This window comes from Streptomyces sp. NPDC005811, from assembly GCF_040630405.1.
In the GTDB taxonomy this organism is placed as follows: Bacteria; Actinomycetota; Actinomycetes; order Streptomycetales; family Streptomycetaceae; genus Streptomyces.
This window is the reverse complement of sequence record NZ_JBEXXK010000042.1, coordinates 1-111,455: the sequence shown is the minus strand read 5'-3', so window position 1 is coordinate 111,455 and position 111,455 is coordinate 1. Positions and strand designations below refer to the sequence as shown.

At 73.3% G+C, this 111,455-nt stretch carries 85 protein-coding genes and 3 pseudogenes; 51 read left to right on the top strand and 37 right to left on the bottom strand.

Translation table 11 applies throughout. The annotated features are described in order from the left end of the window. Nucleotides 1-210: 210 nt before the first annotated feature. Nucleotides 211-3,132, bottom strand: coding sequence for an AAA family ATPase (locus ABZ490_RS35995; RefSeq protein WP_359000020.1), 2,922 nt, complete (start codon nucleotides 3,130-3,132; stop codon nucleotides 211-213). Nucleotides 3,133-3,240: 108 nt separating this feature from the next. Between ABZ490_RS35995 and ABZ490_RS35990 the strand changes: the two genes are divergently transcribed. Next, on the top strand, nucleotides 3,241-4,149 hold the full coding sequence (locus ABZ490_RS35990; protein ID WP_359000017.1) for an endonuclease/exonuclease/phosphatase family protein: 909 nt from the start codon (nucleotides 3,241-3,243) through the stop codon (nucleotides 4,147-4,149). A gap of 164 nt (nucleotides 4,150-4,313) precedes the next feature. Then, a complete protein-coding gene (locus ABZ490_RS35985) occupies nucleotides 4,314-5,333 on the top strand; it encodes a histidinol-phosphate transaminase (RefSeq protein ID WP_359000014.1) in 1,020 nt (339 codons plus the stop codon). Between the two features lie 97 nt (nucleotides 5,334-5,430). Here the strand turns inward: ABZ490_RS35985 and ABZ490_RS35980 are convergent, their stop codons facing one another. From ABZ490_RS35980 to ABZ490_RS35970, 3 genes are all read right to left on the bottom strand, one after another. Continuing rightward, nucleotides 5,431-5,931 (bottom strand): Lrp/AsnC family transcriptional regulator, encoded by a 501-nt coding sequence (locus ABZ490_RS35980; RefSeq protein WP_359000012.1) that lies wholly within the window; start codon nucleotides 5,929-5,931, stop codon nucleotides 5,431-5,433. A gap of 128 nt (nucleotides 5,932-6,059) precedes the next feature. Continuing rightward, on the bottom strand, nucleotides 6,060-6,938 hold the full coding sequence (locus tag ABZ490_RS35975) for a hypothetical protein (protein ID WP_359000009.1): 879 nt from the start codon (nucleotides 6,936-6,938) through the stop codon (nucleotides 6,060-6,062). 21 nt (nucleotides 6,939-6,959) lie between these two features. Next, nucleotides 6,960-9,560, bottom strand: a complete 2,601-nt coding sequence (locus ABZ490_RS35970; protein WP_359000006.1) for a protein kinase — start codon at nucleotides 9,558-9,560, stop codon at nucleotides 6,960-6,962. Nucleotides 9,561-9,890: 330 nt separating this feature from the next. Between ABZ490_RS35970 and ABZ490_RS35965 the strand changes: the two genes are divergently transcribed. The 5 genes from ABZ490_RS35965 to ABZ490_RS35945 all read left to right on the top strand — a co-directional run bounded on the left by ABZ490_RS35965 (nucleotide 9,891) and on the right by ABZ490_RS35945 (nucleotide 14,994). Then, nucleotides 9,891-10,517 carry a TetR family transcriptional regulator gene (locus tag ABZ490_RS35965; RefSeq protein ID WP_359000003.1) on the top strand — a complete coding sequence of 209 codons (627 nt, stop codon included), beginning with the start codon at nucleotides 9,891-9,893 and terminating at the stop codon, nucleotides 10,515-10,517. Nucleotides 10,518-10,695: 178 nt separating this feature from the next. Beyond that, nucleotides 10,696-12,222, top strand: a complete 1,527-nt coding sequence (locus ABZ490_RS35960; RefSeq protein ID WP_359000000.1) for an APC family permease — start codon at nucleotides 10,696-10,698, stop codon at nucleotides 12,220-12,222. After that, the gene (locus ABZ490_RS35955) at nucleotides 12,222-13,712 is read left to right on the top strand and encodes an aldehyde dehydrogenase (protein WP_358999997.1); all 1,491 of its coding nucleotides are present in this window, start codon (nucleotides 12,222-12,224) and stop codon (nucleotides 13,710-13,712) included. The genes ABZ490_RS35960 and ABZ490_RS35955 overlap by 1 nt, the downstream gene beginning before the upstream one ends. After that, nucleotides 13,709-14,425, top strand: a complete 717-nt coding sequence (locus ABZ490_RS35950; protein ID WP_358999994.1) for a gamma-glutamyl-gamma-aminobutyrate hydrolase family protein — start codon at nucleotides 13,709-13,711, stop codon at nucleotides 14,423-14,425. Before ABZ490_RS35955 ends, ABZ490_RS35950 begins: the two co-directional genes overlap by 4 nt. Nucleotides 14,426-14,550: 125 nt before the next feature. After that, the gene (locus ABZ490_RS35945) at nucleotides 14,551-14,994 is read left to right on the top strand and encodes an RlpA-like double-psi beta-barrel domain-containing protein (RefSeq protein ID WP_358999991.1); all 444 of its coding nucleotides are present in this window, start codon (nucleotides 14,551-14,553) and stop codon (nucleotides 14,992-14,994) included. A 58-nt stretch (nucleotides 14,995-15,052) separates the two neighbouring features. On the opposite strand, the gene ABZ490_RS35940 is transcribed toward ABZ490_RS35945, so the two are convergent. Continuing rightward, a complete protein-coding gene (locus ABZ490_RS35940) occupies nucleotides 15,053-15,931 on the bottom strand; it encodes an AraC family transcriptional regulator (protein WP_358999988.1) in 879 nt (292 codons plus the stop codon). A gap of 210 nt (nucleotides 15,932-16,141) precedes the next feature. On the opposite strand from ABZ490_RS35940, the gene ABZ490_RS35935 reads away from it, so the two are divergent. Next, a complete protein-coding gene (locus ABZ490_RS35935; RefSeq protein ID WP_358999984.1) occupies nucleotides 16,142-16,981 on the top strand; it encodes a helix-turn-helix domain-containing protein in 840 nt (279 codons plus the stop codon). A gap of 9 nt (nucleotides 16,982-16,990) precedes the next feature. Here the strand turns inward: ABZ490_RS35935 and ABZ490_RS35930 are convergent, their stop codons facing one another. Beyond that, entirely contained in the window at nucleotides 16,991-18,157 is a 1,167-nt protein-coding gene (locus ABZ490_RS35930; RefSeq protein WP_358999981.1) for an acyl-CoA dehydrogenase family protein, read from the bottom strand. Further along, on the bottom strand, nucleotides 18,154-19,338 hold the full coding sequence (locus ABZ490_RS35925) for a CaiB/BaiF CoA-transferase family protein (RefSeq protein ID WP_358999978.1): 1,185 nt from the start codon (nucleotides 19,336-19,338) through the stop codon (nucleotides 18,154-18,156). Before ABZ490_RS35925 ends, ABZ490_RS35930 begins: the two co-directional genes overlap by 4 nt. A gap of 126 nt (nucleotides 19,339-19,464) precedes the next feature. Between ABZ490_RS35925 and ABZ490_RS35920 the strand changes: the two genes are divergently transcribed. From ABZ490_RS35920 to ABZ490_RS35905, 4 genes are all read left to right on the top strand, one after another. Further along, a complete protein-coding gene (locus tag ABZ490_RS35920; RefSeq protein WP_358999975.1) occupies nucleotides 19,465-20,400 on the top strand; it encodes a LysR family transcriptional regulator in 936 nt (311 codons plus the stop codon). Nucleotides 20,401-20,462: 62 nt separating this feature from the next. Then, nucleotides 20,463-21,005: a phosphonopyruvate decarboxylase gene (locus ABZ490_RS35915; RefSeq protein WP_358999973.1), complete on the top strand. Its 543-nt coding sequence runs from the start codon at nucleotides 20,463-20,465 to the stop codon at nucleotides 21,003-21,005. Then, nucleotides 21,002-21,595, top strand: a complete 594-nt coding sequence (locus ABZ490_RS35910; protein ID WP_358999970.1) for a thiamine pyrophosphate-dependent enzyme — start codon at nucleotides 21,002-21,004, stop codon at nucleotides 21,593-21,595. Before ABZ490_RS35915 ends, ABZ490_RS35910 begins: the two co-directional genes overlap by 4 nt. A 35-nt stretch (nucleotides 21,596-21,630) precedes the next feature. Next, entirely contained in the window at nucleotides 21,631-22,524 is an 894-nt protein-coding gene (locus ABZ490_RS35905) for a MaoC family dehydratase N-terminal domain-containing protein (protein WP_358999967.1), read from the top strand. Nucleotides 22,525-23,001: 477 nt separating this feature from the next. On the opposite strand, the gene ABZ490_RS35900 is transcribed toward ABZ490_RS35905, so the two are convergent. From ABZ490_RS35900 to ABZ490_RS35885, 4 genes are all read right to left on the bottom strand, one after another. Next, a complete protein-coding gene (locus ABZ490_RS35900; RefSeq protein ID WP_358999965.1) occupies nucleotides 23,002-23,913 on the bottom strand; it encodes a YceI family protein in 912 nt (303 codons plus the stop codon). 63 nt (nucleotides 23,914-23,976) lie between these two features. Next, on the bottom strand, nucleotides 23,977-25,047 hold the full coding sequence (locus tag ABZ490_RS35895; protein WP_358999962.1) for a maleylacetate reductase: 1,071 nt from the start codon (nucleotides 25,045-25,047) through the stop codon (nucleotides 23,977-23,979). Between the two features lie 11 nt (nucleotides 25,048-25,058). Then, nucleotides 25,059-25,976, bottom strand: coding sequence for an intradiol ring-cleavage dioxygenase (locus ABZ490_RS35890; RefSeq protein WP_358999959.1), 918 nt, complete (start codon nucleotides 25,974-25,976; stop codon nucleotides 25,059-25,061). Between the two features lie 18 nt (nucleotides 25,977-25,994). Continuing rightward, complete coding sequence (locus tag ABZ490_RS35885) at nucleotides 25,995-27,752, bottom strand: FAD-dependent monooxygenase (protein WP_358999956.1); 1,758 nt, start codon at nucleotides 27,750-27,752, stop codon at nucleotides 25,995-25,997. Nucleotides 27,753-27,900: 148 nt separating this feature from the next. Here ABZ490_RS35885 and ABZ490_RS35880 point away from each other — a divergent pair, with 148 nt between their 5' ends. After that, nucleotides 27,901-29,583, top strand: coding sequence for a helix-turn-helix domain-containing protein (locus ABZ490_RS35880; protein WP_358999953.1), 1,683 nt, complete (start codon nucleotides 27,901-27,903; stop codon nucleotides 29,581-29,583). A gap of 75 nt (nucleotides 29,584-29,658) precedes the next feature. On the opposite strand, the gene ABZ490_RS35875 is transcribed toward ABZ490_RS35880, so the two are convergent. The 5 genes from ABZ490_RS35875 to ABZ490_RS35855 all read right to left on the bottom strand — a co-directional run bounded on the left by ABZ490_RS35875 (nucleotide 29,659) and on the right by ABZ490_RS35855 (nucleotide 34,422). Beyond that, the gene (locus ABZ490_RS35875; protein WP_358999950.1) at nucleotides 29,659-31,062 is read right to left on the bottom strand and encodes an alpha/beta fold hydrolase; all 1,404 of its coding nucleotides are present in this window, start codon (nucleotides 31,060-31,062) and stop codon (nucleotides 29,659-29,661) included. Next, the gene (locus ABZ490_RS35870) at nucleotides 31,059-31,838 is read right to left on the bottom strand and encodes a hypothetical protein (RefSeq protein ID WP_358999947.1); all 780 of its coding nucleotides are present in this window, start codon (nucleotides 31,836-31,838) and stop codon (nucleotides 31,059-31,061) included. Before ABZ490_RS35870 ends, ABZ490_RS35875 begins: the two co-directional genes overlap by 4 nt. Nucleotides 31,839-31,892: 54 nt before the next feature. Next, nucleotides 31,893-33,041, bottom strand: coding sequence for a PP2C family protein-serine/threonine phosphatase (locus tag ABZ490_RS35865; RefSeq protein ID WP_358999944.1), 1,149 nt, complete (start codon nucleotides 33,039-33,041; stop codon nucleotides 31,893-31,895). A gap of 119 nt (nucleotides 33,042-33,160) precedes the next feature. Beyond that, entirely contained in the window at nucleotides 33,161-33,919 is a 759-nt protein-coding gene (locus tag ABZ490_RS35860) for an IclR family transcriptional regulator (protein ID WP_358999941.1), read from the bottom strand. After that, the gene (locus ABZ490_RS35855; protein WP_358999938.1) at nucleotides 33,850-34,422 is read right to left on the bottom strand and encodes a hypothetical protein; all 573 of its coding nucleotides are present in this window, start codon (nucleotides 34,420-34,422) and stop codon (nucleotides 33,850-33,852) included. The genes ABZ490_RS35860 and ABZ490_RS35855 overlap by 70 nt, the downstream gene beginning before the upstream one ends. Nucleotides 34,423-34,559: 137 nt before the next feature. On the opposite strand from ABZ490_RS35855, the gene ABZ490_RS35850 reads away from it, so the two are divergent. Then, entirely contained in the window at nucleotides 34,560-35,252 is a 693-nt protein-coding gene (locus tag ABZ490_RS35850; RefSeq protein ID WP_358999935.1) for a hemerythrin domain-containing protein, read from the top strand. A gap of 4 nt (nucleotides 35,253-35,256) precedes the next feature. Beyond that, nucleotides 35,257-36,168, top strand: coding sequence for a pyridoxamine 5'-phosphate oxidase family protein (locus ABZ490_RS35845; protein ID WP_358999932.1), 912 nt, complete (start codon nucleotides 35,257-35,259; stop codon nucleotides 36,166-36,168). Here the strand turns inward: ABZ490_RS35845 and ABZ490_RS35840 are convergent. Then, entirely contained in the window at nucleotides 36,155-36,757 is a 603-nt protein-coding gene (locus tag ABZ490_RS35840; RefSeq protein WP_358999929.1) for a TetR/AcrR family transcriptional regulator, read from the bottom strand. The two genes, ABZ490_RS35845 and ABZ490_RS35840, sit on opposite strands and share 14 nt — an antisense overlap. Before the next feature lie 22 nt (nucleotides 36,758-36,779). After that, nucleotides 36,780-38,834, bottom strand: a complete 2,055-nt coding sequence (locus tag ABZ490_RS35835) for a discoidin domain-containing protein (protein ID WP_358999926.1) — start codon at nucleotides 38,832-38,834, stop codon at nucleotides 36,780-36,782. Between the two features lie 265 nt (nucleotides 38,835-39,099). Here ABZ490_RS35835 and ABZ490_RS35830 point away from each other — a divergent pair, with 265 nt between their 5' ends. The 3 genes from ABZ490_RS35830 (at nucleotide 39,100) to ABZ490_RS35820 (ending at nucleotide 41,826) form a co-directional block, all read left to right on the top strand. Further along, nucleotides 39,100-39,477 (top strand): peptidase inhibitor family I36 protein, encoded by a 378-nt coding sequence (locus tag ABZ490_RS35830; RefSeq protein ID WP_358999923.1) that lies wholly within the window; start codon nucleotides 39,100-39,102, stop codon nucleotides 39,475-39,477. 66 nt (nucleotides 39,478-39,543) lie between these two features. Beyond that, a complete protein-coding gene (locus tag ABZ490_RS35825) occupies nucleotides 39,544-40,497 on the top strand; it encodes a DUF1731 domain-containing protein (protein ID WP_358999921.1) in 954 nt (317 codons plus the stop codon). A 96-nt stretch (nucleotides 40,498-40,593) separates the two neighbouring features. After that, on the top strand, nucleotides 40,594-41,826 hold the full coding sequence (locus tag ABZ490_RS35820) for a cytochrome P450 (protein ID WP_358999918.1): 1,233 nt from the start codon (nucleotides 40,594-40,596) through the stop codon (nucleotides 41,824-41,826). 74 nt (nucleotides 41,827-41,900) lie between these two features. On the opposite strand, the gene ABZ490_RS35815 is transcribed toward ABZ490_RS35820, so the two are convergent. The 5 genes from ABZ490_RS35815 to ABZ490_RS35795 form a co-directional block, all read right to left on the bottom strand. Then, nucleotides 41,901-42,617, bottom strand: coding sequence for an alpha/beta hydrolase (locus ABZ490_RS35815; protein WP_358999915.1), 717 nt, complete (start codon nucleotides 42,615-42,617; stop codon nucleotides 41,901-41,903). A gap of 23 nt (nucleotides 42,618-42,640) precedes the next feature. Beyond that, complete coding sequence (locus ABZ490_RS35810) at nucleotides 42,641-43,609, bottom strand: alpha/beta hydrolase (protein ID WP_358999913.1); 969 nt, start codon at nucleotides 43,607-43,609, stop codon at nucleotides 42,641-42,643. A 98-nt stretch (nucleotides 43,610-43,707) separates the two neighbouring features. Further along, nucleotides 43,708-44,589 (bottom strand): helix-turn-helix domain-containing protein, encoded by an 882-nt coding sequence (locus ABZ490_RS35805; RefSeq protein ID WP_358999910.1) that lies wholly within the window; start codon nucleotides 44,587-44,589, stop codon nucleotides 43,708-43,710. Between the two features lie 70 nt (nucleotides 44,590-44,659). Beyond that, nucleotides 44,660-46,462, bottom strand: coding sequence for a BTAD domain-containing putative transcriptional regulator (locus ABZ490_RS35800; protein WP_358999907.1), 1,803 nt, complete (start codon nucleotides 46,460-46,462; stop codon nucleotides 44,660-44,662). Continuing rightward, nucleotides 46,452-49,277, bottom strand: a complete 2,826-nt coding sequence (locus ABZ490_RS35795; RefSeq protein WP_358999904.1) for a BTAD domain-containing putative transcriptional regulator — start codon at nucleotides 49,275-49,277, stop codon at nucleotides 46,452-46,454. Before ABZ490_RS35795 ends, ABZ490_RS35800 begins: the two co-directional genes overlap by 11 nt. Nucleotides 49,278-49,520: 243 nt before the next feature. Here ABZ490_RS35795 and ABZ490_RS35790 point away from each other — a divergent pair, with 243 nt between their 5' ends. Beyond that, entirely contained in the window at nucleotides 49,521-51,677 is a 2,157-nt protein-coding gene (locus ABZ490_RS35790; RefSeq protein ID WP_358999901.1) for a GH92 family glycosyl hydrolase, read from the top strand. 8 nt (nucleotides 51,678-51,685) lie between these two features. On the opposite strand, the gene ABZ490_RS35785 is transcribed toward ABZ490_RS35790, so the two are convergent. Further along, complete coding sequence (locus ABZ490_RS35785) at nucleotides 51,686-52,651, bottom strand: alpha/beta hydrolase (protein WP_358999898.1); 966 nt, start codon at nucleotides 52,649-52,651, stop codon at nucleotides 51,686-51,688. Between the two features lie 170 nt (nucleotides 52,652-52,821). Here ABZ490_RS35785 and ABZ490_RS35780 point away from each other — a divergent pair, with 170 nt between their 5' ends. The 5 genes and pseudogenes from ABZ490_RS35780 to ABZ490_RS35760 all read left to right on the top strand — a co-directional run bounded on the left by ABZ490_RS35780 (nucleotide 52,822) and on the right by ABZ490_RS35760 (nucleotide 59,187). Then, complete coding sequence (locus ABZ490_RS35780; RefSeq protein WP_358999895.1) at nucleotides 52,822-53,304, top strand: MarR family transcriptional regulator; 483 nt, start codon at nucleotides 52,822-52,824, stop codon at nucleotides 53,302-53,304. Nucleotides 53,305-53,416: 112 nt separating this feature from the next. Further along, nucleotides 53,417-54,973 (top strand): hypothetical protein, encoded by a 1,557-nt coding sequence (locus tag ABZ490_RS35775; RefSeq protein WP_358999892.1) that lies wholly within the window; start codon nucleotides 53,417-53,419, stop codon nucleotides 54,971-54,973. A 105-nt stretch (nucleotides 54,974-55,078) separates the two neighbouring features. Continuing rightward, complete coding sequence (locus ABZ490_RS35770; RefSeq protein ID WP_358999889.1) at nucleotides 55,079-55,651, top strand: hypothetical protein; 573 nt, start codon at nucleotides 55,079-55,081, stop codon at nucleotides 55,649-55,651. Nucleotides 55,652-55,704: 53 nt separating this feature from the next. Beyond that, nucleotides 55,705-56,754 (top strand): annotated as a pseudogene (locus ABZ490_RS35765) (LacI family DNA-binding transcriptional regulator); the annotation flags it as partial. A gap of 21 nt (nucleotides 56,755-56,775) precedes the next feature. Then, a complete protein-coding gene (locus ABZ490_RS35760; protein ID WP_359000030.1) occupies nucleotides 56,776-59,187 on the top strand; it encodes a CBM35 domain-containing protein in 2,412 nt (803 codons plus the stop codon). A 6-nt stretch (nucleotides 59,188-59,193) separates the two neighbouring features. On the opposite strand, the gene ABZ490_RS35755 is transcribed toward ABZ490_RS35760, so the two are convergent. After that, nucleotides 59,194-60,237 (bottom strand): low specificity L-threonine aldolase, encoded by a 1,044-nt coding sequence (locus tag ABZ490_RS35755; protein WP_358999886.1) that lies wholly within the window; start codon nucleotides 60,235-60,237, stop codon nucleotides 59,194-59,196. A gap of 8 nt (nucleotides 60,238-60,245) precedes the next feature. Then, a complete protein-coding gene (locus ABZ490_RS35750; RefSeq protein WP_358999884.1) occupies nucleotides 60,246-60,905 on the bottom strand; it encodes a TetR/AcrR family transcriptional regulator C-terminal domain-containing protein in 660 nt (219 codons plus the stop codon). 190 nt (nucleotides 60,906-61,095) lie between these two features. On the opposite strand from ABZ490_RS35750, the gene dacB reads away from it, so the two are divergent. The 3 genes from dacB (at nucleotide 61,096) to ABZ490_RS35735 (ending at nucleotide 65,834) form a co-directional block, all read left to right on the top strand. Next, nucleotides 61,096-62,457, top strand: coding sequence for a D-alanyl-D-alanine carboxypeptidase/D-alanyl-D-alanine-endopeptidase (gene dacB / locus ABZ490_RS35745; protein WP_358999881.1), 1,362 nt, complete (start codon nucleotides 61,096-61,098; stop codon nucleotides 62,455-62,457). 158 nt (nucleotides 62,458-62,615) lie between these two features. Further along, nucleotides 62,616-64,325, top strand: coding sequence for a sulfate permease (gene sulP, locus ABZ490_RS35740; protein WP_358999878.1), 1,710 nt, complete (start codon nucleotides 62,616-62,618; stop codon nucleotides 64,323-64,325). 204 nt (nucleotides 64,326-64,529) lie between these two features. After that, entirely contained in the window at nucleotides 64,530-65,834 is a 1,305-nt protein-coding gene (locus tag ABZ490_RS35735) for a PP2C family protein-serine/threonine phosphatase (protein ID WP_358999875.1), read from the top strand. A 29-nt stretch (nucleotides 65,835-65,863) separates the two neighbouring features. On the opposite strand, the gene ABZ490_RS35730 is transcribed toward ABZ490_RS35735, so the two are convergent. From ABZ490_RS35730 to ABZ490_RS35710, 5 genes are all read right to left on the bottom strand, one after another. Beyond that, the gene (locus ABZ490_RS35730) at nucleotides 65,864-68,008 is read right to left on the bottom strand and encodes a beta-L-arabinofuranosidase domain-containing protein (protein ID WP_358999872.1); all 2,145 of its coding nucleotides are present in this window, start codon (nucleotides 68,006-68,008) and stop codon (nucleotides 65,864-65,866) included. Between the two features lie 20 nt (nucleotides 68,009-68,028). Continuing rightward, nucleotides 68,029-69,894 carry a beta-L-arabinofuranosidase domain-containing protein gene (locus tag ABZ490_RS35725; protein WP_359000026.1) on the bottom strand — a complete coding sequence of 622 codons (1,866 nt, stop codon included), beginning with the start codon at nucleotides 69,892-69,894 and terminating at the stop codon, nucleotides 68,029-68,031. A 70-nt stretch (nucleotides 69,895-69,964) separates the two neighbouring features. Continuing rightward, the gene (locus tag ABZ490_RS35720; RefSeq protein WP_358999869.1) at nucleotides 69,965-70,786 is read right to left on the bottom strand and encodes a carbohydrate ABC transporter permease; all 822 of its coding nucleotides are present in this window, start codon (nucleotides 70,784-70,786) and stop codon (nucleotides 69,965-69,967) included. Between the two features lie 28 nt (nucleotides 70,787-70,814). Next, nucleotides 70,815-71,690: a sugar ABC transporter permease gene (locus tag ABZ490_RS35715; protein ID WP_358999866.1), complete on the bottom strand. Its 876-nt coding sequence runs from the start codon at nucleotides 71,688-71,690 to the stop codon at nucleotides 70,815-70,817. 12 nt (nucleotides 71,691-71,702) lie between these two features. Beyond that, nucleotides 71,703-73,013 carry a sugar ABC transporter substrate-binding protein gene (locus ABZ490_RS35710; RefSeq protein WP_358999863.1) on the bottom strand — a complete coding sequence of 437 codons (1,311 nt, stop codon included), beginning with the start codon at nucleotides 73,011-73,013 and terminating at the stop codon, nucleotides 71,703-71,705. 160 nt (nucleotides 73,014-73,173) lie between these two features. Between ABZ490_RS35710 and ABZ490_RS35705 the strand changes: the two genes are divergently transcribed. The 3 genes from ABZ490_RS35705 to ABZ490_RS35695 all read left to right on the top strand — a co-directional run bounded on the left by ABZ490_RS35705 (nucleotide 73,174) and on the right by ABZ490_RS35695 (nucleotide 79,082). Beyond that, nucleotides 73,174-74,202 (top strand): LacI family DNA-binding transcriptional regulator, encoded by a 1,029-nt coding sequence (locus ABZ490_RS35705; RefSeq protein ID WP_358999860.1) that lies wholly within the window; start codon nucleotides 73,174-73,176, stop codon nucleotides 74,200-74,202. Nucleotides 74,203-74,331: 129 nt separating this feature from the next. Further along, nucleotides 74,332-77,589, top strand: coding sequence for a discoidin domain-containing protein (locus ABZ490_RS35700; RefSeq protein ID WP_358999857.1), 3,258 nt, complete (start codon nucleotides 74,332-74,334; stop codon nucleotides 77,587-77,589). Beyond that, on the top strand, nucleotides 77,586-79,082 hold the full coding sequence (locus tag ABZ490_RS35695) for a family 43 glycosylhydrolase (RefSeq protein WP_358999853.1): 1,497 nt from the start codon (nucleotides 77,586-77,588) through the stop codon (nucleotides 79,080-79,082). Before ABZ490_RS35700 ends, ABZ490_RS35695 begins: the two co-directional genes overlap by 4 nt. A 6-nt stretch (nucleotides 79,083-79,088) precedes the next feature. On the opposite strand, the gene ABZ490_RS35690 is transcribed toward ABZ490_RS35695, so the two are convergent. After that, entirely contained in the window at nucleotides 79,089-80,060 is a 972-nt protein-coding gene (locus ABZ490_RS35690; protein WP_358999850.1) for a peptidoglycan-binding domain-containing protein, read from the bottom strand. Between the two features lie 214 nt (nucleotides 80,061-80,274). On the opposite strand from ABZ490_RS35690, the gene ABZ490_RS35685 reads away from it, so the two are divergent. Beyond that, nucleotides 80,275-81,120, top strand: coding sequence for an MIP/aquaporin family protein (locus tag ABZ490_RS35685; protein WP_358999847.1), 846 nt, complete (start codon nucleotides 80,275-80,277; stop codon nucleotides 81,118-81,120). A gap of 27 nt (nucleotides 81,121-81,147) precedes the next feature. Further along, complete coding sequence (gene glpK / locus ABZ490_RS35680; protein WP_358999843.1) at nucleotides 81,148-82,665, top strand: glycerol kinase GlpK; 1,518 nt, start codon at nucleotides 81,148-81,150, stop codon at nucleotides 82,663-82,665. 76 nt (nucleotides 82,666-82,741) lie between these two features. On the opposite strand, the gene ABZ490_RS35675 is transcribed toward glpK, so the two are convergent. Continuing rightward, on the bottom strand, nucleotides 82,742-84,259 hold the full coding sequence (locus ABZ490_RS35675) for a multicopper oxidase family protein (RefSeq protein WP_358999841.1): 1,518 nt from the start codon (nucleotides 84,257-84,259) through the stop codon (nucleotides 82,742-82,744). A 395-nt stretch (nucleotides 84,260-84,654) separates the two neighbouring features. On the opposite strand from ABZ490_RS35675, the gene ABZ490_RS35670 reads away from it, so the two are divergent. Continuing rightward, nucleotides 84,655-85,425: a polysaccharide deacetylase family protein gene (locus ABZ490_RS35670; RefSeq protein WP_358999838.1), complete on the top strand. Its 771-nt coding sequence runs from the start codon at nucleotides 84,655-84,657 to the stop codon at nucleotides 85,423-85,425. On the opposite strand, the gene ABZ490_RS35665 is transcribed toward ABZ490_RS35670, so the two are convergent. Continuing rightward, nucleotides 85,398-86,909, bottom strand: a complete 1,512-nt coding sequence (locus ABZ490_RS35665) for a hypothetical protein (protein ID WP_358999835.1) — start codon at nucleotides 86,907-86,909, stop codon at nucleotides 85,398-85,400. The genes ABZ490_RS35670 and ABZ490_RS35665 overlap by 28 nt on opposite strands. A gap of 224 nt (nucleotides 86,910-87,133) precedes the next feature. On the opposite strand from ABZ490_RS35665, the gene ABZ490_RS35660 reads away from it, so the two are divergent. From ABZ490_RS35660 to ABZ490_RS35620, 9 genes and pseudogenes are all read left to right on the top strand, one after another. After that, nucleotides 87,134-88,945 carry a methylmalonyl-CoA mutase subunit beta gene (locus ABZ490_RS35660; protein ID WP_358999832.1) on the top strand — a complete coding sequence of 604 codons (1,812 nt, stop codon included), beginning with the start codon at nucleotides 87,134-87,136 and terminating at the stop codon, nucleotides 88,943-88,945. Continuing rightward, complete coding sequence (scpA, locus tag ABZ490_RS35655; protein WP_358999829.1) at nucleotides 88,942-91,134, top strand: methylmalonyl-CoA mutase; 2,193 nt, start codon at nucleotides 88,942-88,944, stop codon at nucleotides 91,132-91,134. The genes ABZ490_RS35660 and scpA overlap by 4 nt, the downstream gene beginning before the upstream one ends. Further along, entirely contained in the window at nucleotides 91,131-92,129 is a 999-nt protein-coding gene (gene meaB, locus ABZ490_RS35650; protein WP_358999826.1) for a methylmalonyl Co-A mutase-associated GTPase MeaB, read from the top strand. Before scpA ends, meaB begins: the two co-directional genes overlap by 4 nt. 508 nt (nucleotides 92,130-92,637) lie before the next feature. Beyond that, nucleotides 92,638-94,110 carry a rifampin monooxygenase gene (gene rox / locus ABZ490_RS35645; RefSeq protein WP_358999823.1) on the top strand — a complete coding sequence of 491 codons (1,473 nt, stop codon included), beginning with the start codon at nucleotides 92,638-92,640 and terminating at the stop codon, nucleotides 94,108-94,110. Nucleotides 94,111-94,191: 81 nt separating this feature from the next. After that, entirely contained in the window at nucleotides 94,192-95,205 is a 1,014-nt protein-coding gene (locus ABZ490_RS35640; RefSeq protein WP_358999820.1) for an aminoglycoside phosphotransferase family protein, read from the top strand. Between the two features lie 424 nt (nucleotides 95,206-95,629). Further along, nucleotides 95,630-96,508, top strand: a pseudogene (locus tag ABZ490_RS35635) (arabinofuranosidase catalytic domain-containing protein); the annotation flags it as partial. A 762-nt stretch (nucleotides 96,509-97,270) separates the two neighbouring features. Continuing rightward, a complete protein-coding gene (locus ABZ490_RS35630; RefSeq protein WP_358999817.1) occupies nucleotides 97,271-97,504 on the top strand; it encodes a hypothetical protein in 234 nt (77 codons plus the stop codon). 54 nt (nucleotides 97,505-97,558) lie between these two features. Beyond that, nucleotides 97,559-98,623, top strand: a pseudogene (locus ABZ490_RS35625) (arabinofuranosidase catalytic domain-containing protein); the annotation flags it as partial. Between the two features lie 218 nt (nucleotides 98,624-98,841). Beyond that, entirely contained in the window at nucleotides 98,842-98,970 is a 129-nt protein-coding gene (locus ABZ490_RS35620) for a hypothetical protein (protein ID WP_358999814.1), read from the top strand. Here the strand turns inward: ABZ490_RS35620 and ABZ490_RS35615 are convergent. Continuing rightward, nucleotides 98,957-99,913: a DMT family transporter gene (locus tag ABZ490_RS35615; protein ID WP_358999811.1), complete on the bottom strand. Its 957-nt coding sequence runs from the start codon at nucleotides 99,911-99,913 to the stop codon at nucleotides 98,957-98,959. The genes ABZ490_RS35620 and ABZ490_RS35615 overlap by 14 nt on opposite strands. 81 nt (nucleotides 99,914-99,994) lie before the next feature. Between ABZ490_RS35615 and ABZ490_RS35610 the strand changes: the two genes are divergently transcribed. Together ABZ490_RS35610 and ABZ490_RS35605 are read left to right on the top strand one after the other, a co-directional pair. Next, complete coding sequence (locus tag ABZ490_RS35610; RefSeq protein WP_358999808.1) at nucleotides 99,995-100,918, top strand: LysR family transcriptional regulator; 924 nt, start codon at nucleotides 99,995-99,997, stop codon at nucleotides 100,916-100,918. A gap of 197 nt (nucleotides 100,919-101,115) precedes the next feature. Next, a complete protein-coding gene (locus ABZ490_RS35605) occupies nucleotides 101,116-102,009 on the top strand; it encodes a substrate-binding domain-containing protein (RefSeq protein ID WP_358999805.1) in 894 nt (297 codons plus the stop codon). Nucleotides 102,010-102,055: 46 nt separating this feature from the next. On the opposite strand, the gene ABZ490_RS35600 is transcribed toward ABZ490_RS35605, so the two are convergent. Then, complete coding sequence (locus ABZ490_RS35600) at nucleotides 102,056-103,069, bottom strand: LacI family DNA-binding transcriptional regulator (protein ID WP_359000023.1); 1,014 nt, start codon at nucleotides 103,067-103,069, stop codon at nucleotides 102,056-102,058. Between the two features lie 100 nt (nucleotides 103,070-103,169). Then, nucleotides 103,170-104,198: a DUF3152 domain-containing protein gene (locus ABZ490_RS35595; RefSeq protein ID WP_358999802.1), complete on the bottom strand. Its 1,029-nt coding sequence runs from the start codon at nucleotides 104,196-104,198 to the stop codon at nucleotides 103,170-103,172. A 137-nt stretch (nucleotides 104,199-104,335) separates the two neighbouring features. Between ABZ490_RS35595 and ABZ490_RS35590 the strand changes: the two genes are divergently transcribed. From ABZ490_RS35590 to ABZ490_RS35560, 7 genes are all read left to right on the top strand, one after another. Then, entirely contained in the window at nucleotides 104,336-105,031 is a 696-nt protein-coding gene (locus tag ABZ490_RS35590; protein WP_358999799.1) for a response regulator transcription factor, read from the top strand. Between the two features lie 119 nt (nucleotides 105,032-105,150). Further along, on the top strand, nucleotides 105,151-106,641 hold the full coding sequence (locus ABZ490_RS35585) for a HAMP domain-containing sensor histidine kinase (RefSeq protein WP_358999797.1): 1,491 nt from the start codon (nucleotides 105,151-105,153) through the stop codon (nucleotides 106,639-106,641). Continuing rightward, nucleotides 106,626-107,267: a hypothetical protein gene (locus ABZ490_RS35580; RefSeq protein WP_358999794.1), complete on the top strand. Its 642-nt coding sequence runs from the start codon at nucleotides 106,626-106,628 to the stop codon at nucleotides 107,265-107,267. The genes ABZ490_RS35585 and ABZ490_RS35580 overlap by 16 nt, the downstream gene beginning before the upstream one ends. Before the next feature lie 157 nt (nucleotides 107,268-107,424). Continuing rightward, a complete protein-coding gene (locus tag ABZ490_RS35575; RefSeq protein WP_358999791.1) occupies nucleotides 107,425-108,363 on the top strand; it encodes an ABC transporter ATP-binding protein in 939 nt (312 codons plus the stop codon). Beyond that, nucleotides 108,363-109,199 (top strand): ABC transporter permease, encoded by an 837-nt coding sequence (locus tag ABZ490_RS35570; protein ID WP_358999789.1) that lies wholly within the window; start codon nucleotides 108,363-108,365, stop codon nucleotides 109,197-109,199. Before ABZ490_RS35575 ends, ABZ490_RS35570 begins: the two co-directional genes overlap by 1 nt. A gap of 23 nt (nucleotides 109,200-109,222) precedes the next feature. Continuing rightward, nucleotides 109,223-110,698, top strand: a complete 1,476-nt coding sequence (locus ABZ490_RS35565) for a histidine kinase (protein ID WP_358999786.1) — start codon at nucleotides 109,223-109,225, stop codon at nucleotides 110,696-110,698. Further along, on the top strand, nucleotides 110,695-111,363 hold the full coding sequence (locus tag ABZ490_RS35560; protein ID WP_358999783.1) for a response regulator transcription factor: 669 nt from the start codon (nucleotides 110,695-110,697) through the stop codon (nucleotides 111,361-111,363). The genes ABZ490_RS35565 and ABZ490_RS35560 overlap by 4 nt, the downstream gene beginning before the upstream one ends. Nucleotides 111,364-111,455: the final 92 nt, after the last annotated feature.

Here is a 111,455-nt window from a genome sequence, read left to right as displayed (position 1 = left end):
GCCCCACGGGCGCTCCGCGCCCGAAATCCCGGACACTGCGACGCTCCGCGTCGCCACCACACGATCCGATTCCTCCCAGGCGCAAACGCCTGGGGCTCCTCGCAAGAATGTCGCTGAAACCGCAGTACGTCCCGGGCCGCGCTCTCCTCCGCCGGTACGACACCCGGCCCCGGGGTCGGCGACCGACGGCCGCCGGCTACGGCCGCCGTCCTACGGATGCCGGTCGAGGGCGGTGCGGGTCATCAGGCCGGCCAGGGCCGAGCGGGACGGTACCGAGGTCTTGCGGTAGATGGCCGACAGGTGGGTCTCGACGGTGCGGCGGCTGAGGAACAGCTTGGTGGCGATGGCCTGGTTGCTCAGCCCCTCGGCGACGAGTTCGGCGATCTGCCGTTCGCGTGCGGTGAGTTGGTCGAGTTCGGTGGGGGCGGGCGGGGGTTCCTCGGCGCGAGGGCGGACCAGTGCGGCCAGGTCGGTCAGGAGGCGGGCGCCGCCGGTGTCGGCGAGGCGGTGGGCCCGTTCCCACAGCGCGCTGGCGTGCGGGTGGTCGCCGGTCGCCTGTGCCTGGACGGAGGCGAGCAGCAGGGAGTACGCCTCCCAGAGGGTGGCGCCGGAGGGGGCGTAGGCCTGGGCGGCGTCCTCCAGGAGGCGGGCGGCGGTGGCGGGGTCGCCGTGGTGCTGGGCGAGGGCCGCCCGCGCCCGCAGGGCCGCCCCGCGCTGGCCGTTCAGGCCGATGCGGTCGGCCTCCGCGGCGGCCCGGTCGGCCCAGCGGGCGGCCTGTTCGGGGTCGCCGGTGGCGAGGGCGGTGGCGACGAGGGTGTCGAGCTGGCCGGGACGGGTGGAGGGTTGCAGGCCGTGCAGGTCGGGGCCGCCGGCGCGCAGGATGGCGTCCCGGGCGCGGTGCGGGTCGCCGCCGACCAGGGTGATGTGGCCGAGGACGCAGCCGGCCAGGGAGGCCCACCAGTGGCGGCTGGTGCCGGCGGCGGCCACGGCCTCCTCGGCCGTCGCGAGGGCCTGGGGGTCGCCCAGCGGGCGGCGCAGCAGCAGGATCAGCGCCTTGAAGCTCAGGGTGAAGGCGAGCAGGTCACCGCTGGCGACGGCGCGGGCGACGGATTCCGCCTCCTCGGCCGCGGCGAGGGCGCTGGGCAGCCGGCAGGTGGTCAGGTGGAGGAAGGCCCGGGCGGTGAGCAGATGGGGCAGGACGTGGACCTGGCCGGTGCGGCGGGCGAGGTCCAGTCCCCGGTCGGTGTGGCGTTCGGCGTCGGCGTGCCGTTCGAGCAGGGCTTCGGCCCAGGCCAGCCAGACCAGCGCCTCGGAGAGTTCGGTGAGGTCGGGGTCGGTCAGCGCGTCGGCGAGGGCGGCGGCGGCTCGGGCCGACCGGTTCGCCGCCGCCGTGTCGCCCTCGTACGCCTCGCCGAGCGCGGCCAGCGCCAGCGCGCCCAGTTCTCCCGTCGGGTCGTCGTGGGAGCGGGCCACCGCGAGCGTGCGGGCGAGGTCGTCGCGGACGGCCGGGTAGCTGACGGTGTTCAGCGCGGCCATGCCGAGGGCGAGGCCGAGGGAGACCGCCTGGCGGGGGCCGGGGCCGGGAACGCGGGTCAGCTCCCGCTGGAGCAGGGCGGTCGCCTCCGGGGAGTGGCCCAGGTGCCGTTCCATCATGGCGCACAGCGCCGTCGCGTCGCCGCGCAGGACGGCGTCGTCGGGCCCGCAGCGGCTGATCAGCGTGTGGAGCAGGTCCCGGCTCTCGCGCAGGGCGCCGCCGACGGCGAGCGCCCTGGCACGGGCCAGCGTCAGTTCGCCCCGCCGGGCCCGGTGGGCGGGGGTGTCCGGCATCAGCCGCAGGACGACGTCCAGCAGATGGGCGGCCGTCGCGGGTGCGGTGTGGGCGTATCCGGCGGCCGCCTCGGTGAGGACGGCCGCCGACACCGGGTTCCAGCCCGTCAGCGACCGCTCGACATGGTGGGCGCGCTCGGCGGCGCAGGCACCGGTGCGGGCCAGCTCCTCCGCGACGGCGCGGTGGAGGTCTGCGCGGCGCGGCGCGGGAATGTTCTCGTGGACCAGGGCCCGCAGCAGCGGGTGGCGCAGCGCCCAGCGGCCGTCGGGCCCGGTGCGCAGCAGATCGCGCCGTACCGCCGCACCGGTCCGGGTCTCCAGCTCCTGCGCCGTGGGGTTCCCGGTCAGCAGCCGCAGCAGGGCGGGCGTGGCCTGCTCGCCCAGGACCGCCACCGCCTCGACGGTCCGGCGCTCCTCCTCGCTCAGGGCGGTCAGTTCGTCCAGGAGCAGCGCCGCCAGTCCGTCCGGCACCCCGGCGGCGGTGATCCCGCGGGCCGCGGGCAGGGGTCCGCCCTGCCGGTGGGCGTGGAGCAGGCATCGCAGGTAGAGGGGGTTGCCCTCACCGGCCGCGTGGATCCGCCGTGCCTCCTCGGGCGGCAGATCGGGGGCGTGCGCCTCGGTCCACTCCCGCTCGGGCAGCGGCCCCAGCGGCATCCGGAGCACCGCGCCCCGGTCCACGCCGCGGGCCAGGGCGGCGGCGAGCGGGTGCGGGGTCTGCCGTTCGCGCCGGGCGACGACCAGCGCCACCCGTCCCCGCACCGGATGCCGGACGAGCTGGTCGAGGAGTTCCAGGGAGGCCGGGTCCGCCCAGTGCAGATCGTCCAGCGCCAGCACCACTCCGCCCTGTTCGGCGAGGCCGCCCAGCACCTCGGCCACGGCACGGTAGAGACCGAAACGGTCCCGTCCCCCGCCCCGTGCCGGAGTCTCCCGCACCCCGTACAGCACCGGGGCCGCCGCCTCCGGTACGGCGCCCGAGGCGAGGAAGGCGGGATCGGCGTCGGCGAAGGCGTCGGTGAACGGCTGGAACGGGATGTGCCGTTCGAACTCGGTGGCCGTCCCCCGCAGCACGGTCAGCCCGTGTCGCCGGGCCCGTGTGGCGAGTTCGCCCAGCAGCCGGCTCTTGCCCAGGCCGGCGTCCGCGGAGAGGTCGACCACCGTGGGAACACCGTCCCGGCCGAGCCCGCCGATCACCTCGTCGAGGCGCGCGAGTTCCTCGGTCCTGCCGACCAGCCGTATCGCCGTCCCGTCCCGCTCCGGCACCGATTCATCTCCGTCCGTCCGTGTCGTACCGCTTGCGGTCATCATGCCCGGAAGGGCATGCGGCCAGGTCCGGCAACCGTCCGGGCCGCCGTCGTCGTCCCTGCCCCCGAGCCCCGGTGATCGCCGCCGGGGCCCGGGAGTGGAGGACGCTGGATGTTCGCCCTGCTCATGGTGCGACTGACGGGACTGGACGCGGGAAGCGCGCTGGCGGTTCCCGTGGTGCTGTTCCCGTACGGCGCGGCGCTGAGCGTCCTGCTGCTGGTGGCCGTTCTCGCCGTGCCCGCCCTGCGCTCCCGCCGGACGGTGGCGGTGGTCGCGCTGCTGGCGGTCGCCCAGGTCGCCGTGCTGGTGCCGCGCTTCCTGCCGGACGAGCGGCATGTCCCGGCCGGGGCCACCGAGTTGCGGGTGGCCACGCTCAACGCGCATGTCGGCGGGGTCGATCCGCGGGCGGTGCTGCGGCTGGTGCGGGCCGAGCGGATCGACGTACTGGCCGTGCAGGAGCTGACCCGGGACGGGGTCGCGGCGTTCGCCGAGGCGGGTCTGGGCCGAGTGCTGCCCCACCAGGAACTCCACCCGGAGAACGACTCCTCGCTCTACTCACGGCTGCCGCTGACCCACGCCGGCCCGCTGGACGCCGGCACCACCTGGCCGCAGACCGCCGCGGAGGTGACCGTGGGCGGCCGGACCGTCCGACTGGTGGCCGTCCACACGTACTATCCGCTCGGTGACCCGGGCCGCTGGACACGGGACTTCACCGCGCTCACCTCCGTCGCCCGGGACAGCGGCCCGGACACCGTCCTCCTGGGCGATTTCAACGCCTCCCTCGACCATGCGCCGATGCGCGCCCTGCTCGCGGCGGGCCTCACGGACACGCATGCCGAGCTGGGCCGCGGCTGGGCCCGCACCTGGCCCGCCGACAGGGCGCTGATCCCACCCCTGGTCCAGCTCGACCACGTGCTGCACGGCCGGGGCCTGACGGGGATCTCGGTCGGCGAACGGACGCTCCCGGGCACGGACCACCGCGCGGTGGTGGCGGTGCTGGCGGTCCGGCCCGCCGGATGAGACGCCCGCCGGGGCGGGCGCTCGCCGTCCGTCTCGCACCGAAGGTCCGGGCGGGCTCACCGGGAGACGGTCTGCCGGTCTCCCGCCCCCTTTCCGGCGATACGTAGCCGAATTCGCCAAAGGGTTGAGCGGTCGTCGTCCGCTCTTCACGCTTTCCCTGTCACATGCCCGGCGGCCAGGCCCCGGGCCGCAAGCTGCCCGGTGCCGTGGTGCTGGCCAGCAACGAATCCCCGCACGGGCTGCTGCCGGGGGTGGCGGCGACCCTCGTGGAGGCGGCCGGCGGGGTGTCCCGGTACCCGGATCTGTTCGCCTCCTCGCTGATCGGGGCGCTGGCCGCGCACCACGGGGTGGAGCCGGAGCGGATCGCGGTGGGCGCGGGGTCCTCCGAGGTGTGCGGGCAGTTGCTGCACACGGTCGTCGGGCCGGGTGACGAGGTGGTCTTCGGCTGGCGGTCCTTCGAGGCCTACCCGATCCTCACCGCCGTCGCGGGCGGTACGGCGGTGCGGGTGCCGTTGCGGGACGAGGCCCTCGACCTCGACGCGATGGCCGCGGCGGTCACCGCCCGGACCCGGCTGGTGTTCGTGTGCAACCCGAACAACCCGACCTCCACGGCGGTCGGCGCGCGGGCGCTGACCGAATTCGCGGACCGGGTGCCGCGGGACGTGCTGATCGTGGTCGACGAGGCCTACCGGGAGTACGCCGATCCGGCGCGGGTCCCCGACGGGCTCGCCCTGCTCGGCGACCGGCCGAACGTGGCCGTGCTGCGGACCTTCTCGAAGGCGTACGGCCTGGCGGGCCTGCGGGTCGGCTACTGCGTCGCGCCGCCCGGGATCGCCGCGCACGTCCGGCGCACGCAGGTGCCGTTCAGTGTGGGCGATCTCGCCCAGCGGGCGGCCGTGGTGGCGCTCGGCGAGCGGGCGGAGGTCGCCCGGCGGGCGGCCCTCACGGTCGCCGAACGCGAGCGGGTCGCCGCGCGGCTGCGGGACCTCGGCCACGACGTGCCGGACTCCCAGGCCAACTTCGTCTGGCTGCCGCTCGGTCCGGACAGCGGCGCCTTCGCCCGGCACTGCGCGGACGGGAGGGTCCTGGTCCGCCCGTTCCCCGGCGAGGGCGTGCGGGTGACGATCGGGCTGCCGGAGGAGAACGACGCCCTGCTCGCACTCGCGGCGACCTGGAGAGGCTGACGGCCGTGCGCCCGGTCCCCGCCAACGCCACCGCGAGCTGCCGCACGGAGTCCTCGCCGTACAGCGTCGGTCCGGCCGTCCCCTGACCGTGGTGGGGTCAGCCGGTCAGCGTTGCGCCGCGCCCGCGCACCTCGTCGAAGACCAGCCAGGTGCGGGTGGAACGCACCCCGGGCACCGCGTGGATGCTCTCCAGGACCACCTTGCGCAGCGTCAGGTTGTCGGGGGCACGCACCAGCACCAGGGCGTCGAAGTCGCCCGTGACGAGGGCGACATGTTCGACGAAGGGGATCGCGCGCAGTGCGCGGGAGATGTTCCGCCAGGCGTTCTGCTCGATGCTCATCGTGACGTAGGCGCTGGTGCCGAGGCCGGCCCGCTGGGGGTTGAGCTGTGCGGTGAATCCGGTGATGACGTCCTCGGCGACGAGCCGGCCGATCCGGGTGTAGGCGTTGGCCCGGGAGATGTGCACCTGTTCGGCGAGCGCGCGGACCGAGATACGGCCGTCCTCGAGGAGGCGCCTCAGGATCTGCCGGTCGATGTCGTCGAGCGGGACGGCAGTTCGTCCCGCCGCCGACACCGGCGGCGAGGTTTCCTCGGACATGGTGTCCTCCCAGGCGCTTCGATCCGGCAGTTCATCGCCGTTCCGGCCGAGCTGTTGAACACATATTTCGCGACATCCACCATTCTTCTGTCAAGCGTCCAGAGCGAAGATTGTCCCGAGCAAGAGTGTCAGAGGCCGAGGTGGTGGAGGGTGCGGGCGGTGTGGCCGCGCAGGGAGCGGGACCAGCCGGGGACGCTGCCGGGGACCTCGGCGGCGTCGGCGTCGACGAGGATCGTCAGGGCCTCGTCCGGCGGCGGCGTCGGGTGGCGGCGGGCCGTCGCGATGGCCGCGGTGAGACGGACCGCCGTGTCCGGGGCGTCCCGGCAGGCGGTCAGGGTGTCGCGTTCGGCGGGGGTGAGGGGGCCGGGAAGGTGGGCCAGGGCGAGGTTGGCGGACGCCCGGGCGGGGGTGCGGTCGTGGGGGACGGCGGTGAGCGCCTCCGGCAGGCCGGGCAGGCGTGGGAACCAGACCGCCAGGGCCGCCGCGTGGGCCGCCACGGCGGCGTCGGGGTCGGCGAGCAGGCCGAGGAGGGACCCCGCACGGCGTTCGGCCGCCCGGTAGGCGTCGGCGGCCCAGCGCAGGGCCACGGCGTCGGCCACGTCGGCGACGGAGTCGGGGTCCGGGTCGTCCTCCTCGAACAGGAAGCGGATCACCGACCGTTCGTCCTCGGGGCCGATCCGGTCGGCGGCGGCGAAGGCCCGTGCGGGGTCGAAGGGGAGCCGGTCGTCGGGCAGATCGCCGACGGCGACCGCGTGCAGGAGGTGGAGGGCGGTGACCCGGTCCGGTGTTCCGGGGCTGTCGAGGAGGGTGACCAGGGGCGCGACGACATGGGCGCTCGCGGGCCAGCGGGTGCCCTGGTGGTACACGCTGCCGCCGAGCGCCGACACGGCCGCGTGCCGGACCGCGGGATCGGGGTCCGCCAGCGCGGCCAGCCACCCGGGGACGTCCGTCGCCCGGCCGTAGGCGTGGTGGAGGCGGCTCCAGTCGGGCGGGGTCGGGCTGCTCACGGGCCGGAGCCTACGCGCCGCTCAGGTGACGGGCAGTCCGTAGGCCCGGTCGAAGTGCTGGGCCACGAGGTGTCCGGCTCCGTCGCAGGAGAGCTGCCAGTCGTTGACGCCGGTCTCGCGGCCGTCGGTGAAGTTCCACAGCAGCCGGCCGGAGGCGGTGTCGATGGCGTAGAAGCCGTCCTTGTTCTCGTACGCCGGGACGTAGACGGCGTGCGCGCCGACCGCGATCGGGCTGTCGACGTTGAGGCGGGGCGTCTCGCAGAACCAGCGCCGGGTGCCGTTCGCCGCGTTGAAGGCGTGGACGCCGTACGGGTCGGTGCCGGTGGCGTAGACCGTGTTGCCGCCCGCCCCGAGGGAGGCGAACATGCCGTGCTCCGCCTTGGCCTGCCAGCGGATCCTCCCGCTGTCCAGGTCCAGGGCGATGAACTCGGAGCCGATGGCGAACACGGTCCGGCCGAGCACCGCGAGGCCGGGCCGCAGGTCGTAGCCGACCTGGTGCCGCCAGCGCAGGGTGCCGCCGTCCCGGGTGTCACGGACGGCGACGTTGCGCAGTCCGTCGGCGTAGACGAAGGAGTTCGAGGTGATGACGGGTTGCAGGGGGACGCCGACGTCCTCGGGGTCGATGGGGATGACGAGGGCCCGGCGGGCCCGCAGGTCGACGCCGAAGACCGTGCTGGTGGAGGTCGCCACGCCCTGCTCCCCCGACCGGCGCTGCAGACTGGCGCCGAGGACCGAGACGGCGTAGCCGTCGTAGCTGCCCAGCAGCTGGTCGAACTGGTAGTCCTCGCCGAAGTCGAGGGTGAACTTCTCGGTGCCGCTGGCCGGGTCGACGCCGATCAGGGTCGCCCCCGTCCCGCCGAGCGCGACCGCGGCGTCGTACGTCAGCAGGACGGGCGTGGGCGAGAGGCTGATGCCCTGGTAGACCCACTTGGGCCGGGCGCCGTTCGTCACGTCGAGGCAGATCATCGTGCCGGGGCGGGTCTTGAGCAGGGCCGTGCCGTTCTGGAAGACGGCCGGGGCCTGGAGCAGCGGGCCGCCCCGGAAGACCCAGGCCGGTTCGGGGGGCGGGCCGGCCGGGCGCACCCCTGCGGCACCCGGCCTTCTTCGCGCGGCCACGGCGGCGGCGCCCCCGATGAGCGCCGTACCGGCCGCCGCCGCGGTGAGGAGGGTGCGCCGGGAGACCCGGGAGCGGGTGCGGGCGCGGTGCGGGGTGGGGGTGGCGGAACGTTCCGGCGCGGGATCGTCCACCCCTCCCCGGGAGCCCGCCCGCACCGGGTCCGGCACCGTCGTCCGGCCCGGCCGCTCCTGCGGTCGCCGTCCGGGGGCCTGGAGTTCCGCGTCCCGGGGCGCGGTGGCGAGGGCTCCGGCACCGTCCTCGCGACCGGCATCGTAGGGGCGACCGGCGTCGTACGGGCGATCGGCGTCGTACGGGCGACCGGCATCGTGTGCGCGACCGGCATCGTGTGCGCGACCGCCCCCGTCCCCCAGTTCCCCCGCCCCGCCGACGCCCGCCGTACCGCGCCCGCCGGGGCAGCCGTCGGCGGCCGCGCCGCCCTGCTCACCGGCGACGGCGGTGTCGTACGCCGGCCATCCCACCGTCGCGTAGGCCGATCCGCGCCGGCCGGGCGCGGAGGACTCCGGGTCGGGCGCGTCGGCGGAGGCGGACGGTTCCGCGGTCCGCACGCCGTCGGACGTGCCCGCGCCCCGGGCGAGGTCCGTCGCGATCGCCCGGCGCTCGGCGAGCGCCGCGGCCGCCCGGCGCGCGGCGATCATGTCGGCCACCGAACCGGGCAACCACCCCTCGGTGAGCACCTGTTCGGCGCCGCCGGGCGCACAGGCGGCGGAGAGCCGGTCGGGGTCGATCCGCAGGGCCGGGTCCTTGGCATGGCAGAGGCTGATGATCTTGTCGAGCGGTTCGGGCACCTGGGTCAGATCGGCCGAGCCGTGCACCACCTGGTAGAGCAGCGCGGCTCCGGCGGCCCCGCCGAAGGGCGCGTGGCCGGACGCGGCGAACGCGAGCACCGACCCGAGGCAGAAGACGTCCCCCTCCGGCCCCATCTGCTCCCCGGTGGCCTGCTCGGGGCACATGTAGTCGAGCGACCCGAACAGGGAGCCGTCACCGGTGAGTTCATAGCCGTCCCGGGCGCGGACGATGCCGAAGTCGATGACGCGCGGGCCGTCGGCGGCCAGCAGCACGTTGGACGGTTTGAGGTCGCGGTGCACCAGCCCCTCGGCGTGCACCGCGATCAGCGCCTCGGCGATGCCGGCGCCCAGCGCGAGGACCGTCTCCACCGGCAGCGGCCCGTGTTCGGCGACCGCCTCGGCGACGGTGGGGCCGGGCACGTAGGCGGTGGCGAGCCAGGGCGTCTCGGCGTCCGGCGCGGCGTCGAGCACCGGTGCCGTGTAGACACCGCCGACCGCCGCCGCGGCGGCCACCTCCCGGCGGAAGCGGATGCGGAAGTTCCGGTCCTCGGCCATCTCGGGGCGGATGACCTTGACCGCGACGGTACGGCCGTCCGCGGCGCGCGCCAGATAGACCCGGCCCATACCGCCGGCCCCCAGCCGCGCCAGGAGGCGGTAGGGCCCTAGCTGCTCGGGGTCTTCTGGGCGCAGTGATTTCATGCCCTCGGCCGCCTGTTCTCGTGGGGGCGGGCGGGAGTCCCGCCCACGCTGCGGGGGAAGGCCCTGTGGGGGGTCTGGCACCAGACTAGAGGCAGGAACGGCGGACGGGAGCGCCTCGTTCCGCCGGACGCCGCCTCCCCGAAGTCCGGGGCGAGCCCCGTCCTCCGCTTCCCGAAAGCAATATGACGCAACGTCAGAGATCGGGTGACACGTGCTCGCCCTGCGGGAACAGTGCGTGATGAGCAACAAGTGCAGAATGAAGCCACTTGCTGCGGCACAGACGTCGGATGTGTTGAAGGTCACCCCGCCGCCCCGCGATAGGGTCGCCGCATGACCGATTCCACCGCGGGCCCCGGGGGCCGGCCGTCGCGCAAACGGCTCCAGTACGGCGAGGGCCGCGAGGCCCTGCTGAACGCGGCCGTACGCGTGGTGGCGAGGGGCGGACTGCGCAGACTCACCTACCGGGCCGTCGCGGAGGAGGCCGGTGTCACCCACGGGCTCGTCGTCCACCACTTCGGCTCGCGCGACACGCTGATCGAGGAGGCCCTGGCCCACACGATCCGCACCTCGCTGAGCACCAGCTCCCTGGAGCCGGGCACCGGCAAGGTCGCGGACTTCTCGACCGGCCTGTCGGAGATGGTCACGGCGGACCCGGACACCCAGGCCTTCCAGTACGAGCTGCTGCTGGAGTCGCGCCGCAGGCCGGAGCTGCTGCCCCAGCTGCGCGCGCTCTACGACCAGTACTTCGACGCCACCCGGCGCGAGCTGAGCCGTATGCTGCCGGGCGGCGCGGACCGGGCACTGACCCGGCTGGTCTTCGCCGCGCTCGACGGGCTCGTCCTGCACCAGCTGATCCTCGGGGAGCCGGAGGTCACGGACGCCGCCGTGGAGGAGCTGCGCTCCCTGCTCCGGCTGCTCGACGCGAACGGCGACAGCCCGGGCGACGCCCACCCGTAACCCTCCGACCTGCACTTCTCCCGGCCCCGGACGTCCGACGTCCGGGGCTTTCGCGTGCCGCGGGGCCAGAAAACCCGCCGCAACCCCTTGCCAAACGGATAGCTCCCGCACACGATAAGGCAACTCGTTTGACCCAAAACGAAATCCCATCCCTCCCCGTCCCCGACAGGTGAACCGAGTGGACAGTCAGACGGCGGTCTCCCCGCACTCCGCGCACGATTCCTCCACCGCAGGCAGGCTCAAGCCCGACTCGCTCGGCGTCCTGGGCATCCTGTTCTTCGTCCTCTCCGCGCAGGCACCGCTGACCGGTATCGCCGGCGCGGTCCCCATCGCCATCGCCATCGGCAACGGGGCCGGCGCCCCCGCCGCGTACCTCGCGGCCGGTGTCGTGGTCCTGCTCTTCTCCATCGGCTTCGTCGCCATGGGCCGCCACGTCGTCGACGCCGGCGCCTTCTACACCTACATCGGCAAGGGCCTCGGCCGCTCGACCGGCTCCGGCAGCGCCGGTGTGGCCCTCTTCGCCTACTGCGCCGTCCAGGCCGCCATGTACGGGCTCTACGGCGCCACGGTGAGCGCCCTGGTCGACCACTACGCCGGCGTCCACGTCGACTGGTGGGTGTGGACGCTGGTCACCATGGTGATCGTCCAGTTCCTCGGCGCCTCCGGGATCGAGATGGGCGCCAAGGTGCTCACCGTGTTCGTCCTCGCCGAGTTCAGCATCCTGATCGTCTTCGCGCTGGTCACCCTGTTCAAGGGCGGCGGCCCCGAGGGGCTCGGCATCGGCGACAGCTTCTCCGCGCACGCCGCGCTCCAGGGCGCTCCCGGCGTGGCGCTGATGTTCGCCGTGGCGTCGATGTTCGGTTTCGAGGCCACCGCCATCTACGGCGAGGAGGCGCGGGAGCCGAAGAAGACCGTCCCGCGCGCCACCTATCTCTCGGTCGCCGTCGTCACGGGTTTCTTCGCCTTCACCTCGTGGATGCTGGTCTCCGCGCACGGCGCGTCCAAGGTCGCCGACGAGGCGGGCAAGGCGCTGGCCTCCGGTGACGCCACCTCCTTCGTCTTCGCCCCGATCACCGCCCAGTTCGGGTCCTGGGTCGGCGATGTGCTGCCCGTCCTGCTGGCGACCTCGCTGTTCGCGGGCATCCTCGCCTTCCACAACTCCGCCAACCGCTATCTGTTCTCGCTGGGCCGCGAGGGTCTGCTGCCGCACGGGCTGACCGCGCTCAACCGCCGGCACTCCCCCTGGGTGGCCGGCATCGTCCAGACGGTGATCGCGGTGGCGCTGGTGATGCCGTTCGCGGTCCTCGGCAAGGACCCGGTGCTGACCCTCTTCTCCTGGTTCAGCGGGGTCGCGGTGCTGGCCGCGATGCTGCTGTACTTCCTGACCTCCGTCGCCGTGATCGTCTTCTTCCGCCGCACGGGTGCCGACACCCGGCTCTGGAACACGGTGATCGCCCCCGTGCTGGGCGCGCTCGGCATCGCCGGGACGATCTGGCTGATCGTCCAGAACTTCACCACGCTCATCGGCGGCGACTCGGCCACCGCCCTCTGGCTCCAGCTGACCGTCCCGGCCGTGCTCGTCCTGGGCGTGATCGTGGCCCGGCTGACCCGGCGGCCGCCCGTCGCGGTGGGCGCGCCCGTGACCGGTTCCGACGCCGTCGATTCCGGCGCCCTCGGTTCCGGCGACCAGGAGGAGAACCGCTGATGCCGGCCCTCGCCCACGACGAGCTGCTGCGCCGTGCCAAGGACCTGACCCCGCCCACCCGGCACCACGTCGACGGGCGGGAGGAGCCGGGCGGCGGGTCCACGTTCGCCGTCGTCTCGCCCCGTGACGGCCAGGTCCTGGCCGAGGTCGCGGACGCCGGGCAGGCCGAGGTGGACCTGGCCGTGGCCGCCGCCCGCCGCGCCTTCGACTCCGGCCCCTGGCCCCGCCTCGCGCCCGCCGACCGCGGCCGGATCCTGCTGCGCCTCGCCGACCTGCTCGAGGCACACCGCACCGACCTGGCCCTGACCATCAGCCTGGAGATGGGCAAACCGATCACGGACGCCTACGCGATCGAACTGCGCGCCGCGATCACCACGTTCCGCTGGTACGGGCAGCTCGCCGACAAACTCACCGACGAGTCGCCCCACACCGCGCCGGACGCCCTGGCCCTGGTCACCCGGGAACCGGCCGGGGTCGTCGGGGCCGTCGTCCCGTGGAACTTCCCCCTGACCCTGGCGAGTTGGAAGGTCGCCCCGGCATTGGCCGCCGGCTGCACGGTCGTACTGAAGCCCTCCGAGAACTCACCGCTGTCGGCGCTGCTGCTCGGCCGCCTCGCCACCGAGGCCGGGCTGCCGCCGGGCGTGCTGAACGTGGTGACCGGGGACGGGCCGGTGGCCGGCCGGGCCCTCGGGCTCCACCCGGACGTGGACGTGCTGGCCTTCACCGGCTCCACCGCCGTCGGCCGGCACTTCCTGCGCTACGCCGCCGACTCCAACCTCAAGCGGGTCTGGCTGGAGCTGGGCGGCAAGTCGCCGAACATCGTCCTGCCCGACGCACCCGACCTGGAGAAGGCCGCCGCCACCGCCGCCTGGGGCATCTTCTTCAACCAGGGCGAGATGTGCACCGCCCCCTCCCGGCTCCTGGTCCACTCCTCCGTCGCCGAGCAGGTCACCGAGGCGGTCGTGGCGCGCGCCCGCGAGCTGCGGATCGGCGACCCGCTCGACCCGGCGACCGAGATGGGCGCCCTGGTCGGCGAGGCCCATCTGGAGCGCGTCCTCGGCCACATCGGCACCGGCCTCGACGAGGGCGCCCGGCTGCGCGCGGGCGGCGGACGGACGCTGGCCGACAGCGGCGGCAGCTTCCTGCGGCCCACCGTCTTCGACCGGGTCGACCCCGGGATGCGGCTGGCCCGGGAGGAGATCTTCGGGCCCGTCCTGTCCGTCCTCGCCTTCGACGACCCGGACGAGGCGGTCCGGCTCGCCAACGCCACCGAGTACGGCCTCGCCGCCGGCCTGTGGACCTCCGACCTGTCCACCGCCCACAGGATCTCCCGCGCCCTCAGAGCCGGCACGGTCTGGGTCAACTGCTACGAGGAAGGCGATCTGACCGTCCCCTTCGGCGGCATGAAGCAGTCCGGCAACGGCCGCGACAAGTCCGCCCACGCGCTCGAGAAGTACACCGAACTCAAGACCACCTGGATCCAGCTGTGAGCCGTACGAGCGGTCCCGCCCGACCGCTGATCGCGATCCCCGCCCGCTTCTCCGCGACGACCTCCGCCCTGCGGTACGCCGCGGAGGTCAACGCCCGCGCCCTGATCGAGGCCGTCTGGCGGGCGGGCGGCGAACCGGTGAGCCTCCACCCCGCCCCCGGGGAGCTGCCCGGCCGTCTCCAGCGCTTCGACGGCGTGCTGCTCCCCGGCGGCGGCGACCTCGCCCCGCACCGCTACGGCGCCACCGGCACCCACTCCAGCGTCTACGACGTCGACGACACCCAGGACGCCTTCGACCTCGCGCTCGCCCGGCACGCCCTCGACGAGGGTCTGCCGCTGCTGGCGGTCTGCCGGGGCCTCCAGGTCGTGAACGTCGCCCTGGGAGGCACCCTGGAGCAGGACATGGGCGGTCCCGGGCGTGAGCACCGGCATCTCGTGCACCCGGTGCCGGTCCGGCGCGGCTCCCTGCTGGAACGGGCGCTCGGCACGGAGAAGGCCGAGGCGTCCTGCTACCACCACCAGCGCGTGGACCGCACCGGTACGGGACTCACGGTCACGGCCCGGGCCGCCGACGGGACCGTGGAGGGCCTCGAACTCCCGGGATCCCGGGGCTGGTTCACCGCCGTCCAGTGGCACCCCGAGGACACCGCCCATGACGACCCCGCACAACAAGGGCTGTTCGACGCCCTGGTGCGGGCCTCAACATCGCGTTAGTCGACCGCACGTTCACGACACAGCTCCTGCGGGTCGAGTGCGTATCGTCCTTTCCGGCCACAGCAAGTGCACGGTTCCGGAACCGGAGTTCGCCCTCTCGTCCTCTCTTCCGCAGGAGCTGAAACGTGTTCAGCATCGTGAAGTCCGTCAAAGCCATGAAGGGCGCCACCCGGCGCACTCTGACGGTCGGCGCAGTCGCCGCCGGCATCGCGGCCACGTCCGCGTTGGGCGCCTCCCCGGCCTCCGCCGAGACCTGGCACTACGGGAGCATCACCTGGTACAACCCGAGCGTCGGCGTCGGGGCGTGCGGTGAGTGGCACGGCGACAACGAGCTGGTGGCGGCCGTCTCCCCGCAGATGTACGGCAGCTACCCCAACCCGAACAACTCCCCCGTGTGCGGCAAGTACGTGATCGTCTACGCCGCGGGCGGGAAGGCCGTGTGGGCGAAGATCGTCGACCGGTGTGCGAACTGCGCGGCGTACGACGTGGACCTCAGCCCCGCCGCGTTCGGTGTGCTCGCCGACCTCGGCGTCGGCAGGTTCAGCACCTACTGGGCCGATTACATCTGATCCGTCTCCCTCCACAGGCCCGGCCGGGTGCCCCCTCGGCCGGGCCTGTCCCGTCCGGTCACGCGGGTGCGCGCCGGAGCCGCCGGTACTCCGTGGGCGTGTGGCCGACCTCCCGGCGGAACACCGTGGTGAAGTGGCTGGCCGTGCTGAACCCGCACGACCGGCCGATCCTGCCCACCGGTTCGTCACCCGTCTCCAGCAGCCGGCGCGCGGTCTCGATCCGCAGACCGGTGAGGAACTGATGGGGTGTCCGCCCGGTCGTCGCGGAGAACAGCCGGAGGAAATGGAACCGGCTCAGGGCGACCTGACGGGCCAGGTCGTCCAGTCCGACGCGGTCGGCGAGATGGGCCCGCATGTACGCGACGACGGTGTCCAGCTGCCGCCGACCGAGGGCGCCGGGGGCGGTGGCCACGCCGTGCAGGGGCGCGAGGAGATGGGCCGCGAGGTACTCCGCCGCGGAGTCCGCGTAGAGCTGCCCCGCCCCGGCCTCGCGGGCCCGGACCAGCGCCACGGCCATCGTGACGACCAGCGGATCCGGTTCCGGCAGCCGCTCCAGCGCCCGGAGATCGACGGGCCGGCCGCCCGGCTCCTCGGCCGTGTGGCGCCCGAAGACCTCCGTCGGCAGCAGGATGTGCACCAGCTCCAGGGGGTCGGGCCCGACCAGCCGGCGGCGGACCCGGACGCGGTGCCCCGGCGGGATCCGGCAGACGTCGCCGGGCGCGCACGACGCCGTACGCCACCGGCCGTCACCGGTGTCCGCGTCGAACAGGGCGGCGCCCCGCAGATGCGCGACGATCCGGAAACCCTCCGAGGGCGGCTGCTCCCACTCGGTCGCCTCGCGCGGCACCGTCTCCCGGGCCACGCTCAACGCCCGCCAGGGCACCCCGGGTTCCGGCAGGGGCGGCGGCGCCGAGGGGTCCGGGCGGGCAGTGGTCATCGCGCGCATCTCCTGGGACCGGGAACTCCCGCACGGCGCACGGGCTGCGGAGTTCGATCGACGGGCGGCACGACGGTAAGGGCCGCGGCGCGGACCGAGTTGCCCGTCCGCGCCACAGAACATGCCCCGTGACGACGCCTCCTCGGTCACAACCCGTGCTCTGCCCCGCCCGTCTAGCAGCGGCAGGATCACCGCAGGGGAGGAAGCGTCTTGAGAGTCACCACCCACCGGCTCGGCCCCCTGCACGTCATCACGACCGAGGCCGGCCCCCGGCGGGTCCCCGGAACCGCCCGCGCCGTCGCCCGCTTCACGGCCGACGGCCAGGTCACGGTGCTGCTCCAGGACAGCGGCTGTGCGATCGTCGGCCAGAGCGGCCGGCGGACCCCGCTCCCGTCCGGGAGCCTCGCCTTCACCGACCCGACCCGGCCCTACACCCTCACCTGCCCGGACCGCTCCCGCACCCATGCCTTCCGGCTACCGCCGCAGTCGCTGGGACTGCGCGAGGCCGACCTGCGCCGGATCGGCGAGGAACCCGTCCGACCGGACTCCGGGACCACCGCCCTGGTCGTGCCGTTCCTCTGCCGGCTCGCCGACCAGGCCGGCACGTACGCCCCGCATCTGCGCCCCCTGCTCGCCCGCAACGCCGCCGATCTGCTGGCCACCGTGGCCGCCGAGCGCCTGGCCCACGACCCGCCCCGGCCCGACGGCGACGCCGCCGGCACCCTGCTGCGGTCGCGCATCAAGGGGTTCATCGAGGACCATCTCACCGATCCGGACCTCACCCCCCGGTCGATCGCCGCCGCCCACCATCTCTCCGTCCGCCATGTGCACCGCCTCTTCCAGCAGGAGGGCACCACCGTCGGCGGCTGGATCCGGCACCGCCGGCTGGAGGCCTGCCGGCGGGCGCTCGGCCGCCCGGCCCGCGACGCCCCGGCGCTGACGGCCGTCGCCCACCGCTTCGGCTTCACCAGCTACTCCCACTTCAGCCGGGCCTTCCGCGCCGCCTACGGCATGTCGCCCCGCGAGTGGCGCGGCGGGCCCGGCGTGTGAGACGACCGGTCAGGTGTCGAGGCCCCCGCGCCGCACCAGCTGGCTCGCGATGACGTTGCGCTGGATCTCGTTGGTGCCCTCGCCGACGATCATCAACGGGGCGTCGCGGAAGTAGCGTTCGACGTCGAACTCGGTCGAGTAGCCGTAACCCCCGTGGATGCGGACGGCGTTGAGGGCGATCTGCAGAGCCGTCTCGGAGGCGAACAGCTTGGCCATGCCCGCCTCCATGTCGACCCGCCGGCCGGCCTCGGCCTCCCGGGCCGCGTACAGGGTGAGCTGACGGGCGGCGGTGAGGGAAGTCGCCATGTCCGCCAGGTAGTTCCCGATCGACTGGTGCCGCCAGATCGGCTTGCCGAACGACTCGCGTTCCTGGGCGTAGGCGAGCGCGTCCTCCAGCGCCGCCCGGCCCACGCCCAGGGCGCGGGCGGCGACCTGGAGGCGGCCGGTCTCCAGGCCCTTCATCATCTGCGCGAACCCCCGGCCCTCGACCCCGCCGAGCAGGGCGTCGGCCGGGGCCCGGTAGGCCTCGAAGGACAGCTCGCAGCTCTCCACGCCCTTGTAGCCGAGCTTGGGCAGATCGCGGGAGACCGTGAGGCCCGGGCCGTGCTCGGCGAGCAGGACGGAGATGCCCCGGTGCGCGGGCACGGCGTCGGGGTCGGTCTTGCACAGCAGGGCGATCAGGCCCGAGCGCCGGGAGTTGGTGATCCAGGTCTTCGCCCCGTCGACCACGTACCCGTCCCCCTCCCGGCGGGCGACGGTGGTCATCGCCTGGAGGTCCGAGCCGCCCCCGGGCTCGGTCAGCGCCATCGTCGCGCGCAGCTCGCCGGTGGCCATCCTCGGCAGATACCGCCGCTTCTGCTCCTCGGTGCCGAAGTGCAGCAGCAGCTTGGCGACCACGGTGTGACCGCCCATCGCCCCGGCCAGGCTCATCCAGCCGCGCGCCAGCTCCTCGGTGACCAGCACGTAGCAGGGGACGGAGACGGGGGTGCCGCCGTACTCCTCGGGGACCGCGAGACCGAAGACGCCGAGGTGTTTCATCCGCTCGATCAGGGCCTCGGGGTAGGTGTTCGCGTGCTCCAGTTCGCGGACGACCGGTCTCACGTCCTTGTCCACGAAGTCGCGCACGGTGCGGACGACGAACCGCTCGTCCTCGGAGAGGATGTCCAGGGTGCTCATACGGTGCCGCTCCTTGCCGGTGGGAGGCCGAGTTCGGCCAGGATGGCGTCGGTGTGCTCGCCCGCGGCCGGGACCGGGTCCATCCGGGGGACCACCCCGGTCAGGTCCACGGGCGGGACGAGGGAGGGGACCTCGGCTCCGCCGGGGAGCGTCACCGGCCGCCAGCGGTCCCGGTCGGCGAGCACGGGGTGGGCGAGGAAGGCGTGCACGTCGTTGACGTCGGCGTTGGCGATGCCCGCCGCGTCCAGCAGGTCCCGCACCTCCCGGCTGTCCGACGCGGCGAACCGCGCGGCGACGAGGGCGTTCAGCGCGTCGCGGTGGGCGACCCGGGCCGGACCGGTGGCGAAGCGGGGGTCGTCGGTGAGGGCGGGGTCCCCGAGGAACCGCTCGCACAGGGCGGCCCATTCGCGTTCGTTCTGGATGGAGAACAGGACGTCCTTGCCGTCGGCGGCCGTGTAGGCGCCGTAGGGGGCGATGGTGGCGTGCTGGGTGCCGACGCGCGGGGGCTGGGTGCCGCCGAAACGGGTGTAGTGAGCGGGCTGGCCCATCCACTCGGCGAGCGCCTCGAACAGCGAGACCTCGACGGCCCGGGCGACCCCCGTGGTGGCCCGGGTGAACAGGGCGGTGAGGATGCCCGAGTAGGCGTACATGCCGGCGGCGATGTCGGCGATGGAGATGCCGACCCGGGCGGGCTCCGCGGGGCCCCCGGTGAGCGAGACCAGGCCGGTCTGGCACTGGACCAGCAGGTCGTACGCCTTGCGGTCGGCCCAGGGGCCGTCGGAGCCGTAGCCCGTGATGGAGCACGGGATCAGGGAGGGGAAGCGGGTGCGCAGCTCCTCCGCCCCGAGGCCCATCCGGGCGGCGGCCCCCGGGGCCAGGTTCTGGACGAACACGTCGGCCCGGCCCAGGAGTCGCTCCAGCGCCTCCCGGCCGTCGTCCGTCTTGAGGTCGAGGGTCAGGGATTCCTTGGAGCGGTTCAGCCAGACGAAATAGCTGGACTCCCCGTGCACGGTCGTGTCGTAGCGGCGGGCGAAGTCACCGCCTCCGGGGCGCTCCACCTTGATCACACGGGCACCGAGGTCGGCCAGCTGACGGGTGGCGTAGGGGGCGGCGACGGCCTGTTCGACACTGACGACGGTGATTCCGGCGAGCGGCAGCGGGGCTTCGGACGGCTCGGTCATGCGCTGACCTCCGGGCTTCTTCGATGCTTCCGACATCATGAGCGGTCATGGCACGTGCGGTGAAATAGTAGTTCCTGATGGCACCATGCCGGGTGGGGATGACCGGGCGGGGATGACGGGAGAACGATGGACCTCAAACAGCTCAAGGCGCTCGTCACGGTCGCCGAGGTGGGCAGCGTCACCCGCGCCGCCGAGCTGCTGCATCTGGTGCAGCCGGCCGTGACCCGGCAGATCCGCACCCTGGAGGAGGAGCTCGGCGTCCCGCTGTTCGAGCGGACCCGGCAGGGCATGCGGCCCACCGAGGCCGGGACGGTGATGGTGGAGCGCGCCCGGCGGGCGCTGCACGAGCTGGAGCGGGCCCGCGCCGAGGTGCAGCCCGCGCCGGGCGCGGTGACCGGGATCGTCACCGCCGGTCTGCTGGAGAGCACGGCGGACCTGCTCGCCGAGCCCCTGGTCTCGGCGCTGGCGCAGGAGCATCCGGGTGTCGAACTGCGGCTGATGACGGGCTACTCCGGGCATCTCCAGCGCTGGCTGGACGACGGCGACCTGGATCTGACGCTGCTCTACAACCTGGACAGCACGCCCTCGCTCAACGCCCGTCCGCTGGTGCGGGAGCGCCTGTGGGTGGTCGCTCCCCCGGCGGCCGGGCTGCGGGCCGACCGTCCGGTGCCGTTCGCCGAGGTGGCGGCCCGTCCGCTGGTCATGCCCGCGTCCGGTCATGCGCTGCGGGCGCTGATCGACGGCGCGGCGGGGCGGGCGCGGGCCGCCATGGACGTGGCCGTCCAGACCAACTCCCTGCGCGTGCAGAAGCAGTTGGTCCTCGCGGGGCACGGCTGGACCGTGCTGCCGGGGGTCGGCATCGCCGAGGACGTGGCGCGCGGCACCCTGAGCGCCGCGCCGCTGTGCGAGCCCGAGGTGTGGCGCTCGATCGTGCTCGCCACGCCCCGGGCGGGCCGGACCCCGCCCGCGGTCCGGGTCGTCGCCGGGGAGCTGGTCCGGCAGATCGAGGCGGCGGTCGGGCGCGGCAGCTGGCCGTCCGCCCGGCCGGCCCATGCGGGCTGAGCATGGAGTAATCACGTTTTTCTATTGTTCAAGCCGTCCCATCACTGCCCATGATGAGTGGCATGAGCCAGACCCGAGCCCCCGCACCGCCCTCCTGGCAGGAGGACGTCTTCACCGCGCTGAAGAAGTACGACGTCCGGCAGATCGCCCACGTCCCCGACGCCGGCCACGCCCACACCCTCCGCGAGGCCCGGCGCGACCCGGCGATCCACGACGTGGTGCTGACCACCGAGGAGGAGGGGGTCGCGGTGACCGCCGGGGCCTGGCTGGGCGGGCAGCGGGCCGTGCTGCTGATGCAGAGCAGCGGTGTCGGCAACTGCGTCAACATGCTCTCCCTGCCGGCGATGTGCCGGTTCCCCTTCCTGACGCTGGTGACCATGCGCGGCGAGTACGCCGAGTTCAACCCGTGGCAGGGCCCCATGGGCCGCACCACCCGGCAGGCGCTGGAGCTGATGGGCGTCACCGTGCTGCGGGCCGACCGCCCCGAGGAGGTCGCGGAGACCGTCGAGGCGGCGCTGGAGGCGGTGTTCGGGGCGGGCGAGCGGATCGCCGTGCTGCTCGGACAGAAGCTGATCGGCCGCAAGAAGTGGGAGAACGACCGATGACCACCGCCCCGCCGCGGCTCGACCGCCGCCGTTTCGTCGCCGACCTGGTCGGCCGGCTGCCCGAGGACACCCTCGTCGTCACCGGTCTCGGTTCCCCGAGCTACGACGTGTTCGCCGCCGGGGACCGGCCCGGAACCTTCTATCTCTGGGGTGCGATGGGCGCCGCCGCCCCGCTCGCCCTCGGACTCGCCCTCGCCCGGCCCGACCGCCCGGTCGTGGCGGTCACCGGGGACGGCGAACATCTGATGGGCATCGGCAGCCTCGCCACCATCGGCGCGCTGCTCCCGCCGAACCTCACGCTCGTGGTGCTGGACAACGCCCACTTCGGCGAGACCGGGATGCAGCCCAGCCACACCGGTCTGGGCACCGACCTGGTCGCCGTGGCGCGCGGCTTCGGCATCCGGGACGCCGTACGGATCACCGACCCCGCACAGGCCGAGGACCTCGCCGGCCGGATCGCGGCGCGCTCCGGGACGACGTACGCCCAGGTCCTCATCACCACCGAGGCACCGCCGCGCGCCCTGCCGCCCCGCGACGGGGTGGCCAACAAGAACTCCTTCCGCGCCGCACTCGGCCTGCCCGCCGTCTGAAGAGGGCCGGCCCTCCGACAGGAAAGGCACACCGCATGTCCCTCGCCTCCCATGTGGAGTCCTGGCGTCCCGGGCCGGTCACGGACAAGGACCCCCTGCCGCCCGGTCCGGCGGCGGCGCTGTCGGCGCTGCTGGACCTGCCCGGCCCCGCCGCGGCCGTCGGCGAGCCGCTGCCGCCGCTGTGGCAGTGGCTGTACTTCCTGCACTGGCCGCCGCAGCGGGCGCTCGGCCCGGACGGGCATCTGCGGGACGCCCGCTTCCTGCCGCCGATCCCCGGGCGGCGGCGGATGTTCGCGGGGGGCCGCTGCGAGATCCACGAGCCGCTGCGGCTCGGTGAACCGGCCGCACGCGTCAGCAGCCTGGCCGCGGTGACACCCAAGCAGGGCCGCAGCGGCGAGCTGCTGTTCGTCACCGAACGCCAGGAGTTCCGCCAGCGTGGACGGCTCCGCCTGGTCGAGGAACAGGACATCGTCTACCGGTCGGGGGACGGCCCGCCGCCGAGCCGTCCGGCCGGCGTCGACGGCACGGCCGTACCGGAGCCGGAGGGCCCGTGGCGGGCGCGGCTGCGCCCGGAGGAGACCCTGCTGTTCCGGTTCAGCGCGCTGACCGCCAACGCCCATCGCATCCATTACGACACCCCGTACTGCCGTGACGTCGAGGGCTACCCCGGTCCGGTCGTGCACGGGCCGCTGCTGGCGCTGCTCCTGCTGGAACTGGTGCGGGTCCACGCCCCGGAGCGGCCGGTGCGGTCGCTGGCGTACCGGCTGCACCGGCCGGCGTTCGCGGGCGAGCACCTCCTCGCCGACGGCACGCCGGTTGACGGCGACGGCGACGGCGCCCGGCTGCGCCTCGCGACCCACCGCGAGGCCCGCCATGCCACGGCCGAGGTGACCTTCACCCGGGGGAACCCGTCCTCGCCGCCCTCGTGATCCAATCAAGGGGAAGGCGGGCGGCGAGGTGGGCGTCATGACGAGCGGGTGACTGTTGCGGCTGCGCACGGCCCGCCGGTCGGCGGGGGCGTGCTGTGTCGCGATCCTGCGGGCCGTGTGGACCTCCCACGTCCACACGTACCAACGGCTGCTCGCCGCGCTGCGGGTCCAGGTGGAGCCCGAGGGGTGGGCCGACGAGAGCGAGCGGGTGACCCGGCTCTCCTTCGCCTGTGCACTGGGCGGGCAGCCGGACGGCGGCCCGCCGGCAGCTCGTGGACGACCTGCTCACCGGCCTCCGGGCCGCGACCGGGTCCACGACATCGTCACCTGCAGCGTGGGCCCAGGGGGCGGTCCTGGCGGCCGGCGGCACCTACGACGGACTGTCCTACCGGCCCACGGTCCTCGGAGTACGGGCTGTCGGTGTCCGTGCTCGGTGGCGCCGTTCGGCGGCGCCAACCTCGACGCACGGCGGCACGCTCACTCCGGCGGGGTGGGCGTGTCGTGCGTGCGGTACATCGCCTGGACGTCCAGCTCCAGTCGGACGGTCGGACCGACCACCGCGATACCCCGGGCCAGCATCGAGCGCCAGTTGAGGGTGTAGTCCTCGCGGTGCAGCTCCGCCTTGGCCAGGGCGGCGCAGCGCAGCTCCTCGCCGTAGCCTCCGTTGACCATGCCCAGGTAGGTGGTGTCCAGGGCCACGGACCGGCTCACGCCGTGCATGGTGAGGGTGCCCTGGAGCGTCCATTTGCTGCCGCCCTTGTAGGCGAAGCGGGTGCTGCGGAAGTCGATGTACGGGAAGTGCTCGACGTCGAGGAAGTCGGCCGAGCGCAGATGGGTGTCGCGGGTGTGGTTGCCGGTGGTGATGCTGGAGGCGTCGATCCGGACGTGGACGCGGGAGTCGGAGACGTCCTGGGCGACCTGGATGCCGCCCTCGAAGCGTTCGAAGCGGCCGTGCACATGGGCCATGCCGACGTGCTGGGCGATGAAGCGGACCGCGGTGTGCGGCGGGTCGAAGAGCCAGGTGCCGGGGACCGGGAGTTCGGCCTGCCGGCCCGGCTGGAGCCATACCCGCCGGGTGGCCAGTCCGGCCTCGGCGACGACCTCGACGCTCTCCCGGTGCGGTTCGAGCCCCTCGGCGACGATCAGCACGCTGTAGCCGCCCGGCGGCAGGACGGCCGTGAACAGGCCGTACGGGTCGGTGGTGCCACGGGCGACGACCTGGTGGCCGCGGAGTTCGGTGACGGTCACCTCGGCGGCGCCCAGGGGCTGGTTCACCGGGTCCAGGACCTCGCGGACGACGGCGCCCGCTCCGCCCGGGAGCGGGAACAGGCGGGACGGAGCGTCCCCGGCGGCGTTCCTGCGGCGCCGCCGGAGCAGTCCGAGGGGCATGGGTTCACCTTTCGGTCTCGTGGTTCGGGATCATGGTTCGGGATCGTGGTTCGGGATCGTGCGTCAGCGTGCGGTGTCCGGCGCGTCGCCGGCGTGGGCCGCGCGCAGGACGGCGAGGACGCCCGCCTCGGTGACGGGCCTCGGATTGGGGTACGTCGCCGAGACGGCCGCGGCCGCCGCGCGGGGAAGGTCGTCCTCGCTGAGGCCGAGTGCGGCCAGGGAGCGGGGTGCGCCGAGGCGGCGGGTGAGGTCCCGCAGGGCGTTCGGGACGTCGTCGGTGTCCAGGGCGCGGCCGAGCGCGGTCATGGCCCCGGGTGCGGCGGGCGCGTTGTGGGCGAGGACGTACGGGAGGAGCACGGTGTGGGTCTCGGCGTGCGGCAGGCCGAAGGTGCCGCCGAGGACATGGCACAGCTTGTGGTGCAGGCCCATGGTGGTGGCGCCGAGGGCGGTGCCGCAGAGCCAGGCCCCGTAGAGGGCGCGGCCCCGGGCGTCGAGGTCCCGGGGGTCCGCCGCGAGGCCGGGCAGGGCGCCGGTCATGGCCCGGGCGCCCTCCTCGGCGGTGAGCGCCACCAGCGGTGAGGCGTCCGGCGCGTACAGGGCCTCGGCGGCGTGGGCGACGGCGTTGACACCGCTGGTCACGGTGAGGGGCACGGGGAGGGACAGGGTGAGTTCGGGGTCGTAGACGACGGCGCGCGGCAGGACGGACGGGTCGCGGCCGGTGCGTTTGACGCCGTGCTCGGTCAGGCCCCAGACGGGGGTCATCTCGGAACCGGAGTAGGTGGAGGGCACGGCGATCAGGGGCAGCCGGGTGCGCAGGGCGATCACCTTGCCGAGGCCGATGGCGGAGCCGCCGCCGACGGTGACGCAGCCGTCGGCGCCGGCCCCGCGGGCCGTCTCGACGGCCCGGTCGGCGACCTCGGCCGGTACGTGCATCCGGGCCTCGGTGTGCAGTCCGGCGCAGGCGGCGCCCAGGGCGTCGGCGACCGCGCGGGCGGTCTGCGCCCCGCGGGGTCCGCTCACCACGAGCAGTCTGCGCAGGCCGAGCCGTTCGGCCTCGCCGGGGGTCGCGGTGACGGCGGCCCCGGGGCGCAGCACGACCCGCATGGGCTGGGCCTCGTGGGTGAACTCCTTCATGACCTGGTCCTTCATGACCGGGCCGGGTTCAGCACGAGGTCGAAGCGGGCGTGCCGGAAGGGGTTCGGGACGCCGAACTCCCGGGCCAGGGCGGGATCGTCGGTCTCGGCGAAGTCCTGGACGAGGCTCTCCTTGACGGCGAACACGGCGTCGGAGTCGAGGTGCTCGCTGCCCGCGACGAAGATGTGCGTGGTGACCGGGGTGTGTCCCTCGGCGGAGGCGATGAAGTGGATGTGGGCCGGGCGGTAGGGGTGGCGTCCGGTGGCCTTCAGCAGCGCGCCCACCGGGCCGTCGGTGGGGATGGGGTAGGGGCTGGGCACACAGGTGCGGAACCGGAAGCGGCCCTCGTCGTCCGCCGTGAACAGGCCGCGCCCGTTGCCGGCCGGCTGGACGCCGGGCTGCTGGACGTCGTAGAAGCCCTCGGGGTTCGCCTGCCAGACGTCGAGGACCGCACCGGGCAGCGGGGTGCCGTCCGGGGCCAGCACCCGGCCGCTGACCACACAGGGTTCGCCGCCGCCGACCAGGTCGATGTCGGCGCCGAGCGCGCGGACCGGGGACTCGGTCATGTGGAAGGGGCCGAGGACCGTCGACTCGGTGACATCTCCCCGGCCGCCGCTGTTGAGGGTCTCCACGAGCATGGAGACGCCGAGCACGTCCGACAGCAGGACGAACTCCTGCCGGGTGTCCGTGCAGGTCTGTCCGGTCGCCGTGAGGAAGCCGATCGCCTTCTCCCACTCCGCCATGGTCGGCCGCGTCTCGCGGACGAAGGCGTGCAGATGGCGGGTGAGGGCGGCGAGCAGGTCCCGCAGCCGGGGGTCGGCGGTGCCGTCGAGACTGTCGACGACGGCCTCGGTGAGACGGGCGGCGTAGGCCGTGGTGGAGGAGGTGGCGGAGGGGGTGGTGGAGGGCGTGGTGGAGGGGCTGGTCATGTCCGGGGTCCTTCCCGCTCAGGCATGCCCGAGGATGCGCCGCAGCGCGGCGGTGAGCAACCGCTCGGCGTCCTCGGCCGCGTCGGCGTGGCGGAAGGCCACGTATCCGTCGGGGCGCACCAGCAGCGCTCCCCCGTCGGCGATCTCGCTGAGCCGTGCCCAGTCCCCGTAGGGGTCCTCGTACTCCTGTCCCGGCCCGATCACGACGGTGGCGATCTCCAGGTCCTGCGCGGCGGCCGCGCGCAGCCAGCCGGCGCCGCCGATGCCGGTGAGCAGGGTGAAGCGGCCCTGTCCGACGGTGTCGAGGGTGGAGAGGGTGCGGGTGCCCGCGGTGATCCAGGCGTGCGGGAGCCTGGCGCCGGGGCGGGTGGTGGGCTGGTGGTACAGCTCGGGGTCGCGGTCGAAGCCGGGGTCGGGGGTGCCGTCGGGGACGATCGCGGTGGAGGCGTCGGGGCTGTAGCGCTGGTTGAGGTCGACGCCGTGGGCGTTGAACTCGTACACCTTGTGGGCGATGGCCTCGCGCAGTCGTGCCCGCTGTTTCCGGGCCGCCTCCGTGTCGTCCTTGCGGGCGGCGATGTTGGCCCAGAGCTGCTCGGGGGTCTGCGGGGAGAGTCCGTCGAGGGCCTCGAAGACGGGGGCGGTCTCGCCGATCGACTTGTTGGCGCGGGTGACGATCTGGCGGCCGATCGGGGCGCGCTCGGCGGTGTAGGTGTCCAGGAGCCGCGGGGAGGCGGTGCCGTCGAGGACGAGCTTGAGTTTCCAGGCCAGGTTGTAGGAGTCCTGGACGGAGGTGTTGGAGCCGAGGCCGTTGGACGGCGGGTGGCGGTGCGTGGCGTCCCCGGCGCAGAAGACCCGGCCGTGGGAGTAGGTCTCGGCGTACATCTCGTTGACGGTCCAGGCCGAGGACGACCTGACGGTGACCGGGATCTCGTCGTCGCCGACCAGCTTGCGGACGATCCCCTCGGCGTACTCGGTGGTCAGGTCGGGGGCGCCGGCCGTGACGTCGTACCCCCAGACGATCATCCACTCGTTCCAGGGGCGGACGCAGCGCACCAGGCCGGCGCCGATGCCGCCGACGGTCGCGCCGGGCGCCAGCACCCAGTAGAGGGTGGAGGGGCGGTGCGCGGTGTACTTCGTGAGGTCGGCGTCGAAGACGATGTTGATGCTGCCGGCCACGCCCATCTGGCCGCCCATCGGCAGTCCGGCGTCCTCGGCGATCTGGGAGCGGCCGCCGTCGGCGCCGATGAGGTAGCGGGCGCGGATGGTGTACTCGTCGCCGCGCAGCCGGTCCTCGACGGTGACCGTCACCCCGTCGGCGTCCTGGACGAAGGACTGGTAGACCGTGCTGAAGCGCAGCTTCGTGCCGCGGGCCACCGCCGCGTCGACGAGGACGGGCTCCATGAGGTGCTGGGGCATGTCGCACATACGGGTGGGGCTGGCCAGCTCGTGCGCGGCCTGGACCAGCGGGTCGTTGCCCCAGGAGCGGACCCGGCCGAGTTCCTCGCCCGCGAGGGAGGTGCAGAAGGTCGTGTCGCCCATCAGGTGCTGCGGGGTGGCCTTGGCGACGACCTCCCGCTCCACGCCGAGGTCGCGCAGCACCTCCATGGTGCGCTGGTTGGTGATGTGCGCCCGCGGGGTGTCGGCGAGGCTCGCGTGGCGGGTGACGACGATGTTCGGTACGCCGTAGGTGCTGAGCGCGAGCGCGGCGGACGCGCCCGCGGGGCCACTGCCGACGATCAGCACATCGGTCACGACATCGGGCTCGGCGGTGTGCACGGAGGGGCTCCAGGGTGGGGACAGGTGCCGGCAGCGGCGGGAGGGCTGCCGATCGTTCAAGATCATGTGCCGGGGCGCGGCGGTACGGGTGTCTCAATACGAGACAGTTGTTCTGTGTTCAACTGTTCCGGGTAGGGTGACGGACGCCGTGACCACCGCAGAACACGCCGCCGCCCGCCCTGCACTCGCTTCGGTGCGCAGGGCCCGCGAGCTGTTCCTGAGAGGGCGTCAACTCCCGGACGGGGTACCGGAGGAGGTGCTCGCCGCGTGGAAGCGCGCCCGGTTCTACGGGGTACGGCACGACGCGGCGGGCCCGGCGCCCGCCGTACGGCCGTCCGACTCCCCCCTGCTTACCGCGGCCCGGCCCGTCCTGGAGCGCGTCGCCGCGGCGCTGGACGCCGGCCGGACGGCCCTGCTGCTCACCGACGAGCGGCCACGGGTGCTGTGGGAGCACGGCTGCGCGCCGGAGCTGCTCCGCCCCGACCTCTCCGAACAGCTCGTCGGCCACAACAGCGCGGCCCTCGCCCTGCGCACCGGCCGCCGGTCCGAGGTGCACGGACCGGAGCACTTCCTGGACGTCTGGCAGGAGGTGTCCGCGGTCAGCGTGCCGGTGCGGGCGCCCGGGACCGGGCGGCCGCTGGGCACGGTCACCGTGACCGCGCGGCTGTGCGCGGAGTGCGCCCCGCATCCGGGAGCCCCGCTCGCCGAGGCGGCCGCGAGCGCCGTCGAGGCGGGACTGCTCGCCCAGGCGCGGGCGCCGGAACGGGTGCTGCTGGACGCCTATCTGCGGGCGCTGCGGGAGCGGGGCGGTGCCGTCGTCGCCCTCGACGGACGCAACCGGTTCGTGAGCGAGGCGGCGGAACGGCTGCTGTCGCCCGAAGGGCTGGCGGCGCTGGAGCGGGACGCGGTCGCCCTGATCCGGCGGGCGGACGCCGAGGCCGCGCCCGGGGCGGAGCTCACGCCCGTGACCTGTCTGGGCGAGGTCGTCGGGGCGGTGGCCGTGCTGGAGCCGCCCGGGGGCGCCCCGAGGCCGGCCCCGGCCGTGCGGGCCGCCGTCGGGCTGGCCGGGCGGTCGGTGCCCTGGCGGCACGCGGTGGGGCGGGCGTCGGAGCTGACCCGGTACCCCGAGCCGCTGCTGCTGGTCGGGGAGCGCGGCACCGGGAAGACCTCGCTCGCCCGGGAGCTGGTGCCGGTCCCGGTGGCGACCGTCGACGCGGCGGAGGACGAACTCGGCCGGGAGGTGGGCGAGTTGCTGAACGGGCGCGCGCTCCTCGTCCGGCATGTGGAGCGGCTGGCCCAGTCGGGCACCGCGGCGCTCAACTCACTCCTCGAAGAACGGCCCGGCGTCCCCCTGCTGGTCACCTACACCCCGGGCGCGCCCCCGGGCCCCTGCCTCCAGCGGCTCCTGGACACCCTGGCCGCCCGCTCGGTCACCCTGCCCGCCCTGCGCGAACGCCGCGAGGACATCCGGGAGTTGGTCACCGCCCTGGCGCCCCGGCCCGCGCCGGGGCAGCCCCCGCTGACCTGGACCCTGGACGCCCTGCGCGCCCTGGAGCGGCACCCCTGGCCCGGGAACGTCACCGAACTCGCCCATCTGGTGCGGGCGCTGGCCGAGCACCGGCGGGCGACCGGGCCGGTCCGGCGGGCCGAGCTGCCGGACCCGGTACGGGAGGGTCCGGCGGCCCGGCCGCTCAGCCCGATGGAGCACGCCGAGCGCGCCGCCATCCTGGAGGCCCTGCACACCCACGGCGGCAACAAGGCCCGGACGGCGGCGGCCCTGGGCATCGCCCGGGCCACGCTGTACCGGAAGCTGCGGGGCTACCGGGTCTGAGGCACCACCCTGCGCGGCCCCTCGGCCCGGCACCGCAGCCCAGCCCGGCACCGCGGCCCAGCCCCGCGCGGCCGTTCAGCCCAGTCCGGCGAGGAACGGCGTCAGGGTGCGGGTGAGCGTGTTGTGCGGCGGTGCGGCGAACAGCGGGTCGAGGTGGTTCATCCCCTCGTCGGTCGCGTACGCGGCGTACGGGATCCGGGAGTCGGCGACGACCCGGCGGGCGGACGACTCGATCGTGCCCCGGGCGTAGCTCGTCCCGAAGGCGTACAGCGGGACGTCCAGACCCGTGCCGTGCCGCAGCCGCAGTCCGAGCGAGCGGGCCAGGCCGGTGTCGGCGTAGGCGTCGGTGACGTCGAGATCCACCGACAGCCGGGCCGGCCAGTACCACTCCCACACACCCGGCGCGGGCCCGCCCGCGTAGGCCTCCGCGACCCGGGCGAGCGGGGTGATGCCCTCGTCGGCCCAGCCGCGCACCTCGCCGCTCCCGGTGAGGTGTCCGGAGTGCACGCTGATGTCGTTCGGCCAGCCGGATCCGGCGTCCACCAGGACGCCCAGCAGGGCGGCGTTGGTGACCGGGACCGAGGGGCGCAGGGCCTCGGGCATCCGGGGCTGGAGCACCGAGCGGCCGTCCGGGTCGTGGTGCGCGTACCAGCCGGCGAGCTGGTACCAGATCTGGGTGGACTCGGCGCGGGCGCCCAGTCCGACCCCGCTGAGGGTCAGGTCGAAGACGGCGCCGCCGTCGATCGCCGCGAGCCGCCGGCGCACCTCGTCCGGCGCGTCGGCCACGGGCGCCCCCGTGCCGTCGAACGCGCCGCGCACCCCGCCGTCGACCAGCACCAGGCCCGCGAGGCCCCGGTGCCCCGGGCGGCCGTCGAAGTCCCAGGCCGCGTACGCCATCGCCGTCGTCGCGCCCCAGGAGTGACCGCCCAGCACCACCCGGCGCCGGCCGCCGCACGCGGCGGCCCGGACCACGGTGTCCAGGTCCTCCAGGGTGCGGGCCAGACCCCAGTGCGCGGCGAAGGCGGAGCCGGCGGGGTCCTGCGCCCGGTAGCGGCCGTCCAGGTAGTACGCGGCCGGGTCCGCGCCCGCGAACCCGGAGCGGTCGGCCAGGTTCTCCTCACGTCGGTCGAACGCCCACACCTGGACACCGGGCACGGCGGCGACGAGATCGCGGGCGAGCAGCCGGAAGTCGTTCGCGGCGCCGAACATGCCCGGGACCAGGACCAGCGCCGTGGGCGCGGAGTCGGAGCCGACCTTGAGCACATGCACCCGGTCCGTCCCGGCCGGGCCGCCTCCGGCACCGACGGCGAACGGGACATACCCCTCCCGGACAGGCTCCAGGACGGGCTCCCGGACGGGCTCGCGGGCGGCCGGTGCGGCGTACGGCCCGGCGGCGGCCTGACCGGCGACGACCGGTGGCAGGGCGAGTCCGCCCGCCACCCCGCCGAGCAGCGCCCGGCGCGAGATGCCCCGGCTCATGCGGCACACCCGCCCACACGCCGGGTGCCGAGCGCCACGTCGTCCATACGGAGGTCGTACGACGTGGGCGCGGGGTCGGCCTGGTAGAGCTGCCAGCCCAGCTTGAGGCGGTCGAAGGAGGGGAAGACGAAGTCGCCGGCCGTGCCGCCGTGCTCCTGGGTCGAGACGGTCAGCTCGGGCCGTTCGACGCCGTCCAGGTAGACGGTGACACGGTTGTCGGTGGCGTCGAGATGGAACTCCACGCACTGCCACCGGCCGGCGACGGCCGGGGCGGAGGTCTTCCAGGCGGTCCAGTCCCCGGTCGGTCCGAGGTCGGAGCCGACCCCCCAGAAGTTGGCCTTCTCGGTGGGGACGTACTGGCCGCCGAGGGGGCGGACGAGCGTGGGGGTGTCGGAGCCGGAGGCCTCCGCGAGGGTCCAGTGCGCCCAGTCGGGGGCGGTGGGGAAGGTGTCCACGCGCAGCCGCAGCCGGGCCCAGAAGCTGTTGCCGGCGGGGGCGAGGTCGTCCAGGACGAGGAAGGCGCGCCCGTTGCCCTCGGTGCGCAGCCGCAGTTCACGGCCATGGCCGCCGGAACCGGGTGCGACGGTCAGCGAGCCGTGGGAGGTGTCGGAGGTCCAGCCGGGTCCGGCGGTGACCGGGCCGAGGGGGAGCCGGTCGAACGTCTCCCGGAAGAAGGGGCGGTGGGGGGTGGGGGTGGCCGAGGCGGTGGGGGGTGTCGCGAGCAGCGCGGCCGCCGTGGCTAACAGCGCGGCTGCGAACTTCCTCATGCGTATCATGCGCCCAGTCTGCAACACCCGTCACAGCGGTCACACAGCAGGGACCCTCGCTGGTCACACCGGCCGGTCGCCCAACACCAGTCCCCCGCAAGCGGGTTGGGGGACAACCGGAGCCCCGGCGGCCGGTTTGCGGATGAGCAGCAGTGCCGCGTCGTCGTGCAGCCTGCCGCCCACGTGCGCGAGGAGCTCGTCCTGGAGGGCGTCGAGGGTGCGGGCGGGCTCGTCGGTGACATGGCGGCCCAGTCCCTCGACGAGCGGATAGAACTCCCGCCCGTGGTCGCGGGCCTCGGTCACCCCGTCGGTGTAGAGCAGCAGCTGGTCGCCGTCGTCGAAGGGAAGCACCTGGAGGGCGGGCGTCTCGCCGGCGAGGGCGCGCAGGCCCAGGGGCGGTGCGGGGTGTGTGGGCTCGACCGGGGCGACGGTCCCGGCGGCGCCGACCAGCAGCGGCGGGGCGTGTCCGCAGTTCACCACTTCCAGCTCGCCGTCGCGCGGGTGTCCGGCGACCACGGCGGTCACGAAGTCGTCGGGGCCGAGGTTGCGCGCGAGGCTCCGCTCGATGCGGTCGACGACGGCGAGGAGGTCGGGTTCGTCGTGGGCGGCCTCGCGGAAGACGCCGAGCACCAGCGCGGCCGTCCCGACGGCCGGCAGTCCCTTGCCGCGCACGTCGCCGACCAGCAGCCGGACGCCGTACGGCGTGGAGACGAGGGCGTAGAGGTCCCCGCCGATCCGGGCCTCGGCGGCGGCCGCGCTGTAGCGGACGGCCACCTGGAACGGGCCGACGGTCTCCGGCACGGGCAGCAGCAGCGCGTGCTGGGCGGCCTCGGCGACCGAGCGGACGGCCGCGAGGACACGCTCCCGGCGTCCGCGCAGTTCGCTGGCCAGCCCGCTCGCCAGGGTGACGGCGGCGAGGGCGGACAGGACGGCGACGAGTTCCCGGGCCGGGACGGCGTTGCGGACACCGAGCACCGCGCCGAGCACGCCGGCGAGCAGACCGACGTACAGGACACCGCGCGGGCCGTTGGTGGTGGCGGCCAGCGCGGGGCCGGCCGCGAGCAGGGGCAGCCAGGTCAGCCCGGCACCGCCGACGAGGTCGGCCAGGATCACGCCGAGGACGATCAGCACGGGCAGGACGGGTCCCGCCACCACATGCCGGAACAGGTACGTCGGCCCGTGGTCGGCGCCACGGTGTCGGGCCTGGTTCATGTGCGTCCGCAGTCCTCGTCTGTAGTCGGCGTGGGTGCTCGGCGTCGTCGCCCGTGCTCCGGAATGTCCGTTTGATACAGGAAAACGGGTTCGACACCGGTGTCACAAGGTGCGGGATTTCAGATAGTGAGCGACAGGCCCCTGGTCACGCGGTTCGCCGTGGGGATCAGCCGGTCGCGGACCTCCCGGAGCCGCGGCAGCCGGTCGGCGGGCAGGGACACGCCGAGCGAGCCGAGGATGTCACCGCTGTAGACGGGGACGGCGACGCAGACCGTGCCGAGGGCGTACTCCTCCAGGTCCGTGACCGCGGGGGCCACGGGCGAGGCGTCGAGCTGTCGCAGCAGCTCCGGCATGCTGGTGATCGTCCTCGGGGTGAGATCGGCGAGATGGTGGCGGGAGAGATAGTCGTTGCGGGCCTCCTCGTCCATCTCCCGCAGCACGGACTTGCCCAGCGCCGTCGCGTGTCCGGCGTCCTCGAAGCCCACCCAGAGGTCGACGCGGGGGGTCCGGGGGCCGTCGACGATCTCGGCGACGCGGATCTCGCCCTCCTCGTAGAAGGTGAGGTAGGCGGCGCCCGCGAGTTCGTCCCGCAACGCGGCCAGGGTGGGCCGGACCCGGCTGAGCAGGGCCTGTCCCCGCCCCGTGGTGTGCAGCGTGCGCAGCTTGTCGCCCAGGACGAAGCCGCCGTCCTCCAGTTTGCGCACGTATCCGTCGTGGACCAGGGTGCGCAGCAGGTGGTAGGCGGTGGCCAGGGGCAGACCCGTCTCCCGCGCCAGCTGTTTCGCCGGCGCGCCGTTCTCGTGCGCGCTCACCGCCTCGAGCAGCCGGAAGGCCCGCTGCACGGACGTGATGAGCGTGGGCCCGTCCTGCCCAGCCATAGGACCAGCGTGCGCCGGGCGCGGGCGGCAGGCAAGGCGTACGCCCCGCGCCCCCGTACCCCTACGCCTCTACGGCACGACGGTGGGCCGGGCGGCGCGGGCCGCCGCCAGGCCGGCCGCCGCCCGGTGGGCGTCCGCGGCAAGGTGGGGGAGCGCCAGGCCTCGGCGGTGCGGGCGGCGAGGGCGTAGTGCTCGGCGGCCGACCGGTCCTCGCCGAGCAGCCGGTGGAGATCGCCGAGGGCGTGGGCGACGGGACGGCTCGCGCAGGCCGTGCCCGCCGCGCCCGCCGCGCCCGCGAGCTGGTCCCGGAACGGCAGCATCCGTTCGATCAGCGCCGCCGCGGTGGTGTGGTCGGCCCGCAGGACGGCGAGCTGCGAGCGGAAGTCGAGTTCGAGGCCGTAGAGGTGGTCGGCCAGCAGGGCCCGCCGACGGGGCGCGCCCAGTCCGACCGGTGTGCCCCCGACCTCGGCACCCAGTGAACCCAGGACTCGCATACGCAGCACGCCGCGGGAATCTGCCCGTGCGGCCGCGTGATCCGGTCAACGGACGACAAACGCACCAAGCGGATGCCAAGCGGACGCCAAGCGGCGGCGGGACCCTGGGAGGCCGTAATCGGTACCTGAGCGTTGGAGCCCCGAGCGTGTCCCCCAGCAGTACGACTGACGAACTTCCCCCGGCCGAGCGGCCGTACACCCACGAGATGGTCGTGGTCCACCGTGTCTTCCGCCGCGAGTCGGCGCTGCTGCCCCGGCTGGTGCGGGCGGTGCCCGACGGCGGCACGGCCCGCGCGGCGCAGGTCGCCGGGCATCTGCGCGAGTACGTGGACGGCCTGCACCACCATCACGCGCTGGAGGACGAGCTGGTCTGGCCGTTGCTGCACGCACGGGCCGAGCGGGACGGCGCGCTCGTCGACCGGATGGAGGAGCAGCACGGGCGCATCGACCGCACCCTGGAGGCGGTCGCCGAGTGGGCGCCCGTCTGGGAGCGGGCGGCGGACCGCATCGCGGGCGAGGAACTCGCCCTGGCGCTGGACGCGCACCGGGTCGTCCTGCTGGAGCACCTGGACGACGAGGAGAAGTCGGTGCTCCCGCTGGTGGCGGAGCATCTGTCCGTGGCCGAGTGGGATCTGGTCGGCACGCGCGGTCTGGAGCGCATACCGAAGAACAAGCTGTTCATCGCCCTCGGCGCACTGCTGGAGGAGGCGACCCCGCAGGAGCGGCGGTTCTTCCTCGGCAAGGCGCCGCTGCTGGGCAGACTGTTGTGGGCGGTGGTCGGCAGACGCCAGTACGCCGCGGCCGTCCGCGCGATCCGCGGTCCGCTGGAAGGGCGGTAGGGACATGGCCGTACTCGACTCCGCCCCGCTCGACGTCCTGGACGCCTACCGCACCTGCGAGTTCGTCACGCTCGCCAAGGACGGCACCCCGCTGGTCTGGCCGACGGCGGTCCAGCGGCGCCCGGACGGGACGCTGCTGCTGTCCACGTCCCTGGCGTTCGCGCAGAAGGCGCTGAACATCCGGCGTGACGGGCGGGTGGCGCTGCTCTTCTCCGACCCGACCGGCAGCGGTCTGGACTCGGCCCCGGAGGTGTTCGTCGGGGGCCGGGCCGTGTGCCCGGACGAGATCAGGACGGGTCCGCAGGGCGCCGAGGACTACTGGCGGATGCTCTTCGAGCGGCAGCCGCACAGCCGCGCGTACGTGTCGGTGCCGTTGCGCCGGATGATGGCCTGGTACTACCTGCGGCTGCTGATCACGGTCACGCCGGAACAGGTGGTCGTCCGCGAGCCGTTCGTCCCCTCGGGCGCCCCCGTCCCCGCCGCCGGACTCCTGGGCGCCGACCGGCTCGCCCGGTACGCGAGCGCGGTGCTGGCCGCGCGGGACGCCTCCGGGGCGCCGGTGCTGGCGCGGACCCGGCCCGTCCCGGCGGACGGCGGTTTCGCCGTCGCGGTCCCCGCCGACTGCGCCGCCGTCCCCGGCCCGGCCTCGCTGCTGGCGCACCGGCACGACGAGAAGATCAACAACATGCAGAACGCCCTGGTCCGGGGCGAGTTGAGGAGGGCCGGGGAGTCCTGGCTGCTGGTGCCGGAGCGGGTGGTCGAGCCGATGGGTTCGGGGCGTCCCACCGACGCGTTCAAGGTCCTCGGGCACACCCGGCGGGCCACCGCCCGCTACCTGGAGCGCCGCGGGCTGGCGCAACCGCCGGTCCAGTGGGCGGAGTTCAAGGCGCTGGTGGCGCAGGTCAAGGCGCGCTGACCCGTACCAGCCCGGCGACATGGGCGGTGACCATGTCGAGGACGTCCGTCCCGGTGGCCGCCTCGCCGAGGACCAGGTAGTTGAGGGTCAGCCCGTCGGTCATCGCGGCCAGATAGCGGGCCAGGACCGGGACGGGGACACCGAGTTCGAGGTCCATGCCCCGGCACAGCTCCCCGATGAGCCCGGCGTAGGCCTCCTCGTAGAGCTCGTACTGGCGACGCGCCAGGTGGGCGAAGCCGGGCTCGCGCAGGGCGTACTGGGTGAGTTCGTAGGTCAGCATGTGCTCGTCGGGGTGGGCGCGGACGTGGTCCCAGTACGCCTGGAACCCGGCCCGGACCGTCTCCCCGAGGGTGGCCCTGGGCAGGAGCGCCTCCGTCACGACGCTCACCGAGTGGGCGGTGAGCGTCGTGATGACGGACTCGACGAGGGCCTGCTTGGAGTCGAAGCAGTAGTGGAAGACGCTGAGGGACACCCCGGCCTCGGCGGCGATGGACCGGGTGGTCGTCCTGGGGACGCCGTCCCGGGCCATCGCCCTGATCGCCGCTTCCGTCAGCTGTCTGCGCCGCTGTGCCGACGGCATCCGTGCCATGCGTGTCCCCCGTTGTCGTCCGTCAGGCGCTGTGGACGCCCACCTCGTACAGCGAGTATCCCCAGTCGGTGCCGCGGTCGAGGCCGTGGACCCGGACGTAACGGGCCGGGGTGCCGGTGAACTTGGCCGTGTCCAGGCCTCCGTCGCCGGAGGTGGTGGACCAGGCGGTCGTCCAGGTGCTGCCGTCCGTGGAGAGTTCGATGCGGTACGACTTGCCGTAGGCGCGCTCCCAGTCGAGCGTGACACGGGAGACCAGGTTGGTGGAGCCCAGGTCGACCTGCCAGTACTGGTCGTCGCTCCAGTCGCTGGCCCAGCGGGTGGAGTCGTCGCCGTCCGCGGCCCGGCCCGGCTGGTAGCTGGTGAACGGGTTGGACTCGGACGAACTGGCCGTGGCGGTCTGCCCCTTGGCGAGGTTGACGGAGGCCTGGTGCTGCTCGGTGGCCCCCCAGGTGTCGAGGTAGGTCTCGGCGCCCCGGAAGAGGTCGTCGACGACGTCCTGTCCGCCGACCTTGCGGATGTCCTCGATCCAGTCGGGGATCATGCCGACCTGGGCGGCTCCGTCGGTGTTGAAGTCGAAGGTGCGGGAGCCGGTGGTCTGCTTGTCGATGACCGAGCCGCCGTCGACGCTCTTGAAGGGGTACGTCACCTTGTTCGTGGCGTCGGCGCCGCGCGGGGCGGGGTGGTCGCCGATGCCGTTGAAGTCGGTGCCGAAGCCGTATCCGACGCCGTACTGGTCGCGGAGCGCCTCGGTGCGCTTGGCCTCGGTGACGAAGTCCGTGGAGCCGTGCATGTACTGGGCGACGAACCCGCCGAGGGAGTAGACCCGCCCGGTCCAGTTGAGGTCCATCCAGCTGTGCGAGGAGATCACGCCGGGGTAGTTCGCGGCCTCGAAGATGTCCAGGGCCTGGCCGGTGGCCTTGACGCTCATGTGGTCGATCTCGAGCATCATCTTGCGCTTCATCATCCCGCGCACGGCGTACTCGCCGAGGGAGGTGAGTCCGCGGGTGTTGCACTGGGCGTTGTCGTCGTACTCGGGGACCTCGGTGCCCGCCGGCAGGTCGGCCTCGGCGTCGGAGGCGGCGGTGCCGATGGGGTTGTCGTGCATCGCGGTGGTGCACTTCTCGGTCTGCCAGAAGGTGCCGGTGGACAGGAACTGCCCGACGTTGATGGCCGTGCCGAGGCCGCCCTCGTCGAAGCGGACGCCGCACAGCGCGTTGTCGAACTTGTGGCACAGGAACATGCTGCGCACGCCGAGGGAGTACAGCTCGTCGAGGCCCTTGTCGATGTCGGCCTTGCTGCACTGGGCGATGTCGAAGATCTGCTTGCAGCCGAACGGCTCGGAGGTCTCGACGCCCAGGATCACGGCCAGCTTGCCGGCCTTGATCACGTCACGGGCCTGCGCGCTGTCGGTGACGATGCGGAACCAGCCCTTGCCGGTGCCGCCGTACATCGCGTCGATGTAGGCCTGGAGGTCGTACGTCAGCTTGGCCTGGAGCCGGATCGAGGTCATCTCGTCGCAGCTGCGGTCCTTGAAGGGGTAGATGGAGCAGATCATGCCGTTGGTGACGAGGTCGTTGACCAGCACCCGCTGTCCGCCGCGCCAGGCGCGCTCCACCCAGGCGTAGTAGTTCGCCTGGTGGGTCATCGAGTCGTACGCCGGCCAGTCCGCGAACGTCGGCCAGCCGACCGGGTCGTGCTTCCCGTCACCGCCGTGGGTGATGTAGTCGAAGAGCGCGAGGGTGCCGTCGGGGTAGTGCTCGGGACAGTCCTTGAGCGCGTCGGCGACCCCGGACGTCGAGAACACCTTGCCGCAGATCAGCCGGCCGCCGAAGGCCTCGTTGGAGAACAGGTGGTTGTGCGCGTCGACGAACCCGCGCACCTCCCCGGCGGAGTTGGTGCCGGTGAAGGGCTCACCGGTCACATTGATCTGGGAGTCCGGGGACGGCCGGGAGGTGGGCGTCCACCAGTCGGTCCCGGCCGCCGAACTCTGCGCGGGGCCGAGGATCGAGGCCAGTACGAGAAGGAGCAGCGAGACGACGGTGACGTCGCGGCGTCTGCGGTACGGGCGTCCGGTCATGGTCACAGCCCACGTCCCTCGGTCGGCGGGGTCGCGCGGTCGACGAGGACGCTTTGAACGCCCTTGGGGTTGTCATGACCGACGCAAGATAGTGGGTCGAGAATGCGGACTGACGCCTTTGCGAGTCAAGAGTCCGGGACGCTTGACCTGATGAGCGGGGAGAAGTGGCGGCCGAGATGAACTCCGCGCCGGTGGACAACAGTTGAACAATCGGACGGTGATTCCCTTCCTTCCGGAACATTCCTGAACGAAGGACGGAAACCCCATGACGCTCCAGCGAATCGTCCGACGCGCCGCCGTACCCGCCGCGATGACGGCCGCCCTGGTCGGCGCCACACTGGCCGCGGCCCCCTCGGCGAGCGCCGCCGAGAGCGACTGTCCCGCGGCGATGGTGTGCGTCTTCCAGGACATCTACTTCCAGGGACGCATGGTCGGCCAGACCGATCCGTACCGGTCCAACATCGGCGACTACATGAACGACCGGACGAGCTCCATCGTCAACCGGACCGACCGGGACATCTGCTTCTACCAGAACATCGACTACCAGGGGGACATGCTGATGTGGGTCCCCGCCCGCTCCGCCGCCGGCGTCCTGGTGGAGGGCGCCAACGACCGCATCAGCTCCTTCAAGCCCTGTTGGTAGACACGATGTTTTGAACACGTTCAAAACACGGGTAGGCTCCTCCGCACACAGCGAGGGGAGCCTGTCGTGAAGTTCGTGTTGCCCGGGGGGACCGGGCAGGTCGGAAGTGTGCTGCGGCGGGCCCTGACGGCGGGCGGGCACGAGGTCGTCGTGCTCAGCAGGCGACCGTCCGGACCGGGCGAGGTCGCGTGGGACGGGCGGACCCGAGGGGCCTGGTGCGAGGAGATCGACGGCAGCGACGCCGTGATCAACCTGGCCGGGCGGAGCGTGAGTTGCCGCTACACCCCGGAGAACCTCAAAGCCATGATGGACTCCCGGGTGGACTCGGCGCGGGTCGTGGGCGAGGCGATCGCCGCCGCCGCGCGGCCGCCGAAGGTGTGGCTCCAGATGAGCACCGCGACGATCTACGCCCACCGCTTCGACGCGGCCCACGACGAGGACACCGGGGTGCTCGGCGGCCACGAGAGGGATGTGCCGGGCCATTGGGCCTACAGCGTCGACATCGCCACCGCCTGGGAGCGCGAACTGGAGACGGCCGCCACCCCGCACACCCGCAAGGTGGCGCTGCGCTCCGCGATGGTGATGAGCCCGGACCGGGGCGGGGTGTTCGACGTCCTGTCCTGGCTTGCCCGGCTGGGAATGGGCGGACCGGTGGCGGGCGGCGCGCAGTTCGTGTCGTGGATCCACGACCGGGACTTCGTGCGCGCCGTGGAGTTCCTCGTGGAGCGCGACGACCTCGCCGGGCCGGTGAACCTGGCCGCCCCCGCGCCGCTGCCGCAGCGCGCCCTCATGCGGGGGCTGCGCTCCGCGTGGGGCGTCCCGGTGGGGCTGCCGGCGACGAAGTGGATGGCGGAGCTGGGCGCCCTCGCCCTGCGCTCGGACACCGAACTGCTCCTCAAGAGCCGCCGTGTCGTCCCCGGCCGGCTCCTCGCCGCGGGCTTCACCTTCGGCCACCCGCACTGGCCGGGGGCCGCCGAGGATCTCGTACGACGCCGCCGGCAGCGCCCGCCGACGCCGTGACGTGGGTCACGTACAGGCGAACGTCAGTCTTCTGACGGGAAGTTGTCAGGTCGCTGCGGTTGCATGACCGGGGACGTTCCCCCCACCAGGAGTGCCATGACCCCCATGCTCGCGCCCGACCCGTCCGAGTCCGTCCCCGACTTCCCCATGCCGAGGGACCCGGCCTGCCCGTTCGCGCCGCCCCCGGAGATGATGCGCCTGCACGACGAGCGGCCGGTCTCCAAGGTCCGCCTCTGGGACGGCAGTACGCACTGGCTCGTCACCCGCTACGACGACCAGCGCGCCCTGTACGGCGACGCGAGGCTCAGCGTCGACGTCACCCGGGCCGGCTTCCCCTACCTCAGCGCCGGGTTCAAGGAGACCGCGGGGAAGACCCCGCCGTCGTTCCTGAACATGGACGACCCCGACCACGCCCGGATCCGCCGGATGGTCACCGCGCCCTTCACCATCAAGCGGATGGAGGCCCTGCGGCCCGCGGTCCAGCGGATCACGGACGAGCTGGTCGACGCGATGCTAGCGGGGCCGAACCCGGTCGACCTGGTCGACGCCCTCGCGCTGCCGCTGCCGTCCCTGGTGATCTGCGAACTGCTGGGCGTCCCCTACGAGGACCACGACTTCTTCCAGCGGCACAGCAAGGTCGGGGTGAGCCGTGAGTCGACCGCGGAGGAGTCCCGGGCCGCCAATCTGGCGCTCTACCGGTACCTGGAGCGGCTGCTCGACGTGAAGCTCGCCGACCCGGCCGACGACATGCTCTCCGACCTCGCCGCCCGCACCGCCGCCGGAGAACTGACCCGGCACGAGGCGGCGATGCTGGGCGTGCTGCTGCTCGGCGCCGGGCACGAGACCACCGCCAACATGATCTCCCTGGGCGTGCTGGCGCTGCTGGAGCACCCCGGGCAGCTGGCCGCCGTCCGCGACACCGACGACCCGAAGGTGCTGGCGGGCGCGGTGGAGGAACTGCTGCGCTATCTGACCGTCGTGCACAGCGGTCAGCGGCGGCTCGCCCTGGAGGACCTGGAGGTCGGCGGGCAGCGGATCCGCGCCGGGGAGGGCGTCATCATCCCGGGCGCGACCGGCAACTGGAGCCCGGACCGCTTCCCCGACCCCGGCCGGCTCGACGTGCGCCGCGACGCCCGCCGTCACATGGCGTTCGGCTTCGGCATCCACCAGTGCCTGGGCCAGCCGCTGGCCCGCATCGAACTCCAGGTGGTGTACGGCACGTTGTTCCGCCGGGTACCCGGCCTGCGGGTCGCGGCGAAGCCGGCGGAGATCCCGTTCAAGGACGACGGGATCGTGTACGGCGTCCATGAGCTGCCGGTGACCTGGTAGCGCACCGGGGCCGGCAGCCCGGGGCCGCGCGGACGCGCACAGGGGGGAGTGTCCGCGCGGCGTTCGGGTGAGCGTCAGCTCGTGGCGCGCACCGCGTCACGGATCAGCTCGGCGACCTCCTTCGGCCGCGAGACCGCGACCGCGTGCGAGGCGCCTTCCAGCTCGACGACGGTCGCCCCGGCGCGCTCGGCGCCGAACCGCTCCACGTCGGGGTTGATGGCCTCGTCGGCGGCGGCGATCAGCGCCCAGGACGGCTTGGTGTGCCAGGCGGCCGCGGCGGCCTTCTCCTCGAACGCGGCGGCGGCCAGCGGGCGCTGGGCCGCGGCGAGGACCTTGGTGACGTCCGCGGGGACGTCGGCGGCGAACACGCCCGGGAAGGCGTCCTCGGCGATGGTGACCTCGACGGCGGTCTCGCCGCCCGGAGTGGGGTACGTCCACTCCTTGAGGTTGCTCACCAGCGGGGAGAGCGGGAAGCGGCCCTGGAGCTCACCGAGGCTCTCGCCCTCCTCCAGCGCGTAGGCGGCGACGTAGACGAGACCGACGACGTTCTCCGTGACACCGGCGACCGTGATCAGGGCGCCGCCGTAGGAGTGGCCGACCAGGACGACGGGGCCGTCGATCTGGGCGGCGACGGAGGCGACGTAGGCCGCGTCGGAGGCGAGGCCGCGCAGGGGGTTGGGCGGGGCGATCACGGGGATGCCGTGGCCCTGGAGTTCCGTGATGACGCCGGACCAGCTGGTGGCGTCGGCGAACGCGCCGTGGATGAGGACGACGGTGGGGGTGGTGGACATGGTGATCCTCTCCTGGGGTCAGGTCAGACGTGCAGCGCGTCGCGCAGGGTGCCGACGGCGAGGGTGATGGCCGCCTCGGCGGCGTGGGTCGGGCGCAGGGCGTTGAGCATCACGAAGTCGTGGATGATGCCCTGGAACCGGACGGCGGTGACGGGGACACCGGCCTCACGCAGCTTGTTCGCGTACGCCTCGCCCTCGTCCCGCAGGACGTCCGCCTCACCCGTGATCACCAGCGCCGGAGGCAGGTCCTTCAGCTGCTCCACCGTGGCCCGCAGCGGGGACGCCGTGATCTGCGCCCGCTCGCCCTCGTCGGTCGTGTACTGGTCCCAGAACCACTGCATCCCGTCGCGCCGCAGGAAGTACCCCTCCGCGAACTGGTGATACGACGCGGTGTCGAAGGAGGCATCGGTCACCGGGTAGAACAGCACCTGCTGCACCAGCGGAACACCACCCCGCTCCTTCGCCATCAGCGTCAGAGCAGCGGCCATGTTCCCGCCGACCGAGTCACCCGCCACCGCGATCCGCGCACCGTCCAGGCCCTTCGAGGCACCCTCTTCGACGACCCAGCGCGCCACGGCGAAGTTCTGCTCGATCGCCACCGGGTAGCGCACCTCGGGCGACAGGTCGTACTCCGGGAAGACCACGGCGGCCTCGGCGCCGACGGCCAGCTCGCGCACCAGCCGGTCGTGCGTGTGCGCGTTGCCGAACACCCACCCCGCACCATGGATGTAGAGGATCACCGGCAGCACGCCCTCGGCACCGGCCGGACGCACGATCCGCGCCCGCACGCTCCCCGTCGGACCGCCCTCGACGGTGATCCACTCCTCGTCCACCGCCGGCTTGACGATGTCACCGGACTGCACCTCGTCGACGGCCTTGCGGCCCTCCGCCGGGGGCAGGTCGAAGAGGTAGGGCGGGTTGGCGGTCGCCTCGGCGAACGCCGCGGCCTCGGGTTCGAGCACCGGCACGACCGGCTCTACGACGTCGGACATGGCATCTCCTGCTGTGTCTGGATGTGCGTTGTTCTCCTCACGGGACGCTAGGTCCCCCGGGTCGCCGCGCGTTGCCCGCGAGCGCACCGGCGATGTCCTCACAGCGCACGGCGACGGTCGGCGCGGGCCGCCGTGTCGCGCCATTCGCTGGGGGACATGCCGTAGGCGGCGCGGAAGACCCGGCTGAAGTGGGTGGCGCTCAGAAAGCCCCAGCGGGCGGCCACGGCCGCGATGGTACGGCTGCCGCGGCCGTGGCGCATCAGGTCGCGCCGGCATTCGTCGAGTCGGCGGCGCAGGATCCAGCGGCCCACCGAAGTGCCCTCGTCCTGGAACAGCTTGTGCAGGTAGCGCACCGAGACATGGTGGGCGCGGGCGATCACCTCCGGTGACAACTCCGGTTCGGTCAGGTGCAGTTCGACGTACTCCAGGACCCGTGTCAGCACCGGCGAACGGGGGGACGCCGGGTCGGGGCCCCGGGCGCCGAGCTGCTCGACGGCGAGGGTGGACAGGAGGTTCACGGCGTTCCAGGCGAGCATCTCGCCTACCGGCGGGCGTGCCTCGGCCGCCGCGCGGGCGAGGTCGGACAGGAGCGGGGAGAGCAGGGTGCCCAGGCGCGAGGCCCGGGCGACGGGGGTGCGCGCGATCCGCGCGGCGTCGGCCTCGGTGAGCCCGAGGAGATCGGCCGGCACGAGGAACACCGTGGCGCGGAACCACTCGGGAAAGTCCAGGACGGGGGCGTGGCGGACGTCGTAGAAGCAGATGTCCCCGGCGGTGAGGGGGAGGGTGACGGGCTGGGGGTCGGGCTCCGCCGTGCCGCCCCGCAGGCCCACGAAGAGGTACTCGCCGGTGGTCCGGGCCCGGAGCCGGTGCGCGGGATGGGGGCGGCCCTCGGCGGGCAGCGGCCTGCGGGGCTGCTCGCCGTGGTCCTGGGTGAGGATCTCGACGCCCAGGGGCGTACGGACGGTGATGATGGTGGTCACGTGTCCGGACGGTAGGTCGGCGGATGTGCAAAAAGAGTGACAGTCGCGTGTGGGCGGGGTGCGGGCGCTGTCACTGGCCGGGGTCCGGCGCGGGGCGTTCGCCGGTCAAGGTGAGTTCGCCGGCCAGGGCGCCGAGCAGGGTGTGCAGGGTGTAGCGGCCGGGTGCGGGCTCGGCAAGGAGGTGGGCCTCGGCGAGCCGGCCGAGGAGGAGGCGGGTCGTGCGGGGCGGCAGTCCGGTGAGGGCCGCTGCCGTCGCCGGGGTGATGGGGGGTGCGGGGTGGCGGGACAGCGCCCTGAAGAGCCGCGCGGCGTCGTCCGGCAGCCGGCGGTAGGAGGCGAGGAGGGCGGGGCGCAGGGCGGACAGGGCGTCGAGGCCGCCGTGCGCGGCGCGCAGTTCGGCGGCGACGGCGGCGAGGGAGAGCTGCGGGTGACCGGCGAGGCGGGCGGCGACGACCGTGAGGGCCAGCGGCAGCCGGCCGCAGTGGGCGAGGATCTCGGCGGCGGCCGTCGGCTCGGCGGCCGTCCGTGCGGGGCCGGTGCGGCGGGCGAGGATCGCGTGGGCGTCCGCGACGGGCGGCGGTTCGAGCCGGAGCGGGCGGGCCCCCGCGGCGACCAGTCCGGGCAGGGCGCCCCGGCTGGTGACGAGGGTGAGGGCACCCGGTGCGGCGGGCAGCAGCGGGCGCAGCTGTTCGGTGCCGAGGGCGTCGTCGAGCACGACCAGGGCACGGCGCTCCGCCAGCAGCGTGCGGTACAGCCCGGCCCGGGCGGCGACCCCGTCGGGCATGCGCCGGTCGGTCACCCCGAGGGCGGTCAGCAACTCCCGGAGTGCGTCGACCGGTTCGAGCGCGGGCCGGCCGGGGTCGGATCCGCGCAGGTCCACCTCCAGCCGGCCGTCCGGGTACCGGGCCGCCGCCCGGTCCGCCCAGTGTGCGGCGAGGGCGCTCTTGCCCACCCCGGGCATCCCCCCGACGAGCACCACGCCCGAGCCCCGTGCCAGCTCCGACAGCCGCGCCGACTCGTCCTCCCGCCCCACGAAGAGGGCCGGGCCGGCGGACGGCGCGGTCCCGCCCGGCGGTCCTCCGTGTCCCGCGGCTCCCGAGCGGCGCACCTCCTGGCGCAGGACGCGGGTGTGGGCGGCCGTCAGTTCCGTGCCGGGGGTGAGGGAGAGGTCGGTGGCGAGACGGCGGCGGATGTCGTCGTACGTGCCGAGCGCCTCCGCCTGGAGGCCGCAGGCGGCGAGGGCGAGCACGAGACGGGCGTGCAGGGACTCGTCGAGGGGTTCGCGCGCGGCGGCCTCGCGCAGGGCGGGGAGGACGTCGTCGGCGTGGCCGGACAGCAGGGCGGCGTCGGCCGCGAGACGGGCGGTGTCGAGGAGTTCACGGTGGACAGCCGTGAACCGGACGTGGGCGCGGACGGGTTCGGGGATGCCCATCGCCAGCGGGCCGTGCCACTCCCCCAGCGCCCGGACGAAGCGGTGGGCCGCTGTCTCTGCCCGTCCGGTGGCCGCGGCCCGCTTGCCCTGCCGGGTGAGTTCACGGAACCGCAGCAGGTCGACCTCGTCCGGCTCCGCCGCGAGGAGGTAGCCGCCGGAGCCGCGCAGCAGACGGCTGCCGGGGGCCCGGGGCGGCAGTCCGGGTTCCAGGAGGCGGCGCAGGTCGGCGGCGTAGCGGCGGACGACGTTCGGCGCGCTGGCGGGCGGCCCTTCGGGCCAGAGGGTGTCGAGGATCTCGGCGGTCGGCACGGTCCGGCCGGTGTGCAGCAGGAGCAGGGCGAGCAGGGCGCGCTGCTGGGGGAAGCCGAGGTCGAGTTCCTGTGCGCCGCGCCGCACCCGGACGGGACCGAGCACCTGGAACCGGGTCGGTTCAGCAGGCACCGGCCCGCCCCTCCCCGCCCCTCAACCGCGTCTCGACCGCGTCCGCGTCGGGGTGGCCGAGCCCGCGGAGCAGCTCCAGTGCCTGCGTCCACGCCTCGTGGGCCGACGGCTCGTCGCCCATGGCGAGGTGGGTGTCCCCGGCGCGGGTGAGGATGTCGGCCTCCAGGTAGGGCACGCCGAGTTCCCGCAGCAGGGCGAGGGCGTTGCGGTAGCCGAGGAGGGCGTGCGGGTGGCGGCCGAGGTGGTGGTGGGCGTAGGCGATGCTGTCCCAGGTGGCGGCCTGGCCGTACCGGTCGCCGAGGTCCTGGAGCATGCGGAGCGCCTCGTGGCAGTGCGCCAGCGCCGGACGGTACTCGCCGAGCAGGGCGTGGTACCAGCCGACCGAGTTGAGGACGCTCGCCTGGGCCGCGTGGTCGCCGAGGGCGCGGAACACGGCGAGGGCGAGCTGGTTGTGGCGCAGGGCGCCGGGCAGGTCGCCCTGCTGGTCGCACTCCCAGCCGAGGCTGCGGTGGGTGTGGGCGCGGCCGGTGTCGTCGCCCAGTCCGGCGAAGAGGTCCAGGGCCTGTTCGAGGCGGGGGACGGCGCGGGTGTGCAGGCCGAGGCGGCCCTCGATGCGGGCCAGTCCGCGCAGGCCGCGGGCGAGGAGGACGGGGTCGCCGAGCCGCCGGGCGGTGTCGAGTGCGGTGCGCTGGGCGGTGTGCGCGTCGTGCCAGTGGCCGCGCCGGTCGAAGAACGGCTCCAGGGACCAGGCCAGTTGACAGGCGAGGCGTTCGCGCGCGGGCCGGCCGGAGGCGGCGGCGGTACTCACGAGCGCCAGCAGGACGGCGTGTTCGGCGGTGAGCCAGGCCAGGGCGCGGTGGTCGTCGGCGAGCGGCTCGGGCCGGGCGCCCTCGGGCGCGGGCGGTGGGGGCAGCGGGTCGGAGGTGGGCGCGAGGAGGCGGTCGGCGGTGTGCGCGGTGTGCAGATAGTGGTGGTGGAGCCGGTCGAGGGCGGTGTCCCGCTCGGCCTCGGTCTCGTGCTCGTGGAGGAGTTCGCCGGCGTGGGCGCGCAGCAGGTCGTGGAGGGAGTGGCGGGCGGGGCTGTGTTCGGCGACGAGGTGGAGGCCGGTCAGTTCGGCGAGCAGTCGGCGGGTGCGGCGCTCCGTCAGGCCCGTGAGGGCGGCCGCGGCCGGGAGGGTGACGTCGGGGCCGGGGTGCAGGGCCAGGAGGCGGAACAGGCGCGCCGCGTCGGGGGACACGGCGTCCGTGGACCAGGAGAAGACCGTGCCGACGTCGACGGAGGCGTCGGCGCGGGCGAAGGCGTCGAGGCTGCCGTGGGCCGCGCGCAGTTCGCCGGCGATGTCGGCGAGCCGGAAGTGGGGGTGGGCGGCGGCGCGGGCGGCGACACAGGCGAGGGCGAGGGGCAGCCCGGCGCACAGCGCGCCGATCTCGTCGGCGGCCCGTGGCTCGGCGGCCACCCGTGCCGCGCCGAGCCGGCGGGCGAGGAAGGCGCGGGAGTGGTCCTCGTCGAAGGGGCGCAGGATCAGGGAGCGGGCGCCGTGGGCGGCGACCAGGCCGGGCAGTTCGTCGCGGCTGGTGACGAGCGTCAGACAGCCGGGCGAGCCGGGCAGCAGCGGTTGCACGTGGTCCGTGTCGCGGGCGTTGTCGAGCACGACGAGGATCCGCCGTCCCGCGAGGGTGCTGCGGTAGAGCGCGCTCTGCGCGGCCGTCCCGTGCGGGACGCGTTCGGGCGGCACGCCGAGGGCGTCCAGGAACCCGCGGACGGCCTCTCCGGGGTCCATGACCGCGCCGGACGGGTCGAAGCCGCGCAGGTTCACATAGAGCTGCCCGTCGGGGAACCGGTCGGCGATCCGGTGCGCCCAGTGCACGGCGAGGGTGGTCTTGCCGACGCCCGCCATGCCGCCGACCGCGCCGATCACCACGGTTCCGGGACGGGGCTGGTCCGCGTCGAACAGCGCGAGGGCCTCGTCCAGTTCGGCCTCCCGGCCGGTGAACAGGGGCAGGTCGTACGGCAGTTGCGACGGGGGGACGTGCGGGAGGGCGCCGGCCGGGGCGGGTTCGCCGGGGAGTGCCGCGTGGGCGTCCCTCAGTTCGGGGCCGGGGTCGATCCCCAGCTCCTCGGCGAGGCGGGCCCGTACGGTCTCGTACACGGCGCTCGCCTCGGTGCGGTGCCCGGCCGCCGCGAGCAGCCGGAGGAGGCCGGCGTGGACGGGTTCGTCCAGCGGATGGTCGGCGGCGGCCCGGCGCAGGGGCGGCAGGGCCGGCTCCGGCAGTCCGGCGCGCAGCGCCGCGTCGGCCAGCTCCCGGGCGGCCGCGAGCCGTTCCCGCTCGATCGCGTCGAACAGGGGGTGGCTGCGGGCGGGCGCGGGGATGCCGTCGCCGATCGGACCGTGCCACAACCCCAGGGCCTCGGTGAGGAGTTCGGCCGCATGGGCGGGTGCGGTGTCCGTGCTGTGCCGGGCGGTCTCGCGCAGGGCGCGGAACCGCGGGAGGTCGGCGTGGTCACCGTCGGTGACGAGTCGGTAGCCGCCGGCGTCCCGGACGAGCCGACTGCCCGCGGCGCGGGCGGGGAGCCCGGGCTCCAGCAGGCGGCGCAGCGAACCCACGTGCCGCCGGACGACGTTGACCGCGCTGCGCGGCGGTTCCGCGCCCCACAGCACGTCCACGATCTCGCTCATGGCGACCGGTTGGCCCGGTCTGGCCAGCAGCAGCGCCAGGAAGGCGCGCTCCTGCGGCCCGCCGGCGTCCAGCTCCGTCTCCCCGCGGTACACCCGCAGGGCGCCCAGCACCATGAACCGCACCGGCTGCGGCGGCACGCGATCCCCTCCCCTTCCTGTCCCGGCCCCGCTTAGACCTTACGTCACCAGCCGAGTTACCCAGAGTTACGAACCGGACGTCCGCCCTGTTCACCGGGGTCACGGCCGGCCGGGACTGCGCCGTGTGCCTGACTTCCGGGTGTCGTCCGGCACGGCGCCTCGGTGTGCGCGGTCGGCGAGGTGACAGTGGGCCTCTCCCGCGCCGTGCGCTCCGCCGGCCTCCCGCGACGCAAGGAGAACTCGTTGCGCCTGTCACCTCTCGGGGCCGCCGTGGCGGCGGTCGTGCTGCTGGCCCCGCCCGCGCGGGCCGGCGCCACGTCCCTGCCGTCCCTCACCGACCCGGCCCGCTACGTCAACCCCTTCGTCGGCACCAGGCCGGGCGGGGTCGACTGGGGCCACGGAGGCGGCGGCGGGAACACCTTCCCCGGTGCGTCGGCACCGCTGGGCGGCATCCAGTGGAGCCCGGACACGGTCACCCGCCAGTTCGGCGGCTACGCCTACACCGACGACCGCATCCGCGGCTTCAGCCTCACCCACCTGTCCGGCGCGGGCTGCGGCGACTACGGGAACGTACCGTTCATGCCGCTGACGGGCCGGCCCGTGGCCGACCCGGAGGCCCGGTACGCGACGTTCTCGCACACCGCCGAGCGGGCGGCGCCCGGCAGTTACCGGGTCGACTTCGACAACGGGATCCGCACCGAACTCGCCGCCACCCGGCGGTCCGGGGTCGCCCGGCTGACCTTCCCGGCGGACGCCCCGGAGCCGGCCGGGCTGACCGTCGACGCCGGGCGGGCCTGGAACAAGGCCACCGGCTCGGTCGCCGTCGGCGCCCGGACCCTGTCCGGCTTCACGGACAGCGGCGGCTTCTGCGGTACGTCCGTGCACTACCGCCTCTACTTCCACGCGGAGTTCGACCGGCCGTTCGCGTACAGCGAGCCGCTGGACGGGCGGACGTCGGGGGCGTACGTGTCGTTCGCGCCCGGCACCCGCGAGGTGACCGTGCGGGTCGGCATCTCCTTCGTCAGTGAGGACGCCGCCCGCCGCAACACCCTCGTGGAGCAGCGCGGCCGCTCCCTCGACGCGGTACGGCGGGCCGCCCGCCGGGAGTGGAACGGCTGGCTCGGCCGGATCACCGTGTTCGGCGGCGGCGAGCCGCGGCGCCGGATGTTCTACACCGCGCTGTACCACTCCCTGCTGCACCCCGGTGCCTTCAGCGACGCCGACGGCCGCTACCGGGGCTTCGACGGCCTGGTCCACCGCACCCGGCCCGGGCATGTCCAGTACGCGAACTTCTCCGGCTGGGACGTGTACCGCTCCCAGATCCAGCTGCTGGCGCTGCTCGCCCCGCGCGAGGCATCGGACGTCGCCCAGTCCATCCTCGAACAGGGCCGCCAGGGCGGCTACTTCGACCGCTGGACGCTCGCCAACGGCGGTACCGGGGTGATGGTCGGCGACCCGCTGCCCGCGATGGCGGCCTCCGTCCACGCCTTCGGCGGCACCGACTTCGAGGCCGGCGAGCTGCTGCGCACGGCCGTCGCCGGCCGCCGGGACGACCGGCAGCGCCCCGGACACACCTTCTACGACACGCTCGGCTACATCCCCGCGGGGACGAAGGGCGTCTGGGGCGCGGCGGCCACCACCCTGGAGTACGCGGTGTCCGACGCCGCCCTCGCCCGACTGGCCGGCCGGCTCGGCGACACGGAGACCCGGGCCGAGCTGGAGCGCGCCTCGGGCAACTGGCGCAACCTGCTCCATCCCGGGAGCCGTTACCTCCAGCCCCGCCGCGCCGACGGCACCTGGCCCGCGTTCAGGCCGACGCAGCGCCGGGACTACGTCGAGGGCAACGCGGCGCAGTACACCTGGATGGTGCCGCACGACCTGCCCGGCCTGTTCGCGGCGATGGGCGGCGACGCGGCCGTCACCGCCCGCCTCGACACGTTCTTCACCGATTACAACGCGGGCGCCGACCTGCCGTACGCCTACCTCGGCAACGAGCCGTCCTTCAACACGCCCTGGGCCTACGACTACCTGGGCCGCCCCGACCGCACCCAGGACACCGTGCGGTCCATCCTCGTCACGCTCTTCGGGGACGGCCCGGACGGGCTGGTCGGCAACGACGACCTCGGCGCCATGTCCTCCTGGGCCGTCTGGGCCGCCCTCGGCATGTACCCGCAGATCCCGGGCAGCTCCCAACTGGCCCTGGCCAGCCCGCTCTTCCCGCGGACCCGGATCCACCGGGGCAACGGCGTGACCATCACCGTCGTCGCCCCGCAGGCCTCCGACACGTACTCCCGCGTCCGCGAGGTCCGCCTCGACGGGCGTCCCACGGACCCCCGGTGGCTCCCCGACTCCTTCCCCGCGAAGGGCGGAACGCTGGCCTTCGGCCTCTCGGCCCCATGACCGCCGTGTCACTGGTGCAGGACGTCCCGCAGGGTGCCGACGGCGAGCGTGATGGCCGCCTGCGCGGCATGCGTCTCGCGCAGGGCGTTGAGCATCACGAAGTCGTGGATGATGCCCTGGAACCGGACGGCGGTGACGGGGACACCGGCCTCACGCAGCTTGTTCGCGTACGCCTCGCCCTCGTCCCGCAGGACGTCCGCCTCACCCGTGATCACCAGCGCCGGAGGCAGGTCCCTCAGCTGCTCCACCGTGGCCCGCAGCGGGGACGCCGTGATCTGCGCCCGCTCGCCCTCGTCGGTCGTGTACTGGTCCCAGAACCACTGCATCCCGTCGCGCCGCAGGAAGTACCCCTCCGCGAACTGGTGATACGACGCGGTGTCGAAGGAGGCATCGGTCACCGGGTAGAACAGCACCTGCTGCACCAGCGGAACACCACCCCGCTCCTTCGCCATCAGCGTCAGAGCAGCAGCCATGTTCCCGCCGACCGAGTCACCCGCCACCGCGATCCGCGCACCGTCCAGCCCCTTCGAGGCACCCTCCTCCACCACCCACCGCGCCACCGCGAAGTTCTGCTCGATCGCCACCGGGTAGCGCACCTCGGGCGACAGGTCGTACTCCGGGAACACCACCGCGGCCTGCGCACCCACCGCCAGCTCGCGCACCAGCCGGTCGTGCGTGTGCGCGTTGCCGAACACCCACCCCGCACCATGGATGTAGAGGATCACCGGCAGCACGCCGCCGACGCCGGTCGGCCGCACGATCCGGGCTCGCACGCTCCCGGTGGGCCCGCCCTGGACGGTGATCCACTCCTCGTCGACCACCGGCTTGACGATGTCACCGGACTGCACCTCGTCGACCGTCTTCCGGCCCTCGACAGGGCCGAGGTCGAACAGGTACGGCGGGTTCGCGGTGGCCTCGACGAAGGACTGGGCGGCGGGTTCGAGAACGGGGCGCTGAGCGGCTGTGTCGGTCATGACGACCTCCTCGGTTGGGTGCCGCGGGCAGTTCCCGACGGTAGTCGCGGTCGGGAGCGGCGGCACATCCAGAACAGTAGCCCGCGATTAAATCGTGCACAACCAATAAGCCCTCGATCAATTGGGGAACGATAGAATCGAGAGGACTTCAACGAGAGGGTGATGCCGCCATGACCAGCGCAGACACCGGGAGCAGCGCGGTGGACGAAGCCGCCGCACCGACCGACGGATCCCTGCTCCTGGACGACCAGCTCTGCTTCGCCCTGTACGCCGCGTCCCGCGCGGTCACGGCCCGCTACCGTCCGCTGCTGGACGAGCTGGGCCTCACCTACCCGCAGTACCTCGTGATGCTGGCGCTCTGGGAGCAGGACGCGGTCTCCGTCCGTGAGCTGGGCGCCGCGCTCCAGCTGGAGTCCAGCACCCTCTCCCCCCTCCTCAAGCGCCTGGAGGCACAGGGTCTGCTGCTGCGCGAGCGCCGCCCCGACGACGAGCGCTCGGTCGCCCTGCGCCTCACCGAGGCCGGCACCCGCCTGCGCGAGCGCGCGACCGGCGTCCCGCTCGCCATCGGCGACGCCATGGGGCTCACCCCGCAGCAGGACGCCCTCGCCAAGCAGCTCCTCCGCCTGCTCACGGCGAACGTCACGAACGGCTGATTCGTCCGGCACGCGTCCGTCCGATCGGCAAAACGGCCTGTCGGTGGCTCTTCTTCCCCCGATAGACTGACAAATCAGAGCTACGCGGGTGCAGTTGACGGGGGAGGCCGCCATGTCCGGGGACCAGTACGGCAGATACGACCAGGGATTCGTCATGCCGCCGATGCCGGTGGCGCCGCCGCCCGCACCGGCGGACGGGGTGCGGGCCGTGGCCGTGGCCGTGCTCAACCTCAGCGGCCTCGGCCTCGGTTACGCGCTGGTGCGCCGCTGGGTGCCGATGCTGGCGTGTCTGGCCGCGACCGCCGTGCTGCTGTTCGTGGCGCTGCCGGCCGACCCGGACGGCGTCCCGGCGTTCGCGCTGGTGCTGTACGTCCTGTTCCTCGTCGCGGTGGCGGCGCACGGCGCCGTGGTGGGCCTGCGGACCCGGCTCGCCTGGCCGCCGTCCGCGCCGCTGGCGCTCGCGCTGGGACTGGTGCTGCTGGTCGCGCCGGCCGGGGGTGTCGTGGCGTACGACGGGGCGCGGGACGAGGCGACGCAGCAGATGCTCCTCGACCGGCTGGACCGGGCCGACCGGCAGGTGGAGGCGGCCGGCGAGCGGGCGTTCTCCTCGGCGCAGTCCGACTACCGCGAGGCGCTGGAGGCCTACGAGAGCCTGAGCGCCGACCACCCGGACTCACGGGCGGCCGCGAAGGTGCCGGCGCGGATGAAGACGTACTACGCGACCGTCGGGGCCGTCTACGAGAAGGGTGACTACTGCGAGGCGATCGCCCCGCTCGACTATCTGCGCTCCGTTCCGAAGAAGATGCCCGAGACCGACCTGAGCGATCTGAAGACCTGGCCCGACGACCGGCTGGCCACCTCGCTCTACGAGTGCGCCTCGGACGGTCTCACCGGCGGGCAGTCCACCTGGGCCGCGCAGTTCGGTGAGCTGCTCACCACGTTCCCCGACTCGGCGCAGGCCGCGAAGGTCGAGCCGGCCGTGGGCTCGGCCGTCTCCGCGAAGGTCAAGGGGCTCGGCGGCAACGACCCGTGCACGGCCGTCGAGCAGCTCAAGACCCTCAGCGGCCAGATCCAGACCATCTCGGCCGAGGACGGGAGCGTCACCGGCGCGCTGGCCAAGGACGCCGACCGGGCCTCGGCCGGCGCCGACACGGGCACGTACAACTGCGGCGTCGACCAGTACAAGGACGGGGACTTCGACAAGGCGCAGACCACCATGGAGGAGTACGCCTCCGCCCACAAGAGCGCCAAGAACGCGGCCCTGGCCAAGAAGATCGCGATCGCCGCGGAGGTCGCCCAGACGGTTCCGGCGGCCGGCAAGAAGCTCCCCACGACCCGCTCCGGCGGCAGCATCTCGGTGACCGTGCAGAACGACAGCCCCGACGACATCACGGTCATGTACACGGGGCCGGTGACCGGCAGCTTCAAGCTCAAGGGCTGCGGCAGCTGCAAGGCGTACACCTTCGCCGACACGCTCTCGATCGGCTTCAAGCCCTGCAACGCGAACAAGAACTACCCCGAGCGCACGATCAGCCTGCCGGTCGGCACCACGTACTTCGTGCACAAGCCGAACGGCGACAGCCTCGCCTCGCCGGCTTCGGACACGGCGAAGCTGCAGTCCGGGTACATCTACACGGAGTGCGCCTACACCACGACGAGCCTGTCGTAGAACAGAAAGCGGAATTTCCCCGCTTTCGGGTAAAGCGGGTGCAACCTTCGGGCCAACCAGACTGTCTCCCCTGATACCAGACACTCACACTCTTGGGGGAACAAGATGGTACGAAGCAAGACCGTCTGGGCGACCGCTCTCCTGCTGACCGCCACGCTGGGTGCCGCCGCCGTTCCGGCCGTGGCCGCCCCGGCCGCCGCTCCCCGGGCGGCGGCCGCCTGCCCCACCGGCTGGGGCAGCCTCGACAAGACGAGCTGGGCCGGCACGTCCGCGTCCATCACCGATGTCAGGACCGGCCGTCACGACTGCTACGACCGGTTCGTCGTCGACGTCCCGGGCGCCACCGCCACCCGGCTCGGGTACACCGTGCACTACGTCGACCAGCTCATCGGGGACCCGTCGGGCGAGCCCATCCCGGTGGGCGGCGGCGCCATCCTGGAGGTGATCGTGCGGGCGCCCGCCTACGACGGGGACACGGGCGCGTCCACCTACCCCGCCCGGGTCGGGCAGCACCTCCCGGGTGTGGACCTCACCGGCTACCGCACCTTCCGGGACACCCGGTTCGGCGGCAGCTTCGAGGGGCAGACCCAGTTCGGCCTCGGCGTGCGGGCCCGGCTGCCCTTCCGGGTGCTCCAGCTCGACGGCCATCTCGTGGTGGACGTCGCGCACACCTGGTAGTCCGACCACGGGCACCTCTTGACGCCCCCCATGTGACCGGTAACAATCCCGTCATGCATGTGACCGGTCACACCGGGCGGCCCGCCAGCATCCGGGATGTCGCCACCGCCGCCGGAGTCTCCTACCAGACCGTCTCCCGGGTGATCAACGATCATCCACGGGTGAGCCCGGACACCCGCGAGCGGGTCCTCGCCGCGGTCGAGGCGCTGGGCTTCCGGCGCAACCCCACCGCGTTCGCGCTGGCCAGCGGACGGCGCAGAGCGGTCACCGTGCTGACCTCGGACACCACCCACTACGGGTACGCCTCCGTGCTGCGGGGCGTCGAGGAGGCCGCCCGCGCAGCCTCCTACTCCGTCGGGATCGGGGTCCTGGAGTCGGCGGAGGAGGCCGTCGTGGCCGCCGAGGTGCGGCGGGCGGCGGACAACGGCGGCGGACTGATCGTGATCGCCTACGACCCCGCCGGGGTACGGGCGCTGGACAGCCTTCCGCCCGGACTGCCGTTCGTCGCCGTGACCGAGACGCCCGCGAGCCCGCCCCGCGACGGCCGGCCCTGGGTGTGGACCGACGACCGCCGCGCGGCCTACGAGGCGACCCGGCATCTGCTCTCCCTCGGCCATGAGACCGTCCACTACGTCGCCCTCCCCTCCGGCGCCCGCCGCACCGGCCCGCGCACCAGCGGCTGGCGGCAGGCGCTCCGGGACGCGGGAGCCCCGCAGCCCCGTCCCCTGCACGGCGGATGGGGACCGGAGGCCGGACATGCCGCGGGCCTCCGGCTGGCCCGGGACCCGGCCGTCACGGCGGTCCTGTGCGGCAACGACGACCTCGCGCTCGGGGTGCTGCGCGCCCTGCACGAGAGCGGCCGGGCGGTGCCCGGCGAGGTCAGCGTGGCCGGGTTCGACGACGCCCCGCACGCCGCCTTCCTGACCCCGCGCCTGACCACCGTACGGCTGGACTTCGCCGGCCTGGGGCGGGCGGCGTTCGCCCGGCTGCACGCGGCGCTGGAGGAGACGGCGCCCACGCCCGGGGAGCCTGCGCCGCCGCACCCGTACCCCGTCCAGGAGCCGCGGCTGCTGGTCCGGGAGAGCTCCGGGCCGCCGCCCGCGCCCGCCGCCGTCCGGCACCGCCTGACCGTCGACCTGGCCGCGTCCGAGGGCCCGGTGCTGCACGGCGCGAACGGCGCGCTGTACGGGCTCAGCGACGACGGGGTCCCCGGCGACGCCGTGCTCGCCCCCCTCAGGATCACCGGCATCTCGCAGAAACCGGAGGGCGGCGCCCAGCATCCCAACGGGGACGCGCTCACCGTCGCGGAGTCCTTCTTCCGCAACGGCGGCGGCGAGATCAACGTGCTGCTCCAGGACGTCTACGCGCAGTGGCCGTACGAGGACCTGGGCATCGACGACTATCTGGCCCGGGTGGACGGGATCGTCCGGGAGATCGCGGCCCGCCCGGACCGGGACCGGTTCGTCTACGTGCCGTTCAACGAACCCGACCAGATCTGGTACCGCCTCGACGCCACCGACCCGGCGGAGTACGCGGCGGGCCGGGACCGGTTCCTGCGGGACTGGCGGACCGTGCACCGGCGCATCCGGGCGCTCCACCCGGGGGCGCGGATCGCCGGGCCCAACGAAGCCGCCTTCCACGCCCGCCTGCTGACCGACTTCCTCGCCTTCGCGCGGCGCGAGGACGTGCTGCCGCAGGTGATGACCTGGCACGAGCTGGACTCCTCCTCGCTGCGGGACTTCCAGGCCCATTACGACGCCTACCGCGCGATCGAGCGGGAGGTGGGCGTCCCCGCGCTGACGGTCAACATCGACGAGTACGCCAACCGCCGCGACCTGTCGGTGCCGGGCCAACTCGTGCAGTGGGTCGCGATGTTCGAGCGGAACAAGGTGTACGCCCAGCAGGCCTACTGGGACGCCGCCGGCAATCTCAGCGGCAACGTGGTGCGTATGAACATCCCGAACGGCGGCTGGTGGTTCTTCCGCTGGTACGCGGGGCTGACCGGTGACACCGTGCGGGTGACACCGCCCGAGCCGCACACCGTCGACACCCTCCAGGGTCTCGCCTCCCTGGACACCGGGTGCCGCCAGGCCCAGGTCCTGCTCGGCGGCTCGACGGGGGACGCCGACGTCGTCGTACAGAACGTCCCGCGGGACGTCTTCGGCCGGACGGTCGTCGCGATCGTCGCCGAGGCCGGCTGGTCCGGGTACGAGGGGCCGCACGCGGCGCCCCGGGTGCTCGCCCGGACCAGGGTGCGGGTGGACGCGGACGGTTCGGTGACCGTGCCGCTGCGCGGTCTGCGCCGGATGTCCGCCTACCGGATCGTCCTCGTCCCGGCCGGCCGGGGCACCCCGGCGCCCGCCCCCGTCCCCTGGTCGGCGTCGTACGAGGCCGAGGACGCGGCCGTCACCGGCGGACGGGTCCGCACCCACGGCACGGTGAGCGACGCCAACGGCTACGCGGCCTCCGGGACCCGCGCCGTGGAGTCGCTCGGCTCCCCCGGCGGCAGGGTGGACTTCACGGTGACGGTCCCCGCCGACGGCGGCCACGACCTGGCCGTCCTGTACGGCAACGGATCCGGCGGCCCCGCCACCCAGCGGCTGTCGGTCGACGGCGGCGCCCCGGTCACGGTGACGTACCCGTCCACCCAGAACGCGGCCCACGGCGGCCGCAAGGAGGTCCGGGTGGAGCTGACGGCGGGGACCCACGTCCTCACCCTGGCCGCGGGTGACGGCGAGGTGACCCTCGACCGCCTGGATCTGACCGCCCGCAGCGGTCCCCCGGCCACCGCGTACGAGGCGACCCTGGCGGAGACCGCCGGCGCGCCGTCGTACGACTACGCCTCCTCGGCCGGGACCGGCACCGGCGCGCTCGTGCTGGGTCCGGGAGACGCGGCGGTCTTCGACGTGTACGCCCCGCGCGACGGCTACTACACATGCGTCACCCGGGCCTCGGCGGAGGTGGACCTCGCCCTGCACGGCGCGACGGTGACGGCGGCGCCCGGCCGGCCGCTGCGGCTGTACCTCGCGGCCGGCAACAACCGGGTCACCGCCACCGCGGGGCAGGCCGCGCTGCGCGCCCTGGAGGTCTCCGGCGACGGCTCCGAGGACGGTGTCCTGGTCCTCGGGGCCGGCGGCGCCGAACTCGCGGGCGGGGCCCGGGCGGTCGACTGCGCCCACGCCCCGGGCGGTCTGCGCCTCACGGGACTCGGCGGCGACGGCGCCGGGACGGCCCGGTTCCGCGTGGACGTGTCCCGGCCGGGCCGTCATCTGCTGGTCGTGCACTACGCCCACGACGACCGGCGCGACAACGGCCACGCCTACAACACGGACATCGTCTCGCGGACGGCGGACCTCTCGGTGGGCGGCGGCGCCCCGCTGCGGGCGACCTTCAAGAACACCTGGAGCGGGGACGACTTCTGGACGCTGGCCGTCCCCGTCGACCTGGCGGCGGGCGTGAACACGGTGACGTTCACGGGCGCGGACGGGCCGGCCCCGGACATCGCCCGGATCGCACTGGGCCGGGTGGTCGGCTGAGGCCGGTCAGCCCGCGTACCGGCGGACCGCCTCCAGCAGACCGTCCACGTCCGCCCGCGTCGTCGCGAAGGAGGTGACGAAGCGGGTCACCCCCGGCTCCCAGCGGTCGTGGTAGAAGACGTACCCCTCGCCGAGGAGCCCCTCGGTGATCTGCCGGGGCAGCCGGCAGAAGACGATGTTGGCGTCCGCGACCCCGAGCAGGTCCACCTCGGGCAGCGCCTTCAGCCCGTCCTGGAGGCGGGCCGCCATGGTGTTGGCGTGGGCCGCGTTGCGCAGCCACAGGCCGTCGGTGAGATAGGCGTCCAGCTGGGCCGCGTGGAAACGCATCTTGGAGGCGAGCTGCCCGGCGCGCTTGGCGCGGAAGGAGAGTTCGGGGGTGAGGGAGCGGTCGAAGACGACGATCGCGTCGGCGGTCATCGTGCCGTTCTTGGTCGCGCCGAACGACAGCAGGTCCACGCCCGTCCGCCAGGTCAGCTCGGCGGGGGTCCGGCCGAGCGCGGCGACGGCCCCGGCGAACCGGGCCCCGTCCATGTGCAGCCGCAGCCCGGCCTCCCGGGCGAGCGAGCCCAGGGTGCCGATCTCGTCGAGGGTGTACACGGCGCCGGTCTCGGTGGCCTGGGTCAGGCTCACCACCGAGGGCTCCACGCTGTGCACGTCCCCGGCCTTGTGCCGGACGGCCGCCCGCAGCTCCTCGGGGTCGATCTTGGCGTCCTCGCCGCCGAGCGGGACCAGCTTCGCGCCCGCGGTGTAGAACTCGGGCGCCCCGCACTCGTCGTTGTTGATATGGCTGTCGCGGTGGCAGAGCACGCTGCCCCAGGGCGGGGTGAGCGCGGCGAGGGAGAGGGCGTTGGCGGCGGTGCCGGAGGAGACGAGCAGCACGTCGACCTCGCGCTCGAATATCTCGCCCAGCCGGCGGCGGACGCCGACGGTGAGGTCGTCCGCGCCGTAGGGCCGGGCCTGGCCGGCGGCGGCCCGGGTCACGGCCTCGACGATCTCCGGGGAGGCGCCGGCGGCGTTGTCGCTGCTGAAGATGCGTGCGGGGGTGGTCATGAAGGTCCTCAGGGGGTGTCGGTGGCGGCCGGGGTCGGGTCGGCGGCCCTGATCAGCTGGCGCAGTGCGCCGTAGTACACGTCGTGGCCGGTCACCGCGGGCACGATCGCGGCCAGATGGCCCGTCAGCGCCGGGAACTCCTCGGGGTCGAGGGCGGCGAGCGCGCCGCGGGTGAGGGCGCGGGCGGAGCGGGGGTCCCGGTGGTCGACGAAGCTCGCGCTGCCGAGGGTCAGCAGATACATCCCGCGGTAGGCGGTGATCGCCTCCTCGGCGCTCATCCCGGCGGCGAGGCTGTCGGCGAGCTGCGGCTCGACCAGCCGGGCCAGCAGGTTCCCGCCGAGCCAGGGGCGCGAGCCGCGCAGGACGAGCAGTCCCGGGTGGGCCACCAGGAGCCGGTACAGCGCGGTGAACCGGGCCTCGGTGGCCCTCGCCCAGTCGCCGCCGGGCGTGGGCTCGGGCAGCCGGGCGGCGAGGTGGTCGAGGCAGAGGTCGAGCAGCCCGGACAGATCGGTGCAGCGGCGCTGGAGGGAGGCCAGCGAGATGTCGAGCCGCGTGGCGAGGGCGCGGAACGTCAGCGCCTCGGGACCGTCCTCGTCCATCAGCAGGAGGGCGGTCTCGGCGATCCGGTCCGGTGTCGCCCGGTCCAGGGCGGGGGTGCGGCGGGGCATACGAGTCACCGTACGGTACAGCGTACCGAAAAGCCAGGACGCCCCACCGGCCCGCCGGAGATGTCCCCCCGGGCACGGGCGGACACGCCTGCGGGCAGACCTGTGTCGGCCACCCGATCGGACGATCAATTCCGGTAGTGTGCGCCGGAGTTCGCTGCACAGGGCCCCCACAAGAAAGACCTGCACCTGCATGAGTGACATGACCACGCAGACCGCCGCCGACCCCTTCGAGCCCGGCGGCCTGCGCCGGCACCGCAAGCCCCGGCAGCACGGCACCGGCATGCGCCGGGCGCTCGTGCTCGCCCTGGCCGTGCCCGTCGCCTCGGTGGCGCTGTCGGGCCCCTCGGCCTTCGCGGCCGGCAAGGACATGGCCGCCACGGCCAAGACCGCCACGCTGGACGCCGACGACCAGCAGATGGTCACCAACCTCGAGACCCGTGTCGTCGACACGCGCCTGGGCTCCAACGTCAGCGGCGTGGTCCTGGACGCCGAGTCCGACGCCACCCTCTGGGACCACAACGGCGCCACCGCGCTGATGCCCGCGTCCAACGTCAAGCTCGCCACGGCGACCGGCGCCCTCACGATCCTCGGCCCGGACCACCGCTTCACCACGAACGTCGTCTACGGCGACGGCACGCTGACCCTGGTCGGCGGCGGTGACCGGACCCTGACCACCGCGGACCTCGCCGAACTGGCGAAGACGGCGGTGGCCGGGCTGAAGGCGGCGGGCCTGACCTCCGTGAAGGTCGCCGTGGACGACAGCCTCTTCCCCGCGCCGAGCCTGGCCAACGGCTGGAACACCGGCTACTACCCCGACTCGGTCGCCCCCGTGCGCGCCCTCGTCGTCGACGGGAACGGGGTGGACGACACCTCGCTGGACGCCGGGCAGGCCTTCGCCCGGCAGCTCGCCGCGAACGGCGTCACCGTCGACGGGACCGTCACCCGCGCCACCGCGAGCGCGCACGACGTGCCGGTGGCCCGGCACACCTCGGCGCCGCTGTCGGCCATCGTCCACACGATGCTCAAGCAGAGCGACAACAACATCGCCGAGACGCTGCTGCGGATGACCGCCCTCGGCGCGGGCCGCGCGGCCACCTTCGAGGACGGCACCGCGGTGGTGCGCCAGGTGCTGAACGAGCGGTACGGCGTGTCCCTCACCGGCTTCGAGATGTACGACGGCAGCGGCCTCTCCCGCGCCGACCGCATCCCCGCGGCCACCCTCGCGGAGATCCTGGAGCTGCTGACGCAGGACCGCTACACGCAGACCCTGGGCTCGATCCTGGACGGCCTGCCCGTCTCCGGCGAGGCCGGCAGCACCCTCGGCCCGGAGTGGGGCCGCTTCGACGACGTGAACTCGAAGTGCGCCGTCGGCAAGGTGCACGCCAAGACCGGCACCCTGACCGGGGCGATCGCGCTGAGCGGCCTCACCCAGGGCAAGGACGGCAAGTGGAAGGTGTTCTCCTTCATCGAGAACGGCTCCACCGCCAACGCGAGCGACATCAAGGACGCCATGGACGGCCTGGCCGCGACCGTGAACGGCTGCTGGGCCTGACCCACCCGCGCCCCGCGTGCCGGGACGTCGCGCACCGGCCGGGTGCGGACGGGCGGCACGCGGGAGCCGTCGTGTCCCGCCCGGTCGCGGCCTCCTGCGATGCTGTCGCGAGCACTCCACCCAGGGGTGCCGCCGACGGTGTCCGCAGGAGGAGATCCATGTCGCAAGCCCCGCCGAGGTTCCGCCCGCTGCCCGGGCTCGCGGTCCTGGCCGGATACCGTCGTGCGTGGCTGCGCGGCGACCTGCTCGCCGGGGTGACGGTCGCGGCGTACCTGGTGCCGCAGGTGATGGCGTACGCGGGCGTGGCCGGGCTGCCGCCGGTGGCCGGGCTGTGGGCGATCCTGCCCGCGCTCGGCCTGTACGCGCTGTTCGGCTCCTCGCGGCTGCTGTCGGTGGGCCCGGAGTCGACGACGGCGCTGATGACGGCCACCGTGGTGGCCCCGCTCGCCGCCGGTGACACCGGGCGCTACGCCGTGCTCGCGGCCGCGCTGGCCGTCACGGTGGGCCTGCTCTGTCTCGCGGCATGGGCGCTGCGGCTGGGCTTCGTCGCGGATCTGCTGTCCCGGCCGGTCCTGATCGGGTATCTGGCGGGCGTGGCGCTGATCATGATCGTGGACCAGCTGCCCAAGCTGACCGGGGTGGAGATCACGGGCTCGAAGTTCTTCCCGCAGGTGTGGTCGTTCCTGACGCACCTGGCGGACCTCCATCTCGCCACGCTGCTGTTCTCGGCCGGCATCCTCGCCCTGCTGTTCGCGGTGACCCGCTGGTTCCCCAGGCTGCCCGGACCGCTGCTGGCGGTGGTCCTGTCCACGTCGGCGGTGGCCCTGTTCGACCTGGACGAACGTTACGACCTGAAGGTGATCGGCGAGATCCCCTCGGGTCTGCCGAGCCTGTCCTTCCCGTCCCTGTCGGACCTGCCGCAGCTCGTCCTGCCCGCGGTGGGCGTGCTGCTGGTGGCCTACACCGACTTCGTGCTCACCGCGCGCGCCTTCGCCGACCCCGGGACGGAGGGCCCTGAGCTCGACGCCGACCAGGAGTTCCTGGCCCTGGGCACGGCCAATCTGGGCGCGGGCGTGCTGCACGGCTTCCCGGTGAGCAGCAGCGCGAGCCGCACGGCCCTCGCCTCCTCGGCCGGCGCCCGCAGCCAGGCGTACTCGCTGTGCGCGGGGGCGGTGGTGCTCGCGGTGCTGCTCTTCATGGGGCCGCTGCTGGCCGACACCCCGTCGGCGGTGCTCGGCGCGCTCGTGGTCTACGCCGCGCTGCGCATGATCGACCTGGCGGGCTTCCGCCGGCTGGCCTCCTTCCGCCGCCGTGAACTCCTGCTCGCCCTCGGCTGTCTGGCCGGTGTACTGCTTCTGGACATCCTCTACGGCGTGCTGGTCGCCGTCGGCCTGTCGGTGGCGGAGCTGCTGACCCGGGTGGCCCGGCCGCACGACGCGGTGGAGGGACTGGTGCCCGGTCTGGCCGGGATGCACGACATCGACGACTATCCGCAGGCCACCACGATCCCGGGGCTGCTGGTGTACCGCTACGACTCCCCGCTGTTCTTCGCGAACGCGGAGAACTTCCGGCACCGGGCGCTGGCCGCGGTCGACGGGCAGCGGGATCCGGTGCGGTGGTTCGTGCTGAACACCGAGGCCAATGTGGAGGTGGACATCACCGCGCTGGACGCGGTCGACGAGCTGCGCCGCGAACTGGCCCGGCGTGACGTGGTGTTCGCGCTGGCGCGGGTGAAACAGGACCTGCGGGGCGATCTGGACGCCTACGGCCTGACGAAGTCCGTCGGCGAGGAGCTGATCTTCCCGACGCTGCCGACCGCGGTGGCCGCCTACCGGCAGTGGCAGGCCGGCGGAGCGGAACCGTTCTGACATCGGCCGGAAGCCGCCGCTGACGGCCGCCAACTTCGCGTGGGACCACGTGACTTGACGCTTCATCATATAGTGGCCGACTACGCGTGGTGATCCGTTGTCCCCGCCACGCGGCCGCCCCACCCGAAAGGCACGACCCTGCGGAACGACCCGCACAGCCGCGGCTCCGACTCCTTCGACCCCCTGTCCTCGCCCCGCCGGTCGGTGTTCTCGCCCGCGGCCGACGTCATCGGCTCGGAACTCGATCTGCGGCTGACCGGCAGCCATGTCGTGCACGCGCTGACACCCGGATTCTGCGACGCGGCCTCACTGTTCGTGCTGGAGCGCTGGCGGCGCGAGGAGGACGCGCCGCCGGCCTCGGACACCCCGCGCGTCGAGGCGCGCCGGCTGGCGCTGCGGGTGGGGCCCGGGGCCGCCGAGGACTGGGAGGGGGTGCTGCCGGTCGGGGAGATGGTGTCCTTCCCGCGCGACACGCCGTACGCGCAGGCCCTCCTCGCCGGGCACGCCCAGGTGCTGGAGCGGGTGGACCCGTACATGGCCGAGCGGCTGACGGCCGCCGGGAACGGCGAGGCGCGCCGCGACGATCTGCTGCGGGTGGGGTCCTTCCTGGTGGTCCCGCTGCGGCTGCGGGGCGTCCCGATCGGCTTCATGACGTGCACGCGCGACGCGGGGCGGGCGCGGTTCCGGCCCTCCGACGTGGCCGCCGTGGAGGCGCTGGCCGCCCGCGCCTGTGTGGCCCTGGACAACGCGCGGCGCTACGAGCGTGAGCGCCGTACCGCACTGGCGATCCGGGACAGTCTGCCGCCGGGTCCGGCGCAGAAGCTGGAGGGGTGCCGGATAGCCCACGGCTGCCTGCCCGCCGGGAAGGGCAGTGTGGTCGGCGGCGACTGGTACGACGTGCTGCGGCGGCCGGGCGACCGGGTCGGGCTGATCGTCGGGGACGCCATGGGGCACGGTCCGGAGTCGGCCGTGGCGATGATCCAGCTGCGGACGGCCCTGCGCACGCTGGCGGGTCTGGACATCCCGGCGGCGGAGGTGATCCGCCGGCTGGACGCGCTCGCCAGCGAGACGCCCGGGGCCTCGTTCGCGACCTGTGTGTACGCCGAGTGGGACGCGCGGGAGCGCACCTGTTCCCTGGTGGGGGCGGGTCATCCGCCGCCACTGCTGCGCGGTCCGGACGGGCGCACCTCCCCGGTGGCGCTGACCGGGGCGGGCCTGCCGCTCGGTCTCGGCTCGGGGAGCTACGAACCGACCGTGCTGACCGTGCCGGAGCCCGCCCTGCTCGCGCTCTACAGCGACGGCCTGGTGGAGTCCCGGGAGGCCGACATAGACCAGGAGATCGGCCGGCTGGCGCGTGCGCTGGACGAGGCCGTCGCCGAGCCGGCCGACACCGGTGACCCCGGCACGCTGCCCGCCCTGTGCGCACGGCTTCTCCAGCGGCCGTCGGGCACTCCCGGCGCCGACGACCGCACCCTGCTGCTGGCCGAACTGACCCCGGCCGCGGGCTGATTCCCCGTCCCCGGCCGACGCCCGGGCCCTCAGCGCCGCAGGTTCGCCCGGACCGCGGCGGCGACCACCGCGTCCCGCTCGGCCCGGGTGAGGCGGCCCTCGGCCAGCCAGCCGTCGGCGAGCGCCCGCACCGCGTCCAGGAACCGGGCCTGCGACGCGAAGGGCGCCCCCGCCCAGAGGACGTCGAGGAAGGTCAGCCCGTCCCCGCGGGCCCGGTTGGGGACGCCGGAGTCGGCCGTGCCGAACACGACCACGGGCTCGGAGCGCCGGAAGTAGGCGTGGTAGCGGGTGGCGTCCGCGACGAAGAACGGGGCGAGGGTCAGACCGTGGGTGGTGAAGTACTGCGGCCGCCCCTCCGGCCTGACCGCGGCGGCGAGATCGCCCTGGAGCGTGAAGTCCTTGTAGAAGGAGAACGCCCGGAACCCCTGGGCCGGGCTCTGGGCGACCAGCAGGACCGGCCCGTGGAACACCGACTGGACGGTGGGGTCGTCCGGGGTCCGTTCGATCCGCAGGCGGTAGGGGGTGGAGATCTCCACCCGGTCGCCGGGCCGCCAGGTCCGGCTGACGGAGAGATGCGTGCCCGGTACGGCCGGGACCGGGTGCGGTACCCCGTTGACGGTGACGGTCACCCCGGTCGTCGCCCAGGACGGGATCCGCAGCCGGAGATCGAGCGGGCCGGTGCCCTCGCGGAACGTCAGGGTGCGCACGCCCTCCGCCGGGAAGGCGCTGGTCTGCTCGACCACGAACCCGCGCTCCGGCCAGCGCAGGGTGGCGGCGAGGGGGAGGTCGACGTACAGGGTGCCGCCGTCGGCGGAGCGGAAGTAGACCGAGTCCTGGTACTTGGTGTGGTTCTCCATGCCGGTGCCGCCGCAGCAGGTCCCGGTGTTGTCGTACTCCCGCACCACCCCCGGGCCCATCCCCACGAAGTAGGTGACCTCCGGGCTGCTCGTGCTGCGGGCGTCACGCCGTGAGGCGAGGATGTGGTTGGTCAGGCCGCGTTCGCAGTGGTCCATGTAGGCCGGGTCCGGGTCCCGGAGGAACAGCTGCCGGCCCAGCTTCAGCAGGTTGTACGTCGCGCAGGTCTCGGCGTTGTCGGCGCCCAGCGTGGCCGCGACGGCGCCCCGGGCGCGGAACATCTCGCCCTGGCCCGTGCCGCCCAGGCTGTACGTCCGGGGGCCCACGACCATCCGCCAGAAGTTGCGGGCCGCGTCGGCGTACCGGGCCTCCCCGGTGTGGTCGAACACCCTCAGGTAGCCCGTGAACTGGGGGATGTGCTGGTTGGCGTGGCGGCCGTCGAGGAGGTCGCGGTCCTCGGCGCAGGCGTCCAGCAGCGCGGTGTTGTCGAAGCAGCGGGCGGCGGCGAGGTGTTCGGCCCGGCCGGTGAGGGCGTACAGGTCCGCCAGCACCTCGTTCATCCCGCCGTACTCACCGGCGATGTAGATCGACCACATGCGGTTCAGCTGGGCCGCGGGCAGCCGGGCGAGCCTGCTGTGCACCCAGTCGCCCAGCCCCGCGGCGAGGGTGAGCGCCTGGGCGTTCCCGGCCAGGGTGTGGGCGTCGAGCAGCCCGCGCAGGATCTTGTGGCAGGTGTAGTACGGCGCCCAGATGGTGGGGTAGGTCGTGTAGCTCTCCAGGAGGACGAACTGGGTCTCCGGGTACGCCGCCAGATAGCCGGGGTGGCTGGGCCGGGGCGAGCCGTGTGCGGCGAAGGCCTGCCGGCAGGCCTCCAGCGCGCCGATCATGTGGTCGAGCTTGGACTTGAGGGCGGCCTCCCGGGTGTCGGCGTACGCCTGGGCGAGGAGGGTGAGGAAGTGACCCGCGAAGTGGCCGCGCAGATTGCCGTCGGAGGTCTCCCAGCCGCCGGGCGGCTGGGCGCCGCGGGTGTCGAGACCCGCGTTGGCCCGGAAGACGGCCAGGATGCGGTCGGCGGGGTAGGCGCGGGCGTATTCGAGCATGAGATCACGCTTGCGGCGGAACACGCCGTCACCGAGGGCGACTTGGTCCAACGGGAAGGGCTGCACCGCCCAGGTGGCCGGTGCCAAGGCGGGTGCGGGTGCGGATGCCGGGGCCGCGGCGGCGCCGGGGGCTGGGGTCGCCAGGGAGACGAGAGGGGCGGCCGCGGCCGTGCCGGCGGCGATGCCCAACAGCTTTCTGCGGGTGGGGGGTCGGCTCATGTGGGGGCTCCGATCGGAGGTCAGCGCGGGTCGGTCGTGGGCAGCCACACCCGCATCGTCGCGGGGCCCCGGTTCGCCCAGGAGTGGTAGGGCACGAGGACGATGCCGGTGCGGGCGGCGACGGGTGAGGGGGTCCGGTCGAGCGGCCGGTACGGCCAGCTCCGTGCGGGGGGTGCGATGAGTTCACCGGGCGCGACCACGGTGCCGTCGGGCCCGTTCCGCGGCGCGTCGGAGGTGTCCACCCGGATCGCGTCGGCCTCGTGGCCGTCCGGGAGGTCCACGGACTCCGCGCAGTACACGAGCGGCCCGCGCTGGACGGCGACCGTGCCGCGCACGGCGTCGATCCGTGGGTCGGGCGCGATCCACCGGGGCGCGACGGGGAGTTCGAGGCGGATCTCGTCCCCGGGACGGAAGGTACGGGTGACCGTGGCCGTGCCCGGCGCGACGGCGCGGCTCGCGCCGTCCGGTCCGACCAGCCGGGCCGTCTCGCCGTCCGCCCAGGCCGGCACCCGCAGGGACAGGGTCCACGGGTGCCCCGGCGACCGTTCGATCCGCACGGTGACCCGGCCGTCCGAGGGATAGCCGGTGCGGATCCGCAGCCCGATGCCGCCGGTGGAGATCTCCGCGTCGGCGTACTGGTGGAGCTGGAGGCCCCCGTCGTCCGTCGTGGCCAGGTAGGCGGGCAGCGCGGCCAGGGTGCGGGACACGTTCGTCGGGCAGCAGGACACCGCGAACCAGGGCGCCCGCAGACTCGACTCGGCGCGCGGGCTCTCGGCGTCCGTCGCCGGTGCGGTGCCCCGGCTGCGCCGGTGCAGGGTGTTGGCGTAGAAGAAGGCCCGGCCGTCCTCGGCGGGGCAGGTGGCGACGACGTTGTACAGGGTCCGCTCCGCCAGGTCCGCGAACCGGGGCTCCCCGGTGGCGAGCAGCAGCCGCCAGCTCAGCTGGACGGAGGCCACCCCGGCGCAGGTCTCCGCGTAGGCGCGGTCGGGCGGGAGGACGAAGTCGTCGCCGAAGGACTCGTCGCGGTGGTGCGAGCCCATGCCGCCGGTGAGGTACGTGCGCCGGGCGACCGTGGCCTCCCACTGCCGGACGACGGCGGCGAGCAGGTCGTCGTCGCCGGTCTCCACGGCCACGTCCACCGCTCCGGCGGCGAGATACAGGGCGCGCACGGCATGGCCGCGCAGGACGCGGGCCTCCCGCACCGGCAGGTCGTCCTGGTGGTAGGCGCGGCCGAACTCGCCGTCGGCGAGGGTGCCGTGGCCCCTGCGGTCCACGAACAGGGCGGCCTGGTCGAGATAGCGCTGCTCGCCGGTGAGCCTGGCCAGTTCGACCAGGGCGGTCTCGATCACCGGGTGTCCGCAGACCCGTTCGACGCCGCCCCTGCCGAAGGTGGCGCAGACGTGGTCGGCGGCCCGGCGGGCGGTCTTCGCCAGCTCGCCCTCGCCTCGCGCCCGGGCCTGGGCCACGCCCGCCTGGATCAAGTGGCCGTAGCAGTACAGCTCGTGGCCCCATTCGAGGTCGCTGTAGCGGGACTGCTGACCGGGGCGGCCGAAGGCGGTGTTCAGATAGCCGTCCGGTTCCTGCGCGGCGGCGATCGCCTCTTCGAGGGCCGGGTCGCCCCGGTGGGTCCGCTCCCAGGCCATGGCCTCGAGAAGCTTGTAGACGTCGGAGTCGGCGAACTCCCGGCCGCGCCGGTCCCGGTGGAGCCGGCCCTCGACGGCGGCGGTGAAGTTGCCCGTCCAGCCGACGCGTTCCATCCAGTCGCGGCAGTGGTCCAGGGTGGCGGTGGCGTTGACGTGCCGGCGCCGGGCCCAGAATCCGCCGGTGATCCGGACCTCGTCGAGGCCGAGCGGCCGCAGCCGTCCCCGGCTCGGTGCCACCGGCAGGACGGCGGACCCGTCGGTGTGCCCCCCGGTGTGCCCCGTGGTGTGCCCGTCGGTGTTCTCCTTCACGCCATCATCCCTTCAGAGCGCCCGACATGAAGCCCCGTACGTAGTGGCGTTGCAGCAGCAGGAAGAGCAGCAGGCAGGGCACGGCGAGGACCACCACGCCCGCCTCGGTGGCCCCGTAGTCGACGGCGCCCATGCTCTGCTGGCGCAGGGTGGCGACGGCCAGCGGCAGGGGCGCCTTCGCGCTGTCCGAGATGAGGATCAGCGGGGCGATGAAGTCGTTCCAGGCCGCGAGGAACGCGAACAGCCCCACGGTGATCAGGCCCGGTCGCACCGCCGGGAGCAGCACCCGGCGCAGCGCGCCCGCGGTGCCGCAGCCGTCGACGAGCGCGGACTCCTCCAGTTCGCGCGGGACCGCCTCGAAGGAGATCCGCATCATGAAGGTGGCGAACGGCAGTTGGAACATGGTGAGGACCAGGCTCAGCCCGAGCAGCGAGTTCTGCAGATGGAGTCTGCCGAGCAGCACGTAGAGCGGGATGAGCAGGGTGGCGTACGGGACCATGAGGATGGCCAGGGTCAGCAGGAACAGCAGGTTCTTGCCGGGGAACGAGAACCGGGCGAAGGCGTAGCCGCCCAACAGGGAGACGCTCACGGTCAGGGCGACGGTGAGGGCGGAGACGACCGTGCTGTTGAGGAGGTACCGCCCCAGGCCGGCGTCGTACTCCAGCAGGGTGCGGTAGTTGCCGAGGCCGTGGCCGGACTCCTGGGCCGTGCCGGGCTGGGGGCTGACCGAGGCCCAGGCGTTCCACAGCAGCGGGAAGAGGAAGACGACGGCGAGACCTCCGGCGAGGACGTGGTGGGGCGTCCGGCCGAGGGCGCGGGTGAGCACCGGGGTGCCCTCCTTCGGGTGGTGGGGTTCATGACTCGTCGGCGTGGCGCAGCCCCCGGAACTGCAGGGCGTTGAGCAGGAGCAGCGCGCCGAGCACGACGATCGAGAGGGCGGCCGCGGTGCCGAGGTCCATCCGCTGGAAGGCCTCCCGGTAGATCAGCTGCACGACGGTGACGGTGCTGTTGTCCGGTCCGCCCTTGGTGAGGACGAAGAACTGGTCGAAGGCGAGCAGGGATCCGGTGACGCAGAGCAGCAGGGACAGGGCGAGGGAGGGGCGCAGCAGGGGCAGGGTGATCGAGCGGAAGGTCTGGGCCCGGCTCGCTCCGTCCATGCGGGCGGCCTCGTACACCTCGTGGGGGATGCGCTGGAGGCCCACGAGCAGGATCAGCATGTAGAAGCCGGCGAACTTCCAGACGACGAGGAACACCGTGGAGAGCAGGGCGGAGGTGGGGGTGCCGAGGAAGGACACCGGGCCGTCGGCGAGTCCGAGGTGCTGCGGGAGGCGGCTGAGGGGTCCGGTGGTGGGGCTGTACAGGCCCCAGAAGAGAAGGGAGGCGGAGGCGAGGCCGAGGGCGCCGGGGAGGAAGTAGACCGTGCGGTAGAAGCCGGAGCCGGGGCGGGCCTCCTGGACGAGGAGGGCGAGGAGGAGGGCGAGGCCGAGGAGGACGACGGTGACGAGGGCGGTGTAGAGGAGGGTGAAGCGGACGGCGGGCCAGAAGAGGGTGCCGTCGGTGACGTCGGTGTAGTTCTCGGGTGCGTTGGTGCCGCGGTCGCCGGCGAGCAGCGGCCAGTCGCTGAGGGACATCTGTCCGACGAGCAGCAGCGGCAGCAGGAAGAAGACGGTGACGAACAGGGCGGTGGGGGCCGCGTAGCCGAGTCCCTGGAGGGCGCGGGACCTCTGCATGCCGTCCTCCGGTCAGTCGGCGAGCGAGGCGGTGACGGCCTGGTTGTCCTTCTCCAGGGATCCGCCGTCGCCGAACACGGCGTCGCGCATGAGGGTCAGCCAGGGCCCGTTGGGGTCGTTGAAGGTCTGGCCGAACTTCAGCGCGTAGGGGGTGCGGCCGACGGCGACGAGCTGGTTGATGGTGACCTGGCGGGGGTCGGCGGAGGAGTACTTGTTGGCGGCGAGGTCGGTGCGGGCGACCACGTCCTTGTGGGCGGCGACCACGTCGACCTGGGCCTCCTCGCCGAGGGACCAGGCGAGGAAGTTCCAGGCCTGGTCGGCCTTCTTGCTGGTGGCGGAGATACCGATGGCGTCGCCGCCGACGAAGGTGGACTTCCCGCCGTCGGGTCCGGGGATGGGGGCGACGCCGAGGTCGAGGCCCTTGGGCATCAGGCCCAGGGTGGTGGACGGCATGGGCATGACGCCGACCTTTCCCTTGGGGAAGACGCCGGTCCAGGTGGTGCCGGTCTCGTCCTTGGCGCCGGGGGCGACGATGTCGTCGCGGACCCAGCCCCGGTAGGTGTCGTAGACCTTCCGCGCGGTGGCGGAGTCGAGGTCGGCCGCGGTGCCGTCCTTGTCGAGGACCTCCTGGCCGGCGGCCCAGATGGACGGCCACCAGGTGAAGACGCCGCAGCCGCCGCAGTTGCCGCCGAAGAAGGTGCCGTCGACGCCCGAGCCGAGCGCGTCCACCGCCCGCGCCTGCGCGTCCCACTCGGCGAGGGTGGTGGGCGGCTTCTCGGGGTCGAGCTTCGCCTTGCGGTAGAGGTCCTTGTTGTAGAACAGCACCGACAGGTCGAGGGTGTGCGGCACGACGTACTTCTTGCCGTCGTACGTCCCGGCCTTGATGTGCGACTGGGCGAGCTTGTCGGCGAAGGGCAGCGCGTCGATGCGGTCGGTGAGGTCGGCGAAGAGTCCGCTGGAGGTGTAGTTGGGGACGAACACCACGTCGGAGGCGAACAGGTCGGGGAGGTCGCGGGAGCCGGCGGCGGCGCCGACCTTGGCCTGGTAGTCGTCGGTGGGGACGACGGTCAGCTCGATCTTGTTCTTGTGGCCCGCGTTGTAGGCCTCGACCAGCGCCTCGCTCTGCGGCCGGGTCGCGGCCCGGGTCCACATCGTCAGCTTGCTGCCGTCGTCGAGGCCCTTGGCGTCCGCGGTGCCGCCGCCGGGGGAACCGCTGTCGTTCCCCGAGCCGCAGGCCGTCACCAGACCGGCGGCGGCCAGAAGCGCGAGGGCACCGGTGACCAGCCGGTTCATCGGTCCACGTGATCGGGTCGTACTCCCCATGACGTTCCCCCTCGACAGAAACGACCTCGGCAGAAAGGACTTCGACAGAAAGGAACCGAAAAGGCTTTCTGAAAGCTAGAACCGGTCTGACGTGTCGTCAATCCCCCCGTCCGCAACGGATTTCGGGGTCATGCCGAAACTTCTCGCGTACCGTTTACGCATGACACCGGCCGCCGGCTCCGCCCGTTCGCATCCCGCCACCCTGAGCGACGTCGCCCGGCTGGCGGGCGTGTCCGTCGCCACCGCGTCCAAGGCCCTCAACGGCCGCAGCCAGGTGCGCGCCGAGACCCGGCAGCGGGTGATCGAGGCGGCCGAGCGGCTGTCGTTCCGGCCCAACCAGCTCGCCCGCGGCCTGCTCGTGGGGCGCTCGGGCACGGTCGGTCTGCTCACCAGCGACCTGGAGGGCCGGTTCAGCATCCCGATCCTGATGGGCGCGGAGGACGCCTTCGGCGCGGGCGAGGTCGCGGTGTTCCTCTGTGACGCCCGGGGCGACGCGATCCGGGAGCAGCACCACGTCCGGGCGCTGCTCGGGCGGCGGGTCGACGGGCTGATCGTGGTGGGCAGCCGCACCGATCCCCGCCCGTCGCTCGGCCGTGAGCTGCCCGTTCCGGTGGTCTACGCGTACGCGCCGTCGGACGATCCGCAGGATCTGTCGATCGTCCCGGACAACGTGGACGCCGGGCGGATCGCGGTGGAGCACCTGCTGGCCTGCGGCCGGACCCGGATCGCGCACATCACCGGCGACCCGGGGTACGCCGCGGCCCACGACCGGGCCGAGGGCGCCGCGGCGGCGCTCGCCGCGGCCGGTCTCGCCCTGGTCGGCGAGGCGCGCTTCGGGGCCTGGTCGGAGGGGTGGGGGCGGGCGGCCACCGCGCTGCTCCTCGACCGGCATCCCGAGGTCGACGCGGTGCTGTGCGGCAGCGACCAGATAGCGCGTGGCGTGATGGACGTGCTGCGGGAGCGCGGGCACCGGGTGCCGGAGGACGTGGCGGTCATGGGCTTCGACGACTGGCAGGTCCTGACCGCCGCCTCCCGTCCGCCGCTGACGAGCGTCGACATGAACCTGGAGCAGGTCGGGCGGGCCGCCGCGCAGGCCCTGTCGCGGGCGATCGGCGGGGCCCGGCGCTCCGGGGTGGAGACGCTGCGCTGCCGGGTGGTCATCCGGGGCTCCACGGCCCCGCTGTCCTGAACCGCGCCGTCCCCCGACATCCGCCTCACCGCACCGTCTTGACATGCCCTCAGCACGCTCCTACGGTGCCCGAAAACCTTTCAGGTCCCTTTTCCGTGCCTCTCGTCACCCCGCCCCAGGGAGCCTTCGATGAGAAGACCGCACGCCCTGCTCGTCGCCCTGTTACTGACCTTCTGTTCCCTTCTCGTCACCCCGTCCGCGCATGCCGCGCAGACCATCGGGTTCCCCACCTTCAGCGGACCCGCGATCCCCGCCCCGCCCGTGGCCTACACCCCGGGCGACATGATGCGGAGCATCTACGACGCGGAGAGCTCCGGCACCGACTTCTGGATGGACCGGCTGCTGGCCCGCACCGGTGACGACCCGGCCGGGCCCTGGCTGATGAGCCGGGGGCGTGCGCTGTTCATGAAGACCCACGACCCCTCGGTGCTGGGCTTCGGCGGCCATGTCGCCTACTGGGAGAGCATCAGCGACACCAACGCCTACACCGTCGCGATCACCCCGGGCACCTTCACCGAGCAGGTCGCCCAGCGCCGCCAGGCGCCCAGCAACTGGCAGAGCGTGCACACCAGCGGCTCGATCGCGGTCACCCAGACCAAGTTCATCACCGAGAACAACGTGGCCGTCACCAACCTGTCGATCAAGAACAACGGCAGCGCGTCCACCACGCTCCAGCTGCGGGCGACCTCGCCGTACGCCACGTCCGGCTCGGGGAGCGAACTGACCGGGCAGGTCAACGCGTACAACAACCTCACGACGATCCGGCCCCGGCTGACCGGCGACGGGTTCACGGTGTCCAGCGGTGGCCTCAACCGCTCGATCACCGTCGCGGCCGGGGCCACCGTCACCGCCAAGCTGGTCATGGGCTTCGTCACCGACGAGATCCCCGAGTCGCTCACCGAGTACAACGCCTACGCGGGCTACTCGGCCGCGACCGCCTTCGCCACGCACGTGCGGGCCTACAACCTGTGGTGGGCGAAGAACGTGCCCTACATCGACGTACCGGAACCGGCGATCAAGAAGAACATCTACTACCGCTGGTGGCTGATGCGCTTCAACAACCTCGACGCCGACATCCCCGGGCAGACCTTCCAGTTCCCGACCTCCACCGAGGGCGTCCTCGGCTACAACAACGCGATCGCGCTGACCCAGCCGATGCACATCGACGACCTCAAGTACCTGCGCGATCCGTCCTACGCGTACGGGGACTGGCTGAGCGTCGGCCAGGTCTCCAAGGGCGGACGGTTCCTCGACAACCCGGGCGACCCGGAGAACTGGTCCAACAGCTACACCCAGTACATCGCCGAGGCGGCCTGGCGCAGTTACCAGATCCACGGCGGCCAGCCGGCCGTCGCGGGCAGTCTGGCCCACTACGCCGAGGGGGACGTCAAGGGGCAGCTGGCGTACTACGACCACGACAACAACAAGCTGATCGAGTACGACTGGGGCGCGCTGACCGGCAACGACGCCGACGCGGTCTCCTTCCACTGGAAGCCCGGGAACATGGACCGCGCCGAGTCCGCCTACCAGTACAGCGGGGCGCTCGCCGCCGCCCAGGCCTACGAGGCGGCCGGGAACACGGCCAAGGCGACCGAGATGCGCACGCTCGCCGGCCAGATCAAGGACGCGATCGTCAACGTCCTGTGGAACCCGAACCGCCAGCTGTTCGAGCACCGGCTCAAGTCGACCAATGAATGGGTGCCCTGGAAGGAGATCAACAACTACTACCCGTTCTCGGTCGGCGCGGTCCCCAACACCGCCACCTACCGGCAGGCGTTGCGGCTGTACGACGACCCGGCCCAGTACCCGGTGTTCCCCTTCTACACGGCCGACCAGGTCGACAAGAAGGCGGCGGCCGACGCGGGCGAGCCCGGTTCCAACAACTTCTCCACCATCAACTCCACGGTCCAGTTCCGGCTGTACTCCTCGGTGCTGCGCAACTACCCCAACTCCTGGATGACGGCGACCGACTACAAGAAGCTGCTCTACTGGAACACCTGGGCGCAGTACGTCGGCGGCAACACCGCCTGGCCGGACGCCAACGAGTTCTGGGCCGACTGGAACGGCAGCGCGATCACCTACCGCTCCTGGATCCATCACAACATCCTGGGCAGCAGCAACTGGACGGTGATCGAGGACGCGGCGGGGCTGCGGCCGCGCAACGACGCGAAGGTGGAGCTCTCCCCGATCGACATCGGCTGGAGCCACTTCACGGTCAACAACCTGCGCTACCGCAACGCCGATCTGTCGATCGTCTGGGACGACCCCGCCGACGGCGTGGTGCGCTACCCGGGGGTCCCGGAGGGCTACTCGATCTACGTCAACGGCAGCCGGGCGGCGACCGTGAACTCACTGGTGCCGTTCACCTGGGACCCGGCCACGGGTGAGGTGACGACGAGCGGCACGGTCTCCTTCCACACCGCCGTCCCCGGCCTCCAGGCGCCGAACCAGGTCGTGCAGGACAGCGCCAGGATGACCGACATGCTCGCCAAGGCTGGCGTCGACCTGACCGGCGATCCGGCGAACCTCGCCGCCGGGGCGACCGTCTCCGCCTCCTCCACCGGTTCCGGCACCGCCGTCTCCGGCGCGGTCGACGGCTATCCGACCAACGAGCCCTTCTGGGGCGCGGGCGGCTCGGCCGCCCAGGACTGGTACGAGCTGAACCTCGGCACAGCACGCCAACTCAACGAGGTCCGCCTGTACTTCAAGGACAGCCGCCCCGCGAGCACGACCTATCGGGCGCCCTCCGCCTACACCCTCCAGTACTACAACGGCAGTTCCTGGGTGGACGTGCCGAGCCAGACCAAGAGCCCCGCCGCCCCGAGGGCCAACTACAACCTGGTGAGGTTCCCGGCGGTCACCGCCCAGCGGATCAGGGTCCTGGCCACGAACGCCTCCGGGGCGAGAACGGGGCTCACCGAGGTCAAGGTGTTCGACCGGGGCGGGGTCCAGCCACCCGCCAACCAGGCCACGTCCGCGACCGCCTCGGCGTCGTACACCTCGCCCTGGGAGACCGTGACGGCCGTCAACGACGGCATCGACCCGCCCTCCTCCAACGACACCGTCAACCCGCGCTGGGGCACCTGGCCGGAGACGGGCCAGCAGTGGGCCGAACTGACCTGGCCCACCGCCAGGACCGTCAACCGGGCCGACGTGTACTTCTTCGACGACGACCAGGGCATCGACATGCCGGCGTCCTGGAAACTCCAGTACTGGAACGGCAGTGCGTACGTGGACGTGCCGGGCGCGAGCGGCTATCCGCTGGCCAAGAACCAGTACGACAGCGTCACCTTCACCGCCACCAGCACCACGCGTCTACGGGTGCTGCTCACGAGCAACGGCTCCAACTCCGTCGGCCTCCTCGAAGCGAAGGTGTACAGCCCGTGACCCGGTCCAGATGCCTCTGCGCGCTGCTCGCGCTGTTCACCCTGGCGGTGGCCTTCCTGGTGGCACCGCCCGCGTCCGCCGCCGTCTCCTTCAGCTCCACCGGGGTCAACCAGAACGGCGGCAACTGCCTGGACCTGCCCGGCAGTTCGACGACCGCCGGAGCCCAGCTGCGGGCCTTCGCCTGCTCCTCCGGAGCCGCCAACCAGAACTTCGGCCACACCCCCGTCAGCGGGACGAGCGACACCTACACGATCACCACCCAGTCCGGTCAGTGCGTGGACGTCTACGGGGCGTCCACCGCGGACAACGCGGCCATCATCCAGTGGCCCTGCCACGGCGGCACGAACCAGCAGTGGCGGCTCGTTCCCGTCACCGTGTCCGGGACGGACAAGACCTTCAACCTGGTCTCCGTCTCCTCCGGCAAGTGCGTGGCGCCGAGCGGTGGTTCGTCCGCGTCGAACACCAACCTGGTGCAGCTGCCGTGCTCGTCCACGGGCGGCCGGGTGTGGCGGCTGCCCGGCTTCACCGCCGGCGGCACCAGCGCGGGGACCTACACCAACCCGCTCTCCCAGCACGGACCCGACCCCTGGCTGACGTACTACGACGGCTTCTACTACCTGGCCACGACGACGTGGAACTCGACGGTCACCATGCGCAAGGCGAGCACCCTGGCCGGCCTCGCCACCGCCACCGACCAGGTCGTCTTCAACCTGACCCGGCCCAACGGCGCGGGCACGATGTGGGCGCCGGAGTTCCATCTGCTCGACGGGCCGAACGGCAAGCGCTGGTACTTCTACTACACGGCGGGACGGGAGCCGTACGACCTGGGCACCCAGCGGATCCACGTACTGGAGAGCGCCGGGCTCGACCCGATGGGGCCCTACAGCTTCAAGGCCGACCTGCTCGACCCCACCCAGGACAACACCTGGGAGCTGGACCCGAGCATCCTCCAGCTGAACGGGAACCTCTATCTGCTCGGCACCTTCTACAACGGCTCGCAGCCGATGTTCATCCGGCCGCTGTCGAACCCGTGGACCGCGAGCGGCACCCGCCGGGTCCTGTCCACCCCGACCTACGGCTGGGAGACGGTCGGCGGCGCGGTCAACGAGGGCGGGGAGGTCCTCCAGCACGGCGGGAAGACCTTCATCGTGTACTCGGCGAGCCACTGCTCCACGCCCGACTACAAGCTGGGCATGCTCACCTACAACGGCGGCGACCCGCTCAGCTCCTCGTCCTGGGTCAAGTCGGCGAATCCGGTCTTCCAGCGGTCCAACGCCAACGGGGTGTACGGCCCCGGCCACAACGGCTTCTTCAAGTCGCCCGACGGGACCGAGGACTGGATGGTCTACCACGCCAACTCCTCGGCGAGCGGCGGCTGCGACATGAACCGGACGACCCGGGCGCAGAAGTTCACCTGGAACGCCGACGGCACCCCGAACTTCGGCACCCCGGTGGCCCTCGGCGTCTCCCTGCCGGCGCCCTCGGGCGAGTAGACCGGCTCAGGGCTCCGAGGTCTCGGACTCCAGGACGGCCCTGGTCGCCTTCCCGTAGACGCCCGACTCGTCCGTGAGGACGAGCCGGGCGAGCTGGTAGCGGCGGACGGCGCTCTCGACCTCGCTGCCGTACCGGCCGTCGGCGTCACCGTCGTAGAACCCGGCCTGGGTCAGCCGGAGCTGGAGTTCGGTGACCTCGGCTCCGCTGTCGCCGGGGCGGAGCACGGGGGCCTCTCCGCCGGAGGGGCTGGGCGCGGGGGCCGCGGTGGTGGTGGCGCCGGTGGCGGTCGGGGACACCGACGGCTCGGCGGACCCGGTGGGCACGGAGGCGCTCTCGGAGGGGGTCCCGCTCGGCGAGGCGGTCGGGCTCGCGGACGTCTGTGTGGGGGACGCCGTGGCGGACGGTCCGGCGGCGGCCGTACCGGTCCCGGTGGCCCCGGCCGGGACGCTCGCCCGGATGTCCTCGGGGCCCGCGTCCTCCCGTGCGGGGCTCTGGTAGCTGAACAGCGCGGCGATGGCGCCGCCCGTCACCAGCACCGCGGCGGCCGCGCCCACCCCGCTGAGCTGCACGAGCCGCCGGGGCCGCCACCGCTCTCCGGCCGCGGCACCCCCTTCACTCCCGTCAGCCTCTTCCCTCTCTCCAGCCTCTTGCCTCTCTCCAGCCTCTTCGCTCTCCTCGGGCTCTTCGCTCTTCTCGGCCGCTTCCGTCCCCTCGGTGTCCTGCGCCACGGGTTCCGGCGCGGCGGCGGCGGCCGGGGTGGGCGGGCCGGCTAAGTCCCCGGTGCCCTCCTCCGCGACCGCCGGTTCCGCGAAGGGACGTATCCGCAGGGGGTCGAAGTCCTCGGCGGCCGCCGCCTCCGCCGCCCGGGTCTCCAGGTGGGCGTCGGCCGCGCGACGGGCGCAGGAACAGGCCGGACTGCCGTCCGCCGCCCTGGGCACACCGCATTCCGGGCAGACCAGACCAGTCGGTTCACTCACGCGCCGTTCCTCTCCCTACGAACTACAGAATTCAACCAAACTTTCTGCACCGAATCCGCGCCGGACCGCCGGGAAACAGCCACCGTGACACCGCCCCCTCCACCACAGATAAATATTCTGTATGTGCGGTAAGGGCTTGATCGTCCTATTCTGATCTCGTGAGGACTCGGGGCAATCTACGGCCGGTCCTGAGGCCGGCGGGAATCGAGCTGCTATGGCTGAGCGGCTGAAAAGATCGGCACTGGTCGGCGAGGTGTCGGCCGAATTCGCCGGAACCATGGTTCTCATCCTCTTCGGCTGCGGCGTGGTGGCCCAGGTCGTGGCCGGCGGAGGACTGACGACACCCCCGGGCGGGCTGGGCAATCACGACAGCATCGCCTGGGCATGGGGCATCGGCGTCACCATGGGCGTCTACGTCGCCGGACGGCTGAGCGGCGCGCACCTCAACCCCGCGGTGACCGTCGCCCTCGCCACGTTCAAGGGGTTCCCCTGGAAGAAGGTGGCACCCTACGTCGTGGCCCAGACGGCCGGTGCGTTCGTCGCGGCCCTCATCGTGCGCTGGAACTACACCGAGGCGCTGGGAAAGTACGACCCGGGCCACACCATCAAGTCCCAGGGCGTGTTCTCCACCCTCCCGGCCAACGGCAACCCCAATCTGCCGGTCCACGAGTGGGGCGCGTTCCGCGACCAGGTCATCGGCACCGCGATCCTGCTGCTGCTGATCCTGGCCGTCACGGACCTGCTGAACAATCCGCCCGGCGCGAATCTGGCCCCGTTCATCGTCGGCCTGATCGTCGTCGGCATCGGCATGGCATGGGGAACCAACGCGGGGTACGCGATCAACCCGGCACGTGACTTCGGCCCCAGACTCGCGAGCTTCATCACGGGGTACGGCACAGCCTGGAGAGATCAGTACGACAACTTGTACTTCTGGGTGCCGATCCTCGGTCCGCTGGTCGGCGGACTGCTCGGCGCGTTCCTGTACAAGGTCTTCGTCGGCCGGTTCCTGCCCACGGCCGAGGCGGAGCCTCCCGGCCGCATCCCGGCCCCCGAGGACTGACACCCCCGACGAAAGAGGCGGCATCCCATGGCGGACTTCGTGGGAGCGGTGGACCAAGGCACCACCAGTTCCCGTTTCATGATCTTCGACCACAGCGGCAACGAGGTGGCGAAGCACCAGCTGGAGCACGAGCAGATCCTCCCCAAGGCGGGATGGGTCGAGCACGACCCGGTGGAGATCTGGGAGCGCACCAACTCCGTGATCCAGAACGCCCTGCGGCACGGGAACCTGTCCCCGACCGACCTGGCGGCGATCGGTATCACCAACCAGCGCGAGACCACCGTGGTGTGGGACCCGCGCAACGGCCGGCCGTACTACAACGCCATCGTCTGGCAGGACACCCGCACCGACTCCATCGCCGCCGCCCTGGAACGCGAGGGCAAGGGCGACGTCATCCGCCGCAAGGCGGGACTCCCGCCGGCGACGTACTTCTCCGGCGGGAAGATCCAGTGGATCCTGGAGAACGTCGACGGCGTCCGTGCGGCGGCCGAGCAGGGCAACGCCATCTTCGGCAACACCGACGCCTGGGTCCTGTGGAACCTGACCGGCGGTCCCGACGGCGGCATCCACGCCACCGACGTGACCAACGCCAGCCGCACCATGCTGATGGACCTCGAGACCCTCGACTGGGACGACGAACTCCTGGGGTTCTTCGACATCCCCCGGTCGATGCTGCCGAAGATCAACCCCTCCTCGCACGCGGAGGCGTTCGGGACCACCCGGACCTCCCGGCCGCTGCGCGAGGCCATCCCCATCGCCGGCGTGCTCGGCGACCAGCAGGCGGCCACCGTCGGCCAGGTCTGCTACGCGCCGGGCGAGGCGAAGAACACCTACGGCACCGGCAACTTCCTGGTGCTCAACACCGGTACCGAGCTGGTGCGTTCGCAGAACGGACTGCTCACCACGGTGGCGTACCAGTTCCAGGGCAGCCCGGCGATCTACGCCCTGGAGGGCTCGATCGCGGTGACCGGGTCCGCGGTGCAGTGGCTGCGCGACCAGATGAAGATCATCGCCAGCGCGCCGGAGAGCGAGACGCTGGCCCGTGCCGTCGAGGACAACGGCGGCATGTACTTCGTCCCCGCGTTCTCCGGCCTGTTCGCGCCGTACTGGCGCTCCGACGCCCGCGGCGCGATCGTCGGGCTCGCCCGCTACAACACCAACGAGCATCTGGCCCGGGCGACCCTGGAGGCCATCTGCTACCAGAGCCGCGACGTGGTCGAGGCCATGGAGCAGGACTCCGGGGTCCATCTCGACGTCCTGAAGGTGGACGGCGGGATCACCGCGAACGATCTGTGCATGCAGATCCAGGCCGATGTGCTCGGCGTGCCCGTGAGCCGTCCGGTGGTCGCCGAGACCACCGCGCTCGGCGCCGCCTACGCGGCGGGCCTCGCCACCGGTTTCTGGCAGAGCCAGGACGAACTGCGCACCCACTGGCAGGAGTCCAAGCGCTGGGAGCCGCAGTGGTCGGAGGACCGGCGCACGGAGGGCTACGCGGGCTGGAAGCGGGCGGTGGAGCGCACGCTCGACTGGGTCAAGGTCGAGTAGCGCCCCGCCGGACAGCCCCCGCTGCTGTCGTCCCCACGGCTCCCGGCCACCCCGGCCGGGAGCCGTCCTCGTGCCCTCAGCGCACGTACTCGATGATCTGCATCATGCCCTCGTCCTCGTGCTGGGACTGGTGGCAGTGCACCATCGAGCGGCCGGTGAAGTCCTCGGCGCGCAGCCGGAAGGTGAGCGAACCGTGCGGCGGGAGGCCCACGGTGTCGTGCCAGACGGGGGTGGCCAGCGGGCGGCCGTTGACCGCGGTCACGAGGAAGTGGTTGGTGTGCAGATGGAGGGGGTGGTGGGCGTGGCGGTGGGAGTCGTTGGTGACGGTCCACTCCTCGACCTGGCCGAGGCGCACCCGGTGGTTGACATAGTCGGGCCGGAAGCGGCCCCACTGGGGGTCGGTCCGCGCGGCCCGGGGGTCGGCGGGCGGGGTCTCCCCGTCGCCCAGGATGCGGTAGGCGTTGCGGAAGTCCCCGGAGAAGACGTTCTCGTAGCTGCGGAAGATCAGTGAGCGCTTGCGGGTGGGTTCGGGCAGGGTGGTGGGCCGGCCGGGCAGCCGGGTGGGCAGGGCCATCGTGCGGCGGGCGCCGGTGACCTTGAGGGTCATCAGCGGCTGGGGCACCCCGCCCGCGGTGAGCCGGTAGGTGCCGGGCTCGCCGCCGCGGACCAGCAGGTCGGCCCGGCCGCCGACCGGCAGCTGGAAGGCGGTGACGGGGACGGGCTGGGTGAACGTGATGCCGTCGGCGGCGATCTGGTGCGTCTGCTGGCCGTCCAGGGTCAGATAGAGCGTGGTGAGCGCCCCGGCGTTGACGATCCGCCAGCGCTGGACCTCGCCCGGGGCGATGGTCAGGGTGGGGTTGGCCGCCCCGTTGACGAGGAAGGTCGACGTGATGTCCTCGTAGGTGGTCTCCGAGGTCAGGTCGGGCACCTTGCCGCCGGACACCTTCAGCTCGTTGATGCAGACGACGATGTCCTTGGCCGCCGCGACCTCGGGCACCGCGTCGATGTCGCCCTCCACGATGATCACTCCGGCCAGGCCGTTCAGCAGCTGGGTCGCGGTGGATCCGTGGTGGTGCGGGTGGTACCAGAACGTGCCGGCCGGGTGGTTGAGCGGGATGTCGACGACACTGCTCCAGCTGGTGGCGGCCTTCCCGGAGGCGGCGGGCTCGAAGGAGCGGAAGACGTTGTCCGCGTCGGCCGTGGGGGCGACGTGCATGCCGTGCAGATGCAGGTTGACGGTGTTGAAGCCGTGCGGGACGTTCATGCCGAGGTCGTGGTGGGCCGGTGTGAGGTTCGGCGGGAGCGCGTTGACGTGCGTGAGGTGCAGGGAGTCCCCGGGGCGCACCCGCAGGGTCGGACCCGGCAGGGAGCCGTCGTAGGTGCGGGTGAGCACGGTGCCGACGCCGGGCACCCGCTGCTCGGTGAACCCGACCGTCAGCCGGGTCTCCAGCCGGCGCGGGCGGGGCCGGACGGTCCGGGTCGGGGGCTGCGGGAAGGGGGTGCCGGCGTGTGCGCTCGACGCCCTCCCGGCGACGACCGCCCCGGCCGCGAGCGGCAGGCCCTTCAGTACTCCACGACGCGGCACAGATGCCATGAATCGCCTCCAGGGCGGCAGCGGTCAGACCAACGATGCGGACACACCACACCCCTGCAATCACGGAGTGTGATGATAGTGTACGAGGAGTAGTCACCGGCGCACGGGTGGCGCGGCCGATCGGGGCAGCGCCGCTCTCCGACCGCCGCGGGTGCGCCGAGCCGCCGTCGGGGCTGCCGAGCCGCCGTCGGGGGGTGCCGGAGAAGGCCGCCGCACCGGCGCCCCCGCCTCGTTCCGCCCGGAAATCCGTTCGCCGGTCGCCGAGTTGTCCGGGAACTCCCCCGGAATTGTCCGCGATCCGTAACGAAGGGATCCCGCGCCCCCCGCTCCTCGTCCTGCCAGGTGATCGGGAGGCGGCCGAGGGCCGCCGGGCAACTGCGGGAAAGTGGGCGGACATGGCGCGGCACAGCGGGCGGGGCTGGTACGGCAAGGTGCTGGGGGCGGCGCTCGGGGTGACCGTGCTGGCCACCGGGGCCTCGGTGTGGACCGCGCAGGCCGGTTCCACGGGTGCCGGGTCTCCCCGTGCGGCGAGCTCCGCCAAGCCGGGCGGTGACATCAAGCCGGTGGACGTGACCATCGTCCACGCCTCGGACAAGGGGGCGCGGGGCGTCAACATCACCATCGACGACGGGCCCGACCCCCAGTGGACCCCGCAGGTCCTCGACGTGCTGGAGGAGTACGGGGTGAAGGCCACGTTCTGCATGGTGGGCACGCAGGCGCAGGCCCACCCGGACCTGGTGAAGGAGGTGGTCGCGGCCGGGCACCGGCTGTGCGACCACTCGGTGTCGCACGACACCACCATGGACAAGAAGTCCGAGGCCTACCAGTCGCAGCAGATACTCGACGCCGAGCGGATGATCACGAAGGCGTCCGGGGGCGTCCGGCCGATGTACTACCGGGCGCCCGGCGGCGCCTTCACCCCGTACAGCCGCAAGCTCGCCGCCTCCCGCGGTATGCGCCCGCTGGGCTGGAACGTGGACTCCAAGGACTTCGAGCGCCCCGGAACCGACGCGATCGTCACCACCGTCGAGCAGGAACTGCCCAACGGGCCGACGATCCTCTTCCACGACGCGGGCGGCGACCGCTCCCAGACCGTCGAGGCGCTGCGCCGGATCCTGCCCTGGCTCAAGGAGCAGGGCTACTCCTTCGGCTTCCCGGTGCGCTGAGGCCCGGCGCGCGGGCCCGGCGCGAGGTACGCCAGCAGGATCCCGGCCCGGGCCGGGGTCCAGGAGCGGGCGTAGGGCGGAGGTGTCCCGCCCGGGGGGACGAGCGTCGCGACGGACCGGCTCCGGGCGGCGCGGGCGAGGGCCGCCGCCGTGGTGTTGGCGTCGTGGCCGCCGGTGGCGGCGGACGCGCAGCCCGCGTAGTAGGCGAGCGGGACGTACTGGTACCCGGTGAGCAGACAGGGCGGACGGACCCCGAGGCGGTGCAGCGCGGCCGCGGTGCGGGCCCACTCGCGGTGGGCGGCGGTGGTGCGCCGCACGGTGTGCTCCAGCACCACGAACTGCACGGTCAGATGCGCGGCCAGGGCGAGGGTCACCAGGACCGTCGTCAGCCGCCGCCGGACCCGCCCCGGCGCCCGGACGGCGTGCACCAGGAGATCGGCGACCGGTACGGCGAGCAGCGCGTAGGCCGGCAGCAGGAACCGGGGGGCCGCGTAGCCGATCAGGAAGAGGTAGGGGAAGGCCGCCGACGCGGCGCAGGCCAGCGGTACCAGGGTGAGCGCGGGGCGCCGGGCGCGGACGGCGACGACGGCCGCGCCGGCGGCGAGCAGCGGCAGCGCCCACCACCACAGGGCGATCCCGGGGGCGGGCAGGTCTCCCGTGCAGGGGCGGCACAGCGTACGGCCCGACAGGGCGCGCGCCTGGTCCACGACGGCGGGGTTCCAGCCGAGGCCGCCCTGGATGCGGGAGGCGTCGGACAGGCGCCGCGCCAGTCCGCCGTAGGAGAGGTACGCCTCGATCACCCACTCGGCGGCCCCGAGGGCGAGCCCGCCGACCAGGGCAAGCAGCGGCGCCGGGCGCCGCCACCGCCGTACCCCCACCAGGAGGACGAGCAGGGGCAGGGTCGCCCAGACCGCGTCCGTCGGGCGCATCCAGGCCATGAGCGCGGCGCTCAGCCCCAGACCCCACGGGGCGGGCCGGGCCCGGGGGCGCAAAAAGCACCCTGCGGCGGCCAGGGCGCCGACGGCGACCCAGTAGTTGGGCATGGCCTGCGGGCCGTAGAACAGCGTGACCCACAGGGTGGCGAACAGGGCGCCGGCGGCCGTGAGCACCCGGGCGGGGAAGAGACCGCGCCAGGCGCGCAGGGCGAGGAAGAGCCCCAGCCCGGACAGGACCGCCAGATAGATCCTCAGGAGCACGACGGACGAGGACCAGACCGCGACCGGCGCCACCAGCAGCGGGACGCCACGGGCGCGCGGGGCGCTGAAGAACGCGGTGGGGGCGTGCGGGGAGACCTGGCTGACATAGACCGTCTCGTCCCAGCCGAGCCCCAACCCCGGGCGTACGAGCAGGAGTTGGGCCAGGATGAACGCGCACGCCACGGCGAGCGGGCCGGTGTCCGGCCGGGACCGCCACGGGAGTCGGCCCGTCCTCGGGGAGCCGGGCCCGCGCGCACCGGTCAGCGTGGCCTGCTGGCTGTCACTCACCACTCCCCCTGGATCCGGTCCTGGGTCCGGGGCTGGGTGATCCCCTAGTGTTCAACGTTCCAGCCGGGGCCTCGACGGGCCTGTGGAAGGGGGCCGAACGGCCCAATGACCAGGCGGGTGGGAGCGCGGGCGGCGGCTGGTGAACGGGGTCACATTCAGGGGGAGGGAAAGGTCACAGCCGTGCCCTCTGCTGCCCCTTTGCGCCTCTGGCCTACCATCCGAGCATGACGGTCCTGCCTGACGACGGGCTTGAGCTGGCCGCCGAGTTCCCTGACTCCACCCACGAGCAGTGGCAGCGCCTCGTCGCGGGCGTGCTGCGCAAGTCGGGCAAGGACGTCGAGGGCGCTCAGGCCGAGGAAGCCCTGTCCACCGCGCTCGAGGACGGGCTGCGCACCCGTCCTCTGTACACCGCGCACGACACAGCGCCCGAGCCGGGTTTCCCCGGATTCGCCCCCTTCGTCCGGTCCGGCCGGCCGGAGGGGAACACGCTCGGGGGGTGGGACGTACGGCAGCGGCACCAGGTGGCCGGCAACGGTGCGGTGCTCACGGACCTGGAGAACGGCGTCACCTCGCTGTGGCTGGTCGTCGGCGAGGCAGGGATCCCCGTGTCGTCGCTCGCCACGGTCCTCGACGGGGTCTATCTCGACCTGGCGCCGGTCGTCCTGGACGCCGGGACCGAGGTCGAGCCGGCCGCGCGGGAGCTGCTGCGGCTGTACGCCGAGCGGGGCGTCGCCAAGGACGCGGTGCGCGGCGGTCTGGGCGCGGACCCGCTCGGCCACGAGGCCCGTACCGGGCGGACCGCGGACCTCGGGCCGGCCACCGCGCTGGCGCGGCTGTGCGCCGAGGAGTACCCGGGGCTGCGGACGCTGACGGTGGACGCGCTGCCCTACCACGAGGCGGGCGGCTCGGCCGCCCAGGAGCTGGGTGCGTCGCTGGCGACGGGTGTCGCGTATCTGCGGGCGCTGACCGAGGCCGGGCTGAGTGTCGAACAGGCCTGCGCCCAGCTGGAGTTCCGCTACGCGGCCACCGCCGACCAGTTCCTGACGATCGCCAAGCTGCGGGCCGCGCGCCGGCTGTGGGCCCGGGTGGCCGAGGTGTGCGGGGCGCCCGCCGCGGGTGCGCAGGTGCAGCACGCGGTGACCTCGCCGGTGATGATGTCGCGCCGCGACCCGTGGGTGAACATGCTGCGCGCGACCGTCGCCACGCTGGCCGCCGGGGCGGGCGGGGCCGACTCGGTCACCGTGCTGCCGTTCGACGACGCGGCCGGGCTGCCGGACGCGTTCGCGCGCCGGATCGCCCGCAACACGTCCACGATCCTCATCGAGGAGTCGCACCTCGCCCGGGTGATCGACCCGGCCGGCGGTTCCTGGTACGTGGAACGACTCACGGACGAACTCGCCCGCGCGGGCTGGGAGTTCTTCCGCACGATCGAGCGCGACGGCGGCCAGGCGGCCGTGCTCCGCTCCGGCCGGATCCGTACCGACCTGGCGACGACCTGGGCGGAGCGCTCCAAGCGGCTCGCCAAGCGCCGCGAACCCGTCACCGGGGTCAGCGAGTTCCCGTTCCTCGCCGAGAAGCCGGTCGTCCGGGAGGGCGCGCCGTCGCCCCGCTCCGGCGGTCTGCCGCGGGTGCGCCGCGACGAGGCGTTCGAGGAGCTGAGGGCCCGCTCGGACGCCCACCTCGCCGCGACCGGTGCCCGGCCACGGGTGTTCCTGGCGGCGCTCGGCCCGGCCGCCGCGCACACCGCGCGGCTGACCTTCGCCGCCAACCTCTTCCAGGCGGGCGGCATCGAGCCGGTCACCGAGGGCACGTTCGAGGAGAGCGGGGCCACCGAGGCCTGTCTGTGCTCCAGCGACGCGCTGTACGAGGAGCGGGCCGGCGCGGAGGCGGCGCGGCTGAAGGCCGCGGGTGCCACGCAGGTGTTCCTCGCCGGGCGTCCCCGGCAGTACCCGGATGTGGACGCGTACGTCTTCGCGGGCTGTGACGCGGTCGCCGTCCTGTCCGCCACCCTCGACCGCATGGGAGTGTCCAGATGACCGCCCCTTCCGGCCCCTCCGTCCCCGACTTCTCCGGGATCGAGCTGGGGACCCCGGCCGCCGACGGCGGTGCCGACGAGTGGCGTACGGCCGTGAAGAAGGCGGCCGGCGGGGACGACCTGCTCTGGGAGACGCCGGAGGGCATCGCGGTCAAGCCGCTGTACACCGGGCAGGACCTGGAGGGCCTGGACTTCCTGGACACCCACCCGGGCATCGCGCCGTATCTGCGCGGCCCGTACCCGACGATGTACGTCAACCAGCCCTGGACGATCCGTCAGTACGCCGGTTTCTCGACGGCCGAGGAGTCCAACGCCTTCTACCGCCGCAACCTCGCGGCCGGCCAGAAGGGCCTGTCGGTCGCCTTCGACCTGCCCACGCACCGCGGCTACGACAGCGACCACCCGCGGGTGACCGGTGACGTCGGCATGGCGGGCGTCGCCATCGACTCGATCTACGACATGCGGCAGCTGTTCGACGGGATCCCGCTGGACCGGATGACCGTGTCGATGACGATGAACGGCGCGGTGCTGCCGGTGCTGGCGCTGTACATCGTGGCGGCGGAGGAACAGGGCGTACCGCCCGAGAAGCTGGCCGGGACCATCCAGAACGACATCCTCAAGGAGTTCATGGTCCGCAACACCTACATCTATCCGCCGAAGCCGTCGATGCGGATCATCTCCGACATCTTCGCGTACACCTCGCAGCGGATGCCCCGCTACAACTCGATCTCCATCTCCGGCTACCACATCCAGGAGGCGGGCGCGACAGCCGACCTGGAGCTGGCCTACACCCTCGCGGACGGTGTCGAGTACATCCGGGCGGGCCGGGAGGCGGGCCTGGACGTGGACGCGTTCGCGCCCCGGCTGTCGTTCTTCTGGGCGATCGGCATGAACTTCTTCATGGAGGTCGCCAAGCTGCGCGCGGCGCGACTGCTGTGGGCGAAGCTGGTGCGGCAGTTCGACCCGAAGAACACCAAGTCGCTGTCGCTGCGCACCCATTCGCAGACCTCGGGCTGGTCGCTGACCGCGCAGGACGTCTTCAACAACGTCACGCGGACGTGTGTGGAGGCGATGGCGGCGACCCAGGGCCACACCCAGTCGCTGCACACCAACGCCCTCGACGAGGCGCTCGCGCTGCCCACCGACTTCTCGGCGCGCATCGCCCGCAACACCCAGCTGCTGATCCAGCAGGAGTCCGGCACCACCCGGGTGATCGACCCGTGGGGCGGCAGCGCGTACGTGGAGAAGCTGACGTACGACCTCGCCCGCCGGGCCTGGCAGCACATCCAGGAGGTGGAGGCGGCGGGCGGCATGGCCAAGGCGATCGACGCCGGCATCCCCAAGCTGCGCATCGAGGAGGCCGCGGCCCGCACCCAGGCCCGGATCGACTCCGGGCGGCAGCCCGTCATCGGCGTCAACAAGTACCGCGTGGAGAGCGACGAGGAGATCGAGGTCCTCAAGGTCGACAACTCCTCGGTGCGCGCCCAGCAGATCGAGAAGCTGCGGCGGCTGCGCGCGGAACGCGACGAGCGGGCCTGCCAGGACGCACTGGACGCGCTGACGCGGGCCGCCGGCGGTGAGGGCAACCTGCTGGAGCTGGCGGTGGACGCGGCCCGCGCCAAGGCGACCGTCGGCGAGATCTCGGACGCCCTGGAGAAGGTGTACGGGCGGCACGCGAGCCAGATCCGTACGATCTCCGGCGTGTACCGCAACGAAGCAGGCGAGTCCCCGTCGGTGGAGCGCACCCGCGCCCTGGTGGACGCGTTCGCGGAGGCCGAGGGCCGCCGTCCGCGCATCCTGGTCGCCAAGATGGGCCAGGACGGGCACGACCGCGGCCAGAAGGTGATCGCCACCGCGTTCGCCGACCTCGGCTTCGACGTCGACGTCGGCCCGCTGTTCCAGACCCCGGCCGAGGTGGCCCGGCAGGCGGTCGAGGCGGACGTGCACATCGTCGGGGTGTCCTCCCTGGCCGCCGGGCACCTCACCCTCGTCCCGGCGCTGCGCGAGGCGCTCGCCGAGGAGGGGCGCGAGGACATCGTGATCGTGGTGGGCGGGGTCATCCCGCCGCAGGACGTGCCGACGCTCCTGGAGATGGGCGCGGCGGCCGTCTTCCCGCCGGGCACGGTCATCCCGGACGCGGCGCACGACCTGGTGGCGAGGCTGGGTGCCGACCTCGGGCACGAGCTGTGATCGATGTCGACGCCTATGTGAAGGGTGTGCTCGACGGGAAGCGGGCGCTGATCGCCCGCGCCATCACCCTCGTCGAGTCCACCCGGCCCCAGCACCGGTCACTGGCCCAGGAGTTGCTGACCGCGCTGCTGCCGCACAGCGGCCGCGCGCGGCGGATCGGGATCAGCGGGGTGCCGGGGGTCGGCAAGTCGACGTTCATCGACGCCTTCGGCACGCTGCTCACCTCGCTGGGCCACCGGGTCGCGGTGCTGGCCGTCGACCCGTCCTCGACCCGTACGGGCGGCTCCATCCTGGGTGACAAGACCCGGATGGAGCGCCTCGCGGTCGATCCGGCGGCCTTCGTACGGCCCTCCCCCAGCGCGGGGACCCTCGGCGGGGTCGCCAAGGCGACCCGGGAGTCGATGGTCGTGATGGAGGCGGCCGGCTACGACGTGATCCTCGTGGAGACGGTCGGCGTCGGCCAGTCCGAGACCGCGGTGGCCGACATGGTCGACTCCTTCCTGCTGCTCACCCTCGCCCGCACCGGCGACCAGCTCCAGGGCATCAAGAAGGGCGTCCTGGAGCTGGCGGACGTGATCGCCGTGAACAAGGCGGACGGTCCGCACGAACGCGACGCGAAGGCCGCGGCCCGCGAACTCACCGGTGCCCTGCGGCTGATGCACGGCCCCGACCCGGCCTGGACCCCGCCGGTGCTCAGCTGCAGCGCCCGGGAGGCGACCGGCCTGGACACCGTCTGGGAGCGTCTCGAACAGCATCGCGCGCTGCTGGACTCGACCGGCCGGCTCACCGCCAAGCGCCGGGACCAGCAGGTCGGCTGGACCTGGAGCATGGTCCGCGACGAACTCCTGGGCCGGCTGCACGCCGATCCCGCGGTACGGGCCCTGGCACCTGACCTCGAACAGCGCGTCAGGGAAGGCGAGTTGACGGCGACCCTGGCGGCCGAGCGGATCCTCGGGGCGTTCGGGGGACCGGTGCCGTCACCGGTCGAGGACTGACCTCGGTTCGCGGTCGTGCGCACGGCCATCAGCAGCCCACTGGCCCAGGCCAGCCAGGCACAGCGGCAGTCCGCGCGGCCCTCCAGCTCGGCCAACAGCCCGTCCACGGACGCCTGATGGCCCTCGGGCCAGCCGGGCTGCGGGTCGAGGTCGTCGATCAGATGGGTCCCGCCGGGCGCGAGGAGGTCCCGCGCCCGGTCGAGGTGGGTGAACTTGCCCGGCCAGGTGTCCGCGAAGACCGCCAGTTCCTCGCGCGCGATCGCCTGGTGGGCGGGTTCCAGCTCCACGGTGACCAGGCGGGCGGCGGGACCCATCCCGCTGAGCAGCCAGGCGGTCCCCTCCCCCGTCCCGGTGCCGCGTTCGAGGACGCGCCCCTCGGGACGGGCGGCCGCGAGAACGGCCGGGGTGTCGGGGAAACGGCTCGGTGTGCCGTCCAACGGAGGATGGTGCCCGATCGCCGCAAGGTGGTGCCCGGTAATTGACTCTCTACCTGGGGGATGAGCGACGTATGGGCGTTTCGACGAGCGACACCGCCGATGTCATCGACGTGATCGTGGTGGGCGGCGGGCCGACCGGTCTGATGCTGGCCGCCGAACTGCGGCTGCACGGCGTGCGGGTGGTGGTGCTGGAGCGGCTGACCGAGCCGACCCCCGAGTCCCGGGGACAGGGCCTGCACGCGCGGAGCGTGGAGATCATGGACCAGCGCGGGCTGCTGGAGCGGTTCCTCGCGGTCAGCGGGAAGTTCTCGGCGGGTGGCCTGTTCGGCGGCATCGTGAAGCCGTGGCCGGACGGCCTCGACACGGCGCACGCGTACGGCCTGGCCACCCCGCAGCCGGTCACCGAGCGGCTGCTGAACGAGTGGGCCGTCGAGGTCGGCGCCGAGGTCCGGCGCGGCTGTGACGTGGTCGGGGTGAGCCAGGACGACGAGGGGGTCACCGCCGAGCTGGCGGACGGGACGCGGCTGCGCTCCCGCTGGCTCGTCGGGTGCGACGGCGGCCGCAGCCTGGTGCGCAAGCAGGTCGGAATCGCCTTCCCCGGAGAGCCCGCCACCGTGGAGACGCTGCTGGGCGAGATGGAGCTGGCCGAGGACCCGGCGCGGATCGCCGCCGTGGTGGAGGAGGTCCGCAGGACCCAGCTGCGTTTCGGCGCGGCCCCGAGCGGCGAGGGAGCGTACCGGGTCGTCGTCCCCGCCGACGGGGTGGCCGAGGACCGGACGGCGCCGCCGACGCTGGAGGAGTTCAAGCGGCGGCTCCGGGCCGTCGCGGGCACCGACTTCGGGGCGCACGCGCCGCGCTGGCTGTCCCGGTTCGGCGACGCCACCCGGCAGGCCGAGCGCTATCGGGTCGGGCGGGTGCTGCTGGCCGGCGACGCGGCGCACATCCACCCGCCGACGGGCGGGCAGGGCCTCAATCTGGGCGTCCAGGACGCGTTCAACCTGGGCTGGAAGCTGGCCGCCGAGATCGCCGGCCGGGCCCCGGAAGGGCTCCTGGACAGCTATCACGCCGAACGCCACCCGGTGGGCGCCCGGGTGCTGGACAACACCCGCGCGGCGATCACACTGCTGGGGGCGGAACCGGGTCCGACCGCGCTGCGCGCGCTGTTCTCGCGGCTGATGGACATCGAGGAGGTGAACCGGTACGTGACCGGGATGATCACCGCGGTCGAGGTCCGCTACGACGTCGGCGAGGGCCATGAGCTGCTCGGCCGGCGGCTGCGGGACGTGGCGCTGAAGGAGCGGGGGCGGCTGTACCCGCTGATGCGCGGCGGGCGCGGGCTGCTGCTCGACCGGACCGGCCGGCTGTCGGTGGCGGGCTGGGCGGACCGGGTCGACCATGTGGTCGACGTCAGCGAGGAGCTGGACGTGCCCGCGGTGCTGCTGCGGCCGGACGGCCATGTGGTGTGGGTCGGCGCGGACCAGGGGGAGCTGGCCGGGAGGCTGTCGGCGTGGTTCGGCGCCCCGGACGATCAAGTCGACGGTTAAGTCCTGGACCGCCGGTCGGCGCACCGCGCAGAATGTGAGCGCTCCCAGCCCCCGTGCCGACGACCGGAAGCGAGCCGCCGTATGCAGAGCCTCACCAAACGACGGGTGTCCGCCGAGGAGTTGGACGTCCTGATGCGCGAGGCGACGGGGGTCGGGTGCCGGCTGGAGACGGAGCTGACCGACGGCTGGTTCAACACCGCCTACCGGGTGCGGTTCGACGACGGCCGCGCGGCGGTGGTGAAGCTCGCGCCGCCCGCCGGCACGCCCGTCCTGCGCTACGAGCGGGGCATCATGGCGACCGAGGCGGCGGTGTACCGGCGGCTCGCGTCCCCGGCCGGTGCCGGGGTGCCCACGCCCGAACTGCTTTACGCGGGCGAGGAGTTCCTCGCGGTGTCCGTGCTGGACGGCACCCCGTGGGACAAGGTGGCCGACCGGCTGCCCGCCGCGGCCGAGAGCGCGCTGCGGCGGGAGCTCGGCGGGATCACGGCCCGGTTGCACACGCTGGTCGCCGAGGACGGCCGGTTCGGGTACCCGGCTCCCGAGTCCGGGCTGTCCGCCCCCGACTGGCGGACGGCGTTCACCGCCATGGTGGAGGCGCTGCTGGCGGACGCGGAGCACTGGGGGTCCGACCTCGGCGCGTCGCACGCGGAGATCAGGGACCTGGTGGCGGCGGGCGGGGCCGCGCTGGACGAGGTCACCCGGCCGTGCCTGGTCCACTTCGACCTGTGGCCGGGGAACATCTTCGTCGGCGTCCCCGACACGACGGGGGCCGAGGGGTCCGCGTCCACCCCCCGGATCACCGGTCTCATCGACCACGAGCGGGCCTTCTGGGGCGATCCGGCCGCCGAGCTGGTCTCGATGGAACTCGGCGGGGACGTGGGTCCGGACAGCGCCCTCGTCGCCGGCTACCGGGAGGCCGGGGGCCGGCTCGACTTCACCCCCGCGCTCCGGCACCGCCTGGCGCTCTACGGCCTCTATCTGGGCCTGCTGGTGGTGGCGGAGTGCGGCCCGCGCGGCTACGAGGACAGCGACCACCTCGCCTGGTGCCGTACCTATCTGGCCGAACGCGTGGCGGCACTGCGCGCGCTGGCGTAGGGAGGGACACCGCCGGGGGCGTCGCCAAGGGTGTTCCGGGTGTGTCGCCGGCCTCCTCGGCCGGCGGCTCGAATTCGTCAACCCGCCAGACAAAATCCTGTGCCAGGCATTGACGATTGTCATGGCGTTCCTATCATCCAAAGCGTCCGAAACTCCGAGTTATGTTCGACATTTCGGACACGTACCCCTGTGCGCCCCGCGCCGACGAGCGTGACCAGCCGCCGAATCCCTCTGGAGTTCGCCATGAGCTCCAGCACTGTCATGCCCATGCCCATCTGCTCCCTGTCCCCCTGCGCACAGGCTTCTCCCCCGGCAGGCCCGGAGGCACGTCCGACGCTCGGCGACCAGGGCGGCGGCCTGCCTGACGGCGCTGTGCGCCGCCCTGCTGGCCCTCCTGATCTCACCGGTTCCGGCCTCCGCCGCCGGCACGGGCCCCTGTGACCTGTACGCCTCGGGCGGCACCGCGTGCATCGCCGCGCACAGCACCGTGCGCGCCCTGTACGGCGCGTACAGCGGCCCCCTCTACCAGGTCAGGCGCGCGTCCGACAACGCCACCCGGAACATCGGCGTCACCGTCGCCGGCGGCCCGGCGGACGCCGCGGCCCAGGACTCCTTCTGCGCCGGCACGACCTGCGTCATCACCTGGGTCTACGACCAGTCAGGGCACGGCAACCATCTGGGCTACCAGGGACCGGGCGGGGTCGGCGGCTCCGACACGGCGGCGAAGGCGACGAGCGAGTCGCTCACCGTCGGCGGCAGGAAGGCCTACTCCCTCTACATCAACGCCGGCAACAGCTACTGGCGCGACGGCCACTCGACGGGCGTGCCCACCGGCAGCGCGCCCGAGGGGATGTACATGGTCACCAGCGGCACGCACGTCAACAGCGGCTGCTGCTTCGACTACGGCAACAGCGAGACCACCCGCAAGGCGGACGGCCCCGGCGCGATGGACGCCATCAACTTCAGCAAGTCGTGCTGGTTCGGCGGCTGTTCCGGAACCGGCCCCTGGGTGCAGGCCGACCTCGAGTGGGGCCTGTACCCCGGCGGCAGCACCTCCTGGAACCCCAACCAGCGCGCCTACACGAGCAAGTTCGTCACCGCGATGCTCAAGAACAACGGGACCTCCCGGTTCGCGATCAAGGGCGGCGACGCCCAGTCCGGCGGTCTGACCACGCTGTACGCGGGTTCACTGCCCGGCGGTTACAGCCCCATGAGGAAACAGGGCGCCATCACCGCCGGCTACCCCTCCGACGCGACGGACAACGCCGTACAGGCCAACATCACCGCGGCCGGATACCGCTGAGCCGTCGCTGAGCCACCACTCAGCCCCCACGGCCGCCCACCCTCACCCGGTTGATCGATCGAAGGAGTGATGTCATGCAGAAAGCCAAGTTATGGCCCACCGTGATCGCGGCGGTTCTCGCCCTGGTCGCGACCACCGCGGCCGCGGCCCCGGACACCGGCGGCCGGGGCACCACCCCGGCGGCCGTCGACACCGCCGCGGCGACAGCCGGGTGCGGCAGGGCCCCCGGACTGGCGAGCGGCACCCACACCCTGCAAGTCAACGGCAAGAACCGCAGCTACATCCTGAAGGTGCCGGACAACTACGACCGCAACCGTGCCTACCGGCTGGTCCTCGGCTTCCACTGGCTCGGCGGCACCGCCGACGACGTGGCGACGGGCCGCACCGTGGAGAACGGCACCTGGGCGTACTACGGGTTGCAGCGGCTGGCGAACAACAGCACCATCTTCGTCGCACCCCAGGGCCTCAACAACGGCTGGGCCAACTCCGGCGGTGAGGACGTGGCGCTCACCGACGCCGTGCTCAACCAGATCGACAACGCCCTGTGCGTCGACACCACCCGGCGCTTCTCCCTCGGCTTCAGCTACGGCGCCGCCATGACCTACGCACTGGCCTGTGCCAGGCCCACGGTCTTCCGCGCGGTCGCGGTCCAGTCCGGCGGACTGCTCAGCGGCTGCGCCGGCGGCACCCAGCCCGTCGCCTACCTCGGCGTGCACGGCATCCGCGACTCGGTCCTCGGCGTCTCCGGTGGACGCACCCTGCGTGACCGGTTCGTGCGCGACAACGGCTGCGCGGCGCAGAACCCCCCCCGAACCCGCACAGGGCAGCCGGACGCACCGCGTCACCGCCTACACCGGCTGCTCGGCCGGGCACCCCGTCGTGTGGGCCGCGTTCGACGAGGGCCACATCGCCGCGCCCCAGGACGGCGCGGGCGGCGACAGCGGCTCCAGGACCTGGGTGCCGGCCGAGGTCTGGAAGTTCTTCACCCGGTTCTGAGGCCTCCTCCGGCTTCGGCCGGACAACACCCCCCACCGTCACAGGAGTTCAACCATGTCCACACGACCGCGAGCCCGTTCCGTGCGGCACGCGCTGCTCGCCACGGGCGCGGCAGCCGCGCTGACCACCGGAATCCTCACCGGCACCGCCCCGGCCTCCCACGCCGCCGGATCGCTGCCCTGCGACCTGTACGCCGCGGGCGGCACCCCCTGCGTGGCCGCCCACAGCACCACCCGCGCCCTGTACTCGTCCTACAACGGCCCGCTGTACCGGGTACGCCGCGCCTCGGACAACGCCACCCGCGACATCGGTGTCCTGAACGCGGGAGGCGTCGCCAACGCGGCCGCCCAGGACTCCTTCTGCGCCGGCACCTCCTGCCTCATCACGGTCGTCTACGACCAGTCGGGGCGGGGCAACCGTCTCACCCAGGCGCCCCCCGGCGGCTTCTCCGGGCCGGCCGCGGGCGGCTACGACAACCTCGCCAACGCCACCGCGGCACCGGTCACGGTCGCCGGCCACAAGGCCTACGGCGTCTTCGTCGCCCCCGGCACCGGCTACCGCAACAACCGCACCAACGGCGTCGCCAAGGGAGACCAGGCGGAGGGCATGTACGCCGTGCTCGACGGCACGCACCACAACGGCGGCTGCTGCTTCGACTACGGCAACGCCGAGACCAACAGCCGGGACAACGGCAACGGCACCATGGAGGCCATCTACTTCGGCAACATCAAGGTCTGGGGCTACGGCAGCGGCAACGGCCCCTGGATCATGGCCGACCTGGAGAACGGCCTGTTCTCCGGCGTCAACCAGCGCTACAACCCGGGCGACCCCTCCATCAGCCACCGCTACCTGACCGCCGTCGTCAAGGGCGGCCCCAACAAATGGGCCATCCGCGGCGGCAACGCCCAGAGCGGGTCCCTGTCCACCTTCTACAACGGCGTCCGCCCCAACGTCGCCGGCTACAACCCCATGAAGAAGGAGGGCGCCATCATCCTCGGCATCGGCGGTGACAACAGCCACGGCGCCGCGGGCACCTTCTACGAAGGCGTCATGACCTCCGGCTACCCCTCCGACGCGACCGAGAACGCCGTACAGGCCAACATCACCGCGGCCGGCTACGGCAGGTAGCCCCCGCCCCCACCCCCGCGACCGCGGCTCGCTCGAAAGCGGGCCGCGGTCCCCGTTCCCAGTGGTCCCCGGCGGCGGCGGTCAGCCGAACAGGCGCCGCTGGATCTCCCGCCGGTAGTCCTCCAACGTCCGGTCGAGGTGTACGGCCGGGAACGACACGAAGGCGTGCGCTACCTCGATGGCAGTTCCAAGGCGTTCGACGTCATCCAGTGGACCGACTCGGGAGCCCTGAACCAGAACTGGTCGCCGGTGCCGCCACCACGGACGGCGCGTCCGTCGTGCAGTCGTCCGACGGCGACGTCGCCAACCAGCTGTGGAAGGTCGTCAGCGTCGACTGATGGGCGCGGGGCCGGGCAGCGCAGCTGCCCGGTCCTCCGCACCCGGGGGGACGGTAAGGCGCGGCTCGCGTGTACGGCGTTCGACGGCCTGGCCCCAGTACGTGCCGGTGACGATCAGCGTGGCCCCGAGGGCGGAGAGTGCGGTGAGGTGTTCGCCGCCGAAGCCGATGCCGACCAGCAGGGCCCACACCGGTTCGGTGCCCAACAGCAGACTCGCGCGGGTCGCCGAGGTGCGCTGCACCGCCCAGGTCTGTGCCAGGAAGGCGAACAGCCCGCAGAACAGGGCCAGATAGGCGAGCTGGGCCCAGGTGACGGCGTCGATGCGGGCCAGCTCGGGCAGCCCGGTCGCGGCGAAGGGCAGGAACAGGACCGTGCCGACGACGACCTGCACGGTCGTCAGGTGCAGCGGTCGTACCGCCCGGCCCGTGGTGAGCCGTCCGACGAGCACCACATGGCCCGCCCGGACGACCGCCGCCGCGAGCATCAGCAGATCACCGGCGCCGGGCGCGTGCAGACCGGTGCCCGACACCAGCAGGCCCACGCCCGCGACGCAGACGCCGGCCGCGAGGAAGAAGGCCGGCGGCGGTCCGCCGGGGCGTCCGGCGCGGTCCAGCACCGGGGTGAGGACGAGGGTGAGGCTGATGATCAGGCCCGCGTTCGCGGCACTGGTGTGGGCGACGCCGTACGTCTCCAGGACGAGGACGGCGGCCTGGGTGACCCCGAGCAGACAGCCGCGTACCGCCTCGTCCCGGGTGAGCGGCCCCGACCTGGCGCGCAGGGCGGTGACCACGGCGACGCAGGCGGCGGCGGAGAGGGCGTAGCGCAGGAACAGGACGAGGAGGACCGGAGTGGTGGCCGTGGCCGTCTTCGCCGACAGATAGCTGGAACCCCAGACGACGGCGACGGCCAGCAGCACGACGTCCGTGCGGCGGGTGGCTGGCATGGGATCCACCCTCGCGGACCTGCACTTTGAAGTAAACGACGAGTTGCTCAAGCCATGCTTAAGCGAAGCTACACTCAGGGCATGGACGAGAGGCAGCTGCGGGTGCTGCGGGAACTGGGCGAGCTGGGCAGCGTCACCGCGGCGGCCGAGGCGCTGCGGGTGACGCCCTCGGCGATCTCCCAGCAGCTGCGGCTGCTCCAGCGGTCGATCCCGGTGCCGCTCACCGAGCGGGACGGCCGGCGGCTGGTCCTGACGGCCGCCGGTCAGGCACTGGCCGACGCGGCGATCGGCGTGGAGACGGCGCTGGCCCGCGCGCGCCACGCCGTGGACGCGTTCGTGGAGCGGCCCGACGGCGCGGTGTCGGTGGCGGCCTTCCACAGCGGGGCCGCCGCGTTCTTCCCGCTCCTGCTGCGCGGCCTCGGCACACCGGGGTCGCCGCGTGTCTCCCTGCACGACGAGGACGTGGCGCAGGACGACTTCCCGCCGCTGACCCGCCACTACGACCTCGTCCTCGCCCACCGGCTCGACCACGCGCCGCCCTGGCCGGCGACCGCGACGGCCACCCCGCTGCTGCGGGAGCCCCTGGACATCGCCCTGCCCGCCGACCACCCGCTGGCCGCGAAGCCCGCGCTGACGCCCCAGGAGGTCGCCGATCAGCCCTGGATCACGGTGCACGACGGCTTTCCGCTGATGGCCACCGTCGAGGCCGTCTCCGCCGCCGCCGGCCGCAGGGTGGAGATCGTCCATCGCATCAACGAGATCGCGGTGGTCGCGGAGGTGGTGGCCGCGGGCGGCGGCGTCGCCCTGATGCCGCGCTGGACCTCCCGCCCCCATCCGGCGGTGGTCCTGCGCCCGCTCAGCGGTATCCGCGCCGCCCGCCACATCGACGTACTGCACCGCCCCGAGCGCGCCGCCCGCAGAGCCGTGCGCACGGTCCTCGCCGAACTGCGCCGAGCGGCGGAGACGGTACGGGGCCGGGGCGTCGATCCGGCCCCGGGTACCTAGCCCGCAGCCCGCACGCCGCAGCCCGCAGTCCGCAGCCGCTGTCGCTGTCGGAACGTCATGACATCGCCGTTGACATCACCGGCGGGCCGCACCATAGTCATGCCACTAGAGCGCGCTAATGACGCGCTCTAGTGGCCGAGCCGCCGCCGTCGGCCAGGCCACGCCCACCCCGACCGGCACAGCGAGGTGCGAGGGACATGCGCAGACATCACCGGGCCGCCGCTCTGACCGCGACCGCCCTCGCGGGAGCCCTGTTCGCGGCCGGCTGCTCCAGCGGCTCCGGCGGGAAGAAGGCCGAGAAGAGCGCGAACGGCGCCGCCGCGGGCAAGGCGGACACCCCCCGGATGACCGTCGCCATGGTCACCCACGCCTCCCCCGGCGACACGTTCTGGGACCTGATCCGCAAGGGCGCGCGGGCCGCCGCCGCCAAGCCGGAGGCCATGAAGGACGTGGTCGCCAAGGCCACGGCGGCCGGCATCCCGGTGGTCGGCTTCAACTCGGGCGTCGACGACTGGAAGGCGCTCGGCATGCTGGAGTACTTCGGCCAGGACGAGAACATCGCGGGCCAGGCGTTCGGCAAGCGGCTCGACCAGCTCGGCGCGAAACACGCCCTCTGTGTCATCCAGGAGCAGGGGCAGGTCGCCCTCGAAGCCCGGTGCGCCGGTCTGAAGAAGGGGTTCAGCGGCACGACCGACATCCTCTACGTCAACGGCACGGACATGCCGTCGGTGAAGTCGACGATCACCGCCAAGCTCAAGCAGGACAGCTCCATCGACCAGGTGGTCACCCTCGGCGCCCCGATCGCGCTCACCGCCGTGCAGTCGCTGTCCGACGCGGGCACCAAGGCCGAGGTGGCCACCTTCGACCTCAACGAGTCACTGGTGAAGGCCGCCCAGGACGGCACGGTCGAGTTCGCAGTCGACCAGCAGCCCTACCTCCAGGGCTATCTGGCCGTGGACGCCCTGTGGCTGTACAAGAACAACGGCAACGTCAGCGGCGGCGGCACCGCGCCCGTCCTGACCGGACCGGCCTTCATCACCAAGGACAACGTGGACGCGGTGGCGAAGTTCGCGGCGAACGGCACCCGCTGACCGGCCCGGCCGGCGCCCGGGACCGTACGTCGTCCCAGGCGTCGCCTCAGGCGTCGTCCCGGGCCGCGTCCCGCGGCACGGGTCCGCTGCTCCCCCGGACCACCAGCTTCGGCTCCAGCACCGCCTCCCTCGGCTCGAGTCCGGGGTTCTCCAGCCGTTCGACGGCGAAGCGCACCGCGTGTTCCGCCATCAGCACCGCGTCCTGGCGGACGGTGGTCAGGCCGATGGGCATGAGGTGGGAGAGGTGGCTGTCGTCGTAGCCGACGACGGACAGATCGCGGGGCACCTCGACCCCGGCCCGGGTCAGGGACATCAGCAGGCCCATGGCGCAGCGGTCGTTGCCGGCGAGGACCGCCGTAGGCAGCGGCCGGCCCTGCTCGCGCTCGGCGAGGAAGGCGCGGCCCGCCTCGATGCCCGACACCTCGGTGTGGTCGCCGGGCAGCACCCGCACCTCGGCCTCCAGCCCGTGGCGGCGCATCGCGGCCCGGTAGGCGCGCCGGCGTTCGGCCGAGCCGGGGCCGTGGCCGCCGTCGATGTGCACGATCCGGCGGTGCCCGAGTCCGACGAGGTGGTCCATGGCCTGCCGTACGCCCTTGCCCTCGGCGGAGTGCACGAAGTCGACGTGGGCGTGCGGGATGCGGCGGCTGACGGAGACGGCGACCGTGCGACGCCCCAGTTCGTCCAGGAACGCGGGCTCGGCGAAGGAGCCGAGCAGGATCAGCGCCTCGCAGCGGTGGCTGAGCAGCGCCTCGACCGCCTTCTCCTCGCTGCGGCTGCGGGTCGAGCCCGACAACAGGACTTCGTAGCCGAGGCGTTCGGCCTCGGGGTAGATGCCCTCGATGAGGTTGGTGTGGAAGGTCTGCTGCACGGTGAACATCACGCCGAGGGTGCGGCTGCGGCCGCGGGCGAGCAGCCGGGCCGCGCTGTCGGGCCGGTAGCCGATCTCGTCGGCGACCTTCAGCACCCGCCGGCGGGTCTCCTCGCTCGCGCCCGGCTGGTTGCGGAACACGATCGAGACCAGCGCCCGCGAGACCCCCGCCTTCGCGGCGACGTCCGCCATCGTGGGCCGCTGTCTGCCCGAAGCGTCCACCTGAACCCACCCTCCCATGTGCCCGCCCCGGCGGGGGTGTGCAAGCCCTGGTCATCGTACTCGGCGGGGGTCAGGGCACGGCGGGGCCGGTGATCTCCCTGCCGTCGTCGCCGTAGGGCCAGACGTTGGGGACGCAGCCGTTCATCCCCTTGATCTGCTGCATCATCGCGGGGGCGGGCTTGCCGGCGCCGGGGCAGCCGACATGGCCGTGGCCGAGGTAGTGGCCGACCTCGTGGTTGATGATCAGCGCCCGGTAGGAGGGGATGTCCTGGGCGTAGACGGGGGTGGCGAGTTCCCAGCGTTCCAGGTTGACCATGACCTTGTCGAAGACGTTGCAGTTGAAGTCGCCGTGGGTGTCCAGCCCGCCCTCCAGACAGACCTTGTCGACGGTGCCGGGGGTGGCCACCCTGACCACGAAGTCGGCGGTCCCGCCCGAGACCCGCTGGAAGGCGAGGGCGCCGTCGGCGGTCCAGCCGCGCGGGTCGGCCAGGATGGCGTCCACCTGCTCGGCCACGTCCGCGGTGGAGAGCCGGAGCCCCGTCTCGACCTCGACCCGGTAGCGCAGGGGCTTCTTCCCCTTGCCGACCGGGTCGCCGCCGCCGGAGGCGGTGACGAAGGTTCCCGGGCCGGTGCTCGGCAGCGGGACGGTGGTCCCGGAGGGGCTCGGCGAGGAGCTCTCCGGCGCCGCGCCGGACGGGCCGGAGGAGGGCGCGCCGGGGCTCGGGGTGGTGCGGCCGGGGGCCGGCCCGGTCGGGTCGGAGCCGCCCGCCCCGGAGCCGCCCGCCCCGACGGAACCCGACCCGGCCGTGCCGGACCCGACGGCACCCGACCCGACCGCGCCCGTCCCGGAGGCGGCGGCCCCGGAGGCGCTCGCCTCCGGGGCACCGGGCTCGGCGCGTCCGGCGCTTCCCGCCCCCGCCAGTAAGTCCTTGCCGGCCGGCAGCGCCCAGGCGACGGCGGCGAAGCCGGCGACCCCGAGGGCGGTCGTCACGGCGAGCCCTCCCCACAGCAGGCCCTTCCCGCGGCGCCGCCCGGAGGCGTGGGCGGGGCCACTCCGGCGGCGGCCGGTGGTGGAGGACGGTGCCTTGTGCTCGCTCATGGTCAGCCAGACTGTGAAGTTGATGTGATCGGGTCCGGGTCAGACAATAACGGATGCGTAACGAGTGATCATCCGGTCTATGTGATCATCCGGTAACAGCGCCCCGTTCGGGGACCGGCGGTCCCGATACTGAGCCCATGCCACGTGTTCTGCTGATCGAAGACGACCCTGCCGTCCGGGAAGGGGTCGCGCTGGGGCTGCGCCGCCAGAACCATGAGGTCGCCGCCGTCCCGACCGGGGAGGAGGGCATGGAACGGCTGCGCTCCTTCCGGCCCGATGTCGTCGTCCTCGATCTGATGCTGCCCGGCATGAGCGGCCTGGACGTGTGCCGTGCCGTCCGCTCCGTCGACCAGACCCTGCCGATTCTCATGGCGACCGCGCGGGGGGATGACGTGGACATCGTTGTCGGTCTGGAGGCGGGCGCGGACGACTACGTCGTCAAGCCGGTGCAGGCCAGGGTGCTGGACGCGCGGATCCGTGCCGTGCTGCGCCGGGCGGGCGGATCGGCCCCGGGCGACGGCGGACTGCCGAAGATCGACACCTACGGGGAGCTGGCCGTCGACCGGGCCGGGCTGTCCGTCACCCTGCGGGGCGCCCCGGTCCAGCTCGCCCCGTCCGAGCTGCGGCTGCTGCTGACCCTGTCCGCCTCGCCGGGGCAGGTGTTCAGCCGGCAGCAGCTGCTGGAGGCGGTCTGGGAGCACAGCTACCACGGCGACGCCCGGCTGGTGGACGCCTGCGTCAAACGGCTGCGCGCCAAGATGGGCGACCCGCCGCGCGAACCGCGCTACATCCAGACGGTCCGCGGTTTCGGCTACCGGTTCGCGTCGCGGTGAGCCGCGCGACGCGGGCGAGGACCCGCGGAAGAGGGGCCGGGAGCACGCCCGCTCCCGAGCGGCAGGCGCACGCTCCGCAGCACGGGAAGAGCACCCCGGCGAACGGGAGGAGCACCCCCGTGAAGGCGGCGCGCACCCCGTCCCGGGTGGTGCTGCGCGGGCTGCGGGTCCGGCTGGTGGTGGCGTTCGGACTGGTCGCGGCCCTGGCCACCACCACGACCGGGGCGCTGACCTTCCGCGAGGCGCGCAACGGGGTGCTCCAGCAGAGCCAGGACACCGTGATCCGCCAGCTGCGCTCCCAGGTCAGCCGGCTCGCCACGGGCGTCGGCTACCCGCCCACCGAGCCGATGCTCAGTCAGTTCGCGTCCAGCGTGGCGGCCGCCGAACCGTCCGGCACCTGGCGCGTCCTCGTCGTCTACGACGGGCTCAGCGCGACCTCGGCGCCCGGCGACCGCTTCGACGAGGTGTCGCCCGCCCTGCGCAAGGCCGTCGGCTCCAGTATGGCCACCGTGTTCCAGCGGGTGAGCAGCGAGGGACGGAGCTCCCTGGTCGTCGGCATGACGGTCGTGTTCGCCTCCGGCGAGGGCAGCCGGACGCCCACCGGGATCCAGGTCTTCCTGACCGTGCCCCAGACCGACGAACAGCGGTCCGTCGACGCGCTGGTCACGGCGATCGAACGGGCGACCGCGTCGGCGCTCGGCGTCGCCGTGCTGCTCGCCCTGTTCGCGGCACGTGGGGTGCTGCGGCCGGTGCGGGCGCTGCGCCGGGCGACCCGCAGCATCGCCGAGGGCCGGCTCGACACCCGGCTGGACGTCAACGGCGCGGACGAACTCGCGGATCTGTCCCACACGTTCAACGAGACCGCGGCGGCGCTGGAGCACTCCGTCGCCGAGCTGCGCGGCATGGAGGCGCGGGCCCGCCGTTTCGCCTCGGACGTCTCGCACGAGCTGCGCACCCCGCTGGCGGCGATGTCGGCGGTCACCGACGTGCTGGACGAGGAGGCCGCCCACCTCGATCCGGACACGGCGACGGCGGTACGGCTGATCAGCGAGGAGACCGTGAAGCTGGCCCGGCTGGTGGAGGACCTGATGGAGATCTCCCGCTTCGACGCGGGGGCGGTGGAACTGCACCTGGACGAGGTCGACCTCGCCGAGTCGGTCCGGCGCACGGTCTCCTCCCGGGGCTGGTCGGACGCCGTCGAGGCGCGGCTGCCGGGCCCCGACGAACTGCGCGGCCGGGTCGATCCGCGCCGGCTGGACGTGGTGGTGGCCAACCTGGTCGGCAACGCCCTGCGGCACGGCGGCCGGCCGGTGTACCTGACGCTGTCCGAGGGCGGCCCGCACGCCACGCTGCGGCATGCGGTCCTGGAGGTGGCCGACAGCGGGCCGGGCATCCCCGAGGACGTGCTGCCGTACGTCTTCGACCGCTTCTACAAGTCCGACAGCGCGCGCACCCGTACCGAGGGCAGCGGGCTGGGTCTGGCGATCACCGAGGAGAACGTACGGATGCACGGCGGTACGGTTCGCGCGGCCAACCGTCCGGGCGGCGGTGCCGTCTTCACGGTGGAACTGCCGCTGCGGCGGGACGAGTCGGCATGGGAGAACCAGTGACGGGACCGGCCTGCCGTGCGGCGCTGCTGATCGCCGGCGCGGCGCTCGCGCTCTGCTCCTGCGGCATCCCCTCGACGGGCGTGGTCGAGGCGGGCGGCCCGGCGAGCGGGATCACCGCGACGACCCCGCTCTACTTCGTCCAGGACGGGGCGCTGTTCGCCGTGCGCCGCGCGGTCCCCGAGGCGGGGGACGCCGCGGTGGCGATCGAGGAGATGCTCGAAGGTCCGGACGTGGTGGAGCGGTCCCGGGGGGTGACCACATGGGTGGCCCGGGCGTCGGGGCCGGAGTCCGTGCTGCCGACCGAGGCCGCCACGCAGGACCTGGACGACCTCATCGAGGCGGCGGAGTCGGCCGCCAGGGCGACTCCCTCCGCGTCCGCGACGGCCAAGGAGCCCGTACGGGCCGAGGCGGAGGGCCACCGGGTGTCGGTCTTCCTGCCGGACGACGTGGCGATGGAGACGTCCGCACTGGCGGAGCGGCAGCTCATCTGCACGGCGGGCCGGGCCTTGCGTGTCTCCCGGAGGGACGGCAGAACGGTGACCGTGACCGTCACCACCGCCGACGGCAGGCACGCCGAGGGCACCGACGAGGACTGTCCCGATCCGCAGGACAGCCGGGATCCGTAGGAGGGCCGGGATCCGGTGACGTCCGTGGTACCGGGGTACCACGGACGTCCCGAAGATTCCCCCGGGGGCCCAGGGACCGGGCCCCGCGCGCTCCTACCGTCGGATGCACAGCCGCGGTGCCGCCGCGGCCGAGTGCGAGGCAGGAAGGCCCAGTCCGATGATCGAAGCGCGTGAGCTGACCAAGCGGTACGGGGACAGGACGGTGGTCGACCGGCTGAGCTTCACGGTGAAGGAGGGCGAGGTCACCGGCTTCCTGGGGCCGAACGGGGCCGGCAAGTCCACCACCATGCGCATGATCATCGGGCTGGACTCCCCCACCGCGGGCACGGTCACGGTCAACGGCCGGGCGTACGCCCGGCACACGGCCCCGCTGCACGAGATCGGCAGTCTCCTGGAGGCCCGGTCCGTGCACCCCGGGCGCAGCGCGCGCAGTCATCTGATGGCGCTCGCGCACACCCACGGCATCGGGCGCCGCCGGGTGGACGAGGTCATCGAGCTGGCCGGGCTGACCAGTGTGGCCGGCAAGCGGGTGGGCTCCTTCTCGCTCGGCATGGGCCAGCGGCTGGGCATCGCCGCGGCGCTGCTCGGCGATCCGGCGATCGTGATGCTCGACGAGCCGGTCAACGGCCTCGACCCGGAGGGCGTGCTGTGGGTGCGCCATCTGCTGCGCTCCCTGGCCGACGAGGGGCGGGCCGTGATGCTCTCCTCGCATCTGATGAGCGAGACCGCGCTGATCGCCGACCATCTGGTGATCATCGGGCGCGGGCGGCTGCTCGCCGACACCACGGTCGAGGACTTCACCCGGGAGGCCGGCGGCGGCGGGGTGAAGGTCGCGAGCACGGAGGCCGTACGGCTGCGCGCGCTGCTGGCCGGTCCGGACGTCACCCTCACCTCCGCCTCCGCGGAGGAACTGCTGGTCGTCGGCCGGGACGCCCGGGAGATCGGGGCGATCGCCGCGCAGCATGGGGTGCCGTTGTACGAACTCACCCCGCGGTCCGTCTCGCTGGAGGCGGCGTTCATGGAACTCACCCGCGATGTCGTCGAGTACCAGAGTGCTCCGGCGGGCCCCGCCGGCACCGAACGGAGGGCCGCCTGATGACCGTCACCGCTCTCGCCCCCGCGTCTGCCCGTACGACGGACCACAAGGTCACCGGTGTCCGGGTGCTGCGCTCGGAGTGGGCCAAGTTCTGGTCGCTGCGCTCCAGTTGGATCACCCTGGGGGTCGCCGTCCTGCTGCTGGTGCTCTTTGGGGCGATCGCCGGCTACACCTACAGCCCCGACGCCACCGCGGCCGGCGGGCCGCCCGGGCCGGGGAGCGGCGGGGACAGCGACGCGGTCTCCCTGGCGCTGACCGGTGTGACCTTCGCTTCGCTGGCCGTCGGTGTCCTCGGGGTGCTGCTCTCGGCAGGCGAGTACAGCACCGGCATGATCCGCTCCACGCTGGCGGCGGTGCCGCGCCGGCTGCCCGTGCTGTTCTCCAAGGCGGCCGTGATCGGCCCGATCGCCCTGGTCCTGACGACCGTCGGCGCGCTGGCCGCGTTCCTGCTGGGCGCCCCGGGGCTGGACGGCGAGCGGATCGCGCTCTCGCTGGGTGACGACGGCGTCCTGCGCGCGCTGGCCGGGGCCGGGGTCTACCTGGGTCTGGTGGCCGCGTTCGGGGTCGCACTGGGCGTGCTGCTGCGCTCCTCCGCCGGGGCCATCGCGGTGCTGGTCGGCGTGCTGCTGATCCTGCCGGGGCTGGCCTCGCTGCTGCCGGACTCCTGGTACGACACCCTCAGCCCCTACTTCCCCAGCAACGCGGGCTCGGCCGTCTACGCCCTGCACCAGGCCTCGGACGCCCTGTCGCCCGGGGCGGGGCTCGCGGTGTTCGCCGGCTGGGTGGCCCTGGCACTGGCCGGTGCGGCGTACCGGCTCGTCAGGTCCGACGTCTGAGCGGCCCGGGGACAATGGTGTCCATGAGCGCGCCGCGCGCGGCAGCCGCCGCCGACACCGCCCGGGGGACGGCCCTCCCGTCGTCCCCCGGGCTGGACGACGCCTGGGCGCATCCGCTGCTCGGGCGGCTGCTGCGCGACCAGAGCCGCAGGCAGCGGCTGGACCGGCGGCACCCGTGGGTGCTCGACACCGCGGTCGTGCTGTTCATCGTGGCGATCACCCTGCCGGACCTGCTCCGGGGCGAGCGCACGTCGCCGTTCGGCGAGACCGACGCCCACGACCAGGTGGCGAACGGTGTCCTGTACCTGCTCGTCGCCGCGCTCGCCGTACCGCTGTGGTGGCGGCGCAGGGCCCCGGCCGTCACCTTCTTCGTGATCGCGTCGGTGTCGGTGGTCCAGTGGTCGCTGGGCGTCTGGCTGCCGACCGGGATGGCCGCGCTGATCGCCCTGTACACCCTGGCCCGCCGGGGGTCCCTGCGGACGCTTGGGTGGGCCGTCGCGGTGACGGTGACGGAGCTGCTGCTGGCGGTCTTCGTCCTGGTCCCGATGGAGCACCCGCTGTTCGCCGCGTTCTTCCTGCTGGGCACGGCGACCGCGGCCGTCGCGATCGGGCTGACCCTGCGGATCCGGCGGATGTACCTGGAGGCGCTGGAGGACCGGGCGCGGCGGCTGGAGATCGAGCAGGAGCAGCGGCTGCGGCTCACGGCGGCCGCCGAGCGGTCGCGGGTGGCGCGCGAGATGCACGACATCGTCGGCCACAACCTCTCCGTCATGGTGAGTGTCGCCGACGGCGCCGCGGTCCTCGCGGGCAGCCGGGGCGAGCGGTCGCAGGAGGCGCTGCGCGTCCTCGGGGACACCGGCCGCCAGGCGATGAGCGAACTGCGCCGGGTGCTGGGCGTCCTGCGCGAGGAGCAGCGGGACGAGGTGCGGATGCTCGGGCCGCAGCCCGGGGTCGGGGACCTGGACGCGCTGCTGGGCCGGGTCCGTGCGGCGGGTGTGGGCGTGACGTACCGGACGGTGGGCGATCCCGGCTCCCTGGGCAGCGGGGTCCAGCTCACCGTGTACCGGGTCGTGCAGGAGGCGCTGACCAACACGCTCAAGCACGCGGGGCCGGGGTCCTCGGCCGAGGTCGCCGTCACCGTGGACGGCGGGGAGGTGCGGATCAGGGTGGCCGACACCGGCGTACCGTCCGGGGCGCCGCCGCGTACGTGGCCGGAGGGGGACGACGACGGACCCGGGCACGGGCTGGTCGGCATCCGTCAGCGGGCCGCCATGTACCGGGGCACCGTCGTCGCCGGGCCGCGCGAGGCGGGGCACGGCTGGCTGGTGGACGTGGTGCTCGACGTTCCCCCCGCACCGACTCCGCCGACACCGTCCGCACCTTCCGCTCCATCCGCTCCATCGGCTCCATCGGCTCCATCGGCTCCATCGGCTCCATCGGCTCCATCGGCTCCATCGGCTCCATCGGCTCCATCGGCTCCGGGAGATCATCTGTCATGACCACCGTGCTGATCGCCGACGACCAGCCCTTGCAGCGCATGGGCTTCCGCATGCTGATCGAGGGGACCCCGGGCCTGGAATCCGTCGGGGAGGCGGCGCACGGCGCCGAGGCCGTCCGGCTGGCCGCGCAACTGCGCCCCGATGTCGTCCTCATGGACGTCCGGATGCCGGGCATGGACGGCCTGGAGGCCACGCGCCGGATCGTCGCGGGCGGTGGCCGGACCCGGGTCCTCATCGTCACCACGTTCGACCTCGACGAGTACGCGTACGACGGCCTGCGGGCCGGTGCCAGCGGCTTCCTCCTGAAGGACGCGCGTCCCGAGAAGCTCGTCGCGGGCATCCACGCGGTGGCGACCGGGGACGCCGTGGTCGCCCCGAGCCTGACCCGGCGGCTGCTGGACGCCTACGCCCATCAGGTCCTCGCGCCCGGTGGAGCCCCCGTGGCGGAGGATCCCCGGCTGCGGACGCTCACCGACCGCGAGCGCGAGGTCCTCGTCGCCATCGGGCAGGGCTGGACCAACACCGAGATCGCCGAACGGCTCGTCCTCACCGAGTCCACCGTGAAGAAGCACGTCGGCCGCGTCCTCGCCAAGATCGGCGCGCGCGACCGCATCCAGGCGGTGATCACGGCGTACGACGCGGGGCTGGTCAGGGCGAGGTCCTAGCCAGTCATCCCGAGGCCTTTCGGCCTCACCCCGGGGCCGGGAAAATGGGGCGGGGTGCCCGTCCGGAGGACGTCGTTTTTGCTTGGTGCGAG

What these genes read in the sequence shown, in the direction of transcription:
- ABZ490_RS35940 (WP_358999988.1), bottom strand. Translation starts at nt 15,931, where the DNA reads ATGACCACTGCCCGCCCGGACCCCTCGGCGCCGCCGCCCCTGCCGGAA.
- ABZ490_RS35970 (WP_359000006.1), bottom strand. Translation starts at nt 9,560, where the DNA reads ATGAAATCACTGCGCCCAGAAGACCCCGAGCAGCTAGGGCCCTACCGC.
- ABZ490_RS35815 (WP_358999915.1), bottom strand. Translation starts at nt 42,617, where the DNA reads ATGTCCACCACCCCCACCGTCGTCCTCATCCACGGCGCGTTCGCCGAC.
- ABZ490_RS35615 (WP_358999811.1), bottom strand. Translation starts at nt 99,913, where the DNA reads ATGCCAGCCACCCGCCGCACGGACGTCGTGCTGCTGGCCGTCGCCGTC.
- rox (WP_358999823.1), top strand. Translation starts at nt 92,638, where the DNA reads ATGGGCGTTTCGACGAGCGACACCGCCGATGTCATCGACGTGATCGTG.
- ABZ490_RS35685 (WP_358999847.1), top strand. Translation starts at nt 80,275, where the DNA reads ATGGCTGAGCGGCTGAAAAGATCGGCACTGGTCGGCGAGGTGTCGGCC.
- ABZ490_RS35870 (WP_358999947.1), bottom strand. Translation starts at nt 31,838, where the DNA reads ATGATACGCATGAGGAAGTTCGCAGCCGCGCTGTTAGCCACGGCGGCC.
- ABZ490_RS35590 (WP_358999799.1), top strand. Translation starts at nt 104,336, where the DNA reads ATGCCACGTGTTCTGCTGATCGAAGACGACCCTGCCGTCCGGGAAGGG.
- ABZ490_RS35785 (WP_358999898.1), bottom strand. Translation starts at nt 52,651, where the DNA reads ATGACCGACACAGCCGCTCAGCGCCCCGTTCTCGAACCCGCCGCCCAG.
- ABZ490_RS35770 (WP_358999889.1), top strand. Translation starts at nt 55,079, where the DNA reads ATGGTACGAAGCAAGACCGTCTGGGCGACCGCTCTCCTGCTGACCGCC.
- ABZ490_RS35755 (WP_358999886.1), bottom strand. Translation starts at nt 60,237, where the DNA reads ATGACCACCCCCGCACGCATCTTCAGCAGCGACAACGCCGCCGGCGCC.
- ABZ490_RS35840 (WP_358999929.1), bottom strand. Translation starts at nt 36,757, where the DNA reads ATGGCACGGATGCCGTCGGCACAGCGGCGCAGACAGCTGACGGAAGCG.
- ABZ490_RS35780 (WP_358999895.1), top strand. Translation starts at nt 52,822, where the DNA reads ATGACCAGCGCAGACACCGGGAGCAGCGCGGTGGACGAAGCCGCCGCA.
- ABZ490_RS35570 (WP_358999789.1), top strand. Translation starts at nt 108,363, where the DNA reads ATGACCGTCACCGCTCTCGCCCCCGCGTCTGCCCGTACGACGGACCAC.
- ABZ490_RS35965 (WP_359000003.1), top strand. Translation starts at nt 9,891, where the DNA reads ATGACCGATTCCACCGCGGGCCCCGGGGGCCGGCCGTCGCGCAAACGG.
- glpK (WP_358999843.1), top strand. Translation starts at nt 81,148, where the DNA reads ATGGCGGACTTCGTGGGAGCGGTGGACCAAGGCACCACCAGTTCCCGT.
- ABZ490_RS35895 (WP_358999962.1), bottom strand. Translation starts at nt 25,047, where the DNA reads ATGAAGGAGTTCACCCACGAGGCCCAGCCCATGCGGGTCGTGCTGCGC.
- ABZ490_RS35775 (WP_358999892.1), top strand. Translation starts at nt 53,417, where the DNA reads ATGTCCGGGGACCAGTACGGCAGATACGACCAGGGATTCGTCATGCCG.
- ABZ490_RS35810 (WP_358999913.1), bottom strand. Translation starts at nt 43,609, where the DNA reads ATGTCCGACGTCGTAGAGCCGGTCGTGCCGGTGCTCGAACCCGAGGCC.
- ABZ490_RS35830 (WP_358999923.1), top strand. Translation starts at nt 39,100, where the DNA reads ATGACGCTCCAGCGAATCGTCCGACGCGCCGCCGTACCCGCCGCGATG.
- ABZ490_RS35705 (WP_358999860.1), top strand. Translation starts at nt 73,174, where the DNA reads ATGACACCGGCCGCCGGCTCCGCCCGTTCGCATCCCGCCACCCTGAGC.
- ABZ490_RS35915 (WP_358999973.1), top strand. Translation starts at nt 20,463, where the DNA reads ATGAGCCAGACCCGAGCCCCCGCACCGCCCTCCTGGCAGGAGGACGTC.
- ABZ490_RS35675 (WP_358999841.1), bottom strand. Translation starts at nt 84,259, where the DNA reads ATGGCATCTGTGCCGCGTCGTGGAGTACTGAAGGGCCTGCCGCTCGCG.
- ABZ490_RS35900 (WP_358999965.1), bottom strand. Translation starts at nt 23,913, where the DNA reads ATGCCCCTCGGACTGCTCCGGCGGCGCCGCAGGAACGCCGCCGGGGAC.
- ABZ490_RS35660 (WP_358999832.1), top strand. Translation starts at nt 87,134, where the DNA reads ATGACGGTCCTGCCTGACGACGGGCTTGAGCTGGCCGCCGAGTTCCCT.
- ABZ490_RS35605 (WP_358999805.1), top strand. Translation starts at nt 101,116, where the DNA reads ATGCGCAGACATCACCGGGCCGCCGCTCTGACCGCGACCGCCCTCGCG.
- ABZ490_RS35640 (WP_358999820.1), top strand. Translation starts at nt 94,192, where the DNA reads ATGCAGAGCCTCACCAAACGACGGGTGTCCGCCGAGGAGTTGGACGTC.
- ABZ490_RS35865 (WP_358999944.1), bottom strand. Translation starts at nt 33,041, where the DNA reads ATGAACCAGGCCCGACACCGTGGCGCCGACCACGGGCCGACGTACCTG.
- ABZ490_RS35575 (WP_358999791.1), top strand. Translation starts at nt 107,425, where the DNA reads ATGATCGAAGCGCGTGAGCTGACCAAGCGGTACGGGGACAGGACGGTG.
- ABZ490_RS35715 (WP_358999866.1), bottom strand. Translation starts at nt 71,690, where the DNA reads ATGCAGAGGTCCCGCGCCCTCCAGGGACTCGGCTACGCGGCCCCCACC.
- ABZ490_RS35890 (WP_358999959.1), bottom strand. Translation starts at nt 25,976, where the DNA reads ATGACCAGCCCCTCCACCACGCCCTCCACCACCCCCTCCGCCACCTCC.
- ABZ490_RS35980 (WP_359000012.1), bottom strand. Translation starts at nt 5,931, where the DNA reads ATGTCCGAGGAAACCTCGCCGCCGGTGTCGGCGGCGGGACGAACTGCC.
- ABZ490_RS35925 (WP_358999978.1), bottom strand. Translation starts at nt 19,338, where the DNA reads ATGACCGAGCCGTCCGAAGCCCCGCTGCCGCTCGCCGGAATCACCGTC.
- ABZ490_RS35600 (WP_359000023.1), bottom strand. Translation starts at nt 103,069, where the DNA reads ATGGCGGACGTCGCCGCGAAGGCGGGGGTCTCGCGGGCGCTGGTCTCG.
- ABZ490_RS35845 (WP_358999932.1), top strand. Translation starts at nt 35,257, where the DNA reads ATGGCCGTACTCGACTCCGCCCCGCTCGACGTCCTGGACGCCTACCGC.
- ABZ490_RS35560 (WP_358999783.1), top strand. Translation starts at nt 110,695, where the DNA reads ATGACCACCGTGCTGATCGCCGACGACCAGCCCTTGCAGCGCATGGGC.
- ABZ490_RS35700 (WP_358999857.1), top strand. Translation starts at nt 74,332, where the DNA reads ATGAGAAGACCGCACGCCCTGCTCGTCGCCCTGTTACTGACCTTCTGT.
- ABZ490_RS35820 (WP_358999918.1), top strand. Translation starts at nt 40,594, where the DNA reads ATGACCCCCATGCTCGCGCCCGACCCGTCCGAGTCCGTCCCCGACTTC.
- ABZ490_RS35860 (WP_358999941.1), bottom strand. Translation starts at nt 33,919, where the DNA reads ATGGCTGGGCAGGACGGGCCCACGCTCATCACGTCCGTGCAGCGGGCC.
- ABZ490_RS35955 (WP_358999997.1), top strand. Translation starts at nt 12,222, where the DNA reads ATGCCGGCCCTCGCCCACGACGAGCTGCTGCGCCGTGCCAAGGACCTG.
- ABZ490_RS35920 (WP_358999975.1), top strand. Translation starts at nt 19,465, where the DNA reads ATGGACCTCAAACAGCTCAAGGCGCTCGTCACGGTCGCCGAGGTGGGC.
- ABZ490_RS35565 (WP_358999786.1), top strand. Translation starts at nt 109,223, where the DNA reads ATGAGCGCGCCGCGCGCGGCAGCCGCCGCCGACACCGCCCGGGGGACG.
- ABZ490_RS35835 (WP_358999926.1), bottom strand. Translation starts at nt 38,834, where the DNA reads ATGACCGGACGCCCGTACCGCAGACGCCGCGACGTCACCGTCGTCTCG.
- ABZ490_RS35905 (WP_358999967.1), top strand. Translation starts at nt 21,631, where the DNA reads ATGTCCCTCGCCTCCCATGTGGAGTCCTGGCGTCCCGGGCCGGTCACG.
- ABZ490_RS35990 (WP_359000017.1), top strand. Translation starts at nt 3,241, where the DNA reads ATGTTCGCCCTGCTCATGGTGCGACTGACGGGACTGGACGCGGGAAGC.
- ABZ490_RS35595 (WP_358999802.1), bottom strand. Translation starts at nt 104,198, where the DNA reads ATGAGCGAGCACAAGGCACCGTCCTCCACCACCGGCCGCCGCCGGAGT.
- dacB (WP_358999881.1), top strand. Translation starts at nt 61,096, where the DNA reads ATGAGTGACATGACCACGCAGACCGCCGCCGACCCCTTCGAGCCCGGC.
- ABZ490_RS35610 (WP_358999808.1), top strand. Translation starts at nt 99,995, where the DNA reads ATGGACGAGAGGCAGCTGCGGGTGCTGCGGGAACTGGGCGAGCTGGGC.
- ABZ490_RS35750 (WP_358999884.1), bottom strand. Translation starts at nt 60,905, where the DNA reads ATGCCCCGCCGCACCCCCGCCCTGGACCGGGCGACACCGGACCGGATC.
- ABZ490_RS35930 (WP_358999981.1), bottom strand. Translation starts at nt 18,157, where the DNA reads ATGAGCACCCTGGACATCCTCTCCGAGGACGAGCGGTTCGTCGTCCGC.
- sulP (WP_358999878.1), top strand. Translation starts at nt 62,616, where the DNA reads ATGTCGCAAGCCCCGCCGAGGTTCCGCCCGCTGCCCGGGCTCGCGGTC.
- ABZ490_RS35730 (WP_358999872.1), bottom strand. Translation starts at nt 68,008, where the DNA reads ATGAGCCGACCCCCCACCCGCAGAAAGCTGTTGGGCATCGCCGCCGGC.
- ABZ490_RS35875 (WP_358999950.1), bottom strand. Translation starts at nt 31,062, where the DNA reads ATGAGCCGGGGCATCTCGCGCCGGGCGCTGCTCGGCGGGGTGGCGGGC.
- ABZ490_RS35985 (WP_359000014.1), top strand. Translation starts at nt 4,314, where the DNA reads ATGCCCGGCGGCCAGGCCCCGGGCCGCAAGCTGCCCGGTGCCGTGGTG.
- ABZ490_RS35710 (WP_358999863.1), bottom strand. Translation starts at nt 73,013, where the DNA reads ATGGGGAGTACGACCCGATCACGTGGACCGATGAACCGGCTGGTCACC.
- ABZ490_RS35580 (WP_358999794.1), top strand. Translation starts at nt 106,626, where the DNA reads ATGGGAGAACCAGTGACGGGACCGGCCTGCCGTGCGGCGCTGCTGATC.
- scpA (WP_358999829.1), top strand. Translation starts at nt 88,942, where the DNA reads ATGACCGCCCCTTCCGGCCCCTCCGTCCCCGACTTCTCCGGGATCGAG.
- ABZ490_RS35910 (WP_358999970.1), top strand. Translation starts at nt 21,002, where the DNA reads ATGACCACCGCCCCGCCGCGGCTCGACCGCCGCCGTTTCGTCGCCGAC.
- ABZ490_RS35670 (WP_358999838.1), top strand. Translation starts at nt 84,655, where the DNA reads ATGGCGCGGCACAGCGGGCGGGGCTGGTACGGCAAGGTGCTGGGGGCG.
- ABZ490_RS35995 (WP_359000020.1), bottom strand. Translation starts at nt 3,132, where the DNA reads ATGATGACCGCAAGCGGTACGACACGGACGGACGGAGATGAATCGGTG.